The organism is Kitasatospora sp. NPDC028961 (assembly GCF_055564815.1).
Genome location: NZ_JBVHVO010000003.1, coordinates 280,491 through 367,773 on the forward strand (window position 1 = coordinate 280,491; position 87,283 = coordinate 367,773).

Here is an 87,283-nt window from a genome sequence, read left to right on the forward strand (position 1 = left end):
CGCGGGGCCTGGCGGATCGAGCGGCTGCCCGGACTGAGCCTGCCGCACCCCGCCGCACGGCAGTTGACGATCGGCCGGGTGCCGGGCTCGGGGCTGCGGCTGCATGACGCCTCGGTGTCGCGCCACCACGCCGAACTGCGGCGGGAGGGCGAGGACTGGGTGCTGTACGACCTCGGCTCGACCAACGGCACGCACGTGAACGGGCTGCGGGTCGCGGGCGGCGTCCGCGTCCGCCCGGGCGACCAGGTCCGGTTCGGGAACCTGGAGTTCCGGCTCGCCTCGGGCTGAACGGGCGCCGGGGCGCGGGGCACCCGCCGCCGTCAGTGCGGGAACTGCCGGGGCGGGCGCCGAACCGGCAGGGTGTCGCGGAACTCCTCGATCACGCTGCTGATCTGGCGGGTCAGCACGGTCCGCTCGATCAGGTGCAGATAGCGGTGCTCGGCGGCCAGGGCCTCGACGGTGACGCCGAAGTACAGCGTCATCAGGGGATTGACGAAGAGCGGGCTGCCCTTGGTGCGGTCGGTGAACCGGACGTCGCCGAACTCGCCGCGCAGGGCGGCCGCCACCGAACCGTTGACGATGCTCGGGTACTCGGGGAACGCGGCCCTCGCGTACTCGACGGCATCCAGGTAGAGCGCGCCCTCGCGGCTGTCGCGCGGGATCGAGAACGCCCCGAGGTAGCCGCCGGCCCGCTCCAGCGCGGCGAGGTTCTCCAGCACCAGCGCGTGGTTGACGCCGTGGAAGGCGTCGATACCGAAGCCCAGGCAGGCGACCAGGCGTTCGGGGACCTCCGTCAGCCCGGCGACCGCGCCGAGGCTGGCCATGTCCTCCTCCGGCGTGCCCAGGCCGGCCTCGTCGCCGCGCATCAGGATGTCGGTGCCGCCGTCGACCAACAGCACGGCGTCGACGGCGAGATGGGCGGTGAGCGCCCGGTAGGCGTCGCGCAGCGGCCGCACCCCGACCTTCGGGAACGCCCACACCGTGTCGGGCATGCCCTGCCGGTGCAGCCAGCGGGCCAGCGTCCGCTCGGGGAAGTAGCCGTCGGGGGCCGCGGTGTCGGGGCGGATCCGGGCGACGTCGGGCTCCAGCCAGACCTCGGTGGGAAGGCCGTGGAGGTGGCTGAAGGAGAGGTTGGCCAGGTGCACCTCCTTGCCGGCCGCGCGCAGCGCGAGTGCCAGCGGCAGGCCCGCGTACACGTCGAATCCACCGCCGGCGCCGGCGATCAGGATGCGGTCGGCCGCCAGCAGACGGGTGATCAGAGGCGGTTCGAGAAGGGAGGGCACCGGGGGACGGTAGCACCGGGGGCGGCCGGCGGGACTGTCGGTGGTCGGTGCGAGGATGCGGGCATGAACCAGGAGACCGAGCTCAGCTTCGAGGTACGGCGCGAGGCGGAGGAGCGTGCCCGCGAGTTGATCCGCTGCGGGTTCCAGGAGCCGGACGAGATAGCCGAGTCCCTGGTCGACGAGTTCGAGGACCAGGGACTGGAGCCGGAGGACGCCGAGGAGATCGTCGCCCCGCTCTGGCAGGAGCGGCTGGCCGAGCAGGCGTCGTGGCCGGAGACCACGGACGTGGACCGGCTGGAGGAGGCCTTCGACGCGCTGGAGGAGCAGGGCATCGTCGCGGCGATGGACTTCACCTGCTGTGCCAACTGCGGCTACGCGGAGATCGGCGGCGAGGCGGACGAGGATTCGCGCGGCTTCGTCTTCTTCCATCAGCAGGACACCGAGGGGGCGGCCGCCGGGCGTGGACTGATGCTGCGCTACGGCGGGTTCCGGGCCGACGGCGGGAGCGCCGAGTCGGCGGAGCTCAGGACGGTGGAGATCGGCCGCGCGGTGGTCGCGGCGCTGGAGGCGGCCGGACTGCCGGTGGAGTGGGACGGCTCGCCGGAGAAGGCGATCTGGGTGACTCCGCTGACCTGGCTCAACCGCCTGCCCGAGTAGCGGGCCACGGCCGCTGCCCGCTACCGGCCCGCGGCGGCACCCGGCCGATGGCGGCGACGGCCGGCGGAGGCACCCGGCCCGCCGCGGCAACGGTCAGCGGCTGACGTGGAGTTCGGCGTAGTGGTCGTGGGCGTTGGCCTTGCGCAGGGTGATCCTGGCTGTGCCGATGGTGGTCTCGGCGCCCTCGGCGACGGTCCTGGTGTCGTCCCCGAGCTTCACCTCGGCCGCGCTGTCCGTGATGTGACTGATAGTCAGTTCGACGGTCCGGTCGCCGCCGAAGACCTGGACGGTGTGGGTGGAGTCGCCGCCCTCGGTGCGGACGACGACGTCGCAGCTGTTGTCGCTGGTGCAGAGCGCGGCGCCGCCCTCGCAGGCGGTCAGCCCGGCACCGAGCAGCAGCACGGCGGCCGCCGCGAACAGGGTCGGGCGGACCGGTACGGGCCGGCGCGCGGGGCGCGCGGTGGTGGTCGCTGTGGTCATGGTTCCGACGGTAGGCGGCGACCCGGGCCCCGCCATCCGCCCCCGGCGGTACCCTCCCCCTGGCCGCCCCCGGACTGGCCGGGCCATCCCGCCCCCGACGAAATCGGGGTCAATCCCCTAGGGAACAAAGAGAGTTGAGGCGCCCAGCGCGCCCGACGCGGACCCGGCGCCGATCATCGCACACCGTCGCGGCATAGGCGCCAGGCATATGCCACGCGCGTAGATCGAGGGCCCGCGAAAGGCCCGCCGCTCACTCGGCGGAGCCGTCCAGGGCCTCCGCCGGACCCCAGAGCAGGCCGGTGCAGCGCTGGTAGGTCGCGTGCCAGTGCGGCCAGTTGCGCGCCACATCGTCGTCGCACTGGGCCAGCAGGGACTCGACCACCGCCGGCTCGACGCCGTCCAGCAGCCAGGCGAGCGCGTCGGCGGTACCGGGGCCGTCGGCGGAACGCAGCAGCTCCAGCAGCTCCGGCAGGCTGCCCACCCGCGAGGACCGCGCGAAGACCCGCTCCATCCGCGGCAGCAGCTGACGCTCCTCGATCCGCAGGTGGGTCTCCAGCCGGGCCGCCAGGTCGTCCATGGCGTAGGCGACCGGCCAGGTGCTGCCCGCGTCCCGGCTGGCGATCCGGACCAGGGTGGTGACCCGGGTGAAGGAGTGGTCCAGGTTGTGGTGGTCGCTCTCCAGCCAGTTGAGCAGCAGGCGCAGCTCGGGCGCGAAGCGGCGGACCAGCGGCCAGACCCGGATGTCCTGCTGCTCGTGGTGGCAGGTCAGCATCGCGGTGACGAAGGTCCAGTGCCGCAGGAGCGCCTCGCCCTTCTCGTCCTCGCCGGGCTGGAGCAGCCGCAGGGCGTTGGGCAGTCGGGCGAGGTCGCGACGGAGGGCGTTGTGCACCAGCCGCAGCCCGGCGAACCGGATGGCTTGCGGCTCCTCGTCGGCGGCCCGCTGACACTGGGAGCCCGCCTGGGCGGGCACGGAGGGGGACGCTAGGGACAGCAGACGGCTCGGCATGGCACTCTCTTCACGACTTGGCACGGCGGGCTTGCACGGCATGGCACGACCGGTCCTCCCGGACCGGTTCCGTGGCTGGCAGCACTGGCGGAATGCGGTCCCACCACAGTGGCCGTAGTCGATCAGAGGCGAATCAATGTCCGATTGACGCGCAGGTCAGCGGCCTGCCGCGGACTTGGCGGCAGCCGTCCGCGCCGTCGGCGACGGGCGCGCCGGCGTGGACGAGGACGAAGGCGGGGCCCCGACCCGGCGTCCGGCGGCCCGCGCCGGGGCGGGGCCACCGGACGCGTCCACGGCGGCGCCTCCCCGGCCGGGTCAGTCGCTCTGCGGCCCCGCGAGGTTCCTGGTCAGCCACTGCAGCGTGTCCGGGATCATCTTCTTGAAGTCGCTGGTGAGGTGCTTGCCGCCGGCCTGCTCGTAGTACTCGACGGAGAGCGGCGGTGCGGCCTTGGCGACCCACGCCTTGACCAGCTTCATCTCGAACGGGTTGGCGCCGCCCGCGGTGGCGAGCAGCTTCACCTCGGCCTTGCCCTGGGTGACCAGCAGATCGGGGCTGTTGGCCTGCCGCTCCGCCTCGTGGCCCTTCCAGAGCGGCGAGTCCGGGTTGAAGTAGCCGTCGATCGGGACGGCGGCCTTGAACTTGTCCGGGTGCTGCAGAGCCAGCTTGGCACTGCAGAACGCACCTGTGGAGGCACCCATCAGGCCCCAGCCGTCGCGGCCCTTCACCGTCCGGAAGTTGGCGCGGACGAAGTCCGGGATGTCCTCGGCCATCCAGGTGCCCATCTTGGGCTGGCCCGGGATGTCGGCGCACTCCAGGGCCTTGGCCTCGTTGGAGTCGAGGTTCTGCACCGGCATGATCATGATGAACGGGTGCGCCTTGCCGGCCTTCGCCAGGTCGGCGTCGATCTCCTGGATCGGCAGCTGGTTGTCGGTCCAGGTGTTGTACCCCGCGCTCTGGCCGCCCGCGTAGAGGGTGAGCACGGGGAAGCCGGTCCGGGCGTACTTCGGGTCGTTGTACTGGGGCGGCAGCCAGACCCAGACCTTGCCGGAGACGCCCGACTTGGGCCCGTTCAGCGTGGTCATCAGGATCTGTCCGGCCGCGGTGTCCCGGGCCTTGCCGAAGCTCGCCTCCGGGCCGGTGGGCATGAGGACCTTGCCGGCCGGGTTCGGGGCCGTCGTCGCCGGGGTGCCGGGGGCGGCCGTCGGGCTGCCGGGTGCGGGGGTGCCGCTCGCCGTACCGGCGCCGCCCTTGGCGCTGCTCGCCTTGGCGGCGTCCCCCTTGCCGCCGGCATCCGTACTGCCGCACGCCGCCAGCGAGGCGGCCAGGGCGAAGGCGGCGGCGCCGGTCAGGGCGGCACGGACACGGGTGGACTGCGGCTGCACGGTGAGGACTCTCCGACCGATGTCACGCCCGGCCCCTCGGGAGCCGGCCGGCGGCCCCCGGGTGGGGCCGGACAGACCCGGGGTGCGACGTCACGCCGGCCCCCGGGGCGGCGGCGCGCCGCCCCTCGCGGGAGCGCGCCGTCCTGCGATCTTATGACGTGGACCCGGGCGGCCCGGTTGCGCTGCGGCCTGCGCCGATTCAAGGTTTGTCCCCGATCGGGTCAAGCCCCGCAGGCGCCCCCGCCACCCGGAGGGGCGGGCCACCCGCCGGGTGGCGGGGGGCTCCCCCGGGGTCCCCCCACAACCGACGGCGCGCCGGACGGGAGGGAGCCGGACTTTGGGACCTTCCACCAGTGACTCGGGGCGGCGGATCGGGAACGATCGCACCTGCCGTCGACCGACGGGCCGCCCGAAGACCCTCCGAGGAGTACCGCCATGCCACAGCAGATCGCCGTCGTCACCGGAGCCGGCAGCGGGGTGGGGCGCGCCGTGGCCGTGGAGCTGGCCGCCGCCGGGTGGCTGCCGGTGCTCGCCGGACGGCGGGAGGAGCCGCTGCGCGGGACGGCCGAACTCTGCGCGGCGGCCGGACCGGGCGGCGGGGCGGCCGTCGTGGTGCCGACCGACGTCACCGACCCGGCGGCGGTGGACGCGCTCTTCGCGGCGGCCGCCGAGCCGTGCGGCCGGGTCGACCTGCTGTTCAACAACGCCGGGACGTTCGGCGCGCCCGCCGCGGTGGACGAGCTGGACATCGCCGAATGGCGGGCGGTGGTCGACCTCAACCTCACCGGCGCCTTCCTCTGCGCCCGGGCCGCGTTCCGGCGGATGAAGGCCCAGGACCCGCGGGGCGGCCGGATCATCAACAACGGCTCGATCTCCGCGCACGTGCCGAGGCCGCACTCGATCGCGTACACCGCGACGAAGCACGCCGTCACCGGGCTGACCAAGTCGCTGTCGTTGGACGGGCGTCCGTACCGGATCGCCTGCGGGCAGATCGACATCGGCAACGCGGCGACCGAGATGACGGCGGCGATGAGCACCGGCGTGCGGCAGGCGGACGGGCGGATCGCGATGGAGCCGACCATGGACGTCGCGGACGTGGCCCGCACCGTGCGGCACATGGCGGAGCTGCCGCTGGAGGCCAATGTGCAGTTCGCCACGGTGATGGCGACCGCGATGCCGTACATCGGACGCGGCTGACCCGGGCCACAGGGGCACCCGGCCGACCCGGGCCGCGGGGGCACCCGGCGCTACTCGTCGTGGGAGTGGCGGTAGCGCCGTCGGCCGCCGGTCTCGTCCAGCCGGTAGACGCTGGTGGTCGGCCAGTACTCGCCGGCCTCCGCGGCGGGCAGTTCGGCCCGCAGCACCATCCGCAGCGAGGGCGGCGGAGCCGCGGCGTGGACCCGCTTGCGGTGACCGTCCCAGCGGCCGCCGCACAGTTCGACGTCCAGGACGGCGGGGGTGGTTCTCATCCCGTGATGCTGACAGCGTTCACCCGTACCGGGGCGGCGAACCGGCGGGATCCACTCGCCCGGGGTAGTTGCCGGGCGGCGCGCTGACGGCCGCCCGGGGAGGGTGGCACGCCGACGGCCGCCGCCCTCCCCGACGCAGGGCGGAGGGTGGCGGCCGTCGGCGCGGGTCAGCCGCGCCAGGTGTCGTTCAGGACCAGGCCGCCGGAGGCCGGCACCGTCGCCGCGCGGTTGGCGCCGGACTCCCAGGTCACGGCCCCGGCGGCGTCCTTGCGGACGTACTTGTACTCGAAGGACGTGCCCGCCGGCATCGTCACGTCCAGCTTCCAGACCGGGTACGCGGCCGAGGAGAGCGGCAGCGCCCGGGCCGGGTCCCAGCCACCGAGCGCGGCCGTACCGCCGACCACGAAGATGTTCTGCCCGGGCACGGTGGTCGCGTTGACCGCGAAGGAGGCGCCGCCGCTCACCGGCGTCCCGCCGCCGGAACCGCTGGAACCGCCCGAGCTGCCCGCGCCGCCGGGGGCGCCCACGTACAGCGCCACCGCGTCGCCCGCGCCGACGGTCGCGGTGAAGCGGCCGTCCGAGCCGACGGTGTAGGACGGACCGCCGCAGCCGCCCGCCGTCGGGTCGCCGTGCTGGACGTCGCAGTAGGAGCCGGCCGGCAGCGAGGTCTGGAAGGTCTGGGTGACCGGCCCGCTCTCGCGGTTGATCGCCACGAAGCCCTTGCCGCCGCGCCCGAAGGCGATCGCGTTGTTGCCGTTGGACCACCAGTTGGTGATCCCGGTGCCCGCCACCGCGTTGCGGAAGCCCACCATGTTGGCGACCTGCCGCCAGGCATGGGTGCAGTTCCAGCCGTCGCTGTAGCAGGCGTTGACGGTGCCGCCGTTGGGCGGGCCGTCGTCGTGGCCGGAGAAGGCGTAGCCGGAGTAGACGTTGGGCGAGCCGTAGGGGTCGGCCAGCATGAAGACGTTGGCCAGGGTGTAGGCGGAGCCGTCCTTGTAGGTCAGCGTGGAGCCGTTGCGCTCGGTGTCCCAGTTGTCGACGAAGGTCCGGGCCTTGTCGCCCGGCAGCAGACCGGAGCCCCAGGAGGCGAGGTCGGCGATCCGGCCGCCCTGGAAGGCGCTCTTCAGCCAGGTGCCGGAGCGGAACTCGTCGACGTCGCCGGTGCCGGTGTACTCGGTGGGCTGGATCGGCTCGCCCGCGCCGTAGATGACCTCCTGCACCCAGTACGCGTTGGGGTTGGCGGTCTTCGCCTTGATCGCGGCGAGGTCGGCGGCGGCGATGTGCTTGGCCGCGTCGATCCGGTAGCCGTCGACGCCGAGCGAGGCCAGGTCGTTCAGGTAGCCGGCGATGGTCTGCTGGACGTAGGAGCTGCCGGTGTTCAGGTCGGAGAGGTTGACCAGTTCGCAGTTCTGCACGTTCGAGCGGTCGGCGTAGTTGCTGATCGCGGCGCGGCAGGAGTGGAAGTCCTGGTCCTGGTAGTACCCGGGGTAGGTGTACTTGGTGTAGTTGGTTCCACCGGTGCCGGTCCCGGAGCCGGCCGACATGTGGTTGATCACCGAGTCGGCGATCACCTTGACGCCCGCCGCGTGGCAGGTGTCGATCATGCTCTTGAAGGACGCCCGGTCGCCGAGGCGCCCGGCTATCCGGTAGCTCACCGGCTGGTAGGACGTCCACCACTGGCCGCCCTGGATGTGTTCCTGGGGCGGCGAGACCTCGACGAAGCCGTAGCCCTTCGGGCCGAGGGTGTCGGTACAGGCCTTGGCGACGGAGTCGAAGCGCCACTCGAAGAGGGTGGCCGTGACGTCCTTGCCGTTGCCGGGTGGGGCGGCCTGGGCGGTGGGGGCCGCGCCGAAGGCCGCGGTGAGCGAGAGCGCGAGCGCCGCCGAGGCGGCGAGCGCGCCGGCCGTCCGGGCAGGCCGGCGGGTGGGGGCGGTGGTGACCACGATGTCTCCTGGGGGCTGGGGTGGGGCAGCCTGGGGTACCGCGTGTGAAAGGTTGCTGAAACTTGCTGGAAACTTGCAGCGCTGAACCTAAGGTCACGCTGAGAGCCCGTCAAGGCCTTGGGAACAACGTTTCCGCAGCCCCGGAAACCTCGTATACGACCTTCCACCCGCCGCGCGGCACGGCGATGCCCCCGCGCGGTCTCGCACGGGGGCATCGCCGTGGTGTCTCCAGGGCCGCTCAGGGCCGCTTCAGGGCCGCTCCAGGGCCGCTCGGGGACGCTCAGCGCCGCTCGGGACGGCGGGGCGGGCCTCAGACGGCGTCCGGCCCGCGCTCGCCGGTGCGGACCCGGACGACGGTCTCCACCGGCACCGCCCAGACCTTGCCGTCGCCGATCTTCCCGGTCCGGGCGGCCCGGACGATCTCCTCGATCACCTGGTCCGCGTCGGCGTCCTCGACCACCACCTCGATCCGGGCCTTGGGGACCAGGTCGATCCGGTACTCGGCACCCCGGTAGACCTCGGTGTGCCCGTGCTGGCGCCCGTACCCGCTGGCCTCGGTGACGGTCAGTCCGTGCACCCCGATGGCCTGCAGGGCGTTCTTGACCTCGTCCAGCTTGAACGGCTTGACGATCGCGGTGATCAGCTTCATGCGGAGGGGGTCCTGTCGGAGGAGTGCGTGAGCACGGTGGTGGCGTGGGCGGTCGTACCGTGGCCCAGGACGCCGTGATCGTACGCGGTCTCGGCGTGCACGGCGAGGTCCAGACCGGTGAGTTCGTGCTCCTCGTCGGCACGGAAGCCCATCACCCGGTCGACCGCCCGTCCGATCCCGTACGTCATGGCGAACGCGTAGACGGCGACGGCGGCCACCGCGGCCAGCTGCTTGCCGAGCTGGCCGAGGCCGCCGCCGTGCAGCAGCCCGACCGGGCCGCCGGTCATCGCGGCGCTGGCGAAGAGGCCGATCAGCGCGGTGCCGATGACCCCGGCGACGAAGTGCACACCCACCACGTCCAGCGAGTCGTCGAAGCCGAAGCGGAACTTCCAGCTGACCGCGTACGAGCAGACCACGCCCGCCGCCAGCCCGATCACCAGCGCACCGAGCAGGTCGACGCTCCCGCAGGAGGGGGTGATGGCGACCAGGCCGGCCACCGCGCCGGAGGCGGCGCCCAGGGTGGTGGCGTGGCCGTCCCGGCGCTTCTCGACCAGCAGCCAGCCGAGCAGCCCGGTGCAGCCGGCCGCCTGGGTGTTGAGCAGCGCGGACGCGGCCAGGCCGTTGGCACCCAGCGCCGAGCCCGCGTTGAAGCCGAACCAGCCGAACCAGAGCAGGCCCGCGCCGAGCAGCACCAGGGGCAGGTTGTGCGGGCGCATCGCCTCCTTCCGGAAGCCGATCCGGGGGCCGAGCAGCAGGGCCAGGGCCAGTCCGCTGGCCCCGCAGTTGACCTCGACCACCGTGCCGCCGGCGAAGTCGAGCGCGCCGAGCTTCGACAGGATCCACCCGCCGGGCGCGAACACCCAGTGCGCCACCGGGACGTAGACCAGCAGCGTCCAGACGGCGGTGAAGGCGACCCAGGAACCGAACCGCGCGCGGTCCGCGATGGCGCCGCTGATCAGCGCGGCGGTGATGATCGCGAAGGTCAGCTGGAAGGTGGCGAACAGCACGGTGGGGACGTGGCCGGTGAGCGAGGAGGGGGTGATTCCGGCCATCCCGAGGTGGTCCAGGCCGCCGATCAGCCCCCAGCCGCCGACATCCGGGCCGAACGCGAGCGAGTAGCCGGCCAGCAGCCAGACCACGGTGACCACGGCGATGGAGACGAAGCTCATCATGATCATGTTGAGCACGCTCTTGGTGCGGACCATGCCGCCGTAGAACAGCGCCAGGCCGGGGGTCATCAGCAGGACGAGTGCGGTACTGGCCAGCAGCCAGGCGGTGTCTCCGGTGTCGAGGCCGGGCGACGGGTCAGCCAGGAACATAGGGGCGTGCCTTCCCACGGGCCCGCGCCAGGGAGGAGCGCGGGTCGGTTGGGAGAGTGTCGCGAGGGCGGATTTCTGGTTGCGGACGGACACGTTTCGCCCGTGTTTCGTGTTGCCCGGCGGTTGCCCCGCGGTTGCCGGTCCGTTTCCGGAAGCTCACGCCCCGTGCCCGCCGGGCGGGCCACCCGCCCGCCACCCGCCCGCCCGCCGCACCCACGACGCAGGGCCCGGCAGCCGTGGCTGCCGGGCCCTGCTCCCTGTCCTACTTGGTTCTACTGACCGCCGGAGCGGGTCAGCTGGTGGCGATCGAGGTGTCGTCGATCACGAAGCTGGTCTGCAGCGAGGCGTCCTCGGTGCCGGCGAACTTCAGGGTGACCGTCTGGCCCGCGTAGGACGAGAGGTCGAAGGTGCGGAGCTGGTAGCCCGCGGCGGCGTCCACGTTCGAGTAGGTCTTCAGCGCGGTGCCGTTGACCGTGACCGCCAGCTTGTCGTACACCGTCGAGCCGGTCTCGGCCGTGTCGATGTGCAGGTAGAAGCTGAGCGAGGCCTTGCAGCCGGCCGGGATGGTCACCGTCTGCGAGAGGTTGTCCGAGTGGGCGGAGCCGTAGCCGTTCAGCCAGGACTTCCAGGTACCGCCGTGCGCGGCCTGCGAGGCGCTGTTGTCCACGACACCGCTGGAGGCGGTCCACGGGGCGGCGCTGCCGGTCTCGAAGCCGGCGTTGCCGAGCAGCTGCGCCGGAGTGCAGCTGCCGCCGCCGCCGGAGACGGTCCAGGTGAAGCTGGTGGAACCGGTCTTGTTGGCGGCGTCCTTCGCGGTCACGGTCACGTTGTAGGTGCCCGCGGTCGTGGCGGTGCCGGTGATCTTGCCGCTGGAGCTGATCGACAGGCCGGTCGGCAGGCCGGTGGCCGTGAAGGTCAGCGGGGCGGTGCCGCCGGTGGCGGCGATCTGCAGGTTGACCGAGCCGTTCAGCGCGGTGCTCTGGTTGCCGGGGCTGGTGACGGTGACGCCACCCGGGTTCGGAGCGGTGCCCACGTTGACGCCCGCCCAGGCGGTGCTGACCGCGTTGAGCTCGGCGCTGCCGGCGCCGTACAGGTCGGTGGCCGCCTTCTCCGTCGCGGTGCGCGCCGCGGCGTAGTTGGTGGTGGAGGTCATGTAGGTGGTCAGCGCGCGGTACCAGACCGCCGCCGCCTTGTCCCGGCCGATGCCGCTGACGGCGATGTTGCCCTGGGTCGGCGAGTTGTAGCTGACGCCGTTGATCACCTTCGCGCCGCTGCCCTCGGACAGCAGGTAGAAGAAGTGGTTGGCGACACCGGACGAGTAGTGGACGTCCTTGTTGCCGACCGTGGAGGACCAGTAGTCGGCCGAGCCGCCGTCCTTGGAGGGCTTGTCCATGTAGCGCAGCGGGGTGCCGTCCCCGTTGATGTTGATCAACTCACCGATCAGGTAGTCGGGGTTGTCGGTCGGGATGTTGGCGTAGAACTCCACCATGGTGCCGAAGATGTCCGAGGTGGCCTCGTTCAGGCCGCCGGACTCACCCGAGTAGTTCAGGTTGGCGGTGGCCGCGGTGACGCCGTGGCTCATCTCGTGGCCCGCGACGTCGAGCTCGGTGAGCGGGTGGGTGTTGCTGTCACCGTCGCCGTAGGTCATGCAGAAGCAGGAGTCGTCCCAGAAGGCGTTCACGTAGTTGTTGCCGTAGTGGACGCGGCTGTAGGCGCCGACACCGTCGTTGCGGATGCCGTTGCGGCCGAAGGTGTTCTTGTAGTAGTCCCAGGTGGCCGCGACGCCGTAGTGGGCGTCGACCGCGGCCGACTCGCTGTTGGCGACGGTGCCGTCGCCCCAGCTGTCGGTCGACTTGGTGTACAGGGTGCCGGTGCCCGAGGTCCCGTGGTTCAGGTTCGTGGTGTACATCCCACCGCGAGCCCCGTCCTTCATCTGGTACGAGGAGCCCGACTGGGTCGTACCGATGGTGACGTTGCCGACGAAGACGCCCTTGCCGGTGCCGGTCTGGATGCCCTCGAACTTCTGGATGACCTGGCCGGAGGTCGCGTCGGTGACCACGTGCAGCTTGCTCGGGGTGCCGTCGGCCTCGGTGGAGGAGACGACCGTCTCCCACGCGAGGCGCGGGCTGTTGTCGGCGGCCCAGACCACCAGGCGGGGCGCGGACTCCAGCGCGGCGCCCGACTCGGCGGCCAGCGCGGCGGACTGCGCGGCCGGCGCGGCCAGCTTCGGCGTGGTGCTCACGCCGGTCAGCGGGGCGGTGCTGGCGCGGTCCACACCCTTGGTCGCACCCGTGGCGCTCTGGTGCACGACCAGGTCGCCGCCGAGAACCGGAAGGCCGTTCAGCGTGCGCTCGTACCGCAGGTGGCGGGTACCGTCGGCGTCCTGGGAGACGTCCTTGGTGACCAGCTTCTCCTCGCTGCCCAGGCCCAGTGTCTGGGCGAGGGCGGCGGTCTGCCCGGTCGCCGAGGCGACCAGCTGGGCACGGCTCGCCTGCTGGGCGGCGACCGCGGCCGGCGCGTCCGGGGTGGCGGCCTGCGCGATGACGGGGATGCCGGTCACCAGAAGCGCGGTGGAGGCGGCCATGACAACCGCTGCCTTCCGAGCCTGGGTGTAACGGGACATGCGGACTCCTTTTCCGACCGACGCGGGGTGCGCGTGCGGTGGAGAGAACCTGGCCGCAGGGTTGCGGCGCAGTGGGGGCCCCCGCCGCCGGGTGCGCGGCGCGGGTGCGGTTGCGGAGCAAAGACCGAGCAGTTGCTGGCAGGAAGAGGCGCTGAACCTGACCTGGGACAGCCGCACCGGGGGGTGGGGCCCCCTCGTCTGCAGCCGGGGGAATCGTGGCAGTAAACGAGCCGTGAATGACAGATGCATGCCACTGATTGGCCGATTAGCTACCGGGACCGTTCATCCGTCGGACCCCCGTCCGTGTTACAGGCGCGGGAACTACCGACGACGGTTTTCATCGCCACCCGAAAGGTTCGATCACTTCCGGCGGGCACTGACCAGCGCTCAGGGCCCGCTCGGCGTCCGTATGGTGGACCGCGCTGCCGGGCGGATCCGTCACCTCACCTTTCCGGCCGTGCCAACGACGGTTTTCGGCCACTCGCGCGCCGGGCACCGGCGGGAAATACCACGGCCCCGCGCCACCCGAGGGCGGTGCGGGGCCGGGTACGGCGGAGCGTCAGTTCTGGACGAAGACCGCCACGGTGCGGCCCGGCACGGTGAAGGTGCCGGTGGCGGCGGCGAAACCGGACTGCCGGACCACCGGATCGGCCCCGCCCGCCTGGACCGGGTGCAGCGCCTGCGCCGTCCCCTTCAGGGCGGCCACGGTCTGGCTCTGCGCGGTGGGCGTGGCGTTGAACACCACGGTGATGCCCTTCTGCGCCCCGGCCAGCCCGGTGCCGTCCAGGTGCAGCGTGATCACCCCGGGCGTCTCGCCGGGCGTGCCGGAGAGCGGGTAGGAGAGCCGCTGCTGGACGGCGGCCAGGGTGGGCAGCGAGAACAGCGGCGAGCCCTGCTTGATCCGCAGGAACTGCTGGTACTGCGCGGTGGTCGCCCGGATGTCGGCGGCGCCCATCGCCAGCTTCGGATCGGCCAGCAGCGACTTGGCGGTCGGCCACATCTCCTTGTTGTCGGCCGCCGTCGGCACGCCGCGGCCCCAGCCGTTGCCCTGCGCCGGGTCCCACTGGATCGCGTTGAACCAGTCGCCCGAGTCGTAGGAGTTGGCGTCCAGCGACTTGGAACGCAGCAGGTCGGTGCCGGCCTGGACGAAGCCCGGCCCCTGGGTGAGCGCGGTCAACGAGAGGGCGAGCGCCTGCATCCGGGCCCGGTCGGCGGGCGCGGTGGCGGCGGGCAGCTTGTAGGCCAGCGCGTCGAACAGGTCGGTGTTGTCGTGCGCGTCCACGTACTCCACCGCCTCGCCCGGCACGGCCGCGTACCCGGTCGGGGCGCCGTTGTAGTCGACGCCCGCGCCCGTGACGGCCCGGCCCGCGCTGTCGGTGAACGCGTAGCCGGCCAGGTTGCCGGTGAGCGCCACCTTGAGCTGGTCCATCTGCTTGAGCAGCCGGTCCTTCTGCTCCTGCGGCGTGCCGTTGGCCGGCGAGCCGTTGGGGTCGGAGTACAGGCCCGAGGCGAAGCCCTGCTGCGGGGCCGAGGAGAGCTGGAAGTTGCCGCCTCGCGCCGCGTCCCGGACCCGGTCGTCGAAGGTGGCGATGCCGGTGCCGGCCATGTTCAGCTGGGTGGCCTGCGCGAAGCGGGCGTCATTGGCCACGACGCCGAAGTTCCAGCCCTCGCCGTAGAGGAAGACGTTCTTCCCGTCGACGCCGTCCGAATCCGGTGTCATCCTGCGCAGTGCGGCCTGCACGTCCAGCATGGTGGACCTGGGATCCAGGCCCATCAGGTCGAAGCGGAAGCCGTCGACCTTGTACTCACGCGCCCAGGTGGTCACCGAGTCCACCACCAGGCGGTTCATCATGGCGTGCTCGGGCGCGGTGTCGGCGCAGCAACTGTCGGTCGTCACCTTGCCGTTGGCGTCGAGCCGCTGGTAGTAGCCGGGGACGACCCGGTCCAGCACCGAGTGCTCGGCCTGGCCGGCGGCGGCGGTGTGGTTGTAGACCACGTCCAGCACCACGCGCAGCCCGGCCTGGTGGATCGCCTGCACCATCTGCCGGAACTGCACCGTCCGGGCGGTGCCCTCCGGGTCGGTGGCGTACGAGCCCTCCGGCACGTTGTAGTGCAGCGGGTCGTAGCCCCAGTTGTAGGCGTCCTCGGCGGCGACGGCCGCCACGCACTCCTGCTGCCGCTCGCTGTCCGCCGCCAGGGCCTTGAGGTCGCAGGCCGGCAGCTTCTGCTGGGCCCGGTTCTCCCGGATGGTGGCGATGTCGAAGGTCGGCAGCAGGTGCACGGTGGTGACGCCGGCCTGGGCCAGCTCCCGCAGGTGCCGCATGCCGGCCGACTGGGACTCGGTGAAGGCCAGGTAGGTGCCGCGCTCGGCGGCCGGCACCGTGCCGTCCTCGACCGAGAAGTCCCGGACGTGCAGCTCCTGGATCTGCTGCTGCGCCGGCGGGACGGCCTTCGGGACGGTGTGGTCGTCCCAGCCCTTGGGCTTCAGCGCCTTGGCGGCGAGGTCGGCGACCAGGCTCCGCCCGGAGTCGGCGGACAGCGCCACCGAGTACGGGTCGGTGACGGTGTTGACCACCAGCTGCTGGACGGACGGCGCCCAGACCTTCACCTGGTACAGGTAGTACTTGCCGTCCAACTCGGCCTTGTCACGGACGAGTTCCCAGACACCGGTCTCGTCGTCCAGCTTCAGCGGGACGGTCTTCGGGGTGCCGCCGGCCGGTCCGTCGAAGAGCTGGACGGAGACCTCCCGCGCGGTCGGCGCCCAGACCGACAGCGCCACCTTGCCGTTGTAGTAGGCCGGTCCGAAGTCCACCCGGCCGGTGCGGCGGGCGTACAGGTCGTCCAGCACGCCGGGGGTCTGCACCCCGGTCGCGGCCAGCGCGGCGCCGCTGGGCAGGTGCTCGGTGAAGAGCAGCTGGCTGCGGAGCGCGGCAGGCACCCGGGCCGCGTCGCGGGCGTCCACGGTGAAGGCCCGGTAGCCGGCCAGGTGCGGGAAGGCGGCCTTCTGGGCGTCGGTCAGCCCGGCGGCGGGGGTCAGCCGGATCCACTGCCCGGCCTTGCTCAGCACGCCCTTCTCGGCGCGGATGCCGCCCTCGGGGTCGTACACCAGCTGGGCGCTGGTGCCGCCGGCCAGTGCGGCGTCGTTGGCGCCGTACCCGGCGGGCACCACGACCGTGCGGGCGTCGATCCACTGGGCCTTGGCGGAGCCGGGGTCCAGCTGCGAGGCGGCGGCGGCGTTCTGCGGGAGCAGGTAGCCCTCCCGGCCGCCCAGGATCCAGACCTCGTGGCCGTTGGCGGCGAGGTCCAGCGACTGGTCGGTCGGCAGGTCCTTGTCGTTGCCCCGGTGCAGGACGTAGCTGAGGCTGGTGGCTCCGGGGGCCAGCGGCACCTCGAAGACGGCGCCGAAGGCGTCGCGGCGGACCGGCAGCAGCGGGTTGCCCCAGTCGGTCGGGGTGGCGGCGCCGGTCCAGTCGTGCAGGCCCCAGCCGGTGTAGTCGCCGTCGGCCCGGTTGTAGTGGATGACGGCGGTGCCGGCGGGCTGGGTGTTGGCGGGCCCGGGGTTCGCCGTCCGGACGGTCGGGTCACCCTCCTTGAGCCAGACCTCGCCGGTCGCGCCGACGTCGAGGTGGCGGTCGGTGTCGACGTCCTTGACGCCGCCCTTCTCGACGACGAAGCCGACGTCCGAGGCCCCCTCCTTCAGCTTCACGTAGGCGAAGGCGCCGTAGGCGTCCCGGCCGGTGAAGCCGTGCCCGGCGGGCCAGGGGGTGGCCTCGCCGTCCGCGAGGTCGCCCCAGGCGTAGAGGTTCCAGCCGTCGTAGTCGCCGTCCTCGCGCTGGTAGTGCACGACGGCGTACGGGCGGGCGGTGGCGCTGGGCGCCGGGGCGGGGGCGGGGGTGCCGGTGGTGAAGCTTCCGGTGGCCGAGCGCAGGTGGCCGCCGGAGTCCTGGACCACGGCCTTGTAGCGGACCACCGTGCCGGGCTGCACGGCGCCGAGGTCCTGGGTGACCCGGTACGTCCCGTTGTCGGCGGTGCCGAGGGTCCGCCAGGGCGCGTCGCCGATCTGCGCGGCGAAGGTGACCCGGTCGAAGCCGCCGCCGTCGACGTCCGCGCCGACGGTGACGGTGCCGGTGGAGCCGTCGGCCGGGGTCCGCAGCGCGAGCTTCGGCGCGGCCGCGACCGGCGCCAGCTTCCCGGCGGCCTTGAACACCACCGAGGAGAGCGCGGGCACGGTGACGGTGACCGCGCGGTCCGCGCCACTGGTCAGCCGCTCCCCCGCGGCCGGGTAGATCCGGTCGAAGCCCTGGCCGGCCGAGAAGGTGCCCAGGGTGACGGTCTTCGCCTCGGCCGCGTTGTTGACCGCGACCAGGTACTCGACCTGCTGCCCGGCGTCGATCCGGGAGAAGGCGTACACGCCCGCGCCGTCGGCGGCGTACCGCTCGATCTGGGCGCCGTCGGCGAGGGCCGGGTGGTCCCGGCGCAGCGCGGCCAGCCCGGCGATGCCCCGGTAGAGCTCGCCGTCGCGCCCGTAGCGGTCGGCGGAGCCGGAGGGGCCGCCGAGCACCCGGTCCGTGTTGTAGGAGGGGGTCCGCGAGGCGAAGAGGTCCTGCCGGGCGTCCTTGTCGCCGCCGGCGCCGGTGAAGCCCTGCTCGTCGCCGTAGTAGACGACCGGCTGGCCCCGGGTGAGGAACTGCAGCTCGGAGGCGAGCCGGTCCTTCTTCAGCAGGGTGGCGTCGTCGGCGCCCGGGTTGTCGCCGAGCAGGAAGGACCCGAAGCGGCCCATGTCGTGGTTGCCGAGGAAGGTCGGCAGCTCGTAGGCGTCGGTGTCGGCGGTGGTGTAGCGGTAGTCCTGCCCGTACACGTCGGCGAGGCCGCGGGCCGAGCCGCCCTGCGAGACGTAGGAGCGGGCGGCGCTCTGGAACGGGAAGTCCAGGGTGGCCTGGAGCCGGCCCTTGGTGACGTACGGCGAGGTGACCGCCGGGTCGCTGGAGAGGACCTCGCCGAACATGAAGAACTTCTTGTTGCCCTGCTTGGCGGCGAAGTCCTTGAGCGCGGGCGCCCACTGCTGCCAGAAGGCCATGTTGACGTGCTTGACGGTGTCGATCCGGAAGCCGTCCACGCCGGCGTCCTTGACCCACTGCTGGTAGACCTTCTCGAAGCCCTGGACCACCTTGGGGTTCTGGGTGTCGAGGTCGTCCAGGCCGGAGAAGTCGCCCTCGGTGGCGGACTCGCCGACGAAGGTCGAGTCGCCCCGGTTGTGGTAGAGCGCGGGGTCGTTCAGCCAGGCCGGGGCCTTGGCGGCGGTGTCGGCGGGCTTGCGGAAGACCGGGCTGTAGGGGAACGAGTCCTTGGTCAGTTTCGGCCAGGCGGCCGGGGAGCCGGCGCCCGCGTCGGCGACGGCGGTCTCGTCGACCGGCCGGCCGTCGGCGTCCAGCACCGGGTAGGCCCCGGTGGAGCGGTAGCCGTACTGCTGCTGCGCGTAGTCGAGGACGTCGGCGGTGTGGTTGGTGATGACGTCGAAGAAGACCTTGATGCCCTTGGCGTGCGCCTTGGCTATCAGCTCCTTGAGCTGCTCGTTGGTGCCGAAGTGCGGGTCGACCTGGGTGAAGTCGGTGATCCAGTAGCCGTGGTAACCGGCCGAGGCCTGGTCGCCGGCGCCCTGGACGGGCTTGTTCTTGAAGATCGGGGCCATCCAGATCGCGGTGGTGCCGAGGTCCTGGATGTAGTCGAGCCGCTGGAGCAGGCCCGCGAGGTCGCCCCCGTGGTAGAAGCCCTTGTCGGCCGGGTCGAGGCCGTGGTCCAGCCGGCTGCCGGTGATGCCCCCGGTGTCGTTGCCCGGGTCGCCGTTGGCGAAACGGTCCGGCAGGACGAAGTAGAACTGCTCGCGGGAGAGGTCGTGCCGCCCGGCGGTGGCGGCCAGCGCGGCGTCCGAGGGCGGGCCGGGCGGGGCCGCGGCGAAGGCCGCGGGGGCCGCGCCGCCCAGGGTGGCGGCGGTCAGCGCGGCGGCCAGCAGCACGGCCGTGCGGCCGGGTCTGCGGATCGGGGTGGTGCTCCGTCGGCGTGCGCGGCGGGGCGGGACATCGGCCACTGAGGGCTCCCTTGCGGGGGTAAGGGGTGTCGAGTTGCCAGGACGCTAGCGGTCTGCAATCTGTTTCAGCAAGATGCAGAAAGGGTTTCGGTCCCGGAAATTTCGGCCCCCGACGTGCCGCTGCCCGCCCCCGATTGCGCCACCCGAGGCACTCGGCGTGACAATAGGACGTATGCCCGTCCCGCCGGTTCGTACCAGATCCCACAGCACCCCCTACCCCGGTGGGAGCAGTCCCCTAGCCCTCAAGGGGGACAGTCGGTGAAGAATCCACTTCCAGAGGATGAGCAGACGGCTACGGGACGTCTGGCAGACTTCTCGTCCATGGGGGAACCGACCGAAATCCAGCAGACCGGCGCCGAGCGCGCCGCGGCGGCGCACGGTGGCGGTTCCGCAGCGGGCCCGGCCGGCTCCGGCCGGGTGCCCGACGGAGCCACCCGCGTCGCCCAGTCCCGCGCGGCCGCGCTGCGCGGCCGCATCCGTGACCAGCGCCGTTCACCGGCGCGACCGCGGATCTGGTTCGAGCTGGCGCTGATCGGGATCAGCTACTGGGTCTACTCCCTCGTCCGCAACGCCGTCCCGGAACAGGAAGCGATAGCCCAGAAGCACGCGGGCTGGATCTGGGACTTCGAGCAGAGCCTCGGCGTGGCCGTCGAGCGCTCGGTCAACCACGCGGTCGACAAGTTCTCGTGGCTGATCGTCGGGATGAACTACTACTACGCGACGCTGCACTTCATCATCACCATCGGCGTCCTGGTCTGGCTCTACCGGCGCCACCCGGGCCGCTACGCCGCGGCCCGCACGGTGCTGTTCGTCACCACCGGCATCGCCCTGGTCGGCTTCTACTTCTTCCCCCTCGCCCCGCCCCGGCTGATGACGGACGGCGGCTTCATCGACACCCTGAAGGTCCACAACACCTGGGGTTCGATGGCCTCCGGGCCCGCCACGCACGTCTCCAACCAGTACGCGGCGATGCCCTCGATGCACATCGGCTGGTCGCTCTGGTGCGGCCTGGCCATCTTCTTCCTGGCCCGCGCGGCCTGGGTCCGCGCGCTCGGCCTGCTCTACCCGGTGGCCACCCTGGTGGTGATCGTCTCGACCGCCAACCACTTCTGGATGGACGCCGTCGGCGGCGTCGCCTGCCTCACGGTCGGTTTCGTGGTGGCCCGGCTGATCTACCACGTCTGGGTCTACCGCCTGCCGAAGGTCCCGGCCCGGGGGGCGGCGGACGAGCCGATCACGGTGCCCGAGCAGTGGAGCGAGCCCGCGGTGAGCGCCGGACGGCGCTGAGACCGGTACGGCGAAGGGCCCGCGGAGCTTTCCGCGGGCCCTTCGCCGTACTCCGGGCCATGCCCAGGGCCCCTTCGCCGGACCTCCGGGGCCGGGGCGCAGCGATCGGGGATCAGCCGTAGAACAGCCGCTCCACCACCGCCCGGGCCCGCCGGGTGGTGCGCCGGTAGTCGTCCACCAGCTCGCCGCTGTGCCCGGCGCCGTACCCGAGGTAGCGGGCCACCGCGGCCAGCTCCCGGGCCTCCCCGGGGAAGCTGTCCCCGGGCCGGCCGCGGACCAGCATCACCGCGGAGCGCACCCGGGAGGCCAGCACCCAGGCGGCGTCCAGCACCGCCGCGTCCTCCGCCCCGACCAGCCCGGCCTCGGCGGCGGCCGCCAGCGCGGGCCTGGTCCGGGTGGTCCGCAGCGCCGGCAGCTCGTGCCCGTGCTGGAGCTGGAGGAGCTGGACGGTCCACTCCACGTCGGCCAGTCCGCCCCGGCCGATCTTGGTGTGGGTGGTCGGGTCGGCGCCGCGCGGCAGCCGCTCGGCCTCGATCCGGGCCTTGATCCGGCGGATCTCCACCACGTCCCGCTCCGGCACCCCGGAGCCCGGGTAGCGCAGCGGGTCGATCAGCTGCCGGAACCGCTCCCCCAGCTCCGCGTCCCCCGCCACCGGGTCGGCGCGCAGCAGCGCCTGGCTCTCCCAGGCGTGCGACCAGCGCCGGTAGTACGCCGCGTAGGAGGCGAGGGTGCGCACCAGCGGGCCGTTGCGGCCCTCCGGGCGCAGATCGGCGTCGACCACCAGCGGCGGCTCGGTGGACGGCCCGGAGAGCAGCGTGCGCAGCTCGTGGCAGACCGCCTGGGCGGCCCGGGCGGCGTCCTGGTCGAGCGAACCGAGCAGCGGCTCGTGGACGAAGAGGACGTCCGCGTCGGAGCCGTAGCCGAGCTCGTGCCCGCCGAACCGGCCCATCGCGATCACCGCGATCCGGGTCGGCAGCTCCCCGTGCCGGGCCTCCCAGCCGGCCGTGCAGGCGCGCAGCGCGCCCTGGAGGGTGGCCGCGTTGAGCGCGGTGAGCGCCTCGCCCGCGACGTCCAGGGCCTCGGCCGGGTCGTCACCGAGCCGCCCGAGGACATCGGCGGCGGCGGTCCGGAACAGCTCCCGGCGCCGCACCGAACGGGCGGCGGCGACGGCCGCGGGGGCGGAGTCGGCGCGGCCGACGGCGGCCAGTATCTCCTGCTCCAGGGCGGGCCGGCCGCGCGGCGCCAGGCCCTGCGGGTCGCCCAGCATGGCGACCGCCTCGGGGGCCCGCAGCAGCAGGTCGGGGGCGAGCCGGCCGGCCGAGAGGACCCGGGCCAGCTGCTCGGCGGCGGCGCTCTCGTCGCGCAGCAGCCGCAGGTACCAGGGGGTGCGGCCGAGCGCGTCGGAGACCTGGCGGAAGTTGAGCAGCCCGGCGTCCGGGTCGGCCGAGTCGGCGAACCAGCCCAGCAGCACCGGCAGCAGGGTCCGCTGGATGGCGGCCTTGCGGCTGACGCCGGAGGCCAGCGCGGTCAGGTGGCGCAGCGCGGCGGCCGGGTCGGCGTAGCCGAGCGCCTCCAGCCGGGCCCGGGCGGCGTCCGGGCTCAGCCCGGTCGCACCGGTCGGCAGCTCGGCGACGGCGTCCAGCAGCGGCCGGTAGAACAGCTTCTCGTGCAGCCGGCGGACCTCGACGGCGTGCCGCTTCCACTCCCGCTGGAGGGCGGCGACCGGGTCGGCCCGGGTGTCGTCGTTGATCAGCGGGGCGAGCGAGCGGGCCAGCCGGCGCTGGTCCTCCTCGCCGGTGGGCATCAGATGGGTGCGGCGCAGCCGGTGCAGCTGGATCCGGTGCTCCAGCGAGCGCAGGAAGCGGTAGGCGGTGTCCAGCGAGGCGGCGTCGGCCCGGCCCACGTACCCGCCCCGGGAGAGCGCGCCGAGGGCCTCCAGGGTGTTGCCGCTGCGCAGCGCCGGGTCGGTGCGGCCGTGCACCAGCTGGAGCAGCTGGACGGAGAACTCGACGTCGCGCAGGCCGCCCGGGCCCAGCTTGAGCTGGCGGTCGAGCTCGGTGACGGGGATCGAGTCGATCACCCGGCGGCGCATCTGCTGCACGTCGGTGACGAAGTTCTCCCGGGCGGCGGCCTGCCAGACCATCGGCTCCAGCGCCGTCAGGTAGGCGGCCCCGAGCTCGGCGTCCCCGGCGACCGGACGGGCCTTGAGCAGCGCCTGGAACTCCCAGGTCTTGGCCCAGCGCTGGTAGTAGGCCTGGTGGCTGGCCAGGGTGCGGACCAGCGGGCCGTTGCGGCCCTCGGGGCGCAGGTTGGCGTCCACCGGCCAGATGGTGCCCTCGCCGGTGGTGTCCGCGCAGAGCCGGGTGAGCGCGGCGGCCAGCCGGGTGGCGGCCTTGATCGCCTCCTGCTCCTCGACGCCCTCCCGCGGTTCGGCGACGAAGATGACGTCCACGTCGGAGACGTAGTTGAGCTCGCGCCCGCCGCACTTGCCCATGCCGATGACGGCGAGGCGGCAGGCGCCGGCGGCCTCCGGGTCCTCCTCGGCGGCGATCTCCAGGGCGGTCTGCAGGGTGGCGCCGGCCAGGTCGGCCAGTTCGGCGGCGGTCTGCGCGAGGTCGGTGGTGCCGGTGAGGTCGCGGGCGGCGATGGCCAGCAGGCAGCGGCGGTAGGCGATCCGCAGCGCGTCCGCCGGGCTGACGGCGGCGTCCGCCCGCAGGCCCTCGCGCAGCGCGCGCCGGAAGTCCTCCGGACCGGGGTGCATGTCGCGCAGTTCGAAGGTGACCAGGACGTGCCAGTCGTGCGGGTGCCGGGCCAGGTGGTCGGCGAGCGCGGTGGACGCGCCGAGCACGCCGAGCAGCCGGTCGCGCAGCGGCTTGGAGGTGGTGAGGGTGTCGCGCAGGGTGTGCCGCTCGGTCTCGTCGGCGCCCTCCAGCAGCCGGGCCAGGCCCAGCAGGGCGAGGTCCGGGTCGGCGGTGGCGCCGAGCGCGTCCAGCAGCACCGGGTCGTCGGCCAGTCCCTCCAGACCGGGCCCGGCGAGCAGCCGGACGGCCTGCGCCGGGTCGGTGAACCCGCGCCGGACCAGCCTGATCTCCGGCCGGCTCACCCGGCTCCCGGCCCGCTGCTCCTCCATGACCCCTCCATCCGCCCGTTCAGCAGGTTACGCGCCCGCACGGCGCCGCGCCGGGCGCGACCGCGGACCGGCCCCGCCCGGCCACGAACGGGAGCCTCACGGACGCCCGGCGGACGGGCCCCGCCGCCGAGCGCCTTCACCGGCGCCGGTCGCCCCCGGCCCCGGCAGCCCCTCCGGCCGGCAGCACGGACACCGCCGTCCACTCCTCCTTCGAGGCGGACGGCGGCATCGGCTTCCTGTACGTCGAACGGGTGAAGGCCGGACGCAGAGCGCCGGGCGGCCGCTCACGGCGCACCGCCCTGTCGCCCGCAACGCCCGACCGGGTGCCCCGCCGGACGGTCACGCTGTCCGGCCCCGGCGCGCTGTCCGGCAGCCCGGGGGGACGGACCCGATCATGCGCGCCGTCGGCCGAGCCGCATCGCCGCCACACCCGCCGCGAGGAAAGCGGCCGAGAGGCCGATCAGGATCGGCGTCCCCCGGGAGCCCGTCTCGGCCAGCTCCCCGTGGGGGTGTTCGGCCGGGTGGTGCTCGCCCGCACCGTGCTGGCCGGACGCGTACCCCCCGCCCGAACCGTAGTGCCCGCCCCCGCCGTGCCCGGTCTGCTCGTCGTGCTCGCCGTGCTCGCCGCCGCCGTGGTGAGCCGACTTGCCCGGCGCCTGGCCCTTGGCGACGAGGGTCGCCTTGTTCAGGTTGTGCGAGGCCTGGTGGTTGGACTGGCTCTGCTGGTTGGAGAGGTTGTTGGCCTGCGAGGCCGACTGGTTGTTCTGAGCCGAGTTCTGCGCGCTGTTCTGCGCGGAGTTGTTCGAGTTGCTGGCGGCGCTGTTGTTCGCACTGTTGTTGAGGTTGTTCGTGACGACGTTCTGCACGTTGACGGTCACCTGGACGTGCTGGTCCTGACCCTGGTTCTGCGAGCCGCTCTGGCTCTGCCCCTGGTCCTGCTCGTTGCTCTGACCCTGGGCCTGGCCCTGACCCTGGCCCTGCTCGTTGCTCTGGCCCTGGCCCTGGCCCTGGCCCTGGCCCTGGCCCTGGCCCTGCCCCTGGCCCTGGCCCTCGTGGCCACCGTGGCCCTCATGACCCTCGTGGCCCTCGTGGTGCTCGTGGTGCTGGGGGGAGCAGTCGCAGTCCGCGGGGCCGTGCTCCCCGGGCTGGCCGTGCCAGTCCTCTTCACAGTGCTCGCCACCGCGGGCCGACGAGCCCTCGGGGAGCACGGACTCCGGCTGGGCCATCGGCCGACCGCGTCCGGGACCGCTCTCCTCCGACAGCACGGGCTGCTCGGCGGCTTCGGCGTCGCCCGGCTCCACGAACTCCGACACCGAGCCGTCGGCGAAGGCCTCTCCGGCCTCGGTGCCCTCGTCGCCCCGGTGGGCCGGGCGAAGCCCCGGTGCGGAGTAGACGGTGCTCCGCCCGTTGAAGGTCCAGGTGCTGGTGGTGGAGCCGCTGTCCTCCTCGGCCAGACGCAGGAGGCTGTCGACCCATGCGCCCTGGGCCTCGACCGATTCGGCGGCTGCGCCGTGGTCGACGACGGGCGAGGCGTAGGCCGTGCCGCCGGCGCCCAGGGCGAGGGCGGCCGAGGCCAGTCCGGACAGGACCAGGGTGGTGATTCGAGTACGCATGACACTCCAGGATGATCCGCAAAACGGATCTTCTGAATACTCTCCCGCGTCACCTGGTCACGGCTCGCACCGCTGCAGGGTAACCGCATTGGCCCAACGAATTAGCGTGCGCGGGGGACCCCTGCCCGGACGCCCGCACCGCCCGCTCCCGCCGGAGACCGGCGGGAGCGGGCGGACCCGCACAACGGAACGGGCCCGCTCCGACCGGAGCAGGCCCACTCACGCGGTTGACGGACCGTCAGAGCACCTGGAGGTTCTTCCGCAGCTCGAACGGGGTGACCTCGGAGCGGTACTCCTCCCACTCCTGGCGCTTGTTGCGGAGGAACTGATGAGCCGACGGAGCCCCGTTGGAGCACCCTCAGTCCATCAGCGAGAGCCCGCCAACAAGCGGTCATCATTGAGCCTCATCGGCCACCCCCGGTCGCCCTCGCACGGCCCACGGACGGCCCGACCCCGCACCTACCTTGCTGAGCTCGTTCGACCGAACGAGCTCAGCAAGGCCCAAGATGGCTTCGAAGAGGTGTGCGCCGCCCAAACGGAGCCTCACCTTCTGGGCGGGGATGCATCTCCCTCACCCGCTTCCGAGGTGACCCGGTCTTGCCTCGACACCACCTGCACGAGCAGCCCAAGAACCGCTCGGGCGGCGTTACGCCTGTATGTACGCCGGGACCACACCGCAGGAAGAACTACACCTACGGCCAGGATGACGCCCAGGAGCGTCAGGACGAGGAGCAACGCGACGGCCGAAGTCGGCATCTGCCCAAGAACGGTCAAAGCGACCTACCTCCAGGTTCCATGTACCTCTGCGCAACTGATCTGCGCCAAGGCAGACTGTGGAGGTACGCAGAAGGCCTCTTGAGCCGCAAGTCACAAAACGGCAGGTCAGGGCCTCACAAGAACCATCCGGAGACGGATGCCGGACGGATGCCGGACGGACGGATGCCGGACGGGCAGCAAGGAGAGCGCTGGTGGACTCCAGGGGCGCCATCGAACGCTTCACAGCGGAGCTGGGAGGCCTTTACGCAGCCGCAGGAAGGCCATCACTGGACTCGGTGATCAGTAGAGCCGCGAAGGCAGCCCCTCTGACGCGCCTGAATACTTCTTCTGTCAACGAGTGGATCAACGGAAAGTCAGTTCCTGCTCGACGGCAAGAACTCGCCATCCTTGTGCGGACCCTGGGATCTTGGAATGACTCTGGCGAGGCAGCGTGGGAAGGGTCTCCCAGAACTGGGAGGGAGGCACATCTTGAGCGCCTTCGCCTCGCCGCGCGATCTGAGAAGAGAACAAGGCGAAGTGATGCCACCTCGACCGGCGGAACGACTTCGTTGAGAATTGCCCTTGAAAATCCTTATGCACTAGAAGTGCACAAACCAATCGAAATTGACGAAGTCCCGGCAGGCTTGCCTGCATATATGGCGCGCGCACACGACGACGCCCTCCGTTCTGCCCTGCTCGGCAAAAATCCACAACTAATTGTTCTTGTCGGAGGGTCCTCAACCGGAAAGACGAGGGCCGCATACGAGGCCATCAAAGAATTGCCTCAAGGATGGAGCTTCTATCACCCCATTGCACCCAGCAAGCCGGAGGCACTTCTCGCATTTCTCGAGGATGGGACATGGCCAGAAAAGACAGTAGTCTGGCTCAATGAGCTTCAAGACTACCTTTTTCCGCCCGTCATGGGAGAACGCGTCGCGGCGTCCCTCCGAGTGACACTTTCTCGAAAATCTGAAGTTCTTTTCATCGGGACAATGTGGCCAATCTATTGGCGAGAAGTCATGGCCCAGGCATCGCCAGTGAATGATCGATTTAGCCAATCCCGCGCATTGCTTTCCAGCATGACGCACAGGGTTGACATTACGCCAGATTTTCCCAATTCCACATTAGAGAAGCATGCGCAACTGGACAGCAGGGTAAAAATTGCAGTCGGCCTTTCAAATGGAAGAGTGACCCAGTATCTTGCAGCCGGCCCCGCCCTGCTTGAGTTCTTCAAAGACTCCCGTGAAATTTCGCCGACCGCTTGGGCAGTGCTCAGTGCAGCCATGGACTGGTCGGCAATGAGTGGCTTGAACGCGACAACCCCCGAATTCCTGCGCAATGCCGCGCCCGGATATCTTACGGAAGAGGAGTGGGGTGCAACAGACGCGGAATGGTTCAGCCAGGCTACTGATCTACTAGGGCGGCAGCTCAGAGGTGCCACCTCGCCTCTTGCCCGCCTGAGATCACAGAGAGAAATTAGCAAGGATTTCACATACAAGCTAGCTGATTACCTAGTCCAGCATTCCCAGCAAGAGCGAAATCGATCCCCGGCTCCGGAAAGCTTCTGGCGCGCGGTGGGCAGATTGAGTGGCGACATAAGCGTTCCATATTACATCATTTGGGCCGCCGAAGATCGCGGAAGAGATGCACTGGCAGCCAGGCTCTGGGAGCCCCTTGCCGAAAGCGGCGACCCTGTAGCGATTGCAAGCCTTCTCAAGAACCCGACAGCCGACCCAAAATTGGTCCGCGAGTTGCTAGGGCAGGCAATAGAGGAGCTCGATTATTCAAACCCCGAAGATGTCGGGTTCATGATTTGCCAGCTCCAAGAAGTTGTCGACCATGAAGAGCTAGTAAGCGAACTGGTCGAATTCATTAGCGAGTGCATCCCATCCCTAGGAGCTGGCCCCGCCTTCGAGTGTGCAGTAATTCTAGAAACTCTCGGTGATTATGGGTTTCATGATGCAGCTTCAGAGTTCTCGACAACATTGGCAGAAGAGTGGGTGTACTGCGATTCGGAAGACCCAAGCAATGCACTATATCTCATTGAGACCCTAGTTGACACCAACAGCAAGCGAGCACTTGATTCGAGTAGCGTCATCGCACGGAAGTTCCTTGCCGGCAGGGAAGCGAGCATCGGGGATTTGGCACTTCTGGGCGCCGTAATGAGGGGTAGAGATAGTCAGCTTTTCGAGGATCTGCTGCAGAGAATTCAAGCCCGGGCTGACGAGGTCGACGCCCACGACCTCCTGCAATTGAGACCGCTAATCGGGAATCTGATGAATATGGGGCTGGACAATCTTGCCCTTGACCTTTTGAAGAAGGCTTCCGTTGCAGTGGCCGATCTAGTGATCGACAGCTCGTATGCGCCGCTAGAAATGATCGATTCTTTCCGGGAAGCCGGGTTGCTAGGTGCAGCCGAAAAGCTTTCCGAAAGATTCTCTCGAGAATATAATCCTGTAATCTCTGGCGCGGCGGGGCATGTGGCGGTCAAATTTAAGGAATTGGCCACACCAGAGCATTACCGCGTCTACTGTTGCAGGATGGCGGAGAGTGGCCCGATCTTGCCTCTCGGTGAATCTGAACAGCTTGTGGCGTCTTTGCGGGAGATGGAAGGGCTGGCAGGTATTTATCTGGCACGAGTCGATGAATTCATCGCAATGGAGCGAGGATGAGGGAGCGCTCCAGGATGCCATCGGGCGCCCAACCAGCCCCGCTGGCCCGAGGCCGTCTCGATGGGCAGACGCCCTGGACCCTGGCGGCCTTAACCCGGCAGGGAAACCTTCTACCCTCTGCGGCCCAACATGAATTGGGCAGCTAGCAGCTGGGGCCCCGACCCAGGGGCTGGCAACCGCCCCCCACGATCGTCCATCCTGACTAGGTATCTGCCTAGAGAAGGGAGCGGCTAGTGCCCGAGCGGAGCCCGCGTGGTACCTACCTGCGGATCGCCGACGCGATCGAGAGCGAGATCAGCGGGGACTCCACAGTGACGTCGCTTCCTTCCGAAGCACAACTGATGGAGACCTACAGTCATCCCCCCGCCGGAGAAGGGCAAGCGGCACCAGGCGTCCCGCGAGGACGGCATGCACGCTCTGCGGCACTTCTACGCCTCGGTCCTGCTGGACGCCGGCGAGAGCGTGAAGGCCTTGAGCGGGTACCTCGGGCACAGCGACCCCGGGTTCACGCTCCGGGTCTACACGCACCTGATGCCGAGCAGCGACGGCCGTACCCGCCGGGCCGTGGACAAGCTCTACGAAACGCTCGGATGGACCACCGATCCGACGGCTGACGGCCCCCAGACGGCCCCGGGCGGGTGAAAGGCCTCCGGGTCGGCGGTGCAAGACCGCCGACCCGGGGCTTCCACCCGCCCGGGTAAGAACTCTGACCTGCGACTACAGCACCTGGAGGTTCTTCCGGAGCTCGAAGGGGGTGACCTCGGAGCGGTACTCCTCCCACTCCTGGCGCTTGTTGCGGAGGAAGAAATCGAACACGTGCTCGCCGAGGGTCTCGGCGACCAGCTCGCTGCGCTGCATCAGGTCGATGGCCTCGCCGAGGTTCTGCGGCATCGGCTGGATGCCGAGGGCGCGGCGCTCCGCGTCGGTGAGCGCCCAGACGTCGTCGTCCGCGCCGGGCGGGAGTTCGAGGCCCTCCTCGATGCCCTTGAGGCCGGCCGCGAGGGTGACGGCGTAGGCGAGGTAGGGGTTGCAGCCGGTGTCCAGCGAGCGGACCTCGATCCGGGTGGAACCCTGCTTGCCGGGCTTGTACATCGGGACGCGGATCAGGGCCGAGCGGTTGTTGTGGCCCCAGCAGATGTACGACGGCGCCTCGCCGCCGGCGCCCGCGGTGCGCTGCGAGCCGCCCCAGATCCGCTTGTAGGAGTTGACCCACTGGTTGGTGACGGCGGCCGTCTCGGCGGCGTACTTGAGCAGTCCGGCGATGAAGGACCGGCCGACCTTGGAGAGCTGGTACTCCGCGCCGGACTCGTGGAACGCGTTGCGGTCCCCCTCGAAGAGCGAGAGGTGGGTGTGCATCCCCGAGCCGGGGTGGTCGGAGAACGGCTTCGGCATGAAGCTGGCGTGCACGCCCTGCTCCAGCGCGACCTCCTTCATGACCAGACGGAAGGTCATGATGTTGTCGGCAGTGGAGAGCGCGTCGGCGTAGCGCAGGTCGATCTCCTGCTGCCCGGGCGCGCCCTCGTGGTGGGAGAACTCCACCGAGATGCCCATCGACTCCAGCATCGTGATCGCCTGGCGGCGGAAGTCGTGCCCCACCCCGCGCGGGGTGTGGTCGAAGTAGCCGGACTGGTCGGCGGGGATCGGCGCGGTGCCGTCGCCGGGCAGGTTCTTCAGCAGGAAGAACTCGATCTCGGGGTGGGTGTAGAAGGTGAACCCGAGCTCGGAGGCCTTCTCCAGGGTGCGCTTGAGCACGAACCGCGGGTCGGCGAAGGACGGGGAGCCGTCCGGCATCAGGATGTCGCAGAACATCCGGGCCGTCCCGGGCGTCTCCGAGCGCCAGGGCAGGATCTGGAAGGTGGTCGGGTCCGGCTTGGCGATCATGTCGGACTCGTAGACGCGGGCGAAGCCCTCGATCGCCGACCCGTCGAAGCCGATGCCCTCCTCGAAGGCCTGCTCCAGCTCCGCCGGCGCCACCGCGACCGACTTCAGGAACCCGAGCACGTCGGTGAACCACAGTCGGACGAAACGGATGTCACGCTCTTCGAGCGTCCGGAGCACGAACTCCTGCTGCTTGCCCATGGGGACAGTCTCACCTCTGCTCTTTACGTTCGTGTTACGCCCGGAAACCACCCGAAAGCGACTGTCCCCATCATGGCGGATCGCGGCCGCCGAGGGCAGTGGCAACCCTCGGACGCGACATCGCGTCAGATTGACGATTAGACTCGCGGCATGCCCACTCTCCGTCTCGCCCTGTGCCAGACCGACCCCTGGGTCGGTGATCTCGACCGCAACGCGGACGAGGTGGTACGCCGGACCGCCCAGGCCGTCGAGGCCGGTGCCCGGCTGATCGCCTTCCCCGAGATGGCCCTGACCGGGTACCCGGTGGAGGACCTCGCCCTGCGCCGCTCCTTCGTCGAGGCCTCCCGGTCCGCCCTGGTCGCCCTGGCCGCGCGGCTGGCCGGCGAGGGGCTGGGCGAGGTGCCGGTCGTGGTCGGCTACCTGGGCCGGTCCGACCAGGCCTCACCGCGGTTCGGCCGCCCGGCCGGGTCGCCGCAGAACTGCGCCGCGGTGCTGCACCGCGGCGGGGTGGTCACCCGGTTCGCCAAGCACCACCTGCCCAACTACGGGGTGTTCGACGAGTACCGCTGGTTCGTCCCCGGCGACCAGCTGCCGGTGCTGCGGCTGCACGGGGTGGACGTGGCGCTCGCGATCTGCGAGGACATCTGGCAGGACGGCGGCCGGGTGAGCGCCGCCCGCGAGGCCGGGGCCGGCCTGCTGCTGGTGCTCAACGGCTCGCCCTACGAGCGGAACAAGGACGACGCCCGGCTGGAACTGGTCCGGCGGCGCGCCGCCGAGGCGGGCTGCGCGCTGGCCTACGTCAACATGGTCGGCGGCCAGGACGAGCTGGTCTTCGACGGCGACTCGATCGTGGTCGGCGCGGACGGCGGGGTGCTGGGCCGCTCGCCGCAGTTCGCGGAGCACCTGCTCGTCCTCGACCTCGACCTGCCGGCCGCGAGCAGCGACCACACCGACGGGCTGCTGCTCGCCGACGGCCTGCACCTGGTCCGCCGCGAACTGGGCGGCGAGCCGCTGCCCGCGCCCGCCGCGCCGCTCCGGGCCGAGGTGGCGCCCAGGATCTCGGACGAGGCCGAGATCTGGGCCGCGCTGGTCTCCGGAACCGAGGCGTACGTGCGCAAGAACGGCTTCCGCTCGGTGCTGCTCGGCCTCTCCGGTGGCATCGACTCCGCGCTGGTGGCGGCCATCGCGGTGGACGCGCTGGGGGCCGGGAACGTGCACTGCGTCTCGATGCCGAGCCGGTACTCCTCCCAGCACTCCCGGGACGACGCCGCCGAGCTGGCCCGCCGGACCGGGCTGCACCTCCGGACGGTGTCGATCGCCCCGATGGTCGACGCCTACCTGGCGGCCACCGAGCTGACCGGCCTGGCCGAGGAGAACCTGCAGTCCCGGCTGCGCGGCACGCTGCTGATGGCGATCTCCAACCAGGAGGGCCACCTGGTGCTCGCGCCGGGCAACAAGAGCGAGCTGGCGGTCGGCTACTCCACGCTGTACGGCGACTCGGTCGGCGCGTTCGGTCCGATCAAGGACGTCTACAAGTCGCTGGTCTTCCGGCTCGCCCGCTGGCGCAACGAGGAGGCCGCGCGGCGCGGCGAGCCGGCGCCGATCCCGGAGCACACCATCGACAAGCCGCCGTCCGCCGAGCTGCGGCCGGACCAGGTGGACACCGACTCGCTGCCCGACTACGACCTGCTGGACACCGTGCTCAGCCGCTACATCGAGGGCGACGAGGGCCGGGACTCGATCGTGGCGGCGGGCTTCGACCCGGCGGTGGTCGACCGGGTGGTCCGGCTGGTCGACACCGCCGAGTACAAGCGCCGGCAGTACCCGCCGGGCCCGAAGATCTCCGCCAAGGGCTTCGGCCGGGACCGCCGGCTGCCGATCACCAACCGCTGGCGCCGGGGCTGATCACCGACCGCCGGCGCCGGGGCTGATCACCGGCCGGCGGTCGGCCGCCGGTGGTCACCCCTGGTAGCGGTAGGTGGCCGCGATCGCGAGGTGGTCGCTGCCGTCGTGGCCCAGGGTGCGGGAGTCGGTGGGCTTCAGACCGCCCTTGCTCATGATCTGGTCGATCCGGGCCATCGGGAAGGACGCCGGCCAGCTGAAGCCGAAGCCGTCACCGGCCGCGCCCTGGGCCGAGCGCATCTGCGAGGTGACCGGCGCCAGGCTGCGGTCGTTCATGGTGCCGTTGAGGTCACCGAGCAACAGCACCTTCTTCAGCGACTCGGCCTCGATCGCGTCACCCAGGGCCTGGGCACTGGCGTCCCGCTGGTTGACGGTGAAGCCGCCCTCGGCCTTCAGCCGGACGGACGGCAGGTGCGCGACGTACACCGCGACCGGGCCCTGCGGGGTGCCGACCTGGGCGCGGAAGGCCCTGGTCCAGCCCATCTTGATGTCCACCACCGAGACGCCGCTGATCGGGTACTTCGACCAGAGCCCGACCGTGCCCTCCACCGCGTGGTACGGGTAGCTGTCGGCCAGCCCGGTCTCGTAGGCGCGCAGCGGCCGGCCGGCCAGCTCCTGGAGCGCGACGATCTGGGCGCCCGAGTCCTTGAGCAGCTGCACCGTGCGCTGCGGGTCGGTGTTGGCGGCGGCCACGTTGTGGCTGACCACCGTCCAGTCCCCGGCGCCGCCGCTCTTGTCGCTGAGCAGCCCGCCGAACATGTTGAACCAGATCACCACCGGCAGCAGCAGCGCGATCAGCGCGGTGGCGGAGCGGCGCAGCAGGGCCGGCACCAGCAGGACGGGTACGGCCAGGCCGACCCAGGGCAGGAAGGTCTCCAGCAGGCTGCCGAGGTTGCCGACGGTGTTGGGCACCTCGGCGTGGAAGGCCAGCAGGGCGGCGGCGAGCAGGGCGAGGGCGGCGAGGAGCAGGCCGCGCCGCCAGGGGTTGCTGCCCCGGGCGTCCCGGCCCCAGCCGCGCAGGCCGAGGAACCCGGCGCCGGAACCGGACCGGCCGGAACCCCCCGGACCACCGGGCCCGGGACCGCCGAGGCCACCGGGACCGCCGAGGCCGTGGCCAGGGCCGGGTCCGCCGAGGTCGCCGGCGGCACCGGGGCTACCGGCGCCGTCCGGGCCGGTGCCGGTGCCGGTGCTCCCGGCGGTGGCCGGGGCCCCGCCTCCCGCCGCCGGTGCCGTCCGGTCCGTCCAGTCCGCCTGCGCCATCCCGTGGCTCCCGTTCGTTCGTGCCGTCTGCCGGTCCGACGCGCGACCCCGCCGGAGGGCGGGCACGGTGCCGGACTGGTGCCGGTTTGATCGGATTCCCGGCTCAGCCTATGCCGGGACAGACGCGGGCTCCGGGGAGCGGGTTCCGGCGTGGCCCGGTTTGGTGAGCCAGGCCACGCCGGGGGGCGCACGGAGGCCCCCGCGGCAGGTCGGTCGCGGCAGGCCAGTCGCGACGGAGCGCGGCGGGGCGGGTCAGTCGCGGGCGGCCGGGCCGGCCAGGCCCTGGAGCAGCGCGTCGATCATCGTGGTGGCGAGCTCGGGATCGTCGAGGTCGGACTCCTCCCACAGGATGCTGCGGGTGAGGATCGGACCGATCAGCAGGTCGGCGAGGAGTTCCTCGCCGAGGTCGCCCCGGAGCACGCCCTCGGCGACGCCCCGGCGGATCAGGTCGCGCGCCATCACCCGGCGCGGCCCGATCACCCGTTCCCGGTAGGCCGCGTGCAGCTCGGGCCAGCTGTGCATCTGGCTGAGGGCGGCCTTGAGCACCCAGCGGGAGCGCTTGGCGAGGCCGCGGATGCGCATGTACTCGACCATCGCGATCAGGTCGTCCCGGACGGCGCCGCCGGTGCTCTCCGGGACGGGCGCCTCCAGCCGGCTGACCATGTCGACCAGCAGGGCCTCCTTGTTGGGCCAGCGCCGGTAGATGGTGGCCTTGCCGACGCCGGCGGCGGTGGCGATGCCCTCGATGGTCAGCTCGGCCAGACTGCTGCCGGCCGCCATGAGCTCCTCGACGGCGGTGAAAATGGCCTGCTCGGCCGCCTCGCTGCGCGGGCGGCCCCGCCGCGGGCTCGTGCAGTCCGGCGCGACCGTGGTGTCCGTCTTCATCCCCGCTGGTCTCCCTCGATGGTCGCGGGCGCGCGGCGCCGTTCCAGTACCGATTGTCGTCCGCACTCCGGCCCGGTGGAAGCCGCCGTACGCACATGGCCCCGGCCACCCGGACTGGTCCGGGCGGCCGGGGCCCATTCTCGCTCAGCTCGGCCGCAGCTCAGCCGGGGTCCGGCCGGCCGCGACCGGTCAGGCGTCGGCCGCTTCGGTCTCCCGCACGGGGCCGGCCGCCTTCGCCGGGGCGGGTGCGCCCCCCGGCGCGCCGCCGGGGCCGCCCGCCGTGATCCGGCCGGGGAGCAGGAACCAGGCGAGCAGTGCGCCGACCGCGGTGACTCCGGCCGAGAGGCCGGCCACCACGTGCATGGCGTCGATGAAGGAGGCGTTCGCCGGGCCGATCAGCTCGGCGCCCTGCGGCCCGAGCCGGCCGGCCACGGCCATGGTGGCCTCCAGGGACTCACCGGCCTTCTCCCGCAGCGCGCCGGCCGGCAGCTTGTCCAGCTGGTCGGACATCCCGTTGCGGTAGACGGTGGAGAGCACCGCGCCGAGCACGGCCACCCCGAGCGAGCCGCCGACCTGGCGGAAGGTGTTGTTGATCGCCGAACCGGCACCGGCCTTCTCGCGCGGCAGCGAGCCCATGATCGCGACGGTGACCGGCGGCATCACGTGCGCCATGCCGCTGCCCATCAGCAGGCCGAGGACCACCAGCACCCAGATCGGCGTGTCGACGTCGAGCAGCAGGTAACCGAGGAAGCCGATCGCGATCAGGGCCATGCCGCCGGCGCAGGTGGCGCGGACGCCGAAGCGGTCCACCACCAGCCGGGCCCGCGGGGCGAACAGCAGCTGGGCGGCGGCCAGCGGCAGCATCAGCAGGCCGGCCTGCAGGGCGCTGTAGCCGCGCACGCTCTGGGTGTAGAAGACGCCGAAGAAGGAGACGCCCATCAGCGCGAAGAAGACCACGCCGACGACGACCACGGAAGCGCTGAACACCTTGTTGCGGAACCAGCTGACGTCCAGCGCCGGGTACGCGGTGCGGCGCTCGAACCAGACGAAGGCGACCAGCGCGACCACACCGACCAGCACCGGCCCCCAGGCCTCCGGGGAGGTGAAGTCGGCCAGCTCGCCGCCCTTGATGATGCCGAAGATCAGCGCCACCAGGCCGATGATCGAGAGCAGCACGCCGATCGGGTCGAGCCGGCCCGGGTTCGGGTCCTTGGACTCGGGCACCAGCAGCACCATCGCGATCACGGCGACCACCACGATCGGGACGTTGATCAGGAAGACCGAGCCCCACCAGAAGTGCTCGATCAGCAGGCCGCCGGTGATCGGGCCGATCGCGATGGCCAGGCCGACCGCGCCGGCCCAGATGCCGATCGCCTTGGGCTGCTCGGCGCGCTCGAAGACGTTCATGATGATGGCGAGCGTGGCGGGCATCGCCAGCGCGCCGCCGACCCCCATCAGCGCGCGGTAGCCGATGAGTTCACCCGGCGAAGCGGCCATCGCGGAGAGCAGCGAGGCGATCCCGAAGACCACCATGCCGGCCAGCAGGGCGCGCTTGCGGCCGAACCGGTCACCGAGCAGGCCCGCCGTGAACAGCAGCCCGGCGAAGACCAGGGTGTACGAGTTGATCGACCATTCCAGGTCGCTCTGGCTGGCGCCGAGCCCGGTGGGCGCGGGGGACGCGATGGTCTTCATCGCGACGTTCAGGATCGAGTTGTCGAGGACGACGACGAGGAGGGCGAGCACCAGGGTGCACAGGATCGCCCAGCGTCGGCGGTGGATGGCTTCCGGCACCCGAGGTGGCGCGGCTGCGGTGGTCATTGCGGTCTTCCCGTCCGTGGTGGCGTGTCACTGGCGGGCATTTGCGAGTCGTGTGCGTCTCGTAACCCCCGTGATCACCCTAGCGCGACTTTCGATACGAGACGAATCCGTTTCGTAAAGCTCGGGCAAAGGCGCGGCGCCGGGCCGGTGCGGCGAGCGGCCCCGGGTCGGGCCGCACCGGTCGGCCGCACCGGGCGCCCGGCCGGTGTGCCCTAGATCGCAGCGCGGTCCGGGCACGCCTCTTTGCGCCCGCGCCGGGGCGTGCAAGCATGGAGGGGATCCGGGGACGCCACACGGCGCCACGAGACGACAACCCTTCAGGAGCCTGTTCGATGAACGCTTCTTCGCCTTCGCCTGCCCAGAACCAGGCGTCGACCGCGACCCTCTACGGCGGGGTCACCAACCGCCGCGTCACCGTCCGCGACCTCGCCGCCGCCAAGCAGCGCGGCGAGAAGTGGTCGATGCTCACCGCCTACGACGCCCTCACCGCGGGCGTCTTCGACGAGGCCGGCACCCCCGTCCTGCTGGTCGGCGACTCGGCGGCCAACTGCCACCTCGGCTACGAGACCACCGTGCCGGTGACCATGGATCAGATGGTGATGCTCTCCGCCGCCGTCGTCCGCGGCACCAAGCGCGCCATGATCGTCGCCGACCTGCCCTTCGGCTCCTACCAGGAGTCCCCCGCGCAGGCCATGCACAACGCCGTCCGGCTGATGAAGGACGCCGGGGTCGGCGCGGTCAAGCTGGAGGGCGGCGAGCGCAGCGCCCGGTCGATCGAGCTGCTGGTCGAGGCCGGCATCCCGGTGATGGCCCACATCGGCCTCACCCCGCAGTCCGTGCACGCCTTCGGCGGCTACCCCGTCCAGGGCCGCGGCGACGAGGCGGCGCACCGGATGCTGCGCGACGCCAAGGCCGTCCAGCAGGCCGGCGCCTTCGCCGTCGTCCTGGAGGCCGTCCCCGCCGAGCTGGCCGCCCAGGTCACCGAGCAGCTGGCGATCCCGACCGTCGGCATCGGCGCCGGGGTGGACACCGACGCGCAGGTGCTGGTCTGGACGGACATGGCCGGCATGACGGCGGGCCGGGTCCCGAAGTTCGTCAAGCAGTACGCCGACCTGCGGGCCGTCCTCGGCGAGGCCGCCCGCGAGTTCGCCGCCGACGTGCAGTCCGGCGCCTTCCCGGCCCCGGAGCACACCTTCCACTGACCGGCCGGTACGGGCCCCGCTCCGCTCGGAGCGGGGCCCCACCCGTGCCCGGGACGCCGCGCCGGGAGCGCCGCGACAGCGGGATGACAGCGGGCCGCCCGGGCCCGGGCACACCGTGACAGCAGACTGTCAGTGGGGTCGGACAGTCTGGGGGCATGACACGAATCGCCACTGCCCCGAACGACCGGGGGCCCGCCGCGGGCAATGCCGTAGAGGTGCGCGGCATCGTCAAGCACTACGGCGCGACCAAGGCACTCGACGGTGTCGACCTCACCGTCCGCGAGGGCACCGTGCTCGGCGTGCTCGGCCCGAACGGCGCCGGCAAGACCACGCTCGTCCGGGTCCTCTCCACGCTGATCAAGCCGGACGCCGGCACGGCCTTCGTCGGCGGCTACGACGTGCTGCGCCAGCCCAAGCAACTGCGCCGCACGATAGGCCTGACCGGCCAGTACGCCTCCGTCGACGAGATGCTCTCCGGCTACGAGAACCTCTACCTGATCGGCCGGCTGCTGGACCTCTCCCGCAAGGACGCCAAGGCCCGCGCCACCGAGCTGCTGGAGCGCTTCTCGCTCACCGAGGCCGCCAAGCGCGTCGCCAAGACCTACTCCGGCGGCATGCGCCGCCGCCTCGACCTGGCCGCCAGCATGATCGGCCGGCCCCGGGTCCTCTACTTGGACGAGCCCACCACCGGCCTGGACCCGCGCACCCGCAACGAGGTCTGGGACGAGGTGCAGCGGATGGTCGGCGAGGGCACCACCGTGCTGCTCACCACCCAGTACATGGAGGAGGCCGAGCAGCTCGCGAACGAGCTGACCGTGATCGACCGCGGCCGGGTGATCGCCTCCGGCGGGGTGGCCGAGCTCAAGGCCCAGGTCGGCGGCCAGACCCTGCAGGTCCGCCCGACGCACCCGGGCGAGCTCTCCGAGATGGCCCGCTGCCTGCGCGAGAGCGGCATCGCCGGGGCCACCGTCTCGGCCGACACCGGCCTGCTGTCGGTCCCGATCACCGACGAGGCGCAGCTGACCGCCGTGGTCGGGGTGCTCGGGACCCGCGGTTTCGCCATCGCCGGCATCGACACCCTGGTCCCCAGCCTGGACGAGGTCTTCCTCACCATCACCGGCAAGCCCGCGACCGTCGCGGCCGCCGCCCCGAGCCTCGCCAAGGAGTCCGTCGCATGACCACCGCAACGCTCGCCCCCGCCCGGGTGGAGGACACCCGGATCGGCCTGGCCGGCACCTTCCGGCACATCGGGGCTCTGACCCGTCGCAACCTGATGCGGATCAAGGCGGACCCGGAGTCGATGTTCGACGCGGTGCTGATGCCGATCATCTTCACCGTGCTCTTCGTCTACGTCTTCGGCGGGGCGATCTCCGGCGGCCAGGACGCGTACAAGCAGTACATGATCCCCGGTCTGCTCGGGCAGACCGGCCTCACCCTGGCGATGGCCGTCGGCACCGGTCTGAACAGCGACTTCCAGACCGGGGTGATGGACCGCTTCCGCACCCTGCCGATCGGACGCTCCGCCGTCCTGCTCTCCAAGATCGCCGCGGAGACCTGCCGGGCGCTGGTCTCCTTCGCCATCCTGATCGGCTTCGCGCTGATCCTCGGCTTCGAGGTGAAGACCGGACCGCTGGAGGCGCTGGCCGCGGTCGGCCTCTCGCTGGTCTTCGGCATGTCGATCGTCTGGATCTCGATGCTGCTCGGCATGGCGATGAAGAGCGCCCAGGCCGTCCAGGGAGTGTCCATGCTCGTCCTGATGCCGATGCAGTTCGGCAGCTCGATCTTCGCGCCGACCGACACCATGCCGGGCTGGCTGCAGTCCTTCACCAAGGTGAACCCGCTCTCGGCGCTCGCCGACGCCTGCCGCGCGCTGCTCAACGGCGAGGGCGCGGTGGCCCACCCGGTGCTCATCGTGCTCGGCTGGTCGATCGGCATCACCGCGGTCTTCGCGCCGCTCGCGGTGGCCCGGTTCCGCAAGCGGACCTGAGGGCCCGCACCACCTGGTCCGCCGGCCGGCCGACCCCTGGGACGGGGGGTCAGCCGGCCGGCCAGTCGATCATCCGCTCCAGCAGCGCGTTCGCCTCGGCGATCGAGCGGCAGGCGCCCAGCGCGCGGGCCTCGGCGAAGGCGTCCTCACCGAGGCGGGCCCGCAGGCCCGCCTCGGTCCGCTCGCTCTCCACCCGCTCCAGGTAGCCGCCCTTGGGCCCGGTCAGACCGACGTGCGCGCCGAGCAGGACCGCCGCCCGGCGGGCCGCCTCGTCGTCGTCGTCCCGCTCGGCGTAGGCCCACAGGACACCGACCGCCGGGAGCACCATCATCACGGACATCTGCTCCGCGAAACCGCTCGTGGTGTCCGTCAGCTCACGCAGCAACCGCCGCCCCTCCCGCAGGAGTTCCATCCCGCGGTCCGGATCCCCGGAACGGGCCACCATCCAGCCCCGGGTGACCGTCAGCAGCCCGCCGACCAGGCCGGGGGCGAAGCCGCCCACCTTGGTCCCGCTCAGCTGGTCCAGCTCGCGCAGCGCGGCGTCGAACTCACCGCGCTGGGCGTGCACCGCGCAGAGCATCAGGTGCCCGAAGAGCAGCGCGCCGTTGGCCGCGTGGCTCTCGCCCGGCTCGACCGAGGCCAGGGCCTCCCGGATGTGCCGCTCGCCGGCGTCGAGGTCGATGCCGAGCATCGCCCCGCCGAGCTGTACCTGCAGCATCGGCACCTCCTGCGGGGCGCCCAGCAGTTCGGCCAGCTCGATGGCGCGCTCGTACGCGACGACGGCCTCCTCGGACCGGCCCTCGTTGGACATCGACTCGCCGCGGGCCGCGTAGGCCTGGGACATCCCCCACCGGTCGCCGCAGCGCCGGAACAGCTCCAGCGACTCCTCGCCGTCGCGCAGGGACTGCTCCATCCCGCCGGGCCAGTCGTTCATCATCTTGGCCCGGATCTGCAGGATGAACGCCAGGTCGTTGTCGCTGCCGTGCACGCGGCAGCCGTCCACCGCGTCGTTCAGCAGGTCGCGCAGCAGCTCCAGCTTGCCGGCCAGGAAGGCCCCGAACACCCGCATCAGGCCCGGGAACCGGTAGGCCTGCGGGAGGTCCGGGGTGTAGACGTCGAGCAGGTTCCGGGAGAGCCGCAGCGCCTCCGGGTCGCCGAGCACCTCCAGGTTGCCCTCGAAGAGCCCGACCAGCCGGTACATCACCACCTCGCGGCGGGCCTCCTCGGCCACCCTCGGCGGCAGCGGCATGCCGTACTCCAGCACCGGCCGCTCCAGCGGCCGCAGCGGCAGGGTGGCCGGGTCGAACGGGTCCGGGCCGAGCGCGGCCACCGCCTCGTACCACTCCCGGGCCTCCAGCCCGAAGCCGCGCAGCGACCAGTACCAGCTCATGCCGAGCACGAGGACCAGTGCCTCGTGCTCGTCGCCGCGGTCGACCGCCCGCCGCAGCGCCGCCCGGATGTTCTCCTGCTCCCGCTCCAGCACCGCCAGCCAGGTCAGCTGCTCCGGTCCGTGCAGGCGCAGTTCGGCGGTCCGGACCAGCTCGCGGAAGTGCTCGACGTGCCGGCGCCCGGTCTCGCTCCGCTCGGCCGCCTCGGCCAGCCGTTCGGTGGCGTACTCGTGGATGGTCTCCAGCATCCGGTAGCGGGGCAGGCCCTCGCCGCCCAGGTCGGCCACCAGCAGCGACTTGTCGACCAGCGAGAGCAGGGCGTCCGCGACCTCCTCACGGGGCACCTCGGCCTCGTCGGCGCAGATCGCCTCGGCGTCCTCCAGCCGCCAGCCGCCGGCGAAGACCGAGAGCCGGCGCAGCACCGCCCGCTCCTGCTTGCCCAGCAGGTCCCAGCTCCAGTCGACCACCGCGCGCAGGGTCTGCTGACGGGGCAGCAGGGTGCGGCTGCCGCCGGTGAGCAGCGCGAAGCGGCCGTCCAGCCGGTCGGCGATCTGCCGGGCCGTCATCACCCGCAGCCGGGCGGCGGCCAGTTCGATGGCGAGCGGCAGGCCGTCCAGCCGGCGGCAGATCTCGGCACAGGCGGCCGGATCGCTCTGCGGGTCGAAGCCCGGGCGGGCGGCGGCGGCGCGCTCGACGAGCAGCCGCAGCGCGACCGGGTCGGGCAGCGGCTCGACCGGCAGGACGCTCTCCCCGGGGACACCGAGCGGTTCGCGGCTGGTGGCGAGGACGGTGAGGCCGGGGCACTCGGCGAGCAGCTGGTCGGTGAGGTCGGCGGCGGCCTGGATCAGGTGCTCGCAGTTGTCCAGCACGAGCAGCATCCGGCGGTGGCCGCAGTACTCGACCAGCCGGCGGAGCGGATCCTCCGCGCGGCTCTCCAGCGCCTCGGCGACCAGGCTGCCGGTGTGCAGCAGCGTCTCGCGCAGCCCGAGCGCGGAGACCACCGCGGCCGGGACGGCGAGCGGGCTCTCCAGCGGGGCGAGTTCGGCCAGCCAGACGCCGTCCGGCCAGTGGCCGGCGGCCTGCTCGACGCGGCCGGCCTCGATCGAGAGCCTGGTCTTGCCGGAGCCGCCGGGGCCGGTCAGGGTGACCAGCCGGCTGCCGGCGAGGGCGGTGCGCAGTGCGCCGAGGTCGTCCTCCCGGCCGACGAAGCTGGTGAGCCGGCCGCGCAGATTGCCCGCGCCGCGGGTCGGCGCCGCGGCCGCCGGCGGTGCCTGCTCGGGAGCCGGCGGCGGCCCGGACGGCCTTGGCGCCCCGACCGGGGCCAGCAGTTCGGCGTGCAGGTCCTGGAGGCGGCGGCCCGGATCGGCACCGAGCTCGTCCGCCAGGGCGTGCCTGGTCCGCTCGTAGTGACGCAGCGCCTCGGCGGTGCGCCCGCTCTCGTGCAGGGACCGGATCATCAGGTACTGCAGGGGCTCGTCCAGCGGCTGCCGCTCGCAGAGCTCGGCGAGTTCGGCGGTGAGTTCGGCGGCCCGGCCGAGGCCGAGGTCGGCGGTGATCCGGTGCCGGCGGGCCTCGTCCCGCTGGGCCTCCAGCCGGGTGGCGGGGCCGCCGCGGTCGGGGAGGTCGGCGAGGGCCGGTCCGCGCCAGAGCGCCAGGGCGGCGCGCAGCCGCTCGGCGGCCAGCGCGTGGTCGGCCTCCTCCAGTGCCCGGCGGCCCTCGCCGGCCAGTCGCTGGAAGTCGCCGAGGTCCGTCCGCGGCTCGGTCAGCCAGTAGCCGGCCGGGCCGGAGCCGACCTGGTCGCGGCCGACGGTGCGGCGCAGCCGGCCGACCAGGGTCTGCAGCGCGGCGGAGGAGTCCTGCGGTGGCTCGGTGTCCCACACCTCGTCCACCAGGAGGTCGGCCGGCACCGGCCGTCCCTGCCGCAGGACCAGCGCGGCGAGCAGCGCCCGCAGCCGGGCACCGCCGAGCGGGACCGGCGTGCCGTCGTCGTGGTGGGCGGTGGTGGTACCGAGGATGCCGTAGTGCACCCGCCCATTCTGGTCGATGAAGGGTCGTGCCACGCACGCATTTCCGGGCCGGCCCCGGAGACCGGAACCGGGACCGCTGCTCCGGACGTTCACCGGGGACGGCTTGTCCGGCAACGGGCCCGCCGGGCATGATCGGTCCCCTGCCCGCACCCCAGACCCCCGGAGCGACCACGTCATGACCTTCGCCGCAACGCAGCGCTCGCGCCGCGAGGACCGACGGATCAGCCCGGTGTTCTGGGCCATGCTGGCCACCCTCGCGACCTCCGGCTGGGCGGTCTACGCGGGCTACGGCAACGCCCGGTTCGGGATCTTCCTGTTCGTGGTGGCGGGCTGGATGGTCTCGCTCTGCCTGCACGAGTACGCGCACGCCCGCACCGCCCTGCACGGCGGCGACATCACCGTCGGCGCCAAGGGCTACCTCACGCTCAACCCGCTCAAGTACGCGAACGCGCTGCTCAGCTTCGTGCTGCCGATCGTCTTCGTGCTGCTCGGCGGCATCGGCCTGCCCGGCGGGGCGGTCTGGATCGAGCGGCACCGGATCAACGGGCGGCTCAAGCACAGCCTGATCTCGGCGGCCGGCCCGCTGGTGAACCTGGCCGCCGCGGTGCTGATCCTGGTCCCGGTGGGCGCCGGCTGGCTGGACGGCACCGAGGTGCACGCGGTCTGGAACGGCTACGAGCTGAGCGTGTCGCCGCTGGCGCTGGCCCTGGGCTTCCTGGGCATGCTGCAGCTCAGCGCGACCCTGCTGAACCTGCTGCCGGTGCCGGGTCTGGACGGCTACGGGATCATCGAGCCCTGGCTGTCCCGCAAGGCCCGACGGGCGGTCGAGCCGTTCGCCCCGTACGGGATGCTGGCGATCTTCGCGCTGCTCTGGCAGCCCGAGGTGAACCACTACTTCTTCGAGGCCGTCTACGGCGTGATGGACCTGCTCGGCGTCGACCGGCTGTACGCCCAGGTCGGCCACGACCTGTTCACCTTCTGGAAGAACTAGCCGGCCGGCTTCAGGAGGCCGCGGCGCGCTCGGCCGCGGCCTTCGCCAGCTTCGCCCGGCGCAGGTTCAGCCAGAGGACGTTGCTGGCCACGCCGGCCAGCGGGATCCAGACCAGGCCCACCCAGTCGCCCCGCACCAGGGAGACCACGGCTGCGGCCAGCGCGAGGACGACGACGATCGAGGCGAAGAGGGACGTGCGGGGCATGGCGGGGGGCTCCTAGGGCCGGGTGACGGTCGGCCCCCATTCTCGCCGATCTCACCCCCGGGCCGGGCCCGGGGGTGAGATCGGCGCGCCCCGGCGCCGGTCAGACGTCGGTGATCCGCAGGCCCGCGTGGGCCTTGTAGCGGCGGTTGACCGAGATCAGGTTCGCGACCAGGGACTCCACCTGGTGGGCGTTGCGCAGCCGGCCGGCGAAGACGCCGCGCATCCCGGGGATCCGGGCGGCCAGCGCCTGGACCAGGTCGGTGGCGGCCCGCTCGTCGCCCAGCACCATCACGTCGGTGTCGATCCGCTCGACCGACTCGTCCTGGAGCAGCACCGCCGAGAGGTGGTGGAAGGCGGCGGTGACCCGGGAGTCCGGCAGCAGCGCGGCGGCCTGCTGGGCGGCACTGCCCTCCTCCGGCACCAGCGCGTACGCGCCCTGCTTGTCGAAGCCGAGCGGGTTGACGCAGTCCACCACGATCTTCCCGGCCAGCTCCTCGCGGAGGGCGGTGAGGGTGGCGGCGTGCCCGTCCCAGGGCACCGCGACGATCACGATGTCGCTCTCGCGCGCGGTGGTCGCGTTGTCGGCGCCGCGCACGCCGAGGCCGAGTTCGGCCGCCGAGGCCTCGGCACGGGCCGCGTCGCGGGAGCCGATGATCACCTGCTGGCCGGCCTTGGCGAGCCGGTGGGCGAGCCCCCGCCCCTGGTCGCCGGTGCCACCGAGGACACCGACCACCAGCTGCGAGACGTCCGGCAGCTCGTGGGCCGGGTTTGTCGCTGAATCGAGGGAAGTCATGGGCCGATCCTGCCAAACGCCCGGCCCGCCGCGACATTCTGTGGCCCATGGACGAGGTGAGAGTTTCGGCACTCCGCGAGCGGCTGACCGGCACGGGCTGGCTGGAGGCGGTCGGCGGCTTCGCCGGCTCGCTGCGCCACGCCGTCTCCCGGCGCGGGGCGGGCGCGCTGCTGCTGGTCGGCACCGAGGAGTACGAGCCCTGGCACCTGGCCGCCCATCTGGACGACGAGGCGGCCTGGTCCGACGTCCCCCGGCTGGCGCCGACCCTGCTGCGGCACCGGGTGCCCGCTCGGGCGCCGGCCCATCTGGCGCACGGCCTGCGGCGGCTGACCGAGGCCGGGCGCGGGGCGACGGTGCTGGTGGTGGCGCCCACGGCGGCCGGGGCGCCGCTGCTCGAACGGGTCCACGACGCGCGACGGGGCGGGGCGACCGTGCTCGCCCTGGACGGCCCCGCCGAGCGGGGCGAGCTGGCGGGGCTGGCGCACGAGCGGCTGGCGGTCGGCACCGGCGAGGAGGAGCCGTTCGACCTCGCGCAGCACCTGGTCAGCGCCGCCGCCGGGCAGGCGCCGGGCCGGCGCGGCGCGCTCGGCCGGCTGGCGGCGCTGGCCGGGCGGCTCGGCTCGGGGCCGGGGCTCAGCCGCTGGTAGCGGCGGGGCGGCGGGCGGGGGCAGACGGCACCCGAGGCGGCGGGACGGGTGAAAATCCGTTGCGGCCGCGAGGGGGCGGCGCCGAGGATGGTCGTTCGTGAACGACGCCGAACCACCTCCGTCCGGGCGAGTCCGGACACTGCTGACCTCCCTGCGCCCCGACCTGGCACCCTGGCACTCCTCCCGGGACTTCCGGCTGCTCTGGCTCTCGGGCTGCATCACCAGCCTCGGCAGCTTCCTCACCTACGTCGCCGTGCCGATGCAGATCAAGGACCTCACCGGCTCCTCCTTCGCGGTCGGCCTGGTCGGCGCCTTCGAGCTGGTGCCGCTGATCGTCTTCGGCCTCTGGGGCGGCGCCCTGGCCGACGCGCTGGACCGGCGCAAGCTGGTGCTGTTCTCGGAGGCCGGGCTCGGCCTGCTCACCGGTCTGCTGCTGGTCAACGCGCTGCTGCCGACGCCGGTGCTCTGGCCGGTCTACCTGGTGGCAGCCCTGGTCGCCGCGACCGACGGCCTGCAGCGCCCGGCCCTGGACTCGCTGACCCCGCGGATCGTCCCGCACGACCAGCTGACCGCCGCTTTCGCGCTCAACTCGCTCTACCGCAACGCCGGTTCGGTGGCCGGCCCGGCGCTGGCCGGGATCATCGTGGCCTTCGCCGGGGTCCAGACCGCCTACGCGCTGGACGTGCTCACCTTCGGCGCCTCGCTGCTGCTGCTCGCCCGGATCCGCGCGGTGCCGCCGCCCACCGGCGCCGAGAAGCCGTCCGTGCGGGCCGTCCTGACCGGGGTCCGCTACGCCTGGAGCCGCAAGGACCTGCTGGGCACCTACGCGATCGACGTCTGCGCGATGCTGTTCGCCTTCCCGGTGGCGATCTTCCCCTTCCTGGCCTCGGAGCTGGGCGCCGACTGGGCGCTCGGCCCGATGTACGCGGCCTCGGCGGTGGGCGCGCTGGCGGTCTCGGCGACCAGCGGCTGGACGTCCCGGGTCCACCGGCACGGCCGGCTGCTGGTGGTGGCCGCGCTCGGCTGGGGCGCGGCGATGGCCCTGGCCGGTCTCTGCGCAGCCGTCTGGCCGGTGCTGCTCTGCCTCGCCCTGGCCGGCGGGGCCGACCAGATCAGCGGGATCGCGCGCTCGACCATGTGGAACCAGTCCATCCCCGACGAGGTGCGCGGCCGGATGGCCGGTGTCGAGCTGCTCAGCTACTCGGTCGGCCCGCAGCTCGGCCAGGTCCGGGCGGGCGGGATGGCCGGTCTGGTCGGCGTCCGGGCCTCGGTCTGGGCCGGCGGTGTGGCCTGCGTGGTCGGCGTGCTGGCGCTCGCCGCCGCGCTGCCCCGGCTGCTCTCGTACGACGACCGCACCGACCCGCACGCGGCGGCGGTGCGCGCCGAGCACGCGAAGGCCGAGGAGGCACGGGCCCGGGCGGCGGTCTGACCGGCCGGGTCCGGTGCCACGCTCCGAGAAAGTAAGTGACACAGATGGCTTGAGACCATTACCCTGAACTCCGTTGACGTCCGGCGAGCGGAGGGTGGCCATGCTGGAGATCACGGCGGAGAACGTCGTACGGAGCTGGGTGGACGGCTGGGTCGTGTCGCGGTCGGCCGCGCCGCCGATCGTGGAGCCCTGGGGCTACACGGTCGACGTCGGCCTCACCGACCACGTGACCCGGCACGTCCTGGACGCCACCGGGGACGCCGTACGGGAGGCCGACGTCCGCAAGGTCGCCGGCGCGGTGCGCGCCCGGGGGACGTGGCTCAAGGTCTTCGCGGAGCCCGCCGTTATCGCCCCCTGGCTCGGACCCGACTGGTGGGTCGACGACGAGCCGGCCTACCTGATGACCGTCCGGCTGGCCCCCGCCCCCGGGCTCACCGCCCCCGCGGGTTACCGCCTGCGCACCTGGGCCCGCGGCGAGGTCGTCCGCGCCCTGGTCACCGCCGAGGACGGCGCACTGGCGGCCCGCGGCCAGATCGGCGTCTGCGGCGCGACCGCCGTCGCGGACCAGATCGAGACCTCCGCCGAGCACCGCCGCAAGGGCCTCGGCTCGCTGGTCATGCGGGCGCTGGCGAACGCGGCGCACGACCGGGGCGCCCAGACCGGGGTGCTGGCCGGGACGCCGGACGGGCGCGCGCTGTACAGCACGCTGGGCTGGCGGGTGCTCGCCCCGCTGACCAGCGCCAAGTACGTCGGCCCGCAGGGCGCCTGACACGGCGCCGCCCCTGGCCCGCCGCAGTGGCGGGCCAGGGGCGGGGCAGCGCCGGTCGCGGGGTCAGCCCTCGGTCGACCGTCCGTCGAAGCGCTCGTCGTCTTTCTTCCACTCCCGGTTGCGCTCCTCGGCGGTCTCCAGCGCGTGGGCCGCCTCCTCACGGCTGGCGTACGGGCCGAGACGGTCCTTGGCGGGGCACTCCGGCCCCTCCTCCACCTTGGCGTGCTTGATGCAGTAGAACCACTCGCCCGGCAGTCCGGTCGGCTTGCGGTGGAATCCCAGGGGCATGGCGGTCACTCCCGTTCGATGGGCCTGTCGTCACTGATCATCGCGCGCGGCCGCCCGTCCCGCACACCCCCGGAGGGCCGGGGACCGACGGATAGACTCGCGACCATGGCTCTCGTACCCGGCATCCAGTCCCCCACCCGCAAGGTCCCGGCGCACATCGCTCGCCCCGAGTACGTCGGACGGCCCGCGCCGGCGCCGTACACCGGGCCCGAGGTGCAGACCGCCGAGACCATCGAGAAGATGCGGATCGCGAGCCGGATCGCCGCCCGGGCGATGGCGGAGGCCGCCAAGCTGATCGCGCCGGGCGTCACCACCGACGCGCTGGACGCCGTCGCCCACACCTACATGTGCGACCACGGCGCCTACCCGTCCGACCTCGGCTACCGGGGCTTCCCCAAGTCGATCTGCACCTCGATCAACGAGGTGATCTGCCACGGCATCCCCGACTCGACCGTGCTGCAGGACGGCGACATCGTCAACATCGACGCCACCGCGTACATCCACGGGGTGCACGGCGACCTCAACGCCACCTACCTCTGCGGCGACGTGGACGAGGAGTCCCGGCTGCTGGTGGAGCGCACCCGGGAGTCGCTCGCCCGGGCGATCAAGGCGGTCAAGCCCGGCCGGCAGATCAACGTGATCGGCCGGGTCATCGAGTCCTACGCGAAGCGCTTCGACTACGGCGTGGTGCGGGACTTCACCGGGCACGGCATCAACACGTCGTTCCACTCCGGCCTGATCGTCCCGCACTACGACAGCGAGCGGGCCACCGAGGTGATCAAGCCGGGGATGACCTTCACCATCGAGCCGATGCTGACCCTGGGCACCTACGACTACGAGATCTGGGCCGACGGCTGGACGGTCGTCACCAAGGACCGCAAGCGGACCGCCCAGTTCGAGCACACGCTGGTCGTCACCGCCGACGGCGCCGAGGTCCTCACCCTGCCGTAGCCCGCTCCCCCGGTGGGCGCGCTAGCCGATCAGCCACTGCTCCTCGGCGACCGCGCCCACCTCGGTGCAGGCGTCGGTGAGCACGTCCAGGACGCGCAGCGGATCCGGCAGCGGCTGCTCGGGCCCGCGGAGCCAGCGCACCTGCGAGCCGTCCGGCAGCGCGGCCGGCGGCAGCAGGGTGTACGAGCCGCGGCAGTGCCAGCGCAGACCGGGGTGCTCGGACATGGTGTCCGGCGTGGAGTCCAGCGCGCTCGGCCACCACTCGTCCTCGTCCACCGGGGTGCCCCTGGTGGCGGTGAAGAAGAGGTAGCGGTCCTCGCCGACCGCGGCGACCGGACCCTCGACGCCCTGCGCCGCGAGCCGCTCCAGCGCCAGCCGGCCGGCCTCGGCCGGGACGTCCAGGACGTCGTGGGCGCGGCCGGTGGCGGTGATGAAGTTGGCCAGTGGGTCCCGCGAGAGCCAGCGGGCGACCTGCTCCGGCTCGGTGGTCGCCTGGCTCTGCCAGGCGAAGGAGACCGGGTGCTGCGCGGGGGCCGGACAGGCCACCCGGTCGCAGGAACAGCGGTAGCCGGCCGGATGGGCGGCGGGTGCGAGCGGGAAGCCGGCGCGCACGGCGCCCAGCAGCTGATCCAGTCTGGCGGCGGGGCTGTCCGCGTCGGCCGACCGGGCCCGCTGACGTTCACGCTTCTGCCACCAGGTCGTCCACCTGCTGCCGGCTTCCATCGGGCCCCTTCCGCGCATTGCCGTGCCTGGTGTGACACAGCATTCGACGTACCACTCCGACGCAACGCACAGCGCCCCCCGCTGCTTCCCGGGACGGTGCTCGGCCCTGCTGTCCGCGCCCCGTCGGCCGGAGCCGGGGTTGCCGGACGGCCGACGCCCGGGTCACGGCACGGAGTCGCGGCAGTACAGAGACTGCGGCTCGGCGGCCCGGCGGGCACACCGCTGTGCGCCTCACCCGGCCCGTACGGGGCCCGCTGACCCGGGTGAACCCCGAGGGCGTAACAGGAAGGATAAGGGTGCGCGGGCCCTTCGGATGACCGGGGGCGGTGCCTCTCCGGTCACACTCCCGGCACCCGGCCCTCACAGCGCCTCCCCCCTGCCGCCGCCGTACCGCCCCGCCCGCGGTCGGCCACCGGTCGCCCGCCGGTCCGCCGCGGCGGGGTGAGACCCTGGTGGGGTGAAGAGCGCGGACACCGAATTCGTCGGCGGCCCCCTGGACGGCCGGATCCTCCCGATCCCGTTGGGGCCGATGTACGGCGTGCCCAAGACCTACAAGGTGCCGGTCCCCGCGCACGGGGAGACTCCCGCGCGCACACTGGTGTACGTCCGGGTCAAGGAGCAGCGGGGCCTCCGCTGGTTCTGGCGCTACGAGTACGACGAGACGGCCACCGCCCGCACCTCCGGGTGACGGCCGCTCCCCCCGGGAGGACGGCGATGGCGAAGACCGTACGGACCCGCACCCGGCGCCGGCCGCAGGCCGTGACGCAGCACAACCGGCAGGTCGCGGTGGTCACCGGTGCCCTGCTGGTGGTGGTCAGCCTCTACAGCGCGGCGCTCGGGCCGAACGCCTGGCTCTGGTTCGGCTGGACGGTGCTGCTGCTCGCCTGCGTGGCGCTGTTCGCCGTCCGCGGCTGAGCGGCGGCACCGTCCGCCGTCCCCGGCCCCCTCGGGCGGTCAGGCATCCTCGGCGAGGATCAGGTAGAGCTTCTTGCGGGCCTCGTTGAGCACCGCGAGGCCCTTGGCCCGCTGCGCCTCCGTCCCCGTCGCCATCACCTGCCGGATCGCCTGGTCGACCGCGCCGAGCGCCTGGCCGACCTCGTGGACGGCCTCCCAGTCGACCTCCCGGCCGGCCTCCGCCCACGGCTCGGCGGGCCCGGCCTCGGCCTCGGCCCGGCCGGACTCGGTCAGCGAGACCAGTCGCTTGCCGCCCACCTCCTCGGCGGTGATCAGGCCCTCCTCCTCCAGCAGTTGGAGGTTGGGGTAGATCGAGCCCGGACTCGGCCGCCAGGCCCCGCCCGTCCGCTCGGCGATCTCCGCGATCATCTCGTAGCCGTGCATCGGCCGTTCCTTGAGCAGCGCGAGCAGCGAGGCCCGCACGTCCCCGCGCCGGGCCCGCCCGGCGCGCCGGCCGCGCGGACCGTGCCCGCGCCCGCCGTGCCCGCCGAAGCCGTGGCCGAACGGCCCGCCCGGCGGCCGCCCGGGACCGCCGCCGAACGGCGGCCCGAACGCGCCGAACGCCCCACGGCCCTCTCCGCCCTCACCGGGGAACTCCCCGAACTCCGGGCCCCGCCCGCGGCGCCGACCGCCGCGCGGACCCTCTTTCCCGTATCGCGTTCCGGAGCGCATCGCGCTCACCTCCTGGTGGATCGGACAGTGTTCACGTCACTGTCTCAATAGCTCGACGATATATCGCTGACTGTCGCTCGTCAATCGTTGCCGACTGGGCCACTCGCGTGTCCGGCCCGGCGGGGACGGACCACCGCCGCCGGGACGTCTCCCGGCGCGCTGCCGACCGGTCACCGTGGAGCCGGGCCGGGCCGGGCCGGTGAACGAGCCGGTGAACGGACGGCACTGTCACGGGAGTCGGGGCGGCCGGTGCCGGTCGCGGGCGGCCCGCCGGTGGTGAACCCGGGCCGGTGCGGGGGCCGTCAACCGTGGTGTCGGCCCTCCGGGCCGGCCGGTTCGGCCCCGCTCGCCGTGGGCGCGCGGGGCCGAACGACGGCTCACCCCGGTCAGACGGCTGACCGATGCCCAGGAGGTCCGCGCATGGCGCCGAAGAAACCCGTGAAGGTCCTGCTCGGAAGCACGACGCTGGCCTGTCTCAGCGCCGGCGTGATCGCGGTCGCCGGCGTGGCGTCCGGGGCGGAGGGGACGGGGGCGACCGCCTCCGTCGCGGCGGTCGGCAAGGCCCGCCCGGCCCTGACGTTCAGCAGCCTGGACGGCCCCGTCACCCCGGACGAGATCAAGTCCTTCACCGCGTACATCAAGACGCTCACCCCGGCCGCCGACAACATCGGCAACCAGTGGGCCCAGGGCCACAGCGGCGAGGACACCAAGGCGATGGGCCTGGTGTACGAGGTCTCCGCCGACCGCGCGATCCTCGACCGGATGATCGTCTTCTGCGACGCCGTCCTCTCCGAGCGCAACGACCTGGCCAAGCGCCCGGTCGGGCAGCACGTGCTCTGGACCGGCAAGGTCGACCCCGCCTGGCCCAACGACGTCACCACCAAGCCCGTCGGCACCGGCGGCGAGCAGGGCGACCCGGTGGGTCACCTCGCCAACTGCGCCCGGCTGATCCTGCGGACGCCGGCGCTCTGGCAGACCCCGGTGACCACCGGCGACCCGCACGGGTACGGCGCCACCTACCTCGACCGGGCCAAGCGGTTCGTCGCCGAGGCGGACACCGCCGTCGACCGGCACATCCTGGCCCGGCTGCTGGACGTCTCCAAGGGCGACCGCCAGTACTTCGCCGCGGACTCGCCCTACAAGGGCGGCCAGCCGGTGCCGTGGAACCAGCAGATGATGTTCGACTACGCCTTCCAGAACCTGGCGATCGCCCACCAGCTCCTCGGCGACGACCCGAAGCGGGTCAAGCGGTACGACGCCCTGGTGCAGAGCAGCGTCGACTGGTTCTTCTCCTCGGTGCGCACCTACACCGACCACGCCGGCAGGCCCGCCTACGACTGGGGGTACGCCCCGGCGACCAACGGCAAGGAGGACAACAACCACGGCAGCCTGGACTGCGCGGGCCTGTACCGGGCCTACCTGTCCGGCCGCTACAAGATCACCCCGGCCATGCTGGCCCCGCTCGCGAACACCTTCGTGGACGTGATGAGCAAGCCGCCGCACCACTACGCGGGCAAGATCGACGGCACCGACGGCGCCGGGAACAGCGCGCCCACCGACTACGTCCGCAGCGGCTGGCTGCTGATGGCCGAGTTCCGGCCCGACGCCTACCAGAAGCTGATGAACGCCAACTTCCCCAAGCGGACCACCACGGCGGACGACCAGTTCTCGCGCGCCCTGATGCTCAAGAGCCGGCGCCACAAGACGCAGGGCTGACCGGGGGCCGGGCCCGGGCACCGACACGCCGCGACGGCGGGCCGGTGCCCGCCCCCCAGCCGTTACGGTGGCGGGCATGGCCGGAGAACGAGATCTTGCGACCCTGCTGCGCGGCATGCGCCCGCGGCTCAACCCGGGGCGCTACGTGTACTGCACGCTGCCCGCGAAGGTGCCCGCCGGGATGCGGCCGGTGGTGACGGTCGCAGAACCCGAGGGGGTGACGGTGGTGGTCGCGCAGGAGGAGGCCGACGCGCTCGGCCTGCGCTACGAGTACGTGGCGGCCTGGATCACCCTGCACATCCACTCGGCGCTGGAGGCCGTCGGCCTGACCGCCGCCGTGGCGGTGCGGCTCGCTGAGGAGGGGATCAGCTGCAACGTGGTGGCCGGCTTCCACCACGACCACCTGTTCGTCGGCGCCGACGACGCCGACCGCGCGGTGCGCGCCCTGGAGGAGCTGTCCGCCCGGTCCGCCTGACCGGGTGCGCCGAGTGGCCGCTCCCCCCGGGGGCTCCGAGACTGGGAGGGCTGAGCGCCCGCCAGGTCGGTCAGCCCCCCGACAGGAAGGGAGACGGCCCCATGGCGGTCTGCGACGTCTGCTCCAACGACTACTGGCTGTCCTTCGAGATCAAGACGATCACCGGCGACGTGTACACCTTCGACAGCTTCGAGTGCGCGATGGAGAAGCTCGCCCCGCGCTGTGAGCACTGCCAGGTCCGGATCGTCGGCCACGGCGTCGAGGTCGCCGGCCGGTTCTTCTGCTGCGCGCACTGCGCCCGGGTCAACGGCGGCCTGGGCGAACAGATCCGCGACGCGGTCGGGGCCCACCCGGCCTGAGCGGCGCACGGGCCGGTCGCTCCCGGCACGGGCGGGCGCTGCCCGCGCCCGTGCCGGGGCGGGCCATGGCGGAGAGGGGCGGAAGAGTCGGCCTGTACGCCGGGTTCTGTCTCCTGGGCTGCTCGCGCGGCCCGGGGAGGCGGTCATCCATCTAGGACTGCCGTTGCCGACAGCCTCGTGCGGTCTACCCGCGGACTCGGGCGAGCAGCCCTCGAACATCCGCGCACGGTGCCCGGGGGCACCGATCTTGACCTTGCTCCAGGTGGGGTTTACCGAGCCGGCCGAGTCACCCCGGTCGCTGGTGGTCTCTTACACCACCGTTTCACCCTTACCCGCCGCCGAAGCGGTGGGCGGTCTGTTTTCTGTGGCACTGTCCCGCGGGTCACCCCGGGTGGGCGTTACCCACCACCCTGCTCTGTGGAGCCCGGACGTTCCTCGGCGGGCCCTGAGGACCCGTCGCGACCGCCCGGCCGGCTCTTCCGCCGTAATGGTCATCGTAACCGCTCGGGCGGGGCGTCCCGTACCCCGGCCCGGACGAGGGGCGGGTCGCCGCCGAGGCGGGCGGCCACCCGGGTGGCGGTGCCGGTGGCCCAGGTCGTGGTGGTGACCAGCCCGAGGAGGAGGATCGCGAGGCCCAGCCCGGTCACGATCCACCAGCCGGCGTGGCTGGCCGGGGCGAAGCCGGTGGCGACCGGGCCCACGACGGCCGAGGTGACCACCGTGCCGATCACCGCGACACCGAGCGACTGGCCGACCTGCCGGCTGGTCGAGGCGACCGCCGCCGCCACCCCCGCCTGGGCGCGCGGCATCCCGGAGACGGCGGCATTGGTGATCGGCGCGTTGACCATGCCGAAGCCGAAGCCGAACAGCGCGTAGGCGGCCAGCAGCAGGCCCGGCGGGGAGTCGGCGGTGAGCCTGGTGAGCAGCAGCCCGCTGGTGGCGAGGCCGAGACCTGCCGCGACCAGCGGGCCGCGCGGCCCCCGGCCGCCGACGATCCGGCCCGAGAGCGGCGCGCAGACCAGCATCATCCCGGCCATCGGCAGCGTCCACAGGCCCGCCTCGACCGGGCTGTAGTGCCGGACGTTCTGCAGGTACAGGGTGTTGAGGAAGAGGAAGCCGCCGAGCGCGGCGAAGGCGCAGACCGCGGTGACGGTGGCTCCGGTGAACGGCGCGCTGCGGAAGAACCGCGGATCGACCAGCGGCTCGGTCACCCGCAGCTCCCAGAACGGGAAGGCCACCAGCGCGGCCAGCGCGGCCACGCCGAGCCCGAGGATCAGCGGGGACGTCCAGCCGTGCTCGGGGCCCTCGATGATCGCGGCGGTGCCGCAGCCGAGCAGCACCACCATCAGCACCTGGCCGACCGGGTCCAGCCGGCGGGGCCGGGGCGAGCGCGACTCGGGGACGTAACGGGCGGTCAGCAGGCAGGCGACCAGGCCGACCGGGACGTTGATCAGGAAGATCGCCGGCCAGCCGGCGATGTCCACCAGGAACCCGCCGAGCAGCGGGCCGAGCGCCATCGAGATGCCGACCACCCCGCCCCAGACGCCGATCGCCCGGGCCCGCTCGCGCGGTTCGGTGAAGGTGTTGGTGATGATCGACATCGCCACCGGGTTCAGCATCGAGCCGCCGACGGCCTGCACCGCCCGGAACACCACCAGCCACTCCAGGCTGGGTGCCAGGCTGCAGAGCAGCGAGCCGAGCACGAAGAGCAGCAGACCGGTCTGGAACACCCGGCGGCGGCCGAAGCGGTCGGCCACCGAGCCGAACAGCATCAGCAGCGAGGCCAGCACCAGGGTGTAGGCATCGATGACCCACTGCAGGCCGGAGGCCGGGGCGTCGAAGTCCTGCTGGATCGCCGGGAGGGCGATGTTCACCACGGTGTTGTCGAGCCCGACGATGAACAGGCTCAGGCAGCAGATCCCGAGGATCAGCAGCCTGCGGCGCCGGCCCGGGTCGGCGGACGGCGCGGGGAGGGAGGTCGGTTCGGCCACGGGTCGATCCTCCCACCCGGGGGCCCCGGAGCGGCGGTGGATCGGCCCGTCCGGGTGGCGCGGCCCCGGACGGGCCGGGCGGTCCGGGCGGGGGGTCCGGCGCGGGGGGTCCGGCGCGGGGGGGGCGTCGGAACGCGCGTCAGAACGCCTCAGAGCGCGGCGAAGCGGACGGTGCGGGTGGCCGGGTCGGCCTGTGTCAGGCGGGCGACGATCCGGCCGCCGAGCGGCAGCACCGCCCCGCCCGCCGCCTCGCAGCGCGCCCGGACGGCGGGTTCGCGCAGCTGGACGGTGCCGCGCGCGGGCCGCTGCTCGTCCACGTCGATGACCACCGCGGGGAAGTCCTCGCCCTCCCGGCCGGCCAGCAGCTCCGCCTCGACCAGGTCCACGCAGGCCCGTTCGACCTCGGCCGAGCGGCGGTCCCCGGCCGCCATCAGGGCGGGGACGCCGGGCAGTGCCTCCCGGACCCAGTCCGGCACCTCCTCGCCGGCGGCCACGGCCGCGCAGACCTCCTGGGCGAAGCGGTCGCCGAGCCGGCGCAGCGGCGCGGTGCAGTGCGCGTACGGGGCGGCCAGCGCGGCGTGCACCGGGTCGGCCGGGGCGGGCAGGCCCCGGGCCTCGTCGAAGGCCCGGTAGCCGGCCCCGCGCAGCAGTCCGGTGCACTCGTTGAGGAAGGCCGCGTGCAGCGGGGCCCCGGGGTCGAGCGAGCGGACCAGGTCGGGGTAGGGGAGGTCGTCCGGCCAGGTGATGTCGAGCGCGCGGGCGGTGCGGCGCAGCCGCTCGTACGCGGCGGCGGGCGCGGCGGGCAGGGTGCGCAGCAGGCCGACGCCGGCGTCCAGCATCAGGTCCGCCGCGGCCGTCCCGGTGAGCAGGGAGATCTGGGCGTTCCAGCCGTCGGCGGGGCCGAGCGCGCGGTAGCCGAGGACGTACCCGTGCAGGGTCTCCTCGATCTCCTGCTCGGGGACGGGCAGGCTGATCCCGCCGCGGGCCCGCTCCTGCTCCTCGCGGAGCCGGCCGACGGCGGCGAGCAGGGCGAGCTGCTCGTCGGCGCCGCCGGCGTCCACGGCCCGCTGGACGTCGTCGTAGTCGAGCCGGCGGTGCGAGCGGACCAGCGCGCGGCGCAGGTCGGCGAGGACGACGGCGCCGTCGGTGTCCAGGTCGAGCTGCCAGAGCAGGGCCGGGCGGGTCTCGCCGGGCAGCAGGCTGGCGGCGTCCTCGCTGAGCCGGGCCGGGTGCAGCGGGACGCGGTGGTCTGGGAAGTAGAGGGTCTGGACGCGGCGGCGGGCCTCGGCGTCGATCGCGCCGCCGGGGCGCACGAAGGCGGCGACGTCGGCGATCGCGTAGTGCACCCGGTAGCCGCCGCCGGGCCGGTGGGCCAGGTGCATGGCCTGGTCGAGGTCGCGGGAGCCGGGCGGGTCGACGGTGAAGAGCGGGAGGTCGGTCGCGTCGTACTCCGGCAGCCGGGGCGACTCGGCGGCCCGCTCGGCCTCCGCGAGCACGGCCTCCGGCCACTCGGTACGGATCTCCAGGCGGGCGCGCAGCTCGGCCAGTTCGGCGTTGATCCGGGCCGAGTCGGCGGCTTTGACGCGCAGTTTTCGGCGTGGCATGCAGGCAGCGTAGGGCGAATCGGGTGATTCCGGGCGGACGTCGGCGGCCGGGCGCGCCGACGTCCGCCCGGGCCGCCGGGCCGGCCGGGCGCGCCCCCGCTCAGCGGCCGAGCAGGGCCCTGAGGTCCTTGGCGGCGAGGGCCACCGCGTCGTCGTAGCCGCCGGTGGCCAGGCGGAGCACGAAGGCGACGGCGTCGTCCGGGTGCGGGTCGGTGTAGGGCTCGGCGTTGTAGTCGAGGAAGAGCAGCATCGCCTCGAAGGCGGTGCGCTTGTTCCGATCGATCAGCGGGTGGTTGCGGGCGAGGCTCTGGCCGAGCGCGGCCGCCTTGGTCCAGAGGTCGGGGTAGGCGTCCGCGCCGAACACGGTCGCCCGCGGGCGGCCGAGGGCCGAGAGCAGCGCGCCCTCGTCGCGGATGTTCTCCGGGCCGCCGGCGAGGTAGCTGACGTCCGCCAGGTCGAGGTACTCGACGTCGTCGCCGGGCCGCTGCCCGGTCACAGGTCCTTCAGCCGCTCGAGCGTCTCCGCGTTGGCCGCGCGGATCCGGGCGACCATGGCGGCCCGGCGCTCCTCCCTGCCGGCGGCCGGCCGCTCGGCCAGCGCCTCGGGCAGCTCGGACTGCCGCACGTCGAAGGCCAGCTCCGCGCGGTCCGGGCCGGACGCTCCGGTCACCCGCACCCGGCCGGCCAGCACCGCCTGGGCCGCCGCCCGGAGCGCGAACTCCAGGGCCTGCCGGGTCCGCGGCGGCAGGTCCGCGGGCAGCCGGACCGGCAGGGACTCCTCCACCGCGTCGTCGTCGCCGGGCACCAGGTCCAGGGGGCGCATGGTCATCTCGTCACTCTCCTTCGGTGCCACCGTATGCCGCGGCCGGGCGGCGGCCCAACGGGTTCTCCGTAAGCGCTCGTAGGGTGGCCCCATCGATCGGACGCGGAAGGGGGCTCGGCGGATGGACGCGGTACGGGTGACGGGGGCGGCGGTGGCCGGGGGGCTGGCGGTGACTGGGGCGCTGCACGCGCTCTGGACGGTGACGACGTGGCCGGCGCGGTCGCCGCAGGAGTTCGCGGACACCGTGATCGGCACCGGCGAGGGCGTGCCGCCGGCGGCGGCCTGCCTGGCGGTGGCGGGGCTGCTGGGCACGGCGGCGTACCTGGTCGGCGCCGAGGCCGGGGCGCTGCCGGCGGTCGGGCCGCGCGGGGTGCGCCGGGCCGGCGTCCGGACGGTCGCGGGGGTCCTGCTGGCGCGCGGGGCGGCCGGGCCGCTGGTCTTCGGCGTGCTGAGCGAACGGACGGAGCGCTTCAGGCGGCTGAACGCGCGCTACTACTCGCCGCTCTGCCTGGCGCTCGGCGCCGGGGCGGCGCTGGTCGCGGCGGCGCCCCCGCGGCCCGGGCGGTAGCGGGGTTACCCGCGGTCGGGCCGGTTTGCGTAGGGTGGCGGGGTTCGCCCGCCACAAAATGTTGAGGAGTCCGCTGTGCTGGTGCTGTTGCCGCCCTCGGAGGGCAAGGCCGCGTCCGGGGACGGCGTTCCGGTGGCGCTCGACGCGCTGTCGCTGCCCGGGCTGACGGCGGCGCGGGCGCGGGTGCTGGAGTCCCTGGTCGGCCTCTGCCGGGGGGACGAGGAGGCCGCCGCCGGGGTGCTCGGCCTGAGCCCCGGGCTGCGCGGCGAGGTGGCCCGGAACGCGGGGCTGCCGACGGCCGGTGCGCGGCCCGCCGGCGAGGTGTACACCGGCGTGCTCTTCGACAACCTCGGTCTGGCCACCCTGGACGAGGCCGCGTACGACCGGGCCGCGCGCTCGCTGCTGGTCTTCTCCGGCCTCTGGGGCGCCGTCCGGATCGGTGACCGGATCCCGCCCTACCGCTGCTCGATGGGTGTGAAGCTGCCCGGCCCGGGCGCCCTCGGCCCGTACTGGCGCGCCGCGACGGCGTCCGTGCTGCCGGAGGTGGCCGACGGCCTGGTGCTGGACCTGCGCAGTTCCGCGTACGCGGCGGCGTGGAAGCCGGCCGGTGAGCTGGTGACCCGGACGGCCACCGTGCGGGTGCTCCAGGAGCGCGACGGCAAGCGCTCGGTGGTGAGCCACTTCAACAAGGCCACCAAGGGCCGGCTGGTCCGTGACCTGCTGGTGGCGGGGGCCGAGCCGAAGACGCCCGGCGAACTGGTGGACGCGCTGCTCGGACTGGGGCACCGGGTGGAGGTCGCGGCCGAGGGCACCGCCCGCAAGCCCTGGCAGCTGGACGTGGTGGTCACCGAGGTGCACTGAGCCGCGCCGAACGGCGTCGGCGGCGGGCCCCGGTGGGCCCGCCGCCGGGGCGTCAGCGCAGGTGCCCGGTGTCGTTGAGCAGCCGGACCGAGGCGTTGCCGTCCGCGTAGTACTGGACGGCGCAGAGCGAGGCGGCGGACAGCTCCATCCGGTAGAGCGAGTCCGGCGGGGCGCCGAGCGCCAGCCGCACCAGGGTCTTGATCGGGCTGACGTGCGACACCACCAGGACGGTCCGGCCGGGGTGGCGGGCCAGGATCTTGTCCCGGGCGACGCCGATCCGGTGGGTGAGCGCGGTGAAGCTCTCGCCGCCGCCGGTCGGCTTGGCCTTCGCCGAGCCGAGCCAGGCGTTGAGGTCCTCCGGGTGGCGCTCCTGCACCTCGGCGAAGGTCAGCCCCTCCCAGGCGCCGAAGTCCACCTCGCGCAGGCCGTCCTCGTAGCGGACCTCCAGGCCGAGGCGGGCGGCGACGGTCTCGGCGGTCTGCCGGGTACGGAGCATCGGCGAGCTGACCACGGCCTGGACCGAACCGCGCGAGGCCAGCGCCTCGGCCGCCCGTTCGGCCTGCCAACGGCCCTTCTCGGAGAGCTCCGGATCGCTGCCGCCGCTGCCGGAGAAGCGCTTCTCCGGGGTGAGGTGGGTCTCGCCGTGGCGGAGCAGGACGAAGGTGGTCGGCGTGCCGAGGTCGGCGGCGGCCGCCCAGCCGGCCTTGGGCGCGGCGGTCTCCAGCGGGGGCTCGTCGGCGACGGCGGGCCGCTCGGCCCCGGCCGCCCTGGGCTCCCACTGCCGGCCGGCCTTGCCCGCGTCCATCGCCTCGTTGGCCAGCCGGTCGGCGTCCTTGTTCCGCTCGCGCGGGATCCAGGTGTACTTGACCTGGCCGCGCGGCAGCACCGCCCGGGCCTCGGCGGCGAGCGGCTGCATGTCGGGGTGCTTGATCTTCCAGCGCCCGGACATCTGCTCGACCACCAGCTTGGAGTCCATCCGGACGTCCACCGAGGCGTCCGGGTCCAGCTCCCGGGCCGCCTTCAGACCGGCGATCAGGCCCTTGTACTCGGCCACGTTGTTGGTCGCGTGGCCGATGAACCCGGCAGCCTCGGCGATGATCAGGCCGGTGTCGCCGTCCCGGACCACCGCGCCGTAGCCGGCCGGCCCCGGGTTGCCCCGGGAGCCTCCGTCGGCCTCGACGACGAACCTGCGCCCCGCCATCGGCTCAGATGCCCGAATCGGCGGTGCGCACCAGGATGCGGCCGCAGTTGTCGCAGCGGACGACCGCGTCCTTGGGCTCGGCCTTGATGGCGTTCAGGTCGGAGACGGCGAACTCGACCCGGCAGCCCTCGCAGCGGCGCTGGTAGAGACGGGCCGCGCCGACGCCGCCCTGCTGCTCGCGCAGCCGGGTGTAGAGCTTCAGCAGGTCGGCCGGGACGACGGCGACGACGGCCTCGCGGTCGCGCTTGACCTTGTCGGCCTCGGCGTCGATCTCGGCGAAGGCGGCGTCCCGGCGGGCCTCGGCCTCGGTCAGCACGACGGTGGAGTGCTCCAGGCGCGCGGTCAGCTCGGTGACCCGGGTCTGGGCGGACTCCAGGCGCTCCATGATCTCCAGGACGACGTCCTCCAGGTCCCCCTGGCGCTTGGCGAGCGAGCCGATCTCGTGCTGGAGGTTCTCCAGGTCCTTCGGCGAGGTGATCGCGCCGGAGTCCAGGCGCTGCTGGTTGCGGGCGGAGCGGCTGCGGACCTGCTCGACGTCCTGCTCGGCCTTGGTCAGCTCGCGGGTGGTGTCGCCCTGCTGGGCCTGGGCGGCCACCACGAGGTCCTTGAGCGCGGTGTGGTCGGCGGTGACCTTGTCGATCTCGGCGTGCTCGGGCAGGCTGCGACGCCGGTGGGCCAGCTGGTCGAGCTTCGAGTCGATGGCCTGGAGGTCGAGCAGGCGGATCTGGTCGGCGGGCGCGGCGTTCAAGCGGAGAGCTCCTGTGAATCGGGTCAGGCGGTGAAGGACATGGGGGCGTGCGCGGTCCACGGGTCGGTGACCCGGTGGGAGACCTTCGTCTCCACGGCCCAGCCCCGCTGCTCGGCGGCGCCGTGCAGCGCCCGCTCGGCCAGGGTGAGCCAGGGCCACTCGGTGGCCCAGTGCGCGGCGTCGACCAGTGCGACCGGCGCCGCCTCGGCGGCCTCGGATGCCGGGTGGTGGCGCAGGTCGGCGGTGACGTACGCGTCGACACCGGCCTCGCGCGCCTGCGCGAGGAAGCTGTCGCCGGCGCCGCCGCACACCGCGACCCGGCCGATCAGGCGGTCCGGGTCGCCGCAGACGCGGACGCCGGCGGCGGTGGCCGGCAGGCCCCCGGCGACCTTGGCGGCGAACGCGGCGAGGGTCAGCGGCGGCTCCAGCAGACCGATCCGCCCGCTGCCGCGCCGGCCCAGCGGGTCCGTCGGGTCCGGCACCAGCGGGCCGGTGACGCGCAGGCCGACGGCCTCGGCCAGGGCGTCCGAGACGCCCGGGTCGGCGTGGTCGGCGTTGGTGTGCGCCACGTGCAGGGCGATGCCGGCGCGGATCAGCGTGTGCACCACCCGGCCCTTGGGCGTGGTGGCCGCGACGCCGGTGGTGCCGCGCAGGTAGAGGGGATGGTGCGTGACCACCAGGTCGGCGCCCCACTCGACGGCCTCGTCGACCACCGTCTGCACGGGGTCGACGGCGAAGAGCACGCGGCGGACCTCGGCCCGAGGGTCTCCGCAGACCAGGCCGACGGCGTCCCAGGACTCCGCCCACTGCGGCGGATAGATCTCTTCGAGCGCGGTGATGACGTCGGACAGTTTCGGCACCTGTCGAGACTACCGTGCGCGCGGGGGCGCCCGGGCCGCCCGGGGCCCGGCCCGGGGGTCCGCGGCTCGGCGTCAACCTGCGGTTCCGGGCGTTCGAGCGGCCGCCGGGGCGCCGTCGGGGGGCTCGTTCGGAGCGCTCGGGGCGCCCGCCGGCGCGGCCGCGGGCCGGGACACGGGCCGTGCGGACGCCGTGGCCGCCCGGCCACGCGGGGGCACCGCACACATCGGCCGGCTCGCACATATTCGAAACCACGCCCAGATCACCCTTACGAGTGAAGTGACCCGCTACGCGTTGAGCCCGTCCGGAAACCGAAAGTAACTTCACTTCTGCGAACGGGAGTTGCCTCGGCCAGGGAGCCGGAAGGGCACTCGGCCGGGATGCGGGCCAGGTCGGACCGGCCCGCGGCGGACGCGGCAGGGCCGCGCTCCCGTACTTCCGAGAAACCGATCAGGCCGCCGGCGTGCGTCGCGCGGTGCCGGAGCAGTGGGCACCGGCGGGCGCCGGCCGAGACGAAGGGATGTGAATGCGGATGGGGGCGGGCACATCGCTGCGTACGGCCGGGGGGAACGGATCGGCGGGCCACCGGCCGGATGCGGCCGGCGGGTGGCCGGAGGTGGCGCGGGCGGCACTGGCCGGCGCCGGGGGCCGGGGAGGCGACGGGGACTGGGAGGTCACCGTCGAGGGCTTCTGGTGCACGGCCGGGCCGGCCGCGGCGGAACTGGCCGACGAGGGCTGGAAGATCCATGTCAGCGCGGCGTCGGCGGTCGGCCGCGCCGTCCTGACCGCCGTCACCGGGGTACTGGCCGGTGACCCCTGCACCTTCAAGTTCGCCGCCGGACCGGAGCAGCTGCACGAGATCAACTCGCGCAACAGCGACCGGGGTTCGGCGGGCAAGTTCATCACCGTCTATCCGGCGGACGCGGAGCAGTTCCGGCGGCTGGCCGCCGCGCTGCACCGGGCCACCGACGGCCTGCCCGGGCCGGTGGTGCTCTCCGACCGCCCCTACCGGCCGGGCAGCCGGGTGCACTACCGCTACGGCGCCTTCGCGGCCCGCGCCGAGCTGGGGAACGACGGCGGCTACCGGTCGATGCTGCGCGGGCCGGGCGGCGAGCGGGTCGAGGACGTGCGCGGAGCCTCGTACCGCTGCCCGCCGTGGGCACGCGACCCGCTGGCCGAGGGGCCGGCGGCTCCCCCGCGGGACGGCACGGCGCCGGGGCGCGGACCCGGGGCGACCCGGCCGGCGGCGCCCCGGCGCGGCACCGGCGGGGTGCTGCTGGCCGGACGGTACGCCGTCACCGGGGCGATCCGGCACAGCGCCAAGGGCGGCGTCTTCCTGGGCCGGGACACCGACGGCGGCGCCGAGGTGGTGGTCAAGCAGGCCCGCGCGCACATCGAGGTGGACCGGGCCGGCACCGACGCCCGGGCGGCGCTGCGGCACGAGGCCGCGCTGCTGACGCGGCTGGAGGGGCAGGGCCTGGCGCCACGACCGGTCGAGCTGATCGAGCAGGACGACTCGCTGTTCCTGGTGCAGGAACGCATCACCGGGCAGCCGCTCGGCAGCTGGGTGGCGGCCCGGCTGCGCCGGGACGGCAGCCCCGACGTGGACTGGGCCGAGGCCGGACCGCTGGCGCACGCCCTGCTCGACCTGGTCGAGCGGGTGCACGGGCTGGGGCTGGTCCTGCGCGACCTCTCCCCCGGCAACGTGCTGGTACGGCCGGACGGGTCGCTGCGGCTGGTCGACCTGGAGCTCGCCGCCGAGGCGGGCCGGGCGGCGGGCTCGGCCGGCACCCCCGGCTACCGGGCCCCCGAACAGGGGCCGGGGCGCCTCGCCCTGGTCCCGGACCCCTTCGACCCGGCGGGCGCGGGCCGGTCGCGGCGGGACTCGCTCGGCAGGGACGCCCTGGGCGCCGGCCGCACCGTCCGGGAGGGCACCTGCGTGGCCGAGCCGGCGGTCGACCTGTACGCGCTCGGCGGGCTGTTCTTCCTGCTCGCCACCGGTCACGACCCGCTGCTGCCCGAGGACCTGCCGCGGGCCCGGCCGGTCGCCGACCGTCTCGGCCGCTGGCTGGCCCTCGCCGCCCGCTCGGGCGCCACCGCGCGGCGGCTCGCGCCGGTGGTGCTCGGGCTGCGGGCGCAGGAGCCGGAGCGGCGCTGGAGCCTCTCCCGGGTGCGGTACGCCCTGACGGGCGCCCCGGACGACCCGGGCGCGGGGAGCACGGCCGCTGCGGGACCGGCGGGCGCGGGCGACGTGACGGGCGCGACCGACGCGCCGGCGGACCGGGGCGTCGCAGCCTCGGCGGACGACGCGGTGGACGGCCCGGCGGACGGCCGCACCGGCCCCACCGCCCTGGTCGACCGGGTGCTGCACGACGGGCTGCGCCACCTCGCCCTCACCGCCACCCCGCTGCGGCGGGACCGGCTCTGGCCCGCCGTACCCGCCGGGCAGTGGTCCGACCCGTGCAACGTGCAGCACGGCGCCGCCGGCGTCCTCGCCCTGCTCGCCCGGGCCGCCGTGGCGGACGGCCTGCCCGCGGAGGTCCGCGAGGAGTCCCGCCGGACGGCGCGGACGGCCGTCGAGTGGATCGAGCGCCGGTGCGCCGCCGAGCCGGTCGTGCTGCCGGGTCTGCACTTCGGGCGCTCGGGCGCCGCCTGGGCCCTGCTGGACGCCGCCGAGGCGCTGGCCGACGACGCCCTCGCCGGACGCGCCGCCGGGCTCGCCCGCCGGATAGCCGTCGAGTGGCCGAACCCGGACGTCTGCCACGGCGCGGCCGGCGCGGGCTTCCTCCAGCTGCGCTTCGCCGCCGACCCCCGGACGGCCGCACCCGGGGCGGCCGGGGAGTTCCTCGCCCGGGCCGCCCGCTGCGGGCACGGCCTGCTGGCCGCCGCCCGGCCCACGCCGGAGGGGGTGGTCTGGCCGGTGCCGAAGGAGTTCGACTCGGCGCTCGCCGGGATCACCCACCTCGGGTTCGCCCACGGGGTCGCGGGCGTCGGCGCCTTCCTGCTGGCCGCCGCCGGGGCCACCGGCGACCGGGCTCTGCTCGACGGCGCGGCCGAGGCCGGGCGCACGCTCGCCGCCACCGTCCGCCGGGAGCACGGCGGACAGTACGGCGGACAGCACCGCGGGCCGTTCGACGGACCGAACGACGGGTGGTACGGCGAGGCGGCGGTGGCCGGGAGCGGTGACCGGGCCGACACCCGCCCGACGGCCTGGTGGCCACAGGGCGCGGGCGACCCGGAGCACGTCCGGCTGGCGCACTGGTGCAGCGGATCCTCCGGCGCGGGGACGTTCCTGCTCCGGCTCTGGCAGGCCACCGGTGACGGGACCGCGCACGAACTCGCGCTCGCCGCCGGCCGGGCCGTGCTGGCCGGGCGCTGGCACTGCGGCGTCAGCGCCTGCCACGGCCTGGCCGGCAACGGCGAGTACCTGCTGGACCTGGCCGCCGCCACCGGCGAGCCGGAATTCCGCTCCGGGGCCGAGGAGTTGGCCCAGCTGATCGCCGCCAGATCGGCGCTCCGCGACGGCCTGCTGGTGCTGCCCGACGAGACCGGCACCGGCTGCGCGGCCGCGTACGGCACCGGGACGGCGGGCGCGCTGGCCTTCCTGCTGCGCCTGCGGCACGGCGGCCCCCGGCTCTGGGTGGACCCGGTGCCGCCCACCCGGGCCGGCGGACCGCCCCCCGGATCCGACGGGGTGAGCACCTCGTGAACGTGGCCGTCCGCTCCGCGACGCAGGCCCTGCGCCGCCTCAGCTTCACCTTCGCCACCGACGGCAGCCACGCCGCCTGCCTGGCCTCCGCGGCCGACGGCGGCTGGTACGCCGAGAGCTGGTCCCTGCCGGCCTCCGGTCCGGCCGCACCGACCGCCCTGGCCCTGCCCGGCAACCGCGCCGAGAGCCTGCGCTGCCAGCTGGTCGCCCTGCCGGACGGTTCGGTGCTGGTCTGCCGGCACGACGGCGAGCGGCACGACCTGGTGACGCTCTCCGCCGCCGCGCCGGGCAGCGAACCGGTCACCGTGGAACGGCCGGTGGCCACCCTCAGGCGGCCCGGGATGCGGCTGCTGCCGCTCCCCGCGGCCACACCGCCCGACGGCACCCGCACCCCGGTCGCGCTGGCGCTCGGCACCGACACCCGGCCCGGCACCACGGTCTGGCTGGTGTACGCCGACGGCGGCGAGCCCCGGCAGGTCGCCGAGATCCCCGGCCTGCACGGCGGCGGCGTCTGGCTGGACCGCACCGGGGCCCTGCTGGCGCTCGACCGGGTCGACGCGGGCGTCGTGCGCACCGTCGTACTGGACCTGCGCACCGGCACGGTCACCCCGCTGCTGGAGATCGGCGAGCGCAGCAACGACCGGCTGGTCCTGTACGACCCGGAGACCCGCTTCGCGATGGTGCGCAGCGACGCCCCCGGCACCGACCGGCTGGGCTGGGGCCTGCTCGGCGGCGGCGAGCCGCTGCGGTTCCCCGAATGCCTGTACGTGGCGGGCATGTTCCTGCGGCCGGTGGCGCTGCGCACCACCCCGGACGGGGCCCGGGTGGTCGTCCAGATCGACCACGGCGCCGGCTCCGCGCTGGCCGTGTGGCGGCCCGCCGCCGGGCGGCTGGACCCGCTGCCGGTGCCACCCGGGCGGCTCGGCGCGGTCGGGCACTGGTCGGACGCGGGGCTGCGCATGCCGTACTCCTCGCCCGAGCACCCGGCCGCCCTGGCCACCCTGGACGTGGACACGCTGCTGGCGCACGGTCCGATCGCGGCAGCGCCCGGACCGGTGCCGCTGCCCCTGCAGTTGGCGCCGCTCGGCTCCGGTCTGCCCGGCCCCTGGCGGGACGCCGCCCTGCCGTGGCAGCCCGGCGGATCGCGGGCCTCCCGCGGCTCGCCCGCCGGCTGGCAGCTGGACGGCAGCACCCCGCCGGGCGACGGCGGGCGCTGGCACTCCGCGCAGAGCATCGAACTGGCCGGACCGGCCGGTCCGCTGGAGGCCGTGGTGTACGGCGGAGACGCCTGGCTGAGCAGCCCGCACCTGGTCCTCGCCCTGCACGGCGGCCCGGCCGACGCCTGGCGGCTGGAGTTCGACCCCGCCCTGCAGCGGATGGCGGCCGGCGGCCTGGCCGTGATCGCGCCGAACCAGCGCGGCTCCACCGGCTACGGGGTGGCGCACGCGCTGGCCATCCGCGGCGCCTGGGGCGGGCCGGACCTCGACGACGTCCTGTACCTGCTGGACGGCATCGCGGGCCAGCGCGCCGCCCTCGGCCTGGAGCCACCGGCCCTGTTCGGCGTCAGCTACGGCGCGTTCCTCGCCCTGCTGGCGGCCGCGCACGCGCCGGCCGAGCAGGTCGCGCGCTGCGCGGTGGTCGCACCGTTCCTGTCCGGCGCCCGACTGCTGGCCGAAGCGGCCACCCCGGTCAGGGCGTTGACCACCCGGCTGGGCGGCGGCGAGTCGATCGCCGACGCCCGCGGCCCGCGCGACGTCCTCCAGCTCGCGCACCGGCTCCGCGCACCCCTGCTGATGGTGCACGGCGACCGGGACGAGGTCGTCCCGGTGAGCCAGTCCCGCGCGCTGCGCCACGAGTTGCTGCGGATCGGACGCACCGAGGGCGCCGACTTCCGGTACGTCGAGGCGGCCGGGGCCGGACACGAGGTGCTGGCCGAGGAGGGCGCGGCCGTGCTGCACGAGCTGCTGGCCGGCTTCCTGCGCACCGGTCGGCCGGGCTAGCCGCCCGATCTCACAGACTCCCGGGCCCGACGGCCCGGGGCGGTACCCGGGACGGCGGATGGAGGCCGTTCCGGGAACACACCGAGCGCCCGTACCGCAGGTCGCGGCGGGCGGCAGAACAAGGGGAGGACCCGATCATGGAGAACATGGTGGACTTCGAGACCGACCTCGCGGCGCTGCAGGAGCTGCCCGAGACCGAGTCCGTCGAGCTGACCGGCCACGGCGGCGGCTGCCAGTACACCTGCCTCATCCTGACCTGTCTGATCTTCACGATCAGCTAGTCGCGGGGCCGGTCGACCGGTGATCCGCGTGCGCCGCGCCCGCCTGTCCGGACAGGCGGGGGCGGCGCCGCCCGTTCCCGGCACGGGTCTCGTCACCCCCGCCACGGCGACCTCCTGGGCCTGCCGCCGCGCTACCGCGAACCGGTCGGCCACCGGCTGGGCCCGTCCGGTCCGCGGGCGCCCGCGCCGCTCCCCGGGTGCCCCTCGTGATCTCGATAGGATCCCGCGCGTTCCGGCCGTTAGGGTGGCCGGGGCGCGGGCCGTGATCACCGGCCCTGGCGCGGTCCAGGCGCCCGGTCACGCGCCCGACCGCGTCCGCGGTGCCAGCCGGCGCCGAACCACCCGCCCCTCGCACGGAAGACGATTTTGATGTCCGACACCCTCACCGACACCACCGGACCCGCGATCACCGGGACCGACGCCGACGGGACCACGGCCGAGGACAGCGCGTCGCACGGTCGCCACCGGGGCCCCTCCGCCCCCGACGACAGGCCCGAGGCCGATCCGCACGGCCGCCACCGCCTCGGCCTGGGCGCCGCGCGGGGCTGACCCAGCCCCGCCGTCCTTCGTGACAGGGCCCGCCGCGTGCGCCGGCGGGCCCTGTCGCGTCACGGCGGCCTCCCGGGCGGTCCCGGTCCCGGCTCCACCGCCGACGCCCGCGCCGCTCAGTCCAGCGTGACGACCGTGCGCAGCGCCTCGCCGCCCCGCATCTGCGCGAGGGCCTCGTTGACGTCCGCCAGCGGGACCCGGTGCGTGACCATGCCCGCGAGGTCGATCCGCCCGGCCCGCCACAGCTCCACCACCAGTGCCATGGTGCGCGGCACGGAGGCACCGCCGTACAGCGAGGGCAGCAGCCGCTTCTCGTTGAAGAAGAGCTCGCCCATGGTGAACTGCGCGCGGTCGTCCTGCGCGCCGGCGCCGATCACCACGACCGCGCCCCCGCGCCGCGCCGCGTCGTACCCGGCCCGGACGGTGGCCGAGCGGCCGACCGCCTCGAAGACGTAGTCGAACCCGCCGCCCGGCAGGGCCTTCGCGGCGGCCTTCAGCTCCTCGGGTGCCAGCGCCTCCGTGGCGCCGAAGGCCAGTGCCCGCTCCCGCCGCGAGGCGACCGGGTCCACCACGGCGATCCGGCCGGCGCCGCAGACCCGGGCGCCCTGCACGGTGGCGATCCCGACGCCGCCCGCGCCGATCACCGCGACGGAGGCCCCGGGCTCGACCCGGGCGGTGTGCACGGCGGCGCCGATGCCAGTGGTCACCCCGCAGCCGATCAGCGCGGCCAGTTCGTAGGGCAGGTCGGCGGGGACGGTGATGACGGCGTCGCGGTCGACCACCACCTCCTCGGCGAACGCGCCGGTGCCGTAGAAGCCGGAGGCCTCCACCGGCTCCCCCGAGACGCCGTCGCCGCCGAACCGGAAGCCCGGCGCGCCGAGCCGGCGCAGGCTCGCGACGCAGAGGTGGCCCCGCCCGCGCTCGCAGTGGGCGCAGCGGCCGCAGGGCGCCATCCAGCAGAGCACCACGCGGTCGCCGACCCGGACGTCGGCCACGCCCTCGCCGACCTCCACCACGTCGCCGGCGCCCTCGTGGCCGGGAACGAACGGCGCGGGCTGCGGCAGGACGCCGTTCATCGCCGACAGGTCCGAGTGGCAGAGGCTGGCGGCCCGCAGGCGGACCCTCACCTTGCCGGGGCCGAAGCCGGTCGCGACCACGTCGTCGCGGACGTCGAGCGTGTCCTGGCCGGTCTTGTGCAGGATGGCTGCGCGCATGGAGCTTGCTCCCGGTTCGCCTCGGTCGGTGGTCGGGGCCGATTCTGGCACGACGCACCCGGGCGGAGTAGAACACGTTCCATTCGGCCCGGGACCACCGGCCCGTGACACGGTTGGCCTCCGGCGTCGCGCCCCTGGCATGATCACCCGCCGTGTCCACACCCGTCAGACCCACGCCCGCCGGGGCCGCGCCCACCGCCACCACCCCGGACGCACCCGCCGCCACCGGCGCCGCACCGCAGGACTGCCCGCGCTGCGCCGCCCCCGTCGACGCCGACCCCCGGTTCGCCGTCTGGTGCCCGCAGTGCGAATGGAACCTGTCTCCCGAGCCGGCGGACGCGCCCGCCACCACCCGCCGGGCCGTCGCGGCCGCCCGGCACGCGGCGGCCGCGACGGCCCGGACCGACCGGCTCTACGAGGACATCGCGGCCGGTCGGCCGGCCACCGTCGGGCAGCGGGCCTGGCTGGCCGCCTCGCTGATCGCCGGCGTGGTCCACCTGGCCACCGCGGCCCTGTGCGGCTGGGGCCTGTGGCTGCTCGTCACCGGCAACACCCCGCTCCGCTGTCTGGGCGCGGCCGTGCTCGGCCTGGTGGTCCTGCTCCGGCCCCGGCTCGGCCGGACCCCGCGCGGCGAGGGCGTGCTGGACCGTGCCGAGGCGCCCGCCCTCTACGGCCTGGCGGACCGCGTCGCCGCCGAGGTGGGCGCCGGGCCGGTCGGCGTGATCCGGGTCGACGGCGCGTTCAACGCGAGCATGGGGGCGGTCGGGCTGCGCCGACGGTCGGTGCTCACCCTGGGCCTGCCGCTCTGGGAGGTGCTCGGTGAGCAGGAGCGGATCGCCCTGCTGGGCCACGAGTTCGGCCACCGGGTCAACGGCGACCACCGGCAGGGCCTCTGGCTCGGTTCGGCGATCCACGCGCTCGCCCACTGGTACGACCTCACCCGCCCGCGCGGCCACTACCGGGACGCGGTGGGGCTGGAGCTGCTGTTCCAGCTCACCGACCTGCTCCTCGTCGTCCTGCTCGGCGGGGTCGCCCGGCTGCTGCTGGCGGTGCTCCGGCTGCTCGACCGGCTGACCTCGCGCGCCGGGCAGCAGGCCGAGTACCACGCGGACACGCTGGCCGCCCGCACCGCGTCCACCGGGGCGGCCCGGCGCCTGCTGCGGACCCTGCTGCTCGGCCGGGCGGTGGAGACGGCGGCGGCCCGGGCACGCGCGGAGCTGCAGAGCCGGCCCCGCGCGTCGCGCCGCGGTCCGCAGCCCGCCCCGGCGGCGCCGTCCACGCGGCCGGCGACCGCCCCCGAGGCGTTCTGGGAGCGGCTGCGCGACCAGGCCGCCGACGTCCCTGCGCTGGAGCACGAGCGCCTGCTGCGCCGCTCCGCCCTGGAGCGGGGCGCGGTGGACCCCACCCACCCGCCGACCCACCTGCGGCTCGCCCTCCTCGACCGGGGCCCCGAGCTGCCGGCCGCCGTCACGACGACGCCCGCCGAGACCGCCGCCATCGCCGCCGAGCTGGCGCCGCACCGCGTCCGCATCGCGCGCACCCTGCTGGCCGGCTGAGGATCCGCCCGGGACGGGCGCCGCGGCCTACCGTCCAGTAGGGTCCGACGGCGAGCACGAGCACCGAATCACCCGGCAAGGGAGCTGCACCATGTCCGACCTCCTGGAGAACCCGCGCCCCGCACCCGAGGTGCTGGCGGCCTTCGAGGGCGCGACCGGGTTCATGCCGGTGGACGAGGGCCTCGCCCTGTACGCGGCGGCGCTGACGGCGGCCCGGCGGACCGGGCTGCCGGTGCTGGAGATCGGCACCTACTGCGGGCGGTCGGCGATCCTGCTGGCCGCCGCCGCCCGGGAGGCGGGCACGGTGGCGCTGACCGTCGACCACCACCGGGGCTCCGAGGAGCAGCAGCCCGGCTGGGAGTACCACGACCCGACGCTGGTGGACCAGGAGGTGGGCCGGATGGACACGCTCCCCCGGTTCCGCCGCACCCTGCACGCGGCCGGGCTGGAGGACCACGTGGTCGCCCTGGTCGGCCGGTCGCCGCAGATCGCGGCGCTCTGGGGCGGTCGGCTCGGCCTGGTCTTCATCGACGGCGGCCACACCGACGAGCACGCCACCGGCGACTACGAGGGCTGGGCCCGCCACCTGGCCCCCGACGGCCTGCTGGTGGTGCACGACGTCTTCCCCGACCCGGCGGACGGCGGCCAGGCGCCGTACCGGGTCTACCTGCGGGCGCTCGCCGAGGGCTTCGAGGAGGTCTCGGTGACCGGCTCGCTGCGGGTCCTGCGCCGCTCCCGCGGCTGAGCGACCGGGCCGCTGAGCCCCGCCCGGCCCGGCCCTTCGAGCGCCGCCGTCGAACGCCGCGCTCGAACGCCGGGGCGGCCCGACGAGATCGCCGGACCGGCCCCCCAGCCGATCACGGATGCTCTAACGTCGTGCCGGGGCTGTCGGGCGGGGGTTCGAACGGTACGGTGTCCGCGCGGCGCACGCGCGCCGACGACAGCGGCACAGCACCAGGCAGAGCGACCGGGCGGACGGTGGGGGCCAGCAATGACGGACCAGCAGAACACCGCTCCGGCGGTCTGGGATCCGACCGCGCGCGGCGGCGCCGGCGGCTGGGTGCGCGGACCGCAGCAGCCCGCCCCCGGCGCGGCCCAGCCCCCGGCCGCTCCGCCCGCCGCCGCCCGGCCGGTTCCTCCCGCGCCCGGCCGCCCCGGCGAGGCGCCGCAGCCGCCCGGCCCGTCGCCCTTCCCGCCGCAGCCGCCCACGGCGGGCGGCGTCGGCGACCAGGGCCCGCCGCTGGCCGCCCGCCCGTACCTGGCCGGTGGCCAGGGCCACCCCGCCCCGCCCACCGGACCGCAGCCGCCCGCGTCCGGCTTCCCGGGCCACGCGGCCCCCCAGGGCCCCGCCGGCGGCGGCTACGGCTACCCGCCGCCGCCCCCGGCCCAGCCGCAGGCCCAGCCCCCGTACGACGCCGGCCCGTACCCCCAGCAGTACCCCGGGTACCCGGCCCAGCAGTACCCGCCGTACCAGCAGCCGGACTACGCCACGGACTACGAGGACCTCGACGCCGAGGACCGCCCGGCCAACCGGCGCGCGCCACTGCTGATCGCCTTCGCGCTGCTGTTCGTCCTGGCCCTCGGCGGCGGCATCCTGTGGGCCGCGAAGGGCAAGGACGACCCGGCCGACCGGAGCGCCGCCCCGGCTCCCTCCGCGAGCGCCGGCCAGAGCACGGCCGGGAACCCGCCGCCCGCACCGGGCCCCGACGGATCGTCCGGCGCGCCGAGCCCCGCCGCCACCGACACCGCGTCCGCCTCCGCGAGCCCGACCGCCGGCGCGGCCGGGCCGGGCGCGCCGGAGCAGGCCAAGGCCCTGGACGAGCTGCTGACCCAGGGCGAGAGCGCGAAGGCGCCCATCGGCAGCGCGGTCGCCAAGGTGAGCAGCTGCCCCGCCAAGGCCGACATCGACAGCGCCGCGCAGGTCTTCGACAGCGGCGCCAAGCAGCGCGACCAGCTGCTCGCCAAGCTCGCCACGCTGACCGTCACCGACCTGCCCGGCGGCGCGGACGCGGTGCAGTCGCTGAAGTCCGCCTGGCAGCTGTCCGCCGACATCGACCGGGCGTACGCCAGCTGGGCCCGCGCCGTCTCCGCCCAGGGCTGCTCGGGCTCGGCCCCGAACACCGCCGACAAGAAGCACGCGGACGAGCTCAACCCGCAGGCCACCCAGGCGAAGCGGGACTTCGTGACGAAGTGGAAGGCGATCGCCGACCCGTACGGCCTGACCGCGCGCACCCAGGACAGGATCTGAACCACCCGTGACCCGCACCACCGCCGCTCCGCACGACGAACCGCCGCGCCGCTCCCGGCTGCTGCGCACCACCACCGTGGCCGCCGTCCTGGTGCCGCTCTGCCTGGCCGGCTGGCTGGGCTGGCAGGCCGTCGCCGACCGCGGCCGGGACGACACCGGGGCCGCCCACGCCGCCGGGGCCGCCGCCCCGCCGTCGGGGCCGTTCTCCGCGGCGCCGTTCTCCGCACCGGCGGACACCTCCCCGTCGGGGGCCCCCACCGCGTCGGCCGACCCGCCGACGGCCGCCCAGGCCGCTCCGACAGCCGACCCGACGACCGCTCCGACGGCCTCGGAGAGCGCCGGGTCCGCCACCGCGCTGGCCGGGCGGACCGTCCTGCTCGATCCCGGCCACAACCCCGGCAACGCCGCGCACACCGCCGAGATCAACCGTCAGGTCGACATCGGCAACGCCCGCAAGGAGTGCGACACCACCGGCACCTCCACCAACGCCGGGTACAGCGAGGCCGAGTACACCCTGGACGTCTCCCGCCGGGCCCGCGCGATCCTCACCGCCCGGGGCGCGACGGTCGTCCTGGTGCAGGACGGCGACCAGTCCTGGGGCCCGTGCATCGACGCGCGCGCGAAGGCGGGCGCCACCACGCACGCCGACGCGGCGGTCTCGGTGCACGGGGACGGCGGCCCGCCCGGCGGCAGCGGGTTCCACGTGATCATGCCCGCCAAGGTCGTCGCGGGCACGGCGGACAACTCCGCGATCGTCGCGCCCTCGCACCGGCTCGGCCTGCTGCTGCGCGACAGCTTCCACGCGGCGACGGGCGAGCCGTACGCCGACTACATCGCGAGCCAGGGCCTGGACACCCGATCCGACCTCGGCGGGCTGAACCTCTCGACCGTGCCCAAGGTGTTCATCGAGTGCGGTAACATGCGCAATTCGACCGACGCCAAAAGGATGACGGACCCTCAGTGGCGCCAGCAGGCCGCCCAGGGGATCGCCGACGCACTGACGGCCTTTCTGACCACGCGGTAGCCGGCCCGGGCGGCCCGGCCCGCGCCGCCGGAAGGTGGACAGCATGGGACCGGGCGCGCGCAGTTTGCAACGACTTCGCCCCATTCCCGAGCCCGCTGTGCACCCGCGAGGCGGTTGGCCCTAGGCTTCTGGTCCGTTCGGAGTTTTCCGGACCGGTCAGCCGACCGCGAGATAACCGCCGTCCACGACACACCAACGAGGGGAACGTTAGTGAATCTGCGCGCTCTCACCAGGGGAGACGCCGCCGTCGCAGGTGCGGCCGTCCTGCTCTTCATCGCCTCCTTCCTGCCGTACTGGACCGTGGACTGCAGTGGCAGGTACTGCGGCGACACGTCGCAGAACGCCTGGGACAGCGTCCTGTTCCCCGTGCTACCCTCGGTCTTCCTGCTCGGCATCCTCTCCGCCGTGCTGATCCTGGTGCAGCGCTTCCAGGGCGCCGCCGCCGCCACCCGCCAGGTGCTCGGCCTTCGGCTGGACCAGTGGGGCATCGCGTTCGCCGTCGCCGCGCTCTGGACCTCGATCTGGGCCCTGGGCGGTGGCCCGAAGGGTCTGGACCACGGTTTCGGCGCCTGGCTGGCCGTCATCTCGCTCCTGGTCCTCGCCGGTGCCGCCGCGGCCGGTCCGCTGGTGCCCGCGCTGAAGGCCCCGCTGGTCACCGACAAGCCGGCCGTCCCGCAGGGCTACCCCGGCGGCTACCCGGCCCCGCAGCCGGGCCAGCCGGGCCAGCCCGGCCAGTACGGCTACCCGGCCCCGGGCCAGGACCCGCAGCAGGTGCAGTCGCCCGCGTTCGGCGGCCAGCCCGGCGGCTACGGCTACCCGGCCCCGCAGGCCGGCCAGCCGCAGGACGCCGCCCAGCAGCAGGCCGCGCACCAGGCCCCGGCGCCCACCCAGGCGCAGCCGGCCCAGGCCCAGCAGGCTCCGGCGCCCGACTTCGCGCCGTTCTGGTTCGCCGTCCCGGCGCCGCGCCAGCTGTCCCCGAAGGACAACCCGGCCGGCGCCCCGGTCGGTGAACTCGTCCCGGGCACCTGGTACCTGGCGGTCGAGCAGCGCGGTGCCGCGCTGGTCGCCCAGCTCCAGGACGGCTCCCAGGGCTTGCTGGCCGACACCAGCGGCATCCAGCGCGGCTGACGCACCGCCACGCACGACGAAGGGGCGGGACCGGAGTTGATCCGGTCCCGCCCCTTCGTCGTACGTGTTCGTCGTGCGTGCGCCGCGGCGTGCGGGCGGGTCAGCGGCGGCCGTTCAGCAGCAGTCCTGGACCACCAGCCCGGTGGGCAGCTGGTCACCGCCGAAGACCGTCACCGTGGCCGGGTCGCCGCCGAGCGCCGCGACGGCCAGCAGCAGCGCCCCCGCCGTCCAGGTGGTGCGCTCCTCGGGCCAGATGGCGTCGTCCTCAAAGACGTAGCCGGTCCAGTACGAGCCGTCGCTGTGCCGCAGGTGCTTCTGGATCCAGCGCAGGATCTCGACCGCGCGGTCGGACTCGCCGACCGCCCAGAGCGCCATGGCCAGTTCCGCGCTCTCCCCGCCGGTCACCCAGGGGCGGTCGCTGACGCAGCGCACCCCGAGGCCGGGGACGACGAAGCGGTCCCAGTCCCGTTCGATCCGCTCCAGCGCGGCCCGGCCGCGCAGCGCGGTGCCGAGCACGGGGTAGTACCAGTCCATCGAGAAGCGGTCCTTGTCCAGGAACCGCTCGGGGTGGTGCGCGATGGCGTGCCGCAGCCGGCCGGCCGCCAGCTCCCAGTCGGGCTGCGGCTCCTCCAGGTAGTCGGCGACGGCCAGACCGCAGCGCAGGGCGTGCAGGATGCTGGAGGAGCCGGTCAGCAGCGCCTCGTCGGGCGCCTCGCCGTGCTCGTCCACCCGCCAGGAGATCGGACCGCCCGGCAGCCGCAGGCCGACGATGAAGTCGAGCGCGCGCCGCACGACCGGCCAGATCCAGTCCAGGAACGCGTCGTCCCCGGTGCTCAGGTGGTGGTGCCAGACGCCGACCGCCACGTAGGCGCAGAAGTTGGTCTCCTTGGCCGCGTCCGAGACCGTGCCGTCCGGGACGTCCTGCCCGTACGCGTAGGCGGCGTACCAGGAGCCGTCGGGGTTCTGGTGGGCCGCCAGCCAGCGGTAGGCGGCCTCGGCGGCGGCGTGCTCGCCGGCGGTGTCCAGGGCCATCGCGGCCTCGGTGTGGTCCCACGGGTCCAGGTGGTGGCCGGTGAACCACGGTATCGCGCCGTCGTCCTGCTGCTCGGCGAGGATGCTGCGGACGGTCCGGGCGGCCTGCTCGGCGTCGAGCACCCCGTCCAGCAGCAGCGCCTCGGGGACGGCGGCGGTCACTCGCCCGCCCGCCCGGCGTCGGCGCGGTCCGCCGCCTCGTCGGCGCGGCCGGTGGCGGGCTCGACGAGGTCCGCCACGGGCTCGGCGCGGTTCGGCTTGGAGGCGTAGGCGACGAAGCTCTTGCCGATCACCGGGTTGAGGGCCTTCTCGGCGGCCTTGGTGAGCTTGCTGATCACCGGGGTGCCGACGATGTCCCAGACCAGCAGCTGGTGGTAGGCCTTGACCGGCAGCGCCTTGTCGTTGTCCACCCCCACCGCGCACTTGATCCACCAGTAGGGCGAGTGCAGCGCGTGCGCGTGGTGGGTGCCGTACGGCTCCAGACCGGCGTCCTTGAGCTTGTCGAGCAGCTCGTCGCCCCGGTAGATCCGGATGTGGCCGCCCTCGACCTCGTGGTACTCGTCGGAGAGCGCCCAGCAGATCTTCTCGGGCAGCCAGCGCGGCACGGTGACGGCCAGCAGCCCACCGGGCTTGAGCACCCGGAACATCTCGTTGAGCACGCCCTTGTCGTCGGGGATGTGCTCCATCACCTCAGAGATGATGATCTTGTCGAAGTACTCGTCCTCGAACGGCAGGGCCAGCGCGTTGCCCTCCATCGCGACCGCCGACGCGCCCTCCGGAGCCTCGCCGGCCTCCGCCATGGCGGCGAACCACTTCTTGACCTCGGCGATCTCCTCGGCGCTCTGGTCGAGGGCGGTCACCCGGGCCCCGCGCCGGTAGCACTCGAACGCGTGCCGCCCCCCGCCGCAGCCCAGGTCGAGCACCCGGTCGCCGGGGGCGAGCGGGAAGCGCGAGAAATCAACGGTCAGCACTGCGGGCTCCCATTCCTCTGGTACCAAACGTTTGTGACGCCGGGCCGGTCCCGGCCGGGCCGGCCGAGTCCGGCGGAGCGCCGGATCCGCCCGGGGCGGGTCCGACGCGGACGGGTCCGGCGACCCGTCAGGCCACGTACCGCCAGCCCGGACCGGACCGGGCCCGCCGCCCGGCACCGGTGGCGATCGCCGCCCGGTAGCTGTCGGCGGTCAGCGCGGCGGCCCGCTCCCAGGTGAACCGGGCGAGCACCCGCTCGCGCCCGGCCTCACCGAGCGTGCGACGCAGCGCCGGATCGTCCAGCAGCCGGCCGAGCGCCGCCGCCAGCGCACCCGCGTCGCCCGGCGGCACCGCGAGACAGGTCTCGCCGTCCGGCCCGGCCACCTCGGGGATCGCCCCGCCGGTGGTGGCGACCAGCGGCGTACCGGTGGCCATCGCCTCGGCGGCGGGCAGCGAGAAACCCTCGTAGAGCGACGGCACGCAGGCCACTTCGGCCGAGCGGTACAGGTCGACCAGCTCCCCGTCGGTCAGGCCGTGCCGGAACTCGATGAACCGCTCCAGCCCGAAGCGGCGCACCGCCTCGGCGACCGGCCCCCGCTCCTTCTGCGGCTTGCCGACCACGACCAGGTGCGCGTCCCGCTCGGTGCGGACCTTGGCCAGCGCCTCGACCAGGTGGACCAGGCCCTTGAGCGGGACATCGGCGCTGGAGGTGGTGACGATCCGGCCGGGCACCCGGGCGACCCGCTCGGACGGCGACCAGAGCCGGGTGTCGGCGCCGATCGGCACCACCGAGACGGCGCCCGGCGAGGCGCCCAGGTGCTCGGCGATCTCGCGCTTCGAGGTGCCGGAGACGGTGATGATGCTGTCCAGCCGGGCGGCCACCCGGCGCTGCATCCGGGTGAACGCGTACCAGCGGCGCAGCGACAGCCGGCGGGCCAGGCTCGGCGCCGCGTCCAGCTCCAGCTGCCGGTCCACGGTGATCGGGTGATGGATCGTGGTCACCAGCGGGAAGCCGTGCCGCGCGAGGCCGAGCAGCCCGTACCCGAGGGTCTGGTTGTCGTGCACCACGTCGTAGCGGCCCTTGTGCAGCGCGAGGTACTGACGGGCGCGCAGCGAGAAGGTCAGCGGCTCGGGGAAGCCGCCGGTGCGCATGGTGGCGAACTCCAGCAGGTCCACCGGGCCCCGGTACTCGGCGAGGCCCGGGGTGCGGAACGGGTCGTCGGCGCGGTAGAGGTCCAGGCTGGGCAGCTCGACCAGGCGGACCGAGCCGGGGCCCTCGACCTCGTCCAGGACGGGGTAGGGCTGGGAGCCGATCACGTCCACGTGGTGGCCGAGGCGCGCCAGCTCGCGGGAGAGGTGCCGTACGTAGACGCCCTGGCCGCCGCAGAACGGGTCGCCGCGGTACGACAGCAGGGCAATCCGCAGCGGCTGCGCGGTCATCGTCGGCTCCCGTCCTTGCTGAAGTCTGTGCTGCCGGTCGCTAAAGTAGATCAGGTTTCAGTGCGGTGTGGAGTTCGCCCGTGACCATGTGAACAATGAGAGACCTCGAAGATACCGGCCCGTAGCTTCTCCTCAGATGCCAGGGCTGGTGATTCACGCCACGCCGGAGCACTGCCGGAGCGTCCGCCGGACCGGCCGGAGCACCCCCCGTCACTCTCGCGCCCCGGGAGCACCCTTGCCACCGCCCGTCACCTCCGTGCCCGCCGCCGCCCCCGGGCCCGCCGGGCAGTCCGCCGACCCGCCGCTGACCGCCCGCCAGGCCGAACGGCGGCGGCGGATCCTGCGGGCCGCGACCGGGCTGGCCGCCCGCGGCGGGTACGAGGCGGTGCAGATGCGGGAGGTCGCCGAGGGAGCGCAGGTGGCGCTCGGCACCCTGTACCGGTACTTCCCGTCCAAGGTCCATCTGCTGGTCGCGGTCATGCTGGAGCAGTTGCAGGGCCTCCAGGAGCAGGTCCGACGGCATCCGCCGGCCGAGCAGGACGCGGCCTCGCGGGTCGCCGAGACGCTCACCCGGGCGTTCCACGCGCTCCAGCGCGAACCGCTGCTCGCCGAGGCGATGGTGCGGGCGCTGTCGTTCGCCGACCGCTCGGTGAGCGCCGAGGTGGACCAGGTGAGCTCGGCCACCGGGCAGCTGATCCTGGACGCGATCGGCCAGTCCGGGCCGCCGACCGAGAGCCAGCGTGCGGCCGTCCGGGTGATCGAGCACACCTGGCACTCGGCGCTGGTCTCCTGGCTCTCCGGGCGGGCGTCGATCGCCGAGGTCCGCGCCGATCTGCACACCGCCGCGCGGCTGCTCACGCTGCCCTGAGCGCGCGCCCGCGGGCGGGGCGGGGAAGGGGCAGGGAAGTGGAACCTGTTCTCGGGGCGCGGGCGGGACCGGTCGGGGTGGGCCGGGGTCGGTGGTTCCGGGGCTCGGGTGGGTTCGGGCTGGGGTGGCTCCGGGGTCCGGGCGCGGTCGGCGCCCCGACTCCTCCGCGCGGCGACCGGAGGCACGGCGGTCACGGTCGCGGCGGCTAAAGTCGACGGGCAGGACAACTCCATCCCGCTTCTCCTCCGGGGAAAGCCGGCGCGAATCCGGCACTGACCCGCAACCGTGAGCCCGGCGCTGGACGGCCGGGGCAGTCGGAGTGCCCGGAGAGAGGCGAGCGGCCATGCCGGGCACCCCCGTGCCCGGCACCGTCGAGGTCTACGGAACGGCCCACCCGGGCCACCCCACCGCTCATCGAAAGGCTCAACCCCACCATGCTCACCGCCGCCCGTCTGGGCGCCGCAGCCCTGTCCGCCGCCCTGCTGGCCGGCGCCGCCGCCGCACCGGCCCTCGCCGACAGCCCCACGGCCGGCGCCACCGCGCCCGTCCCCGAGGGCCTCTACGGCAAGAGCGACCCGACGTACGACGGCGTGTGGCGCCAGTCCCTCGCCCTCACCGCGCTGGCGGGCGCCAAGGTGACCCCGGCCGACTCCGCCGTCTCCTGGCTCACCGGCCAGCAGTGCGCGGACGGCGGCTGGCCGTCCTACCGTGCGGACGCCTCCGCCGCGTGCGACCCCAAGACCGAGGACAGCAACGCCACCGCCGTCGCCGTCCAGGCCCTGGTCGCGCTCGGCGGCCACCAGGACTCCGTCGACAAGGGCGTCCAGTGGTTCAAGGCCAACCAGAACGCGGACGGCAGCTGGGCCTACAACCCCGGCAGCCCCGGTGACGCCAACTCCACCGGTCTGGCCGTGAACGCCCTGCTCGCCGCCAAGCTGGACCCGGCGGCCGTCGCCAAGGCGGGCCGGAGCGCCTACGACGGGCTGGCGCTCTTCCAGCTCGGCTGCGCCGCCCCCGCCGACCAGCGCGGGGCCTTCGCCTACCAGCCCGACCCGGCCGGCGCGCTCGCCCCGAACGCCCTGGCCAGTGCCCAGGCCACGCTCGCCGCGGCGGGCGGGAAGCTGCCGGTCACCAACACCAACCGGACGGACGCCGCGCCCAAGGCCCTGCCCTGCGCGAACGGCTCCACGGAACCGCTCGTGGCGCGCGCGGACTCCGCCGAGGCGGCCGGCGCCTACCTCACCGCCCAGCTCGCGGCCGGTGACCAGCACCTGACGCTGACCCTGCCCGGGGCCGCCCCGACCCCCGACTACACCGCCACCGCCTGGGCCGCGCTCGGCCTGATCCAGAGCGGGCACCCGCAGCAGGCGACCGGCGCGGTGGACTGGCTGGCCAAGGAGGGCGGCACCTGGACCAAGGGCGGCACCGACGCCTCGGCCACCGCCACCCTGCTGCTGGTCGCCCAGGCCGCCCAGCGGGACCCCGCCGCGTTCGGCGGCGACCTGGTCGCGCAGCTGACGGCGCTGGGCCCGGCGCCCAAGGCGACCGGTGCGGCCTCCGCCCCCGCCTCCTCGGCGCCGGCCGAGAAGAAGAAGGACGGCGGCTTCGGCCAGTGGTGGGTGATCGGCGTCGGCCTGCTGATCGGCATCGGCGGCGGGCTGCTGCTGAGCCTGCAGCGCAGGCGGGGCCAGAAGCTGTGACCACCCCCGGCACCCCCCGGGCCACCGCCCCCGCCGCCGATGCCGACGATGCCGGTGTCGGTCGCGCCGGTGTCGGTCGCGCTGGTGCTGTTCGTGCCGGGCGGGCCTGTGCCGACCCCCAGCGGCGTCGGCGGGTGGTGGCCGCGGTCGTCCGGTTCCTCGCCGGACTGATCGCCGGGGTGCTGATCCTGCTGGTCATCGGCGCGGCGCCCGCGCAGGCCGCCGGGTACCGGTACTGGTCGTTCTGGAAGTGGTCCGACGGCGCCTGGGGCTACCAGCAGCAGGGCCCGGCCGTGTACGTGCCGCAGGACGGGGGCGTGGACGGGTGGCGCTTCGCCGTCAGCCCCGACGGCGGCCGGGAGGCCGCCCGGCCCGGTGCCGCCGGGGACTTCGCCACCACCTGCGGCGGTACCGCCGAACAGCCGGGGCGCAAACGCATCGCCGTGGTCCTGGACTTCGGCACCGCCGCCGACTCCCCCGGCGAGACCCCGCCCGGACTCCGCACGGCCTGCGCGGTCGTGCCCACCGGTGCCAACTCGGCCGAGGTCCTGGCGGCCGTCGCCCCACCACTGCGGTACGACACCAACGGCCTGCTCTGTGCCATCGCCGGCTATCCGAAGGCCGGCTGCGGCGACCAGCTCGGCGCGGTGAACAAACCGGCCGCGAACGGTGCGGGGGACGGTTCCGGGGGCGGCTCCGCCGACGGTGACCACGGCAGCGGCCCCGACATCGGCCTGATCGCCGGGGCCGTCCTGGTCGCCACCCTGGCCGCCGGTGCGGTCTGGCAGGCCCGCCGTCGCCGCTGAGTCGGGCCGAATATGTAGACCGGTCCACCTATGTAGACCGGTCTGCATAGAAGGGGTGCCGGGCCGGGCGCGCACCACGCGCCCGGCCCGTCAGCCCAACCCGGCCCCCGGGCCGGACCGGGCCTAGCGGGCCCCCAGCCCTACCCTGGGCCGGACCGAGACCTCTATACCGACCGGTCTACATAGAGAGCAGCCCGTCTCAGTAGACCGGTCTACATATACCGACCGGTCTACAGAAACCCCGGGCCCCAAGCGAAAGCAGAGCCCCGCCCGCAGAAACGTGGACAAGGCCGCAGGAAGCGCCCGGAGTAGAAAGTCGGCCCGGCCGACTTCCTACTCCGCCCCCACCCCCGCACCTGCACCCACACCTGCACCCGCCCTCCACCCTCTCCCCCACCCGCCCCGACCTGGACCCCACCCCGTGACCACACCCCGCGCCCCCGGCCAGCCCCGCCCCCCGCGCCGCGCCCGCCTCCCCCGGCCTCCCCGCCGCACCCCGCGCGCCGCCCGCACCCCGCTCGGCCCCCGCCAACTGCACCCCGGCGCCTGGTGGCTGTGGGCACTCGGCCTCGGCGCGGCCGCCACCCGCACCACCAACCCGCTGCTGCTCCTCCTGCTCGCCGCCGTCGCCGGCTACGTCGTGGCCGCCCGCCGCGGGGACGCGCCGTGGTCCCGTTCCTACGGCGCGTTCCTCCGCCTCGGCCTGGTGGTCCTCGGCATCCGCCTGGTCTTCGCGGTCCTGCTCGGCTCCCCGATCCCCGGCACCCACGTCCTCCTCACCCTCCCCGAAGTACCGCTGCCCGCCTGGGCGCAGGGCGTCCGGATCGGCGGCCGGGTCACCGTCGAGGGCCTGCTCGCCGCGCTCTACGACGGGCTGCGGCTGGCCACCCTGCTGGTCTGCGTCGGCGCCGCGAACGCCCTCGCCAGTCCGACCCGCCTGCTGCGCACGCTGCCCGGCGCGCTCTACGAGGCGGGGGTGGCCGTCGTGGTCGCGATGACCTTCGCGCCCAACCTGGTCGCCGACGTGCAGCGGCTGCGCGCCGCCCGCCGTCTGCGCGGGCGCACCGACCGGGGCGTGGCCGCCGTGCTGAGCGTCGGACTGCCCGTCCTGGAGGGCGCGTTGGAGCGTTCGGTCGCACTGGCCGCCGCGATGGACACCCGCGGCTTCGGCCGCACCACCGACGTCCCGCCCCGCCTCGCCCGCACCACCGCCGCGCTCACCCTGTCCGGCCTGCTCGGGATCTGCCTCGCCGCCTACGGACTGCTCACCGCCGGCGGTGCCGGCTGGGCGGCGCCCGTCCTGCTGCTCGGCCTGGCCGCGGCCTTCGCCGGTCTACTGCTCGGCGGCCGCCGCTCCCCCCGGACGCGCTACCGCCCCGACCCGTGGGCCCTCCCCGAGTGGCTGACCGCCGGATCGGGCGCCGCCGTGGCCGCGTTGACGATCTGGCTCTCCGCCCTCGATCCCGCCGCCTTCGCCCCGACCGTCGTCCCGCCGACCGCTCCCGCCCTGCCCCTGACCGCCGTCCTCGCCGTACTGATCGGCCTGGTACCGGCGTTCGTCACCCCGCACCCGCCCCGGAGGGCCTCGTGATCACCTTCGAGCAGGTCTCCGTCCAGTACGCCGACGCCGAGGCCCCGGCGCTCGGCGGCGTCGACCTGACCGTCCCCGAAGGGGAGCTCTGCCTGCTGGTGGGCCCCTCCGGCTCCGGCAAGTCCACCCTGCTGGGCACCGTCAGCGGCCTCGTCCCGCACTTCACCGGCGGCGTGCTGCACGGCCGGGTGACCGTCGCCGGGCGCGACACCCGGGAGCACCGGCCGCGCGAACTCGCCGACCTGGTCGGCACGGTGGGCCAGGACCCGCTCGCCCACTTCGTCACCGACACGGTCGAGGACGAACTCGCCTACGGCATGGAGTCGCTGGGCCTGGCGCCGGACGTGATGCGGCGCCGGGTCGAGGAGACGCTCGACCTGCTCGGCCTCGCCGAGCTGCGCGACCGCGCGCTCGGCTCGCTCTCCGGCGGCCAGCAACAGCGCGTCGCCATCGGCTCGGTGCTCACCGTCCACCCGCGCGTCCTGGTCCTGGACGAGCCCACCTCGGCCCTCGACCCGGGCGCCGCCGAGGAGGTGCTGGCGGTCCTGCAACGCCTGGTCCACGACCTGGGCACCACCGTCCTGATGGCGGAGCACCGGCTGGAGCGGGTCGTGCAGTACGCCGACCAGGTCCTGCTGCTGACCCCCGGCGCCCCGCCCGTCCTCGGCGAACCGGCCGAGGTGATGGCGCACTCACCCGTCCACCCGCCCGTGGTCGGCCTCGGCCGGCTCGCCGGATGGACCCCGCTGCCGCTCACGGTCCGCGACGCCCGCCGCAAGGCCGCCACCCTCCGCACCCGACTGGACGGCCTGCGCCCCGCCGCCGCACCCACCGACCCGGCCGCCGCCCCGCTCGCCACCGCCGACCGCCTCGCCGTCAAGCGCGGACCCGTCCCGGCTCTGCGCGGAGTGGACCTCGCCCTCCATCCCGGGGAGATCACGGCACTCATGGGCCGCAACGGCGCCGGCAAGTCCACCCTGCTCGGCGCCCTGGTCGGCCTGCACGCCCCCGCCGCCGGCAGCGTCCGGGTCGGCGGCCGGACCCCGCACCGCACCCGGCCCGCCGAGCTGATCCGCCAGGTCGGCCTCGTCCCGCAGGACCCGCGCGACCTGCTGTACGGGGAGAGCGTCGCCGGTGAGTGCGCCGCGGCGGACGGCGACGCGGGCGCCGATCCGGGTACCTGCCGCGCCCTGGTGGAGCGGCTACTGCCCGGCATCGCCGACGCCACCCACCCGCGCGACCTCTCCGAGGGCCAACGGCTCACTCTGGCACTGGCCGTGGTGCTCACCGCCCGGCCGCCGCTGATCCTGCTCGACGAGCCCACCCGGGGTCTCGACTACGCCGCCAAGGCCCGCCTGGTGGAGATCCTGCGGACGCTCGCCGCCGAGGGCCACGCCGTCCTGCTCGCCACCCACGACGTCGAGCTCGCGGCCGAACTCGCCCACCGCACGGTGATCCTGGCCGACGGAGAGATCGTCGCGGACGGCCCGACCCCGGAGGTGGTGGTCTCCTCCCCCACCTTCGCCCCGCAGGTCTCCAAGATCCTCGCGCCCGGGCCCTGGCTCACCGTCCACCAGGTCGAACGGGCCCTCGCCGGGAGCGCCGAATGAACCGAAGCCGAATGCCCCGAAGCCGAACGAACCCAAGCCGGACGAACCGCACCCCGCGCGCGGGGAACCGCCCCGTCCCCCTCGGCCGCCGCTCGATCGCCACCCTGCTGCTCACCTCCTCGGTCGGCGTGGCCGCCTTCGGCTGGCCGCTGCTCGCCGCCACCGACTCCGCCCTGGTGGGCCACTCCACCGACGCCCCCTGGCTGTTCGCCCTGCTCCTGCCGCTCCTCCTCGCGGTGGTGATCGCCCAGATCTCCGAGGGCCGCACGGCCGGCGGCGGCGCGCCGGGACTGGACGCCAAGTCGGTCGCCCTGCTCGGCGTCCTGGCGGCGGCGGGCGCCGCGCTGCGCCCGCTCGGCGCGGGCACCGCCGGCCTGGAGCCGATGTTCTTCCTGATGGTGCTCGCCGGGCGGGTCCTCGGCCCCGGCTTCGGCTTCGTCCTCGGCTCGCTCTCGATGTTCGCCTCCGCGCTGCTGACCGGCGGGGTCGGCCCCTGGCTGCCGTTCCAGATGCTCGCCATGGGCTGGGTCTGCCTGGGCGCCGGCCTGCTCCCGGGCACCGCCACCCTGCGCGGCCGCCGCGAACTCGCCCTGCTCGCCGGCTACGGCGCCGTCGCCTCACTGCTCTACGGCACGGTGATGAACCTCCAGGGCTGGCCTTATATCGCCGGCCTGTCCGGCTCGATCTCCTTCGTCCCGGGGGACGACGTGAGCGCCAACCTGGTCCGCTTCGCCGCCTACTGCCTCACCACCTCCCTCGGCTGGGACCTCCCCCGCGCCGTCCTCACCGTCGTCCTCTGCCTCACCCTCGGCACCACCGTCCTCCGCGCCCTCCGCCGAGCCACCCGCCGCGCCGCCTTCGCCGCCCCGGTCGAGTTCCGCCCACCGCCCACCCCCTGAACGGTGGTGGGGGGGGGGGGGAGGGGGGGGGGAGGAGGGGGGAGGGGGGGGGGGGGGGAGGAGAGTGGGGGGGGGGGGGGGGGGGTGGGCGGACCAGTGAGGAGGGGATGGGGGTGGGGGGAGGGGCTCCC

General features: G+C 73.9%; 69 protein-coding genes, 1 other RNA gene and 2 pseudogenes (1 of these 72 running past the window's edge). 37 read left to right on the plus strand and 35 right to left on the minus strand.

Annotation, left to right across the window (positions count from 1 at the left end):
- Positions 1-288 carry the 3' portion of a DUF1707 and FHA domain-containing protein gene (locus ACZ4UX_RS08735; protein WP_329487357.1) on the plus strand. It extends 258 nt beyond the left edge of the window, so the window shows 288 of its 546 coding nt (coding positions 259-546); its start codon lies beyond the left edge, outside the window; it ends in the stop codon at positions 286-288.
- Positions 289-320: 32 nt separating this feature from the next.
- Here ACZ4UX_RS08735 and ACZ4UX_RS08740 read toward each other — a convergent pair whose 3' ends face one another.
- Positions 321-1,283 carry a DUF1152 domain-containing protein gene (locus ACZ4UX_RS08740; RefSeq protein WP_465706116.1) on the minus strand — a complete coding sequence of 321 codons (963 nt, stop codon included), beginning with the start codon at positions 1,281-1,283 and terminating at the stop codon, positions 321-323.
- A gap of 63 nt (positions 1,284-1,346) precedes the next feature.
- Between ACZ4UX_RS08740 and ACZ4UX_RS08745 the strand changes: the two genes are divergently transcribed.
- Entirely contained in the window at positions 1,347-1,940 is a 594-nt protein-coding gene (locus tag ACZ4UX_RS08745; RefSeq protein WP_352286977.1) for a DUF6891 domain-containing protein, read from the plus strand.
- 93 nt (positions 1,941-2,033) lie between these two features.
- Here the strand turns inward: ACZ4UX_RS08745 and ACZ4UX_RS08750 are convergent, their stop codons facing one another.
- The 3 genes from ACZ4UX_RS08750 to ACZ4UX_RS08760 form a co-directional block, all read right to left on the minus strand.
- Positions 2,034-2,420: a hypothetical protein gene (locus tag ACZ4UX_RS08750; protein ID WP_465706117.1), complete on the minus strand. Its 387-nt coding sequence runs from the start codon at positions 2,418-2,420 to the stop codon at positions 2,034-2,036.
- A 250-nt stretch (positions 2,421-2,670) separates the two neighbouring features.
- Positions 2,671-3,390, minus strand: coding sequence for a hemerythrin domain-containing protein (locus tag ACZ4UX_RS08755; RefSeq protein WP_465706118.1), 720 nt, complete (start codon positions 3,388-3,390; stop codon positions 2,671-2,673).
- 351 nt (positions 3,391-3,741) lie between these two features.
- Entirely contained in the window at positions 3,742-4,809 is a 1,068-nt protein-coding gene (locus ACZ4UX_RS08760) for an alpha/beta hydrolase (RefSeq protein ID WP_465706119.1), read from the minus strand.
- 435 nt (positions 4,810-5,244) lie between these two features.
- Here ACZ4UX_RS08760 and ACZ4UX_RS08765 point away from each other — a divergent pair, with 435 nt between their 5' ends.
- Positions 5,245-6,006: an SDR family oxidoreductase gene (locus tag ACZ4UX_RS08765; RefSeq protein ID WP_465706120.1), complete on the plus strand. Its 762-nt coding sequence runs from the start codon at positions 5,245-5,247 to the stop codon at positions 6,004-6,006.
- A gap of 50 nt (positions 6,007-6,056) precedes the next feature.
- Here ACZ4UX_RS08765 and ACZ4UX_RS08770 read toward each other — a convergent pair whose 3' ends face one another.
- From ACZ4UX_RS08770 to pulA, 6 genes are all read right to left on the minus strand, one after another.
- Complete coding sequence (locus tag ACZ4UX_RS08770) at positions 6,057-6,278, minus strand: hypothetical protein (protein ID WP_329487364.1); 222 nt, start codon at positions 6,276-6,278, stop codon at positions 6,057-6,059.
- A 167-nt stretch (positions 6,279-6,445) separates the two neighbouring features.
- Positions 6,446-8,221, minus strand: coding sequence for a carbohydrate-binding module family 20 domain-containing protein (locus ACZ4UX_RS08775; RefSeq protein WP_465706121.1), 1,776 nt, complete (start codon positions 8,219-8,221; stop codon positions 6,446-6,448).
- A 310-nt stretch (positions 8,222-8,531) separates the two neighbouring features.
- On the minus strand, positions 8,532-8,870 hold the full coding sequence (locus ACZ4UX_RS08780) for a P-II family nitrogen regulator (protein ID WP_329487365.1): 339 nt from the start codon (positions 8,868-8,870) through the stop codon (positions 8,532-8,534).
- Positions 8,867-10,189 carry an ammonium transporter gene (locus ACZ4UX_RS08785; RefSeq protein WP_352286965.1) on the minus strand — a complete coding sequence of 441 codons (1,323 nt, stop codon included), beginning with the start codon at positions 10,187-10,189 and terminating at the stop codon, positions 8,867-8,869. The genes ACZ4UX_RS08780 and ACZ4UX_RS08785 overlap by 4 nt, the downstream gene beginning before the upstream one ends.
- Positions 10,190-10,481: 292 nt before the next feature.
- A complete protein-coding gene (locus ACZ4UX_RS08790) occupies positions 10,482-12,812 on the minus strand; it encodes a M4 family metallopeptidase (RefSeq protein ID WP_465706122.1) in 2,331 nt (776 codons plus the stop codon).
- 559 nt (positions 12,813-13,371) lie between these two features.
- On the minus strand, positions 13,372-18,897 hold the full coding sequence (pulA, locus tag ACZ4UX_RS08795) for a pullulanase-type alpha-1,6-glucosidase (RefSeq protein WP_465706123.1): 5,526 nt from the start codon (positions 18,895-18,897) through the stop codon (positions 13,372-13,374).
- Between the two features lie 321 nt (positions 18,898-19,218).
- On the opposite strand from pulA, the gene ACZ4UX_RS08800 reads away from it, so the two are divergent.
- Entirely contained in the window at positions 19,219-20,184 is a 966-nt protein-coding gene (locus ACZ4UX_RS08800; RefSeq protein ID WP_396486924.1) for a phosphatase PAP2 family protein, read from the plus strand.
- 112 nt (positions 20,185-20,296) lie between these two features.
- Here ACZ4UX_RS08800 and ACZ4UX_RS08805 read toward each other — a convergent pair whose 3' ends face one another.
- From ACZ4UX_RS08805 to ACZ4UX_RS08815, 3 genes and pseudogenes are all read right to left on the minus strand, one after another.
- The gene (locus ACZ4UX_RS08805; protein WP_465706124.1) at positions 20,297-23,314 is read right to left on the minus strand and encodes a bifunctional [glutamine synthetase] adenylyltransferase/[glutamine synthetase]-adenylyl-L-tyrosine phosphorylase; all 3,018 of its coding nucleotides are present in this window, start codon (positions 23,312-23,314) and stop codon (positions 20,297-20,299) included.
- A gap of 392 nt (positions 23,315-23,706) precedes the next feature.
- Complete coding sequence (locus tag ACZ4UX_RS08810) at positions 23,707-24,927, minus strand: hypothetical protein (protein WP_465706125.1); 1,221 nt, start codon at positions 24,925-24,927, stop codon at positions 23,707-23,709.
- A 238-nt stretch (positions 24,928-25,165) separates the two neighbouring features.
- Positions 25,166-25,252 (minus strand): annotated as a pseudogene (locus ACZ4UX_RS08815) (glutamine synthetase); the annotation flags it as partial.
- Positions 25,253-26,288: 1,036 nt separating this feature from the next.
- Here ACZ4UX_RS08815 and ACZ4UX_RS08820 point away from each other — a divergent pair.
- Both ACZ4UX_RS08820 and ACZ4UX_RS08825 read left to right on the plus strand, forming a co-directional pair.
- Positions 26,289-28,355: a hypothetical protein gene (locus tag ACZ4UX_RS08820; protein WP_465706126.1), complete on the plus strand. Its 2,067-nt coding sequence runs from the start codon at positions 26,289-26,291 to the stop codon at positions 28,353-28,355.
- 345 nt (positions 28,356-28,700) lie between these two features.
- Positions 28,701-28,997 (plus strand): annotated as a pseudogene (locus ACZ4UX_RS08825) (tyrosine-type recombinase/integrase); the annotation flags it as partial.
- Positions 28,998-29,072: 75 nt separating this feature from the next.
- Here the strand turns inward: ACZ4UX_RS08825 and glnA are convergent.
- Positions 29,073-30,434 carry a type I glutamate--ammonia ligase gene (glnA, locus tag ACZ4UX_RS08830; RefSeq protein WP_329487371.1) on the minus strand — a complete coding sequence of 454 codons (1,362 nt, stop codon included), beginning with the start codon at positions 30,432-30,434 and terminating at the stop codon, positions 29,073-29,075.
- 150 nt (positions 30,435-30,584) lie between these two features.
- Here glnA and ACZ4UX_RS08835 point away from each other — a divergent pair, with 150 nt between their 5' ends.
- On the plus strand, positions 30,585-32,339 hold the full coding sequence (locus ACZ4UX_RS08835) for an NAD+ synthase (protein WP_465706127.1): 1,755 nt from the start codon (positions 30,585-30,587) through the stop codon (positions 32,337-32,339).
- Positions 32,340-32,393: 54 nt separating this feature from the next.
- Here ACZ4UX_RS08835 and ACZ4UX_RS08840 read toward each other — a convergent pair whose 3' ends face one another.
- The 3 genes from ACZ4UX_RS08840 to ACZ4UX_RS08850 all read right to left on the minus strand — a co-directional run bounded on the left by ACZ4UX_RS08840 (position 32,394) and on the right by ACZ4UX_RS08850 (position 36,299).
- Positions 32,394-33,356 (minus strand): endonuclease/exonuclease/phosphatase family protein, encoded by a 963-nt coding sequence (locus ACZ4UX_RS08840; RefSeq protein ID WP_396487118.1) that lies wholly within the window; start codon positions 33,354-33,356, stop codon positions 32,394-32,396.
- A 492-nt stretch (positions 33,357-33,848) separates the two neighbouring features.
- A complete protein-coding gene (locus ACZ4UX_RS08845) occupies positions 33,849-34,481 on the minus strand; it encodes a TetR/AcrR family transcriptional regulator (RefSeq protein ID WP_396486935.1) in 633 nt (210 codons plus the stop codon).
- A 189-nt stretch (positions 34,482-34,670) separates the two neighbouring features.
- Positions 34,671-36,299 (minus strand): MFS transporter, encoded by a 1,629-nt coding sequence (locus ACZ4UX_RS08850; protein ID WP_465706128.1) that lies wholly within the window; start codon positions 36,297-36,299, stop codon positions 34,671-34,673.
- A 332-nt stretch (positions 36,300-36,631) separates the two neighbouring features.
- On the opposite strand from ACZ4UX_RS08850, the gene panB reads away from it, so the two are divergent.
- The 3 genes from panB (at position 36,632) to ACZ4UX_RS08865 (ending at position 39,488) form a co-directional block, all read left to right on the plus strand.
- The gene (panB, locus tag ACZ4UX_RS08855; protein WP_329487377.1) at positions 36,632-37,501 is read left to right on the plus strand and encodes a 3-methyl-2-oxobutanoate hydroxymethyltransferase; all 870 of its coding nucleotides are present in this window, start codon (positions 36,632-36,634) and stop codon (positions 37,499-37,501) included.
- 155 nt (positions 37,502-37,656) lie between these two features.
- Entirely contained in the window at positions 37,657-38,679 is a 1,023-nt protein-coding gene (locus tag ACZ4UX_RS08860) for an ATP-binding cassette domain-containing protein (protein WP_465706129.1), read from the plus strand.
- Complete coding sequence (locus ACZ4UX_RS08865; RefSeq protein WP_329487379.1) at positions 38,676-39,488, plus strand: ABC transporter permease; 813 nt, start codon at positions 38,676-38,678, stop codon at positions 39,486-39,488. Before ACZ4UX_RS08860 ends, ACZ4UX_RS08865 begins: the two co-directional genes overlap by 4 nt.
- A gap of 49 nt (positions 39,489-39,537) precedes the next feature.
- Here ACZ4UX_RS08865 and ACZ4UX_RS08870 read toward each other — a convergent pair whose 3' ends face one another.
- Entirely contained in the window at positions 39,538-42,903 is a 3,366-nt protein-coding gene (locus ACZ4UX_RS08870; RefSeq protein ID WP_465706130.1) for an ATP-binding protein, read from the minus strand.
- 175 nt (positions 42,904-43,078) lie between these two features.
- Here ACZ4UX_RS08870 and ACZ4UX_RS08875 point away from each other — a divergent pair, with 175 nt between their 5' ends.
- A complete protein-coding gene (locus tag ACZ4UX_RS08875; RefSeq protein WP_465706131.1) occupies positions 43,079-43,894 on the plus strand; it encodes a site-2 protease family protein in 816 nt (271 codons plus the stop codon).
- A gap of 10 nt (positions 43,895-43,904) precedes the next feature.
- Here ACZ4UX_RS08875 and ACZ4UX_RS08880 read toward each other — a convergent pair whose 3' ends face one another.
- Both ACZ4UX_RS08880 and npdG read right to left on the minus strand, forming a co-directional pair.
- Positions 43,905-44,099 carry a hypothetical protein gene (locus ACZ4UX_RS08880; protein WP_329487383.1) on the minus strand — a complete coding sequence of 65 codons (195 nt, stop codon included), beginning with the start codon at positions 44,097-44,099 and terminating at the stop codon, positions 43,905-43,907.
- Positions 44,100-44,199: 100 nt separating this feature from the next.
- Positions 44,200-44,892, minus strand: a complete 693-nt coding sequence (gene npdG / locus ACZ4UX_RS08885; RefSeq protein WP_465706132.1) for an NADPH-dependent F420 reductase — start codon at positions 44,890-44,892, stop codon at positions 44,200-44,202.
- A gap of 47 nt (positions 44,893-44,939) precedes the next feature.
- On the opposite strand from npdG, the gene ACZ4UX_RS08890 reads away from it, so the two are divergent.
- The 3 genes from ACZ4UX_RS08890 to ACZ4UX_RS08900 all read left to right on the plus strand — a co-directional run bounded on the left by ACZ4UX_RS08890 (position 44,940) and on the right by ACZ4UX_RS08900 (position 47,737).
- Entirely contained in the window at positions 44,940-45,539 is a 600-nt protein-coding gene (locus ACZ4UX_RS08890; protein WP_465706133.1) for a hypothetical protein, read from the plus strand.
- Between the two features lie 97 nt (positions 45,540-45,636).
- Complete coding sequence (locus tag ACZ4UX_RS08895) at positions 45,637-46,968, plus strand: MFS transporter (RefSeq protein ID WP_465706134.1); 1,332 nt, start codon at positions 45,637-45,639, stop codon at positions 46,966-46,968.
- A gap of 100 nt (positions 46,969-47,068) precedes the next feature.
- Positions 47,069-47,737: a GNAT family N-acetyltransferase gene (locus tag ACZ4UX_RS08900; RefSeq protein ID WP_465706135.1), complete on the plus strand. Its 669-nt coding sequence runs from the start codon at positions 47,069-47,071 to the stop codon at positions 47,735-47,737.
- 63 nt (positions 47,738-47,800) lie between these two features.
- Here the strand turns inward: ACZ4UX_RS08900 and ACZ4UX_RS08905 are convergent, their stop codons facing one another.
- On the minus strand, positions 47,801-48,025 hold the full coding sequence (locus tag ACZ4UX_RS08905) for a hypothetical protein (RefSeq protein WP_465706136.1): 225 nt from the start codon (positions 48,023-48,025) through the stop codon (positions 47,801-47,803).
- Between the two features lie 105 nt (positions 48,026-48,130).
- On the opposite strand from ACZ4UX_RS08905, the gene map reads away from it, so the two are divergent.
- Positions 48,131-48,976: a type I methionyl aminopeptidase gene (gene map / locus ACZ4UX_RS08910; protein WP_329487390.1), complete on the plus strand. Its 846-nt coding sequence runs from the start codon at positions 48,131-48,133 to the stop codon at positions 48,974-48,976.
- A gap of 21 nt (positions 48,977-48,997) precedes the next feature.
- Here map and ACZ4UX_RS08915 read toward each other — a convergent pair whose 3' ends face one another.
- Positions 48,998-49,699 (minus strand): bifunctional DNA primase/polymerase, encoded by a 702-nt coding sequence (locus tag ACZ4UX_RS08915; protein WP_359802798.1) that lies wholly within the window; start codon positions 49,697-49,699, stop codon positions 48,998-49,000.
- Between the two features lie 457 nt (positions 49,700-50,156).
- On the opposite strand from ACZ4UX_RS08915, the gene ACZ4UX_RS08920 reads away from it, so the two are divergent.
- Together ACZ4UX_RS08920 and ACZ4UX_RS08925 are read left to right on the plus strand one after the other, a co-directional pair.
- A complete protein-coding gene (locus ACZ4UX_RS08920) occupies positions 50,157-50,387 on the plus strand; it encodes a hypothetical protein (RefSeq protein ID WP_329487392.1) in 231 nt (76 codons plus the stop codon).
- A gap of 26 nt (positions 50,388-50,413) precedes the next feature.
- Positions 50,414-50,614, plus strand: a complete 201-nt coding sequence (locus ACZ4UX_RS08925; protein ID WP_465706137.1) for a hypothetical protein — start codon at positions 50,414-50,416, stop codon at positions 50,612-50,614.
- Positions 50,615-50,653: 39 nt separating this feature from the next.
- On the opposite strand, the gene ACZ4UX_RS08930 is transcribed toward ACZ4UX_RS08925, so the two are convergent.
- Positions 50,654-51,325 (minus strand): PadR family transcriptional regulator, encoded by a 672-nt coding sequence (locus ACZ4UX_RS08930; protein ID WP_465706138.1) that lies wholly within the window; start codon positions 51,323-51,325, stop codon positions 50,654-50,656.
- A gap of 420 nt (positions 51,326-51,745) precedes the next feature.
- Between ACZ4UX_RS08930 and ACZ4UX_RS08935 the strand changes: the two genes are divergently transcribed.
- The 3 genes from ACZ4UX_RS08935 to ACZ4UX_RS08945 all read left to right on the plus strand — a co-directional run bounded on the left by ACZ4UX_RS08935 (position 51,746) and on the right by ACZ4UX_RS08945 (position 53,875).
- Positions 51,746-53,041, plus strand: a complete 1,296-nt coding sequence (locus ACZ4UX_RS08935; protein ID WP_465706139.1) for a hypothetical protein — start codon at positions 51,746-51,748, stop codon at positions 53,039-53,041.
- Positions 53,042-53,117: 76 nt separating this feature from the next.
- Positions 53,118-53,516 carry an ACT domain-containing protein gene (locus ACZ4UX_RS08940; protein WP_329487396.1) on the plus strand — a complete coding sequence of 133 codons (399 nt, stop codon included), beginning with the start codon at positions 53,118-53,120 and terminating at the stop codon, positions 53,514-53,516.
- Between the two features lie 101 nt (positions 53,517-53,617).
- Positions 53,618-53,875: a Prokaryotic metallothionein gene (locus ACZ4UX_RS08945; protein ID WP_329487397.1), complete on the plus strand. Its 258-nt coding sequence runs from the start codon at positions 53,618-53,620 to the stop codon at positions 53,873-53,875.
- A 79-nt stretch (positions 53,876-53,954) separates the two neighbouring features.
- Here ACZ4UX_RS08945 and rnpB read toward each other — a convergent pair.
- From rnpB to ACZ4UX_RS08970, 5 genes are all read right to left on the minus strand, one after another.
- An RNA gene (gene rnpB, locus ACZ4UX_RS08950) (RNase P RNA component class A) lies at positions 53,955-54,353 on the minus strand.
- 13 nt (positions 54,354-54,366) lie between these two features.
- Positions 54,367-55,866, minus strand: a complete 1,500-nt coding sequence (locus ACZ4UX_RS08955; protein WP_465706140.1) for a DHA2 family efflux MFS transporter permease subunit — start codon at positions 55,864-55,866, stop codon at positions 54,367-54,369.
- Positions 55,867-56,015: 149 nt separating this feature from the next.
- Positions 56,016-57,470 (minus strand): RNB domain-containing ribonuclease, encoded by a 1,455-nt coding sequence (locus tag ACZ4UX_RS08960; RefSeq protein ID WP_380391607.1) that lies wholly within the window; start codon positions 57,468-57,470, stop codon positions 56,016-56,018.
- A gap of 100 nt (positions 57,471-57,570) precedes the next feature.
- Positions 57,571-57,966 (minus strand): type II toxin-antitoxin system death-on-curing family toxin, encoded by a 396-nt coding sequence (locus ACZ4UX_RS08965; protein ID WP_352286918.1) that lies wholly within the window; start codon positions 57,964-57,966, stop codon positions 57,571-57,573.
- On the minus strand, positions 57,963-58,298 hold the full coding sequence (locus ACZ4UX_RS08970) for a hypothetical protein (RefSeq protein ID WP_352286915.1): 336 nt from the start codon (positions 58,296-58,298) through the stop codon (positions 57,963-57,965). The genes ACZ4UX_RS08965 and ACZ4UX_RS08970 overlap by 4 nt, the downstream gene beginning before the upstream one ends.
- A gap of 115 nt (positions 58,299-58,413) precedes the next feature.
- Here ACZ4UX_RS08970 and ACZ4UX_RS08975 point away from each other — a divergent pair, with 115 nt between their 5' ends.
- Together ACZ4UX_RS08975 and yaaA are read left to right on the plus strand one after the other, a co-directional pair.
- On the plus strand, positions 58,414-58,860 hold the full coding sequence (locus ACZ4UX_RS08975) for a DUF3995 domain-containing protein (protein WP_465706141.1): 447 nt from the start codon (positions 58,414-58,416) through the stop codon (positions 58,858-58,860).
- A 75-nt stretch (positions 58,861-58,935) separates the two neighbouring features.
- Positions 58,936-59,721 (plus strand): peroxide stress protein YaaA, encoded by a 786-nt coding sequence (gene yaaA / locus ACZ4UX_RS08980; protein WP_465706142.1) that lies wholly within the window; start codon positions 58,936-58,938, stop codon positions 59,719-59,721.
- 52 nt (positions 59,722-59,773) lie between these two features.
- On the opposite strand, the gene ACZ4UX_RS08985 is transcribed toward yaaA, so the two are convergent.
- From ACZ4UX_RS08985 to ACZ4UX_RS08995, 3 genes are read right to left on the minus strand one after another with little or no spacing between them, the layout of a single operon-like run.
- On the minus strand, positions 59,774-60,922 hold the full coding sequence (locus ACZ4UX_RS08985) for a bifunctional RNase H/acid phosphatase (protein WP_465706143.1): 1,149 nt from the start codon (positions 60,920-60,922) through the stop codon (positions 59,774-59,776).
- A 4-nt stretch (positions 60,923-60,926) separates the two neighbouring features.
- The gene (locus tag ACZ4UX_RS08990; RefSeq protein WP_465706144.1) at positions 60,927-61,670 is read right to left on the minus strand and encodes a zinc ribbon domain-containing protein; all 744 of its coding nucleotides are present in this window, start codon (positions 61,668-61,670) and stop codon (positions 60,927-60,929) included.
- A 23-nt stretch (positions 61,671-61,693) separates the two neighbouring features.
- Positions 61,694-62,530 carry a Nif3-like dinuclear metal center hexameric protein gene (locus ACZ4UX_RS08995; protein ID WP_329487404.1) on the minus strand — a complete coding sequence of 279 codons (837 nt, stop codon included), beginning with the start codon at positions 62,528-62,530 and terminating at the stop codon, positions 61,694-61,696.
- Positions 62,531-63,144: 614 nt separating this feature from the next.
- Between ACZ4UX_RS08995 and lanL the strand changes: the two genes are divergently transcribed.
- From lanL to ACZ4UX_RS09015, 4 genes are all read left to right on the plus strand, one after another.
- Complete coding sequence (lanL, locus tag ACZ4UX_RS09000; protein ID WP_465706145.1) at positions 63,145-66,237, plus strand: class IV lanthionine synthetase LanL; 3,093 nt, start codon at positions 63,145-63,147, stop codon at positions 66,235-66,237.
- On the plus strand, positions 66,234-68,237 hold the full coding sequence (locus tag ACZ4UX_RS09005) for a S9 family peptidase (protein ID WP_465706146.1): 2,004 nt from the start codon (positions 66,234-66,236) through the stop codon (positions 68,235-68,237). The genes lanL and ACZ4UX_RS09005 overlap by 4 nt, the downstream gene beginning before the upstream one ends.
- A gap of 137 nt (positions 68,238-68,374) precedes the next feature.
- Complete coding sequence (locus ACZ4UX_RS09010; protein WP_153882823.1) at positions 68,375-68,518, plus strand: VenA family class IV lanthipeptide; 144 nt, start codon at positions 68,375-68,377, stop codon at positions 68,516-68,518.
- Positions 68,519-68,887: 369 nt separating this feature from the next.
- On the plus strand, positions 68,888-69,067 hold the full coding sequence (locus tag ACZ4UX_RS09015; protein WP_329487407.1) for a hypothetical protein: 180 nt from the start codon (positions 68,888-68,890) through the stop codon (positions 69,065-69,067).
- A gap of 116 nt (positions 69,068-69,183) precedes the next feature.
- On the opposite strand, the gene ACZ4UX_RS09020 is transcribed toward ACZ4UX_RS09015, so the two are convergent.
- Positions 69,184-70,281, minus strand: coding sequence for an alcohol dehydrogenase catalytic domain-containing protein (locus ACZ4UX_RS09020; RefSeq protein ID WP_465706147.1), 1,098 nt, complete (start codon positions 70,279-70,281; stop codon positions 69,184-69,186).
- 152 nt (positions 70,282-70,433) lie between these two features.
- Between ACZ4UX_RS09020 and ACZ4UX_RS09025 the strand changes: the two genes are divergently transcribed.
- The 5 genes from ACZ4UX_RS09025 (at position 70,434) to ACZ4UX_RS09045 (ending at position 76,237) form a co-directional block, all read left to right on the plus strand.
- A complete protein-coding gene (locus ACZ4UX_RS09025; protein ID WP_465706148.1) occupies positions 70,434-71,837 on the plus strand; it encodes a M48 family metallopeptidase in 1,404 nt (467 codons plus the stop codon).
- A gap of 91 nt (positions 71,838-71,928) precedes the next feature.
- On the plus strand, positions 71,929-72,582 hold the full coding sequence (locus ACZ4UX_RS09030) for a class I SAM-dependent methyltransferase (protein WP_465706149.1): 654 nt from the start codon (positions 71,929-71,931) through the stop codon (positions 72,580-72,582).
- Between the two features lie 246 nt (positions 72,583-72,828).
- Complete coding sequence (locus ACZ4UX_RS09035; RefSeq protein ID WP_465706150.1) at positions 72,829-74,085, plus strand: hypothetical protein; 1,257 nt, start codon at positions 72,829-72,831, stop codon at positions 74,083-74,085.
- 7 nt (positions 74,086-74,092) lie between these two features.
- Positions 74,093-75,109 (plus strand): N-acetylmuramoyl-L-alanine amidase, encoded by a 1,017-nt coding sequence (locus ACZ4UX_RS09040; protein ID WP_465706151.1) that lies wholly within the window; start codon positions 74,093-74,095, stop codon positions 75,107-75,109.
- 210 nt (positions 75,110-75,319) lie between these two features.
- A complete protein-coding gene (locus tag ACZ4UX_RS09045; protein WP_465706152.1) occupies positions 75,320-76,237 on the plus strand; it encodes a hypothetical protein in 918 nt (305 codons plus the stop codon).
- A gap of 114 nt (positions 76,238-76,351) precedes the next feature.
- On the opposite strand, the gene ACZ4UX_RS09050 is transcribed toward ACZ4UX_RS09045, so the two are convergent.
- From ACZ4UX_RS09050 to ACZ4UX_RS09060, 3 genes are all read right to left on the minus strand, one after another.
- On the minus strand, positions 76,352-77,431 hold the full coding sequence (locus ACZ4UX_RS09050; RefSeq protein WP_329487414.1) for a prenyltransferase: 1,080 nt from the start codon (positions 77,429-77,431) through the stop codon (positions 76,352-76,354).
- Entirely contained in the window at positions 77,428-78,240 is an 813-nt protein-coding gene (locus ACZ4UX_RS09055) for a class I SAM-dependent methyltransferase (protein WP_329487415.1), read from the minus strand. Before ACZ4UX_RS09055 ends, ACZ4UX_RS09050 begins: the two co-directional genes overlap by 4 nt.
- A 127-nt stretch (positions 78,241-78,367) precedes the next feature.
- On the minus strand, positions 78,368-79,678 hold the full coding sequence (locus tag ACZ4UX_RS09060; RefSeq protein ID WP_352289552.1) for a glycosyltransferase family 4 protein: 1,311 nt from the start codon (positions 79,676-79,678) through the stop codon (positions 78,368-78,370).
- A 235-nt stretch (positions 79,679-79,913) separates the two neighbouring features.
- Here ACZ4UX_RS09060 and ACZ4UX_RS09065 point away from each other — a divergent pair, with 235 nt between their 5' ends.
- From ACZ4UX_RS09065 to ACZ4UX_RS09090, 6 genes are all read left to right on the plus strand, one after another.
- Positions 79,914-80,546, plus strand: a complete 633-nt coding sequence (locus tag ACZ4UX_RS09065) for a TetR family transcriptional regulator (RefSeq protein ID WP_465706153.1) — start codon at positions 79,914-79,916, stop codon at positions 80,544-80,546.
- A 434-nt stretch (positions 80,547-80,980) separates the two neighbouring features.
- On the plus strand, positions 80,981-82,246 hold the full coding sequence (locus ACZ4UX_RS09070; protein WP_465706154.1) for a prenyltransferase/squalene oxidase repeat-containing protein: 1,266 nt from the start codon (positions 80,981-80,983) through the stop codon (positions 82,244-82,246).
- 134 nt (positions 82,247-82,380) lie between these two features.
- Positions 82,381-83,052: an SCO2322 family protein gene (locus ACZ4UX_RS09075; protein ID WP_465706155.1), complete on the plus strand. Its 672-nt coding sequence runs from the start codon at positions 82,381-82,383 to the stop codon at positions 83,050-83,052.
- Between the two features lie 421 nt (positions 83,053-83,473).
- Positions 83,474-84,643, plus strand: a complete 1,170-nt coding sequence (locus tag ACZ4UX_RS09080) for a CbiQ family ECF transporter T component (RefSeq protein ID WP_465706156.1) — start codon at positions 83,474-83,476, stop codon at positions 84,641-84,643.
- Positions 84,640-86,253 (plus strand): ABC transporter ATP-binding protein, encoded by a 1,614-nt coding sequence (locus ACZ4UX_RS09085; RefSeq protein WP_465706157.1) that lies wholly within the window; start codon positions 84,640-84,642, stop codon positions 86,251-86,253. The genes ACZ4UX_RS09080 and ACZ4UX_RS09085 overlap by 4 nt, the downstream gene beginning before the upstream one ends.
- A gap of 11 nt (positions 86,254-86,264) precedes the next feature.
- Positions 86,265-87,152: an ECF transporter S component gene (locus ACZ4UX_RS09090; protein WP_465706158.1), complete on the plus strand. Its 888-nt coding sequence runs from the start codon at positions 86,265-86,267 to the stop codon at positions 87,150-87,152.
- Positions 87,153-87,283: the final 131 nt, after the last annotated feature.

Excerpts from the sequence above, each read along its gene's own strand:
- ACZ4UX_RS08770 (WP_329487364.1), bottom strand. The coding sequence starts at position 6,278 with ATGAGAACCACCCCCGCCGTCCTGGACGTCGAACTGTGCGGCGGCCGC.
- ACZ4UX_RS08790 (WP_465706122.1), bottom strand. The coding sequence starts at position 12,812 with ATGTCCCGTTACACCCAGGCTCGGAAGGCAGCGGTTGTCATGGCCGCC.
- ACZ4UX_RS09020 (WP_465706147.1), bottom strand. The coding sequence starts at position 70,281 with ATGCGCGCAGCCATCCTGCACAAGACCGGCCAGGACACGCTCGACGTC.
- ACZ4UX_RS08880 (WP_329487383.1), bottom strand. The coding sequence starts at position 44,099 with ATGCCCCGCACGTCCCTCTTCGCCTCGATCGTCGTCGTCCTCGCGCTG.
- map (WP_329487390.1), top strand. The coding sequence starts at position 48,131 with ATGGCTCTCGTACCCGGCATCCAGTCCCCCACCCGCAAGGTCCCGGCG.
- ACZ4UX_RS08765 (WP_465706120.1), top strand. The coding sequence starts at position 5,245 with ATGCCACAGCAGATCGCCGTCGTCACCGGAGCCGGCAGCGGGGTGGGG.
- ACZ4UX_RS08785 (WP_352286965.1), bottom strand. The coding sequence starts at position 10,189 with ATGTTCCTGGCTGACCCGTCGCCCGGCCTCGACACCGGAGACACCGCC.
- npdG (WP_465706132.1), bottom strand. The coding sequence starts at position 44,892 with ATGACTTCCCTCGATTCAGCGACAAACCCGGCCCACGAGCTGCCGGAC.
- ACZ4UX_RS08780 (WP_329487365.1), bottom strand. The coding sequence starts at position 8,870 with ATGAAGCTGATCACCGCGATCGTCAAGCCGTTCAAGCTGGACGAGGTC.
- ACZ4UX_RS08970 (WP_352286915.1), bottom strand. The coding sequence starts at position 58,298 with ATGACCATGCGCCCCCTGGACCTGGTGCCCGGCGACGACGACGCGGTG.
- ACZ4UX_RS08975 (WP_465706141.1), top strand. The coding sequence starts at position 58,414 with ATGGACGCGGTACGGGTGACGGGGGCGGCGGTGGCCGGGGGGCTGGCG.
- ACZ4UX_RS08915 (WP_359802798.1), bottom strand. The coding sequence starts at position 49,699 with ATGGAAGCCGGCAGCAGGTGGACGACCTGGTGGCAGAAGCGTGAACGT.
- ACZ4UX_RS09060 (WP_352289552.1), bottom strand. The coding sequence starts at position 79,678 with ATGACCGCGCAGCCGCTGCGGATTGCCCTGCTGTCGTACCGCGGCGAC.
- ACZ4UX_RS08985 (WP_465706143.1), bottom strand. The coding sequence starts at position 60,922 with ATGGCGGGGCGCAGGTTCGTCGTCGAGGCCGACGGAGGCTCCCGGGGC.
- ACZ4UX_RS09010 (WP_153882823.1), top strand. The coding sequence starts at position 68,375 with ATGGAGAACATGGTGGACTTCGAGACCGACCTCGCGGCGCTGCAGGAG.
- ACZ4UX_RS09035 (WP_465706150.1), top strand. The coding sequence starts at position 72,829 with ATGACGGACCAGCAGAACACCGCTCCGGCGGTCTGGGATCCGACCGCG.
- ACZ4UX_RS08800 (WP_396486924.1), top strand. The coding sequence starts at position 19,219 with ATGGGGGAACCGACCGAAATCCAGCAGACCGGCGCCGAGCGCGCCGCG.
- glnA (WP_329487371.1), bottom strand. The coding sequence starts at position 30,434 with ATGGGCAAGCAGCAGGAGTTCGTGCTCCGGACGCTCGAAGAGCGTGAC.
- ACZ4UX_RS08805 (WP_465706124.1), bottom strand. The coding sequence starts at position 23,314 with ATGGAGGAGCAGCGGGCCGGGAGCCGGGTGAGCCGGCCGGAGATCAGG.
- ACZ4UX_RS08745 (WP_352286977.1), top strand. The coding sequence starts at position 1,347 with ATGAACCAGGAGACCGAGCTCAGCTTCGAGGTACGGCGCGAGGCGGAG.
- ACZ4UX_RS08750 (WP_465706117.1), bottom strand. The coding sequence starts at position 2,420 with ATGACCACAGCGACCACCACCGCGCGCCCCGCGCGCCGGCCCGTACCG.
- ACZ4UX_RS08850 (WP_465706128.1), bottom strand. The coding sequence starts at position 36,299 with ATGACCACCGCAGCCGCGCCACCTCGGGTGCCGGAAGCCATCCACCGC.
- ACZ4UX_RS09070 (WP_465706154.1), top strand. The coding sequence starts at position 80,981 with ATGCTCACCGCCGCCCGTCTGGGCGCCGCAGCCCTGTCCGCCGCCCTG.
- ACZ4UX_RS09090 (WP_465706158.1), top strand. The coding sequence starts at position 86,265 with ATGCCCCGAAGCCGAACGAACCCAAGCCGGACGAACCGCACCCCGCGC.
- ACZ4UX_RS08845 (WP_396486935.1), bottom strand. The coding sequence starts at position 34,481 with ATGAAGACGGACACCACGGTCGCGCCGGACTGCACGAGCCCGCGGCGG.
- ACZ4UX_RS08865 (WP_329487379.1), top strand. The coding sequence starts at position 38,676 with ATGACCACCGCAACGCTCGCCCCCGCCCGGGTGGAGGACACCCGGATC.
- ACZ4UX_RS08860 (WP_465706129.1), top strand. The coding sequence starts at position 37,657 with ATGACACGAATCGCCACTGCCCCGAACGACCGGGGGCCCGCCGCGGGC.
- ACZ4UX_RS09030 (WP_465706149.1), top strand. The coding sequence starts at position 71,929 with ATGTCCGACCTCCTGGAGAACCCGCGCCCCGCACCCGAGGTGCTGGCG.
- panB (WP_329487377.1), top strand. The coding sequence starts at position 36,632 with ATGAACGCTTCTTCGCCTTCGCCTGCCCAGAACCAGGCGTCGACCGCG.
- ACZ4UX_RS08835 (WP_465706127.1), top strand. The coding sequence starts at position 30,585 with ATGCCCACTCTCCGTCTCGCCCTGTGCCAGACCGACCCCTGGGTCGGT.
- ACZ4UX_RS08930 (WP_465706138.1), bottom strand. The coding sequence starts at position 51,325 with ATGCGCTCCGGAACGCGATACGGGAAAGAGGGTCCGCGCGGCGGTCGG.
- ACZ4UX_RS08925 (WP_465706137.1), top strand. The coding sequence starts at position 50,414 with ATGGCGAAGACCGTACGGACCCGCACCCGGCGCCGGCCGCAGGCCGTG.
- ACZ4UX_RS08875 (WP_465706131.1), top strand. The coding sequence starts at position 43,079 with ATGACCTTCGCCGCAACGCAGCGCTCGCGCCGCGAGGACCGACGGATC.
- ACZ4UX_RS08890 (WP_465706133.1), top strand. The coding sequence starts at position 44,940 with ATGGACGAGGTGAGAGTTTCGGCACTCCGCGAGCGGCTGACCGGCACG.
- ACZ4UX_RS08900 (WP_465706135.1), top strand. The coding sequence starts at position 47,069 with ATGCTGGAGATCACGGCGGAGAACGTCGTACGGAGCTGGGTGGACGGC.
- ACZ4UX_RS08810 (WP_465706125.1), bottom strand. The coding sequence starts at position 24,927 with ATGCGTACTCGAATCACCACCCTGGTCCTGTCCGGACTGGCCTCGGCC.
- ACZ4UX_RS08940 (WP_329487396.1), top strand. The coding sequence starts at position 53,118 with ATGGCCGGAGAACGAGATCTTGCGACCCTGCTGCGCGGCATGCGCCCG.
- ACZ4UX_RS08945 (WP_329487397.1), top strand. The coding sequence starts at position 53,618 with ATGGCGGTCTGCGACGTCTGCTCCAACGACTACTGGCTGTCCTTCGAG.
- ACZ4UX_RS08960 (WP_380391607.1), bottom strand. The coding sequence starts at position 57,470 with ATGCCACGCCGAAAACTGCGCGTCAAAGCCGCCGACTCGGCCCGGATC.
- ACZ4UX_RS08935 (WP_465706139.1), top strand. The coding sequence starts at position 51,746 with ATGGCGCCGAAGAAACCCGTGAAGGTCCTGCTCGGAAGCACGACGCTG.
- ACZ4UX_RS09015 (WP_329487407.1), top strand. The coding sequence starts at position 68,888 with ATGTCCGACACCCTCACCGACACCACCGGACCCGCGATCACCGGGACC.
- ACZ4UX_RS08905 (WP_465706136.1), bottom strand. The coding sequence starts at position 48,025 with ATGCCCCTGGGATTCCACCGCAAGCCGACCGGACTGCCGGGCGAGTGG.